At 53.3% G+C, this 115343-nt stretch carries 96 protein-coding genes (2 of these 96 cut by a window edge); 62 read left to right on the top strand and 34 right to left on the bottom strand.

Annotated elements, in window-relative coordinates; all coding sequences use genetic code 11:
• From QNN86_RS12180 to fucO, 6 genes are all read left to right on the top strand, one after another.
• Positions 1–968, top strand: the 3' portion of a protein-coding gene (locus tag QNN86_RS12180; protein WP_096755882.1) for an ABC transporter permease. It extends 16 nt beyond the left edge of the window; only the last 968 of its 984 coding nucleotides appear in the window; its start codon lies off the left edge, out of view; its stop codon occupies positions 966–968.
• Positions 969–1041: 73 nt separating this feature from the next.
• Positions 1042–1992, top strand: coding sequence for an ABC transporter substrate-binding protein (locus tag QNN86_RS12175; protein ID WP_182269242.1), 951 nt, complete (start codon positions 1042–1044; stop codon positions 1990–1992).
• 54 nt (positions 1993–2046) lie between these two features.
• On the top strand, positions 2047–3627 hold the full coding sequence (locus tag QNN86_RS12170) for an FGGY-family carbohydrate kinase (protein WP_414211168.1): 1581 nt from the start codon (positions 2047–2049) through the stop codon (positions 3625–3627).
• Between the two features lie 64 nt (positions 3628–3691).
• Positions 3692–4690, top strand: a complete 999-nt coding sequence (locus tag QNN86_RS12165; protein WP_414211167.1) for a LacI family DNA-binding transcriptional regulator — start codon at positions 3692–3694, stop codon at positions 4688–4690.
• Positions 4691–4829: 139 nt separating this feature from the next.
• Positions 4830–5477, top strand: coding sequence for an L-fuculose-phosphate aldolase (gene fucA / locus QNN86_RS12160; protein WP_096755886.1), 648 nt, complete (start codon positions 4830–4832; stop codon positions 5475–5477).
• 27 nt (positions 5478–5504) lie between these two features.
• Positions 5505–6653, top strand: coding sequence for a lactaldehyde reductase (gene fucO / locus QNN86_RS12155; protein ID WP_182269245.1), 1149 nt, complete (start codon positions 5505–5507; stop codon positions 6651–6653).
• An 84-nt stretch (positions 6654–6737) separates the two neighbouring features.
• On the opposite strand, the gene xni is transcribed toward fucO, so the two are convergent.
• The 5 genes from xni to queF form a co-directional block, all read right to left on the bottom strand.
• Positions 6738–7493, bottom strand: a complete 756-nt coding sequence (gene xni, locus QNN86_RS12150) for a flap endonuclease Xni (RefSeq protein WP_182269246.1) — start codon at positions 7491–7493, stop codon at positions 6738–6740.
• 166 nt (positions 7494–7659) lie between these two features.
• On the bottom strand, positions 7660–9027 hold the full coding sequence (locus QNN86_RS12145) for an L-serine ammonia-lyase (protein WP_181617735.1): 1368 nt from the start codon (positions 9025–9027) through the stop codon (positions 7660–7662).
• A gap of 50 nt (positions 9028–9077) precedes the next feature.
• A complete protein-coding gene (locus QNN86_RS12140; protein WP_096755890.1) occupies positions 9078–10367 on the bottom strand; it encodes an HAAAP family serine/threonine permease in 1290 nt (429 codons plus the stop codon).
• A gap of 561 nt (positions 10368–10928) precedes the next feature.
• Entirely contained in the window at positions 10929–12293 is a 1365-nt protein-coding gene (ppnN, locus tag QNN86_RS12135; RefSeq protein ID WP_181617734.1) for a nucleotide 5'-monophosphate nucleosidase PpnN, read from the bottom strand.
• Between the two features lie 113 nt (positions 12294–12406).
• Entirely contained in the window at positions 12407–13255 is an 849-nt protein-coding gene (gene queF / locus QNN86_RS12130) for an NADPH-dependent 7-cyano-7-deazaguanine reductase QueF (RefSeq protein WP_181617733.1), read from the bottom strand.
• A gap of 68 nt (positions 13256–13323) precedes the next feature.
• On the opposite strand from queF, the gene syd reads away from it, so the two are divergent.
• From syd to QNN86_RS12090, 8 genes are all read left to right on the top strand, one after another.
• Positions 13324–13869: a SecY-interacting protein gene (gene syd, locus QNN86_RS12125; RefSeq protein ID WP_414211165.1), complete on the top strand. Its 546-nt coding sequence runs from the start codon at positions 13324–13326 to the stop codon at positions 13867–13869.
• 634 nt (positions 13870–14503) lie between these two features.
• A complete protein-coding gene (locus QNN86_RS12120) occupies positions 14504–14833 on the top strand; it encodes a YqcC family protein (RefSeq protein WP_279277750.1) in 330 nt (109 codons plus the stop codon).
• Entirely contained in the window at positions 14833–15615 is a 783-nt protein-coding gene (gene truC, locus QNN86_RS12115) for a tRNA pseudouridine(65) synthase TruC (protein WP_414211164.1), read from the top strand. Before QNN86_RS12120 ends, truC begins: the two co-directional genes overlap by 1 nt.
• A 19-nt stretch (positions 15616–15634) precedes the next feature.
• Positions 15635–16084 carry a flavodoxin gene (locus tag QNN86_RS12110; RefSeq protein WP_182269251.1) on the top strand — a complete coding sequence of 150 codons (450 nt, stop codon included), beginning with the start codon at positions 15635–15637 and terminating at the stop codon, positions 16082–16084.
• Positions 16085–16566: 482 nt separating this feature from the next.
• Complete coding sequence (gene gudP, locus QNN86_RS12105; RefSeq protein WP_182269252.1) at positions 16567–17925, top strand: galactarate/glucarate/glycerate transporter GudP; 1359 nt, start codon at positions 16567–16569, stop codon at positions 17923–17925.
• Positions 17922–19262, top strand: a complete 1341-nt coding sequence (locus QNN86_RS12100) for an enolase C-terminal domain-like protein (protein ID WP_279277754.1) — start codon at positions 17922–17924, stop codon at positions 19260–19262. The genes gudP and QNN86_RS12100 overlap by 4 nt, the downstream gene beginning before the upstream one ends.
• 21 nt (positions 19263–19283) lie before the next feature.
• On the top strand, positions 19284–20624 hold the full coding sequence (gudD, locus tag QNN86_RS12095) for a glucarate dehydratase (protein WP_135911480.1): 1341 nt from the start codon (positions 19284–19286) through the stop codon (positions 20622–20624).
• 78 nt (positions 20625–20702) lie between these two features.
• Complete coding sequence (locus QNN86_RS12090; protein WP_414211163.1) at positions 20703–21845, top strand: glycerate kinase; 1143 nt, start codon at positions 20703–20705, stop codon at positions 21843–21845.
• Between the two features lie 88 nt (positions 21846–21933).
• Here QNN86_RS12090 and barA read toward each other — a convergent pair whose 3' ends face one another.
• The gene (barA, locus tag QNN86_RS12085) at positions 21934–24690 is read right to left on the bottom strand and encodes a two-component sensor histidine kinase BarA (protein ID WP_414211162.1); all 2757 of its coding nucleotides are present in this window, start codon (positions 24688–24690) and stop codon (positions 21934–21936) included.
• Positions 24691–24747: 57 nt separating this feature from the next.
• On the opposite strand from barA, the gene rlmD reads away from it, so the two are divergent.
• From rlmD to eno, 5 genes are all read left to right on the top strand, one after another.
• A complete protein-coding gene (gene rlmD, locus QNN86_RS12080; protein ID WP_414211161.1) occupies positions 24748–26046 on the top strand; it encodes a 23S rRNA (uracil(1939)-C(5))-methyltransferase RlmD in 1299 nt (432 codons plus the stop codon).
• A 98-nt stretch (positions 26047–26144) separates the two neighbouring features.
• On the top strand, positions 26145–28379 hold the full coding sequence (relA, locus tag QNN86_RS12075) for a GTP diphosphokinase (protein WP_279277757.1): 2235 nt from the start codon (positions 26145–26147) through the stop codon (positions 28377–28379).
• Between the two features lie 95 nt (positions 28380–28474).
• On the top strand, positions 28475–29266 hold the full coding sequence (mazG, locus tag QNN86_RS12070; RefSeq protein WP_117343141.1) for a nucleoside triphosphate pyrophosphohydrolase: 792 nt from the start codon (positions 28475–28477) through the stop codon (positions 29264–29266).
• A gap of 224 nt (positions 29267–29490) precedes the next feature.
• On the top strand, positions 29491–31128 hold the full coding sequence (gene pyrG / locus QNN86_RS12065) for a glutamine hydrolyzing CTP synthase (protein WP_096755904.1): 1638 nt from the start codon (positions 29491–29493) through the stop codon (positions 31126–31128).
• 83 nt (positions 31129–31211) lie between these two features.
• Complete coding sequence (gene eno, locus QNN86_RS12060) at positions 31212–32510, top strand: phosphopyruvate hydratase (protein ID WP_096755905.1); 1299 nt, start codon at positions 31212–31214, stop codon at positions 32508–32510.
• A gap of 55 nt (positions 32511–32565) precedes the next feature.
• Here eno and QNN86_RS12055 read toward each other — a convergent pair whose 3' ends face one another.
• Positions 32566–33390: an SIS domain-containing protein gene (locus QNN86_RS12055; RefSeq protein ID WP_182269257.1), complete on the bottom strand. Its 825-nt coding sequence runs from the start codon at positions 33388–33390 to the stop codon at positions 32566–32568.
• Positions 33391–33555: 165 nt separating this feature from the next.
• Between QNN86_RS12055 and QNN86_RS12050 the strand changes: the two genes are divergently transcribed.
• From QNN86_RS12050 to queE, 3 genes are all read left to right on the top strand, one after another.
• Positions 33556–35112, top strand: coding sequence for a PTS transporter subunit EIIC (locus QNN86_RS12050; RefSeq protein ID WP_414211159.1), 1557 nt, complete (start codon positions 33556–33558; stop codon positions 35110–35112).
• A complete protein-coding gene (locus QNN86_RS12045; protein WP_182269259.1) occupies positions 35112–35801 on the top strand; it encodes a putative N-acetylmannosamine-6-phosphate 2-epimerase in 690 nt (229 codons plus the stop codon). The genes QNN86_RS12050 and QNN86_RS12045 overlap by 1 nt, the downstream gene beginning before the upstream one ends.
• A gap of 71 nt (positions 35802–35872) precedes the next feature.
• Positions 35873–36544: a 7-carboxy-7-deazaguanine synthase QueE gene (gene queE / locus QNN86_RS12040; RefSeq protein WP_414211158.1), complete on the top strand. Its 672-nt coding sequence runs from the start codon at positions 35873–35875 to the stop codon at positions 36542–36544.
• 92 nt (positions 36545–36636) lie between these two features.
• Here the strand turns inward: queE and queD are convergent, their stop codons facing one another.
• Positions 36637–36999 carry a 6-carboxytetrahydropterin synthase QueD gene (queD, locus tag QNN86_RS12035; protein WP_096755909.1) on the bottom strand — a complete coding sequence of 121 codons (363 nt, stop codon included), beginning with the start codon at positions 36997–36999 and terminating at the stop codon, positions 36637–36639.
• 305 nt (positions 37000–37304) lie between these two features.
• Between queD and cysJ the strand changes: the two genes are divergently transcribed.
• The 3 genes from cysJ to cysH all read left to right on the top strand — a co-directional run bounded on the left by cysJ (position 37305) and on the right by cysH (position 41627).
• Positions 37305–39104 (top strand): NADPH-dependent assimilatory sulfite reductase flavoprotein subunit, encoded by a 1800-nt coding sequence (gene cysJ / locus QNN86_RS12030; RefSeq protein WP_414211157.1) that lies wholly within the window; start codon positions 37305–37307, stop codon positions 39102–39104.
• On the top strand, positions 39104–40816 hold the full coding sequence (cysI, locus tag QNN86_RS12025; protein WP_414211156.1) for an assimilatory sulfite reductase (NADPH) hemoprotein subunit: 1713 nt from the start codon (positions 39104–39106) through the stop codon (positions 40814–40816). Before cysJ ends, cysI begins: the two co-directional genes overlap by 1 nt.
• A gap of 76 nt (positions 40817–40892) precedes the next feature.
• A complete protein-coding gene (gene cysH / locus QNN86_RS12020) occupies positions 40893–41627 on the top strand; it encodes a phosphoadenosine phosphosulfate reductase (RefSeq protein ID WP_414211155.1) in 735 nt (244 codons plus the stop codon).
• A gap of 53 nt (positions 41628–41680) precedes the next feature.
• On the opposite strand, the gene QNN86_RS12015 is transcribed toward cysH, so the two are convergent.
• On the bottom strand, positions 41681–42718 hold the full coding sequence (locus tag QNN86_RS12015) for an aminopeptidase (protein WP_414211154.1): 1038 nt from the start codon (positions 42716–42718) through the stop codon (positions 41681–41683).
• Positions 42719–42972: 254 nt separating this feature from the next.
• Between QNN86_RS12015 and cysD the strand changes: the two genes are divergently transcribed.
• The 12 genes from cysD to rpoS all read left to right on the top strand — a co-directional run bounded on the left by cysD (position 42973) and on the right by rpoS (position 52768).
• Positions 42973–43881 (top strand): sulfate adenylyltransferase subunit CysD, encoded by a 909-nt coding sequence (gene cysD, locus QNN86_RS12010; RefSeq protein WP_003034152.1) that lies wholly within the window; start codon positions 42973–42975, stop codon positions 43879–43881.
• A gap of 9 nt (positions 43882–43890) precedes the next feature.
• Entirely contained in the window at positions 43891–45318 is a 1428-nt protein-coding gene (cysN, locus tag QNN86_RS12005) for a sulfate adenylyltransferase subunit CysN (protein WP_414211153.1), read from the top strand.
• Positions 45318–45923: an adenylyl-sulfate kinase gene (gene cysC, locus QNN86_RS12000; protein WP_414211151.1), complete on the top strand. Its 606-nt coding sequence runs from the start codon at positions 45318–45320 to the stop codon at positions 45921–45923. The genes cysN and cysC overlap by 1 nt, the downstream gene beginning before the upstream one ends.
• Before the next feature lie 49 nt (positions 45924–45972).
• Positions 45973–46296, top strand: a complete 324-nt coding sequence (locus tag QNN86_RS11995; RefSeq protein WP_181617721.1) for a DUF3561 family protein — start codon at positions 45973–45975, stop codon at positions 46294–46296.
• Positions 46297–46515: 219 nt separating this feature from the next.
• The gene (ftsB, locus tag QNN86_RS11990; protein WP_003034163.1) at positions 46516–46827 is read left to right on the top strand and encodes a cell division protein FtsB; all 312 of its coding nucleotides are present in this window, start codon (positions 46516–46518) and stop codon (positions 46825–46827) included.
• Positions 46828–46845: 18 nt separating this feature from the next.
• Positions 46846–47556: a 2-C-methyl-D-erythritol 4-phosphate cytidylyltransferase gene (gene ispD / locus QNN86_RS11985; RefSeq protein WP_181617720.1), complete on the top strand. Its 711-nt coding sequence runs from the start codon at positions 46846–46848 to the stop codon at positions 47554–47556.
• Complete coding sequence (gene ispF, locus QNN86_RS11980) at positions 47556–48035, top strand: 2-C-methyl-D-erythritol 2,4-cyclodiphosphate synthase (protein WP_096755920.1); 480 nt, start codon at positions 47556–47558, stop codon at positions 48033–48035. Before ispD ends, ispF begins: the two co-directional genes overlap by 1 nt.
• Complete coding sequence (gene truD / locus QNN86_RS11975; protein ID WP_181617719.1) at positions 48032–49081, top strand: tRNA pseudouridine(13) synthase TruD; 1050 nt, start codon at positions 48032–48034, stop codon at positions 49079–49081. Before ispF ends, truD begins: the two co-directional genes overlap by 4 nt.
• Positions 49062–49823, top strand: a complete 762-nt coding sequence (surE, locus tag QNN86_RS11970) for a 5'/3'-nucleotidase SurE (protein WP_096755922.1) — start codon at positions 49062–49064, stop codon at positions 49821–49823. Before truD ends, surE begins: the two co-directional genes overlap by 20 nt.
• On the top strand, positions 49817–50443 hold the full coding sequence (gene pcm, locus QNN86_RS11965) for a protein-L-isoaspartate O-methyltransferase (protein ID WP_096755923.1): 627 nt from the start codon (positions 49817–49819) through the stop codon (positions 50441–50443). Before surE ends, pcm begins: the two co-directional genes overlap by 7 nt.
• A gap of 186 nt (positions 50444–50629) precedes the next feature.
• A complete protein-coding gene (gene nlpD, locus QNN86_RS11960; protein ID WP_346283980.1) occupies positions 50630–51712 on the top strand; it encodes a murein hydrolase activator NlpD in 1083 nt (360 codons plus the stop codon).
• 63 nt (positions 51713–51775) lie between these two features.
• Positions 51776–52768 (top strand): RNA polymerase sigma factor RpoS, encoded by a 993-nt coding sequence (gene rpoS / locus QNN86_RS11955; RefSeq protein WP_000081498.1) that lies wholly within the window; start codon positions 51776–51778, stop codon positions 52766–52768.
• Positions 52769–52955: 187 nt separating this feature from the next.
• On the opposite strand, the gene QNN86_RS11950 is transcribed toward rpoS, so the two are convergent.
• Positions 52956–53360, bottom strand: coding sequence for a MarR family winged helix-turn-helix transcriptional regulator (locus QNN86_RS11950; RefSeq protein ID WP_117343152.1), 405 nt, complete (start codon positions 53358–53360; stop codon positions 52956–52958).
• Positions 53361–53520: 160 nt separating this feature from the next.
• Here QNN86_RS11950 and QNN86_RS11945 point away from each other — a divergent pair, with 160 nt between their 5' ends.
• The 3 genes from QNN86_RS11945 to QNN86_RS11935 are packed head-to-tail and all read left to right on the top strand — an operon-like array spanning position 53521 to position 55788.
• On the top strand, positions 53521–54114 hold the full coding sequence (locus tag QNN86_RS11945; protein WP_414211150.1) for a non-oxidative hydroxyarylic acid decarboxylases subunit B: 594 nt from the start codon (positions 53521–53523) through the stop codon (positions 54112–54114).
• Positions 54114–55541 carry a non-oxidative hydroxyarylic acid decarboxylases subunit C gene (locus QNN86_RS11940; protein ID WP_117343154.1) on the top strand — a complete coding sequence of 476 codons (1428 nt, stop codon included), beginning with the start codon at positions 54114–54116 and terminating at the stop codon, positions 55539–55541. Before QNN86_RS11945 ends, QNN86_RS11940 begins: the two co-directional genes overlap by 1 nt.
• Before the next feature lie 10 nt (positions 55542–55551).
• Positions 55552–55788, top strand: a complete 237-nt coding sequence (locus tag QNN86_RS11935; RefSeq protein WP_096755928.1) for a non-oxidative hydroxyarylic acid decarboxylases subunit D — start codon at positions 55552–55554, stop codon at positions 55786–55788.
• Between the two features lie 93 nt (positions 55789–55881).
• On the opposite strand, the gene mutS is transcribed toward QNN86_RS11935, so the two are convergent.
• The 3 genes from mutS to QNN86_RS11920 all read right to left on the bottom strand — a co-directional run bounded on the left by mutS (position 55882) and on the right by QNN86_RS11920 (position 59962).
• Complete coding sequence (gene mutS, locus QNN86_RS11930) at positions 55882–58449, bottom strand: DNA mismatch repair protein MutS (RefSeq protein ID WP_135911498.1); 2568 nt, start codon at positions 58447–58449, stop codon at positions 55882–55884.
• A gap of 206 nt (positions 58450–58655) precedes the next feature.
• Entirely contained in the window at positions 58656–59174 is a 519-nt protein-coding gene (locus tag QNN86_RS11925; RefSeq protein WP_117343157.1) for a hypothetical protein, read from the bottom strand.
• Positions 59174–59962, bottom strand: coding sequence for a winged helix-turn-helix domain-containing protein (locus QNN86_RS11920; protein WP_181617715.1), 789 nt, complete (start codon positions 59960–59962; stop codon positions 59174–59176). Before QNN86_RS11920 ends, QNN86_RS11925 begins: the two co-directional genes overlap by 1 nt.
• Before the next feature lie 503 nt (positions 59963–60465).
• Here QNN86_RS11920 and QNN86_RS11915 point away from each other — a divergent pair.
• Positions 60466–61071 (top strand): helix-turn-helix domain-containing protein, encoded by a 606-nt coding sequence (locus tag QNN86_RS11915; RefSeq protein ID WP_096755932.1) that lies wholly within the window; start codon positions 60466–60468, stop codon positions 61069–61071.
• Between the two features lie 41 nt (positions 61072–61112).
• Here the strand turns inward: QNN86_RS11915 and QNN86_RS11910 are convergent, their stop codons facing one another.
• From QNN86_RS11910 to QNN86_RS11900, 3 genes are all read right to left on the bottom strand, one after another.
• Entirely contained in the window at positions 61113–62486 is a 1374-nt protein-coding gene (locus QNN86_RS11910; protein WP_117343159.1) for an HlyD family type I secretion periplasmic adaptor subunit, read from the bottom strand.
• Complete coding sequence (locus tag QNN86_RS11905) at positions 62473–64677, bottom strand: type I secretion system permease/ATPase (RefSeq protein WP_174361386.1); 2205 nt, start codon at positions 64675–64677, stop codon at positions 62473–62475. Before QNN86_RS11905 ends, QNN86_RS11910 begins: the two co-directional genes overlap by 14 nt.
• 75 nt (positions 64678–64752) lie before the next feature.
• Entirely contained in the window at positions 64753–66096 is a 1344-nt protein-coding gene (locus QNN86_RS11900; RefSeq protein ID WP_181617714.1) for a TolC family outer membrane protein, read from the bottom strand.
• A gap of 331 nt (positions 66097–66427) precedes the next feature.
• Here QNN86_RS11900 and QNN86_RS11895 point away from each other — a divergent pair, with 331 nt between their 5' ends.
• Positions 66428–74911, top strand: a complete 8484-nt coding sequence (locus QNN86_RS11895) for a retention module-containing protein (RefSeq protein WP_414211149.1) — start codon at positions 66428–66430, stop codon at positions 74909–74911.
• 65 nt (positions 74912–74976) lie between these two features.
• A complete protein-coding gene (locus QNN86_RS11890) occupies positions 74977–75228 on the top strand; it encodes a hypothetical protein (RefSeq protein ID WP_370316670.1) in 252 nt (83 codons plus the stop codon).
• A gap of 158 nt (positions 75229–75386) precedes the next feature.
• Here the strand turns inward: QNN86_RS11890 and lapD are convergent, their stop codons facing one another.
• Genes lapD through QNN86_RS11865 form a run of 5 tightly spaced genes read right to left on the bottom strand, consistent with a single transcriptional unit; the run spans position 75387 to position 82020 of the window.
• Positions 75387–77321, bottom strand: a complete 1935-nt coding sequence (lapD, locus tag QNN86_RS11885; RefSeq protein WP_137362598.1) for a cyclic di-GMP receptor LapD — start codon at positions 77319–77321, stop codon at positions 75387–75389.
• Between the two features lie 9 nt (positions 77322–77330).
• Positions 77331–78020, bottom strand: a complete 690-nt coding sequence (gene lapG, locus QNN86_RS11880) for a cysteine protease LapG (RefSeq protein ID WP_414211202.1) — start codon at positions 78018–78020, stop codon at positions 77331–77333.
• 5 nt (positions 78021–78025) lie between these two features.
• A complete protein-coding gene (locus tag QNN86_RS11875) occupies positions 78026–78919 on the bottom strand; it encodes a transporter substrate-binding domain-containing protein (protein ID WP_096755939.1) in 894 nt (297 codons plus the stop codon).
• Positions 78903–79835, bottom strand: a complete 933-nt coding sequence (locus tag QNN86_RS11870) for a transporter substrate-binding domain-containing protein (protein WP_135911506.1) — start codon at positions 79833–79835, stop codon at positions 78903–78905. The genes QNN86_RS11875 and QNN86_RS11870 overlap by 17 nt, the downstream gene beginning before the upstream one ends.
• Complete coding sequence (locus QNN86_RS11865) at positions 79828–82020, bottom strand: putative bifunctional diguanylate cyclase/phosphodiesterase (protein ID WP_137399659.1); 2193 nt, start codon at positions 82018–82020, stop codon at positions 79828–79830. Before QNN86_RS11865 ends, QNN86_RS11870 begins: the two co-directional genes overlap by 8 nt.
• A gap of 621 nt (positions 82021–82641) precedes the next feature.
• Between QNN86_RS11865 and QNN86_RS11860 the strand changes: the two genes are divergently transcribed.
• The 9 genes from QNN86_RS11860 to QNN86_RS11820 all read left to right on the top strand — a co-directional run bounded on the left by QNN86_RS11860 (position 82642) and on the right by QNN86_RS11820 (position 94545).
• Positions 82642–84834, top strand: coding sequence for an EAL domain-containing protein (locus QNN86_RS11860; protein ID WP_414211148.1), 2193 nt, complete (start codon positions 82642–82644; stop codon positions 84832–84834).
• Positions 84835–84899: 65 nt separating this feature from the next.
• Entirely contained in the window at positions 84900–86990 is a 2091-nt protein-coding gene (locus QNN86_RS11855; RefSeq protein ID WP_117343169.1) for a Cache 3/Cache 2 fusion domain-containing protein, read from the top strand.
• Positions 86987–88054: a chemotaxis protein CheB gene (locus tag QNN86_RS11850; RefSeq protein WP_135911510.1), complete on the top strand. Its 1068-nt coding sequence runs from the start codon at positions 86987–86989 to the stop codon at positions 88052–88054. The genes QNN86_RS11855 and QNN86_RS11850 overlap by 4 nt, the downstream gene beginning before the upstream one ends.
• Positions 88051–89463: a CheR family methyltransferase gene (locus QNN86_RS11845; RefSeq protein WP_181596321.1), complete on the top strand. Its 1413-nt coding sequence runs from the start codon at positions 88051–88053 to the stop codon at positions 89461–89463. The genes QNN86_RS11850 and QNN86_RS11845 overlap by 4 nt, the downstream gene beginning before the upstream one ends.
• Before the next feature lie 11 nt (positions 89464–89474).
• Positions 89475–91601, top strand: coding sequence for a response regulator (locus QNN86_RS11840; protein ID WP_414211147.1), 2127 nt, complete (start codon positions 89475–89477; stop codon positions 91599–91601).
• Positions 91602–91623: 22 nt separating this feature from the next.
• Positions 91624–91980 carry a response regulator gene (locus tag QNN86_RS11835; protein ID WP_135911512.1) on the top strand — a complete coding sequence of 119 codons (357 nt, stop codon included), beginning with the start codon at positions 91624–91626 and terminating at the stop codon, positions 91978–91980.
• Between the two features lie 15 nt (positions 91981–91995).
• Complete coding sequence (locus tag QNN86_RS11830) at positions 91996–93681, top strand: diguanylate cyclase (protein ID WP_414211146.1); 1686 nt, start codon at positions 91996–91998, stop codon at positions 93679–93681.
• The gene (locus tag QNN86_RS11825; RefSeq protein ID WP_182269272.1) at positions 93678–94202 is read left to right on the top strand and encodes a chemotaxis protein CheW; all 525 of its coding nucleotides are present in this window, start codon (positions 93678–93680) and stop codon (positions 94200–94202) included. The genes QNN86_RS11830 and QNN86_RS11825 overlap by 4 nt, the downstream gene beginning before the upstream one ends.
• Entirely contained in the window at positions 94186–94545 is a 360-nt protein-coding gene (locus tag QNN86_RS11820; protein ID WP_182270824.1) for a hypothetical protein, read from the top strand. Before QNN86_RS11825 ends, QNN86_RS11820 begins: the two co-directional genes overlap by 17 nt.
• Positions 94546–94620: 75 nt before the next feature.
• Here QNN86_RS11820 and QNN86_RS11815 read toward each other — a convergent pair whose 3' ends face one another.
• The 6 genes from QNN86_RS11815 to sitA form a co-directional block, all read right to left on the bottom strand.
• Entirely contained in the window at positions 94621–96243 is a 1623-nt protein-coding gene (locus QNN86_RS11815; protein WP_414211144.1) for a serine hydrolase, read from the bottom strand.
• A 90-nt stretch (positions 96244–96333) separates the two neighbouring features.
• Positions 96334–97056, bottom strand: coding sequence for a cysteine hydrolase (locus QNN86_RS11810; RefSeq protein WP_117343175.1), 723 nt, complete (start codon positions 97054–97056; stop codon positions 96334–96336).
• Positions 97057–97227: 171 nt separating this feature from the next.
• A complete protein-coding gene (gene sitD / locus QNN86_RS11805; RefSeq protein ID WP_414211143.1) occupies positions 97228–98079 on the bottom strand; it encodes an iron/manganese ABC transporter permease subunit SitD in 852 nt (283 codons plus the stop codon).
• A complete protein-coding gene (gene sitC / locus QNN86_RS11800) occupies positions 98070–98933 on the bottom strand; it encodes an iron/manganese ABC transporter permease subunit SitC (RefSeq protein ID WP_048213040.1) in 864 nt (287 codons plus the stop codon). The genes sitD and sitC overlap by 10 nt, the downstream gene beginning before the upstream one ends.
• Entirely contained in the window at positions 98930–99751 is an 822-nt protein-coding gene (sitB, locus tag QNN86_RS11795) for an iron/manganese ABC transporter ATP-binding protein SitB (protein WP_414211142.1), read from the bottom strand. The genes sitC and sitB overlap by 4 nt, the downstream gene beginning before the upstream one ends.
• Positions 99748–100665, bottom strand: a complete 918-nt coding sequence (gene sitA, locus QNN86_RS11790; RefSeq protein ID WP_115257618.1) for an iron/manganese ABC transporter substrate-binding protein SitA — start codon at positions 100663–100665, stop codon at positions 99748–99750. The genes sitB and sitA overlap by 4 nt, the downstream gene beginning before the upstream one ends.
• A gap of 186 nt (positions 100666–100851) precedes the next feature.
• Here sitA and QNN86_RS11785 point away from each other — a divergent pair, with 186 nt between their 5' ends.
• Complete coding sequence (locus QNN86_RS11785; RefSeq protein ID WP_414211201.1) at positions 100852–101196, top strand: nitrous oxide-stimulated promoter family protein; 345 nt, start codon at positions 100852–100854, stop codon at positions 101194–101196.
• 78 nt (positions 101197–101274) lie between these two features.
• On the opposite strand, the gene flhA is transcribed toward QNN86_RS11785, so the two are convergent.
• The 6 genes from flhA to hypA form a co-directional block, all read right to left on the bottom strand.
• Positions 101275–103353: a formate hydrogenlyase transcriptional activator FlhA gene (gene flhA / locus QNN86_RS11780; RefSeq protein WP_117343178.1), complete on the bottom strand. Its 2079-nt coding sequence runs from the start codon at positions 103351–103353 to the stop codon at positions 101275–101277.
• 131 nt (positions 103354–103484) lie between these two features.
• Entirely contained in the window at positions 103485–104495 is a 1011-nt protein-coding gene (hypE, locus tag QNN86_RS11775; RefSeq protein WP_096755956.1) for a hydrogenase expression/formation protein HypE, read from the bottom strand.
• Positions 104492–105613, bottom strand: a complete 1122-nt coding sequence (gene hypD / locus QNN86_RS11770; protein ID WP_096755957.1) for a hydrogenase formation protein HypD — start codon at positions 105611–105613, stop codon at positions 104492–104494. Before hypD ends, hypE begins: the two co-directional genes overlap by 4 nt.
• Positions 105614–105886 (bottom strand): hydrogenase 3 maturation protein HypC, encoded by a 273-nt coding sequence (gene hypC / locus QNN86_RS11765; protein WP_096755958.1) that lies wholly within the window; start codon positions 105884–105886, stop codon positions 105614–105616.
• Complete coding sequence (gene hypB, locus QNN86_RS11760) at positions 105877–106749, bottom strand: hydrogenase nickel incorporation protein HypB (RefSeq protein WP_096755959.1); 873 nt, start codon at positions 106747–106749, stop codon at positions 105877–105879. Before hypB ends, hypC begins: the two co-directional genes overlap by 10 nt.
• Before the next feature lie 85 nt (positions 106750–106834).
• Positions 106835–107191 carry a hydrogenase maturation nickel metallochaperone HypA gene (hypA, locus tag QNN86_RS11755; protein WP_096755960.1) on the bottom strand — a complete coding sequence of 119 codons (357 nt, stop codon included), beginning with the start codon at positions 107189–107191 and terminating at the stop codon, positions 106835–106837.
• Positions 107192–107389: 198 nt separating this feature from the next.
• On the opposite strand from hypA, the gene hycA reads away from it, so the two are divergent.
• From hycA to hycI, 9 genes are all read left to right on the top strand, one after another.
• Positions 107390–107848, top strand: coding sequence for a formate hydrogenlyase regulator HycA (gene hycA / locus QNN86_RS11750; protein ID WP_096755961.1), 459 nt, complete (start codon positions 107390–107392; stop codon positions 107846–107848).
• Between the two features lie 144 nt (positions 107849–107992).
• Positions 107993–108604, top strand: a complete 612-nt coding sequence (gene hycB / locus QNN86_RS11745; protein WP_096755962.1) for a formate hydrogenlyase subunit HycB — start codon at positions 107993–107995, stop codon at positions 108602–108604.
• On the top strand, positions 108601–110427 hold the full coding sequence (gene hycC, locus QNN86_RS11740) for a formate hydrogenlyase subunit 3 (protein ID WP_117343180.1): 1827 nt from the start codon (positions 108601–108603) through the stop codon (positions 110425–110427). Before hycB ends, hycC begins: the two co-directional genes overlap by 4 nt.
• Positions 110428–110429: 2 nt before the next feature.
• Positions 110430–111353: a respiratory chain complex I subunit 1 family protein gene (locus QNN86_RS11735; RefSeq protein ID WP_096755964.1), complete on the top strand. Its 924-nt coding sequence runs from the start codon at positions 110430–110432 to the stop codon at positions 111351–111353.
• 17 nt (positions 111354–111370) lie between these two features.
• Entirely contained in the window at positions 111371–113080 is a 1710-nt protein-coding gene (gene hycE / locus QNN86_RS11730) for a formate hydrogenlyase subunit HycE (RefSeq protein WP_096755965.1), read from the top strand.
• Positions 113081–113089: 9 nt separating this feature from the next.
• Positions 113090–113632, top strand: a complete 543-nt coding sequence (gene hycF / locus QNN86_RS11725) for a formate hydrogenlyase subunit HycF (protein WP_115257624.1) — start codon at positions 113090–113092, stop codon at positions 113630–113632.
• Positions 113632–114399 carry a formate hydrogenlyase subunit HycG gene (gene hycG, locus QNN86_RS11720; RefSeq protein WP_115257625.1) on the top strand — a complete coding sequence of 256 codons (768 nt, stop codon included), beginning with the start codon at positions 113632–113634 and terminating at the stop codon, positions 114397–114399. The genes hycF and hycG overlap by 1 nt, the downstream gene beginning before the upstream one ends.
• Entirely contained in the window at positions 114396–114806 is a 411-nt protein-coding gene (locus QNN86_RS11715) for a formate hydrogenlyase maturation HycH family protein (RefSeq protein WP_115257626.1), read from the top strand. Before hycG ends, QNN86_RS11715 begins: the two co-directional genes overlap by 4 nt.
• On the top strand, positions 114799–115269 hold the full coding sequence (gene hycI / locus QNN86_RS11710; RefSeq protein ID WP_117343181.1) for a hydrogenase maturation peptidase HycI: 471 nt from the start codon (positions 114799–114801) through the stop codon (positions 115267–115269). Before QNN86_RS11715 ends, hycI begins: the two co-directional genes overlap by 8 nt.
• 67 nt (positions 115270–115336) lie before the next feature.
• On the opposite strand, the gene QNN86_RS11705 is transcribed toward hycI, so the two are convergent.
• Positions 115337–115343, bottom strand: partial view of a SymE family type I addiction module toxin gene (locus tag QNN86_RS11705; RefSeq protein ID WP_115257628.1) — the final stretch only. 233 nt of this gene lie beyond the right edge of the window; the window shows 7 of its 240 coding nt (coding positions 234–240); the start codon falls outside the window, past its right edge — the gene reads right to left on this strand; it ends in the stop codon at positions 115337–115339.

Below are 115343 nucleotides of genomic sequence, written 5' to 3'. Positions count from 1 at the left end.
CCTCTTCAGACAGCAATAATAAGAAAATTAAAATTAACAAAGAACTTTTAATGCGCCTCGCGCCGCTTTTTAGTTTGATTATTCTGGTGATATTTTTCAGTTTTGGATCGCCATTTTTCTTTAATACTGAAAATATTATGACCATTGCCCTGCAAACCTCGGTCATTGGCATCATGGCGATTGGCGTTACCTTCGTCATTATCACCTCCGGGATCGACCTTTCTCTCGGTTCCGTGGTGGCCTTTTCAGGCGTAGCGGTCGGTATCTGCGCCACGCTGGGGTTGCCGCTGCCGATTTGCATCCTGGCTGGCGTGTTGGCCGGTGGGCTGTGCGGTTATATCAACGGGCTGTTGGTCACCAAAATGACCATCCCGCCCTTTATTGCCACGCTGGGCCTGATGATGTCCGTCAGAGGGATCAACATGGTGATGACCGACGGTCGCGCGATTTACTTTGCTGATTACCCTGGCTTCAAAATGTTGGCACAGGGCCGCCTGTTCGACGTGCTGCCTTATCCGGTCTTTTATCTGGTGGTGGTGGCGCTGATCGCTGCGTACATCCTGAAGAAAACGGTGATTGGTCGCTATGTTTATGCTGTGGGCAGCAATGAAGTTGCAGCACACCTGTCCGGAATTAAAGTCCAGCGCGTCAAAATCTTCGTCTACGCCTTCTGCGGTCTGCTAACCGGGATTGCCGGGGTCATTCTTGCTTCGCGTCTGAACTCCGGTCAGCCAACGGTTGGTGTGGGTTATGAGCTGGAAGCGATTGCCGCGGTGGTGATTGGTGGTACGAGCCTGATGGGCGGGATCGGCACCATCGGCGGCACCATTATCGGCGCATTCATTATGAGCGTGTTGAAAAATGGCCTCAACCTGATGGGCGTCTCCCAGTTCTGGCAAATGGTGGCAATGGGTGTGGTGGTTATCGCGGCGGTTTATCTCGACACATTACGCAAAAAAATTCGTTGATTTACGCTCCCGGAAGTTGCGGGGCATCATAACCCTGACGTTTAGGGTGACTCACTCAGAACGGAGTACAACAATGAAAACCAGGCATTTTGTCTATGCGTTATCCCTGCTGGCCTGCATGACTTCCAGCGCGTTGGCTAAAGATATGAACCTTCCTGTGGTCAGTAAAGGCTTTCAGCATGAATTCTGGCAAACCGTAAAAATGGGGACCGAAGCGGCAGCGAAAGAGTTGGGTGATAAAACCAGCTATGTAGGGCCGGCGGATGAAACGCAAATTGCTGAGCAGATTCAGTTGGTTGAAAACGCAATGGCGCAAAAACCTAACGGACTGCTGCTGGCGGCGTTAGATGCCAATGCCCTCGCACCGCTGGTGGAAACGGCCAATTCACGGGGTATTAAGGTTGTGACCTTTGACTCTGGCGTGAATTCCGACATTCCGGTCAGCTTTGTGGCTACCAATAACCGTAAAGCCGGCGCAGAAGCCGCCGATGCGCTCGCCGCTGAAGTGGGCAGCAAAGGGAAGGTCGGTATTATTGCGCACGTGGCCGGTACCTCTTCTGCAATCGAGCGTTCGGAAGGATTTATTGCCCGCATGAAGGAAAAATATCCGGATATCAAGGTACTGCCTGTTCAGTACAGCGACGGGGATCCGCAAAAAGCGATGGATAAAACCATCGATATGATTCAGGCCAACCCGGATATTGCCGGGATCTATGGCACTAACGAAGGTTCAACACTGGGTGTGGCGAACGCCATTGATAGTCAAAACCTGAAGGGCAAAGTGAAGGTGATTGGCTTTGACAGCACCGAAGCGATTATTGCCTTCCTGAAATCCGGCGTTATCCAGGGCTTTGTGGTGCAGGATGCTTACCAGATTGGCTATCAGGGGATCAAAACGCTGAATGCCGCCGTGTCGGGTCAGTCTGTGCCAAAAGAGATTGATATCCCGGTTAAATTCGTAAATGCGAAGAACATTGATACGCCGGAAATCGACAAATTATTACATCCATTCGGTAAAAAGTAGGACCGTTGGGGGCGACACGTTCGCCCCATTTTTAGCCAGTGTCAGGGAGTTACTATGAGCAGTGGATATTTCCTCGGTGTGGATGTCGGTTCCGCCAGCGTCAGGGCCGGTGTCTTTGATGCCAACGGTACGCGGCTGGCCTTTGCGACATTGCCTATCTCGCAGTTTCGACCCGGTCCGCAGCGGGTAGAACAATCATCCGCTGAAATCTGGCAGCAGGTGTGTCATGCGGTGAAAGATGCGGTGTCGTCAGCGGGGGTTCCCGTCGAGGAAATTCGTTCACTGGGATTCGATGCCACCTGCTCTCTGGTTGCTCTCGATGAACAAGGACAAGGGTTGGCGGTTTCACCCGGTGAATCGCCAGACCATAACATCATCATGTGGATGGATCATCGCGCGGCAGACGAGACCAAACGCATTAACGCCACGCAGGATCCCGCCCTGCGCTATGTTGGCGGCGAAGTCAGCGTCGAAATGGAATTGCCTAAAGTGCTGTGGCTGAAGAATCATTTTCCTGCGACGTGGGAGCGCGCGCATCGATTCTACGATCTGGCGGACTTCCTGGTCTGGAAAGCGACCGACAGCGATGTCGCGGGTCTGTGCACCCTGACCTGTAAATGGAACTATCTGGCGCACGAGCAACGTTTTAGTCATTCGTTGCTCGATGCCGTTGAATTAACAGATTTACTCAGCAAAATCCCGTCGCGTATTTTACCGCCGGGGGCCGCCGTTGGTACGCTCAGTCCTGAAGCGGCACAGGCGTTGGGACTGACCACGCGTGTTGTGGTTGCCAGCGGGATGATTGATGCGCACGCGGGCGGTGTGGCGCTGGCCGGTGCTCAGCCTGTGGGAACGCTGGCGTTGATCAGCGGCACGTCAAACTGCCATATGCTGTGCAGCGAAGAGGAAATTCATACACCGGGCGTATGGGGACCATACTGGTCCGCGATGCTGCCCGGCTACTGGCTGACCGAAGGCGGGCAAAGTGCCGCCGGGGCGTTAGTCGACTGGACGCTTCAGGAGTCAGGCGCCAGTGCTGACCTGTATCGCAAGGCCGAAGCGCGGGGTTGCCATCCGATAGTATTGGTCAATGAATGGGTGGCTGCACTGGAGGAAAATGAGGTGGAACCAGGGCGCAACCTGCATGTGTTGGCCGATCATCATGGCAACCGCTCACCGCGTGCGCAACCGGACGCTCGTGGCAGCGTATGTGGCTTGACCCTTGAACGTGGCGAGCGGCAGGTTGCTCGCTTGTATCTGGCAACATTACAAGCGATTGCCTGCGGTACGCGGCATATTATGGAAGTGATGCGTGAAAATGGACACACCATTTCTCGACTGACGCTGTGCGGGGGGGCAACGCACAATCCGCTGTGGCTACGCGAGTATGCGGATGCGACCGGATGCGATATCCATTTGATGCAGGAAGAAGATGCGGTGACGCTGGGTGCGGCGATTACCGGTGCGGTTGCCAGCGGGGCGTGGGCGAATTTTCCGGCGGCTTGTCAGGCGATGGTGACGCCCGGTGAGGTTATCAAGACAAACCCTAAGCGTCAGGACTTTTATGCCCGTAAATATCAGGTGCATCTGACTATGTGGGGTCAACAGCAGGTGCTTAACCAACTGATGCAGTAAGACAAATGTTTAAAATACTTTTATGATTGTGGATGGACGTTTTGGATGTGAACTGGGGCATATAATGGCTAAAACAGTAGAACAGATAGCCAGCGATCTGAATTTATCGGTAACAACCGTGCGACTGGTGCTGAATGGGAAAGCTGAGCAATATCGTATCAGCGTTAAAACTCAAACGCGCATTAATGAATATGTTGAGCGTTATGGTTATGTCATCAACCATTCAGCGCGCAGCCTTAAACTGAATAAAACGGATACGCTGGGGCTGATTGTGCCCAATATTTCCAACGTCTTTTTTGCTACGCTCGCTGAAAAGCTTGAGCAACGCTGTCGTCGTTCTGGATATCAGTTAACGATTAGCTGTACTTATGATGATGTTGATTACGAGAATAAATTAACCAAAGCGTTAATTGCACGTAATGTTGACGGACTTTTTATTGTCCCGTCAACGCTCGAAAACCAGCAGCATCATTTACGCCAGGTTAGAAAACCGATGGTGTTACTTGACCGTGATTTTAAGTACACCGATAACGCGCTGGTAGAAAGTCATAATAGTTTAGGTGGCGAAAAGCTCACGCAAAGTTTGTTTGATGCGGGAAGATCGCCAATCTGGTTTTTAGTTGGCGATACCGGACTGCCCAGTATTGGCGACCGTTTGCAGGGATATCTTAACGCATTGAGTAATAATGGTATTTCACATCATGATTGGGTGCGTGAAGGCCCTGACAACACGCCAGATGGTGGTTACCGGTTGATGGAAAAACTGATCGCCGAGCAGGGCTGTCCTCAGGCGTTTATTGCCTCGTCATTACCGGTGCTGGAAGGGGCCATCATCGCTATTCGCAATCGTTTTGGCGTTATTCCACCTGATATTAATATCGGCACATTCGATGAACATCCGATGCTGGGGTTCCTCGCCAATAATGTCTGGTCAATGCAACAGGATGAAAATGTGTGGGCGGAAAAAGCCTTCGACATGATGATGAGTGCTATTGAAGACCAACCGATAAATGAAACGGTAAAAGTTCCGATGAAGTTAATTAAGCGTGTAAGACACAAATAATACGACGCTAAAAATAAATCAGCCAGGTTAATCTGAATAACTATTCAGTGGCTGCACATATCTGAAACCTGACCCGTCTTACTCTGCGGCTGTATTTTTCGCAATCAAGACGAGGGGAAACTGTACCCGGAGAATTATGATGGAAAGAATGCGTTTGTCGCGAGAAATCATTGAAACCTGCCTTGAAATGACCAGCCTGGGGCTGAATCAGGGAACGGCGGGAAATGTGAGTGCACGTTATGAAAATGGAATGCTGATCACACCTAGCGGAATTCCTTACGAAAGACTTACTGAAAATATGATCGTGTATGTAGATAACGACGGTAATTATGATAAAGGACAATTACCGTCCAGTGAATGGCGTTTTCACCTCGCGGCCTATCAGACACGACCTGAGGCCAATGCGGTCGTCCATAATCATGCGATCCATTGCACCGCGGTATCGATTCTCAACCGTCCTATTCCGGCAATCCATTACATGATTGCCGCGGCCGGTGGAAATTCCATTCCGTGCGCGCCGTATGCGACGTTCGGTACGCGTGAATTGTCAGAGCACGTGATCGTGGCGCTGAAAGACCGCAAAGCAACACTGTTGCAGCATCACGGGCTGATTGCCTGCGAGGCGAACCTGGAAAAAGCACTGTGGCTGGCCCATGAAGTGGAAGTTCTGGCCCGCCTTTATCTGAGCACATTAGCGATCGTCGATCCCGTTCCGGTGCTGGATGATGAAGAGATTGCCATCGTGCTGGAGAAATTCAAATCCTACGGATTACGAATTGAAGAGTAATTTCGCAAAGCGAAAAGGAGAAATACGATGGCGAACAGAATGATTCTGAATGAAACGGCATGGTTTGGCCGGGGAGCTGTTGGGGCGTTAACCGATGAAGTTATTCGTCGGGGATATCGTAAGGCGCTGATTGTGACCGATGCCAACCTGGTACAGTGCGGTGTGGTCGAGAAGGTGACATCGCGGATGGATGCGGCGGGGCTGGCGTGGGAGATTTACTCCGGCGTTATCCCCAATCCCACCATTACGGTGGTACAGGAAGGGCTGAGTGTCTTTGAGCAAAGTGGCGCAGACTATCTGATTGCCATTGGCGGCGGCTCTCCGCAGGATACCTGTAAAGCGATTGGTATTATTCACAATAATCCTGAGTTTGCCGATGTGCGCAGCCTTGAAGGCTTATCGCCTACGCGCAGGCCAAGCGTGCCGGTGATGGCGATCCCAACAACGGCAGGTACGGCGGCGGAAGTGACCATTAACTACGTGATCACCGATGAGGAAAACCGGCGCAAGTTTGTCTGCGTCGATCCGCATGATATTCCGCAGGTGGCATTTATCGATGCCGATATGATGGACGGTATGCCCGCGGCGTTAAAGGCGGCGACCGGCGTTGATGCGCTGACCCACGCGATTGAAGGTTACATCACCCGTGCGGCTTGGGCTTTGACGGATGCGCTGCACATCAAAGCCATTGAGATCATTGCCGGGGCGCTGCGTGGCTCCGTTGCTGGTGACAGCAAGGCCGGTGAAGCCATGGCGCTGGGCCAGTATGTTGCCGGAATGGGCTTTTCCAACGTCGGCCTGGGGCTGGTTCATGGTATGGCACACCCGCTGGGGGCGTTTTATAACACGCCGCACGGCGTCGCCAACGCCATTCTGCTCCCGCATGTGATGCAGTACAACGCCGACTATAGCGGGGACAAATTCCGCGATATCGCCCGAGCAATGGGCGTGAAGGTGGAAGCACTGACGCTGGACGAGGCGCGTAAAGCCGCCGTGGATGCGGTGTTTGCGCTTAACCGTGATGTGGGTATTCCGCTGCACTTACGTGATGTTGGCGTGCGTAAAGAGGATATCCCGGCGCTGGCGCAGGCAGCATTCGATGACGTGTGCACCGGTGGTAACCCGCGTGAAGCGAGCATCGGCGATATCGTTGAGCTGTACCACACCGCCTGGTAATTGCTTTATCCGGTCTACAGGGTTGCACGAAATGTAGGCCGGATAAGCGCAGCGCCATCCGGCAACAGCGCTATCGCCAAAGAACTACCGAACCAGGCGGAGCTGCTGTAGATTCCCGTCGATATGTAAGTCTGTTTGCAGCCGTGCGATATCGCGGCACAGAAACGCCATCTCCCGATGTTCTTCGAGCTTCTTGCGCCACTTTTCCGGTACGTCATCCAGATGTTCATACAGCGCTTCCAGCGTTGGGAACTGCGTCAGCAATTGCGTCGCGCTTTTGGGGCCAATACCGGCAACCCCCGGTACTTTTGAACTGCTTATTCCCGCCAGTCCCCAGTAATCCGGCAGTTGCTGAGGCTGTACGCCAAACTCTTTTTCGATGAACGGCGCATCCAGCCAGCGCTTCTGGAAATAGTCGCGAATACGCAGGGTCGGTGAGAGCAGTTGGCAGTAACCTTTATCGGTTGAGACGATGGTGGCCTGATGTCCGGCCTGGGTGACTTTCACCGCCAGCGTGGCGGCTAAATCGTCAGCTTCATTACCGCTGGAAACCCAGCAGCAGACGCCGCGCTGTTCGAAGGCCGCGCGTAAGGTCGGCATTTCGTGATGCAATTCGTCGGGCATCGGTGGGCGACCAGCTTTATAGTCGGGCAGCCGTTGGTGACGCCAGCCGCTGTTACGCGCCTCGTCATCAAACACCGCCACGGCGTGCGTAGGCTGGCTGTGCACGAGCAATAAATCGAGCGCGTGCTGGCAGGTCTCCACGCAGGGCGATCCCTGAACAGCGTGAATACGGCGGATGAGGTTCAGTGCATCGACAATGAGCAGATGGACGGCCACGGTGTTCTCCCTTACGAATCAGCCTGTAGGGTAACATTCACGGCGAGTGGAGGCGAAGATCTGAAACAACATTTTGCCGGATGGCGGCTGACGCCTTATCCGGCCTACAAATGACTACGGCACTGTAGGCCGGATAAGCTTGCGCCATCCGGCAATGGGTTGGGACTTAATCGCAGGTGACAACTTTCATCGCCAGGCCACCACGAGAGGTTTCGCGGTACTTGGCATTCATGTCTTTACCGGTCTCGTACATGGTCTCGATCACTTTATCGAGGCACACGCGCGGCTCGCTGGTACGGCGCAGCGCCATACGTGCGGCGTTAACCGCTTTGACTGAGGCAATAGCGTTACGCTCGATACATGGGACCTGAACCTGGCCCGCAACCGGATCGCATGTCAGCCCCAGGTTGTGTTCCATACCGATTTCTGCCGCGATGCACACCTGCGTAGGGCTACCGCCCAGCAGTTCCGCCAGACCCGCTGCCGCCATTGAGCAGGCCACACCAACTTCACCCTGGCAACCCACTTCGGCACCCGAGATAGAGGCGTTCATCTTGTACAGGGAACCAATCGCACTCGCGACCAGCATGTAGCGTGCCAGCGAGTTAGCGTTCACTTCGCGGATAAACTTGTCGTAGTAAGCCAGTACCGCAGGAACGATCCCACACGCCCCGTTGGTCGGGGCGGTAACCACACGCCCACCGGCCGCATTCTCTTCGTTCACCGCCAGCGCGAACATGTTAATCCAGTCCACGACCGCCATTGGGTCGGTGGTGGTTTTGTCACTGCTGACCAGCATGCGACGCAGCGCTGCGGCACGACGTGGCACGCGCAGTTTACCCGGCAAGACGCCTTCGGTGGTGATACCGCGTTCAATCCCGCTACGCATCACTTCCCAGACGTTAGCAAAGTGCTGTTCCAGCTCTTCTTTGCTGTGCAGGGCCAGTTCGTTTTGCATCATCAGACCAGAAAGCGACAGGCCGGTTTCCTGGCAATGTCGTTGCAGATCGGCGGCGGATTTGTACGGATAGGGCACGTTTACCGGCGAGTTGTTCGGCAGGCCGAAATGTTCTTCATCAACGATGAAACCACCGCCAATGGAATAGTAAGTCTGGCTGTAGAGGACTTTTTCGCCGGCCAGGGCGGTAATGCGCATGCCGTTTTCGTGCAGGGACAGATTGTCCGCATGGAAATTCATGCACTTATCGACCGGGAACTCCACTTCATGCTGACCGTCTGCCAGCAGCAAACGTCCGTGAGTATTCACATCCTGGATAAAGGACGGGATGGCATCGATGTCTACGGTGTCAGGCAGATTACCCGCCAGGCCCATAATAATCGCGATGTCAGTGTGATGGCCTTTCCCCGTCAGAGACAGAGAGCCGTAAACATCAACCACGACGCGGGTTACGTCAGTGAGTATTCCGCGAGCAATCAGGTCATCCGTGAATTGTTTGCCTGCTTTCATTGGACCCACAGTGTGGGAACTGGAAGGGCCAATGCCGATTTTGAAGATATCGAATACGCTAATCATGAGGCGTCCATTGTATAACGAGATGCGCCGCCCGTAGGCGGCGCAGGGGATTAACTAAACAGCGAGTAGAAAATAGCGGAGATGGCAATCAGACCCATAATCACAACGAAGACGTTGCTGATATGGCCGCTGTACTTACGCATGGCCGGGACTTTCTGAATCGCATACATCGGCATCAGGAACAGAATCATCGCGATGATTGGGCCACCCAGGGTTTCAATCATACCGAGGATGCTCGGGTTCAGCGTTGCCACGATCCAGGTGGTAACCAGCATGAACAGTGCAGTGAGTTTGTTCAGCTTGTTGACTTCGATGGATTTGCCTTTACCACGCAGGTGCTTAATCACCATACCGTTGAAACCTTCACGTGCGCCCAGGTAGTGGCCGAGGAAGGATTTGGTGATAGCGATCATCGCGATAATCGGTGCCATCCAGGCAATAATCGGTGCGTTAAAGTGGTTCGCCAGGTAAGACAGGATGGAGATGTTCTGCTCTTTTGCCGCAGCCAGATCCGCCGGGGTCAGGCTAAACACGCAGCTGAAGACGAAGAACATAACGGTCAGCACCATCATGATGTGAGCGAATGCCAGAATCTTGGAGCATTTCTTCTCTGCTTCATCACCGTACTCTTCACGCTTCGCAACGGCGAAGGAGGAGATGATCGGTGAGTGGTTGAAGGAGAATACCATTACCGGGATTGCCAGCCACAGGGTCAACAACAGGCCATTGCCAGTGGTTGCTGCGGAGTCAAAGGACAGGGTTTCCAGAACCGCACCGCTCCACTGAGGGATCAGGTACAGCGCCAGCAGCATCAGCGCTGCAACGAACGGGAATACCAGGATGCTCATCGCCTTCACGATCATCTGCTCACCGAAGCGCACGATGGTCATCATACCGATAATCAGGATCAGCGACAGGATGGCACGTGGCGGAGGCGTAATTGCCAGCTGGTGGGTCAGGAAGCTCTCGACGGTATTGGTAATCGCTACGCTATAAACCAACAGAATTGGGTAGATAGCGAAGAAATAGAGCAGCGTAATCAGTTTACCTGCGCCAACACCAAAGTGTTCTTCTACCACTTCGGTGATGTCTTCACCCGGATTTTTACCGGATAACACGAAACGGGTCAGACCACGGTGTGCAAAGTAGGTCATTGGGAAGGCAAGAATAGCCATGATGATCAGCGGGATCAGGCCGCCAACACCGGCGTTAATTGGCAGGAACAAGACACCCGCGCCAATTGCCGTACCGTAAAGGCCCAGCATCCACATGGTGTCAGTCTTGCGCCATGCGCTGCGGGTCTGGCCCGTAACGATAGTGCTGGTTTGCGTGTTTTCCATCTATTTCTCCTGGAGGAAGCTTAAAAAGTCAGGTTTGGGTTCAATCCACTGAAAAAAGACCCGACTGTAAAACGAATTCCGATTAGCGATTTTTTATATAATTTTTCGCCGTAATAATTTTCGGGCGGAAAGATACATTTAAGTTATGAATGTATCAGTGATCGGGATCTCAAATGCAATAATCCACTTTTTATGTGGATAAATTTGGACCATTAATCTATTAAAAAATAACCAAAGCGGATTTACGGGCGCGAAGGCTAGCATTAACGACATATGACGTGAAAGAGAACGCGAGAAGATACGAGTGTTACGCTGTAAAAACTGTCATTTTCAGTGGATTCTGGCAACTAATGATAATTTATAGCGATAAGTCACGGTCGAATTTGAAAGGTAAACGTTTGCGTGTTGAGGTTTTTTTGACTAAACATTATTGATGTTTATGTTATGAAGCGAGCTATGTGACTGGTATCACTAAAAAAGCCGGCTGGCTATGAGGCCAAAACCGGCTTTGATATGGACAAATCTGTCACCGCAGTAGCCGCAGCTACCGGGCGTTAAACGTCAGGCGCAGATTTCGTAGCAAGGAATGTAGGCCGAACCCGGCAACTTCATGCGGTGCTGTGCAACAAAGCCCTGCAGCAGGTCGTCCATGCGGCGCATCATCTCGCGATCGCCGTGGATCTTGTAAGGCCCAAACTCTTCAATGGCGCGAATACCGACTTCCTTGACGTTACCCGCGACGATGCCGGAAAACGCACGACGCAGGTCTGCCGCCAGTACTTCAACCGGTTGATCGGGGTACAGCTTCAGGTTCGCCATGTTTTCATGAGACGGTTCAAACGGCATCTGCAAATCAGGTGCAATGCGAATCGACCAGTTAAAGCTGTAGGCATCACCGGTGTCGCGGCGATTCTCTTTCACCAGCGGCATCGCTTTTTTCATCAGGCGAGCCACTTCAGAAGCATCGTCAATGATAATGCGGTAGTGGCGGCGCGCGTCTTCACCCAGCGTGTGGACGATAAATTCATCCAGCACGCGGAAGTAGTCCGCACTCTCTTTTGGTCCCGTCAGGATCAGTGGCAGAACTTGATCTTTGTTCGCCGGGTTCATCAGGATCCCTAACAGGTACAGCAGCTCTTCCGCCGTTCCTACGCCGCCAGGGAAAATGATAATGCCGTGGGCAATACGCACAAACGCTTCCAGACGTTTTTCAATGTCCGGCATGATGATCAGTTCGTTGACCAGCGGGTTAGGCGGCTCGGCGGCAATGATTGACGGCTCCGTCATGCCGATAAAACGACTGTCGCGGTAACGCTGCTGGGCATGACCGACGGCTGCACCTTTCATCGGCGCTTCCATCGCCCCCGGACCGCAGCCGGTGCAGATGTTCAGTTCACGCAGGCCCAACTGGGTGCCGACGCGACGAGCGTACAGGTACTCATTTTCGTTAATGGAGTGACCGCCCCAGCAAACCACCATGTTCGGTGCTTCACCGACGTGCAGTGCCCGGGCGTTGCGCAGGATGGAGAAGACGAGGTTGGTAATATGAACCGAGCTTTCGAGATCCAGACGTTGAAAACGCCCGGCATTATGGATCTGACCGTTAACGAAAAGAATGTCGCGCAGGACGGCAAACAGGTTGGCCTGCAGCGCACGAATAATGCGTCCATCAACAAACGCGTCTTCAGGCGGGTTAATCAGTTCCAGCTTCACGCCACGCTCGCGGCGCAGTACGTTAATGTCGAAACTTTCAAAGCGAGACAGCAGCTCTTTGCTGTTGTCGGTCAAACTCCCGGAGTTCAGGACGGCAAGCGAACAGTTACGAAACAGTTGATACAGGTCGCTGCTGGCCGTGCGTTTAAGCATATCGACTTCCAGCTGCGACAACATGTCCATTGAGCCAAGCGGGCTAATATGTGTAATCAAGTAAACTCCTTATGGGACGCAACACGTCATTCCCTGTTGATTACAATAGCTCTGGCTTATGACCTTTCACAACCTTGCGCGCGGAATCCGGCACGCAAAATTGAGAAATAAAGTTACTGACGCACCAGTCTGCCGATGGCAGGGACAAAATCGGTGTTGGTTCGCCATGGATTAATGTCCAGACCGCCGCGTCGCGTGTAGCGGGCGTAGACGCTCAGCTTTTCCGGCTGACAGAAGCGTAGAATGTCATTGAAAATGCGCTCCACGCACTGCTCGTGAAACTCATTATGGTGGCGGAAGGAGACCAGATAACGCAGCAGCTTCTCCCTGTCGATTTTGCGTCCACGATACTGAATTTGTATGGAGCCCCAGTCGGGCTGGTGGGTGATCAAACAGTTGGATTTCAGCAGATGGCTGACTAGCGTTTCTTCCACTGCTTTCTCGCCGCTTGTGGCGTTCTCCAGATAATCTGTGGTGAACTGGTAGTTATCGATGACAATATCCTGGTCATCGATGCAGGTGCCATTGAAATGAGCAATCGGCTGCCCTTCCAGCTCGTCGATACGGTACAGCGCCACGTGAACATCGCCTTCGGCGCAGGCGCGCAAATCGTGTTCCAGCGTTTGGCGAACGGCATCCCATGAATCAAAGCGGGTCTGGTTAAAACTGTTCAGATACAGCTTAAAGCTTTTTGATTCAATCAGATTCACGCTGGTGTAGTCTAATTCGACATGCCCGACGGCAACCTGCGGTAAGCCATTGGCATTTAGCCATGACAGTTCATACAGCGTCCAGATATCGGCGCCATGAAAAGGAAGATTATCGGCCTTTAAATCCAGCGGGTCGCGGTTCAGGCTACGCGGAACGCCCTGCAACAAACTGGCATCGTAATTGTCCCGGTAATCTGTTGATTTACCGAGGGTCAGGCCGTCAAGCGCCTGATGGTTTTCATAAGAAGACATGTTTCACCGTCATAAACCAGATACACTATGCGTCAAGTGTATCCTGGCTTTTGTGAAGAGAGAAATCAGTGGACGAATTGACTGCGCAGGCGTTAACGGCCTTTACGACACGCTATTGCGATGCATGGCATGAGAAAAATAACAGCTGGCCTCTCAGCGAAGAATTATATGGCGTACCTTCCCCATGCATTATTTCCACGACCAGCGATGCCGTGTACTGGCAACCTCAGCCGTTTGTGGGCGAAACGAATGTAAACGCGGTTGAACGCGCCTTTGATATTGTGGTACAACCCGCCGTTCACGCTTTTTATACCACCCAATTTGCCGGGGACATGCGCGCGCAGTTTGCCGATGAAAAGCTCACGCTGCTGCAAACCTGGAGCGAAGATGACTTCAGGCGCGTTCAGGAAAACCTGATTGGCCATTTGGTCACGCAAAAGCGGCTCAAGCTCTCGCCGACGCTGTTTATTGCGACACAGGAAAATGAACTGGATGTCATTTCGGTGTGTAACCTGTCCGGGGAAGTGTGCAAAGAAACGCTGGGGACTCGTAAACGTACGGTGCTGGCGGCCTCTCTTGCGGATTTCCTGACTCAACTTAAGCCAGTTCTGTAATCCATTTTGCCCGCATACGTGTGAGAGATCTCTTACAAACCCTGTAGGAGATCGCCAGGTAATAAGTGAAAGCTTAATGCAGGGCCTTCATAGTAAATGTATGTAATTCAGTTAGTTGATGTTTTATTCTCTGCTTTCATATGAAAAAATCCTTAAAGGAATGTCTGTAAGTGTCTTGTAAGACAACGCGAAACAGGCGATTCTATCTCTGTCGACAAGGAGTCGCACAATGAAGTGAACATCAGGATGATGACACTTCAGCAGGACACACCAGGACGGTGTTGCAAGGACAGGCTTCAGGATGAAGCAAAGAGGAAAACGCCGGATGCGTTAAGGGACACCTCCAGGACGGAGAATGAGAGCCGGGCAGGATGGTCGGTGGGTCAGGATGGCCATGGACACTTCAGGATGAAGTTTTCACATCGGGGTGATGTGAGCAGGATGCAAACGTTCAGGATGAACAGGTCGCAAGACCACTGGAAAAGTTGTCATGGATGAGCAGGGAGCACTAAAAGTAGCTGGAATGCTGCGAAACGAACCGGGAGCACTGTTTTTTTACAGTGCTCCCTTTTTTTATTTCCTGCCCACAAATGCTATTCTTCGCGCCAGATTTTTCATCAATGAGGTTAATTTCATGACGACTCATGACCGTGTGCGCCAGCAACTCCACGCGCTTGAAGCGCTGTTGCGTGAGCATAATCACTGGCGAATGGATGAGCCTGAGGCGCATTTATTTACCAGCACGCAGCCTTTTTGTATGGATACCATGGAGCCGGTTGAATGGCTGCAATGGGTATTGATTCCCCGCATGCATGCCCTGCTGGATAACGCGCAGCCGCTTCCAGAGGCGTTTGCCATCGCACCGTATTACGAAATGGCGCTAACCGCCGACCATCCACAGCGTGAAGTGCTCCTCGCGTCATTACAGGAGCTGGATGCACTGTTTACCAGCGATAAATCCTGATGCTGGAGATCCTTTATCAGGACGAATGGCTGGTTGCCGTTAATAAACCCTCTGGCTGGCTGGTTCACCGCAGCTGGCTCGACCGCGATGAGAAAGTGGTAGTGATGCAAACGGTGCGTGACCAGATTGGTCAGCATGTTTTTACCGTGCATCGCCTCGACCGACCGACATCCGGCGTGCTGCTGATGGGGCTGTCCAGCGAAGCCGGGCGTCTGTTGTCACAGCAATTTGAACAGCATCAAATACAGAAGCGTTATCATGCGATTGTGCGTGGCTGGCTGATGGATGACGCGGTACTGGATTACCCGCTGGTGGAAGAGTTGGATAAAATTGCCGACAAATTTGCCCGTGAAGATAAAGATCCGCAACCTGCGGTCACCCATTATCGCGGACTGGCAACGGTAGAAATGCCGGTGGCTACCGGACGTTATCCAACGACTCGCTACGGACTGGTAGAGCTTGATCCTAAAACCGGTCGTAAACACCAGCTTCGGCGACATCTGTCCCATCTACGCCATCCGATTATTGGCGACAGTAAGCACGGCGATTTGCGGCAAAACCGCAGTGCGGCGGAGCATTTCGGCTGCCAGCGCTTAATGTTGCATGCCAGCCAGCTTACGCTTACCCATCCGTTCACTGGCGAGCCGTTGGTGATTCGCGCGGGTCTGGATGACGTCTGGATGCAGGCGCTATCGCAGTTTGGCTGGCGTGGACTTCTCCCTGAGAATGAAAGGGTTGAGTTCAGCGAGCGGTCAGGTCAGGATGAGCAAATAGATTCTTAAGTCCCTGGAGAAAAAGGTTATGGCGGAAATTGGTATTTTTGTCGGCACGATGTACGGAAACGCGCTGTTGGTAGCCGAAGAGGCTGAAGCTATCCTTACCGGACAGGGCCATAAGGCTACGGTGTTTGAGGATCCAGAGCTGGCGGACTGGCAGGCGTATCAAGACAAATTCGTCCTGGTGGTGACCTCAACGACCGGGCAGGGCGATCTTCCGGACAGCATTGTGCCACTGTTTCAGGGGATCAAAGATAATCTTGGTTTCCAGCCAAATCTGCATTATGGCGTGATCGCACTTGGCGACAGCAGCTACGTTAACTTCTGCAACGGCGGAAAACAGTTCGACGCGTTGTTGCAGGAACAAAGCGCGCAGCGCGTGGGTGAGATGTTGTTGATTGATGCCAGCGAGCACCCTGAGCCGGAAAGTGAATCCAATCCCTGGGTAGAACATTGGGGAACTCTCCTGTCTTGAGGCTTCCCCTCCCCCCTACCGGGAGGGTGTCCTGCTTGTGCCAGCAAGCAAAAAGAACGACCTGGCCATATCCTAATAAAACTGAATCGTGTTAGCTTCGGGCAAATGCCTGTAAAAACCTTCATTTGAAAGTGGTTTTACAGGCGTTTTCATAGGATCAAGCGACCCGTTTCACACTCCTTTCTTTTCCGTCCTGATATTTCCTTATTCAACCCTCTGGTTTTCATTTCCGTGAAGTCGCTTCCAGTCACCAGGGCTTTTGCCACAAACAGGCTTGGTGTGTGCACGAAATACTGTGTTGTTGCACGGTGAGTGTTTCCTGCCTGCTTTTTATACTCCTCATGCCAGTTATAAGAAAATGCAGCATGCAAGGCGAACAACCTCCAAAAAAGCTGCCTATACACCAAACGTTACCTCTGACCCCTACCGGTTTTGCAATTCAGAGTGAGCGAATAAAAACGCGAAAATTCAGGAGTGCAACAATGAGTTCATTAAGTCAGGCGGCGAGCGGCGCGGAAAAGCGCACTAATGCTCGCTACTGGATAGTGGTGATGCTGTTTATCGTCACATCCTTCAACTATGGCGACCGCGCCACCTTATCCATTGCCGGTTCGGAGATGGCCAAAGATATTGGCCTCGATGCTGTCGGTATGGGTTACGTTTTCTCTGCATTCTCATGGGCCTATGTTATCGGCCAGATCCCCGGCGGCTGGTTGCTCGACCGCTTTGGTTCTAAACGTGTCTACTTCTGGTCCATCTTTATTTGGTCCCTGTTTACCCTGCTGCAAGGCTTTGTCGATATCTTCAGCGGCTTTGGCATTATCATCGCGCTGTTTACGTTGCGATTCCTTGTCGGTTTAGCCGAAGCGCCTTCCTTCCCCGGCAATAGTCGCATTGTGGCGGCGTGGTTCCCGGCGCAGGAGAGGGGCACGGCGGTGTCGATTTTTAACTCCGCACAGTACTTTGCCACCGTTATCTTCGCGCCGATCATGGGTTGGCTGACTCACGAAGTGGGCTGGTCGCACGTGTTCTTCTTTATGGGCGGCCTCGGGATCGTTATCAGCTTCGTCTGGCTGAAAGTAATTCACGAACCTAACCAGCACCCGGGCGTGAACCAAAAAGAGCTGGATTACATCGCCGCTGGTGGCGCGCTGATCAACATGGATCAGGCGGCAGCGAAAACGAAAGTCCCGTTCAGCGTGAAGTGGGGACAAATTAAGCAGTTGATTGGTTCTCGCATGATGGTGGGGATCTACATCGGCCAGTATTGCATTAACGCGCTGACCTACTTCTTTATCACCTGGTTTCCAGTTTACCTGGTGCAGGCGCGCGGCATGTCGATTCTGAAGGCCGGTTTTGTGGCGTCGGTTCCGGCTATCTGCGGCTTTGTGGGCGGTGTGCTCGGCGGGATTATTTCCGACTGGCTGATGCGTCGTACCGGATCGCTGAATATCGCGCGTAAAACGCCAATCGTCATGGGGATGCTGTTGTCGATGGTGATGGTGTTCTGTAACTACGTCAACGTGGAGTGGATGATCATCGGTTTTATGGCGCTGGCCTTCTTTGGTAAAGGCATTGGTGCGCTGGGCTGGGCAGTCATGGCGGATACCGCGCCGAAAGAGATCAGCGGCCTGAGCGGCGGTCTGTTCAATATGTTCGGTAACATTTCCGGTATCGTCACGCCGATTGCCATCGGCTACATCGTTGGCACCACGGGGTCGTTCAACGGCGCGCTGATTTACGTCGGGGTGCATGCGTTGATCGCGGTGCTGAGCTATCTGGTGCTGGTGGGCGATATTAAACGTATCGAACTGAAACCTGTCGCAGGACAATCATCATGACAACACAATCGAGCCCCGTTATCTCCGACATGAAGGTTATTCCGGTGGCCGGGCATGACAGCATGTTGCTCAACATCGGCGGGGCGCATAACGCGTATTTTACCCGCAATATCGTGGTACTGACCGATAATGCCGGGAATACCGGCGTCGGTGAAGCGCCGGGCGGTGAAGTGATTTATCAGACGCTCCTTGACGCCATCCCGATGGTATTAGGCCAGGAAGTCGCCCGTCTGAACAAAGTGGTGCAGCAGGTGCATAAAGGCAACCAGGCCGCTGACTTTGACACCTTCGGTAAAGGCGCCTGGACCTTTGAGCTGCGGGTTAATGCGGTAGCTGCGCTGGAAGCAGCGCTGCTCGACCTGCTGGGCAAAGCGCTCAACGTGCCGGTCTGTGAACTGTTAGGGCCGGGCAAGCAGCGCGATGCGGTCACCGTGCTGGGCTATCTGTTCTACGTAGGCGATCGCACGAAGACAGATTTGCCGTATCTGGAGACGACGCCGGGCAACCATGACTGGTATCACCTGCGTCATCAGCACGCGATGAACAGCGAGGCGGTAGTGCGCCTGGCGGAGGCCTCGCAGGACCGCTACGGTTTTAAAGATTTCAAACTCAAGGGCGGCGTGCTGCCCGGTGAGCAGGAAATTGAGACCGCCCGTGCGCTGAAAAAACGTTTCCCGGATGCACGTATTACGGTCGACCCTAACGGCGCCTGGCTGCTGGATGAGGCTATCTCATTGTGCAAAGGGCTGAACGATGTGCTGACCTACGCTGAAGATCCGTGCGGTGCGGAACAAGGGTTCTCGGGTCGCGAAGTGATGGCAGAATTCCGCCGCGCGACTGGTCTACCTGTGGCGACCAACATGATCGCCACTAACTGGCGCGAAATGGGCCACGCGGTGATGCTGAACTCCGTCGATATTCCGCTGGCCGATCCGCACTTCTGGACGCTTTCTGGTGCGGTGCGCGTGGCACAGTTGTGCGACGACTGGGGGCTGACCTGGGGCTGTCACTCGAACAACCACTTCGATATTTCGCTGGCGATGTTTACCCATGTGGGCGCTGCTGCGCCCGGCAAGCCGACGGCGATTGATACCCACTGGATCTGGCAGGAGGGCGACTGCCGCCTGACCAAAAATCCGCTGGAGATTAAGCACGGAAAAATTGCGGTTCCGGACGCCCCTGGGCTGGGCGTGGAGCTGGACTGGGAACAGGTTAACAAGGCCCATGAAGCCTACAAGAGACTGCCCGGCGGCGCGCGTAATGATGCGGGTCCGATGCAGTACCTGATCCCTGGATGGACCTTCGACCGTAAACGCCCCGTTTTCGGCCGCCACTAGATTTTGAATAAGGACTTTATTATGAGCACACAATTTACGACCCCCGTTGTTACCGCCATGCAGGTGATCCCGGTTGCGGGCCACGACAGTATGCTGATGAACCTGAGCGGCGCACATGCCCCGTTCTTCACACGTAATATTGTGATTATCAAAGATAACTCTGGTCATACCGGTGTCGGCGAAATCCCTGGCGGCGAGAAAATCCGCCAGACACTGGAAGATGCGATTCCACTGGTAGTGGGTAAAACGCTCGGTGAATATAAAAACGTGCTGAACGCGGTACGTAACCAGTTTGCCGATCGCGATGCCGGCGGGCGCGGTTTGCAGACCTTCGATCTGCGTACCACTATTCATGTGGTTACCGGTATTGAAGCGGCAATGCTTGATCTGCTGGGCCAGCATCTGGGCGTCAACGTCGCGTCTCTGCTGGGTGATGGACAGCAACGTAGCGAAGTCGAAATGCTCGGCTATTTGTTCTTCGTCGGCAACCGTAAAGCGACGCCGCTGCCGTATCAGAGCCAGCCAGATGAAAAATGTGACTGGTATCGCCTGCGTCATGAAGAAGCAATGACCCCGGATGCGGTGGTGCGCCTGGCGGAAGCGGCGTATGAGAAATATGGTTTCAACGACTTTAAACTGAAAGGCGGTGTGCTGGCAGGGGAAGAAGAGGCGGAATCGATTGTGGCGCTGGCGAAACGCTTCCCACAGGCACGAGTGACGCTGGATCCTAACGGTGCGTGGTCGCTCAATGAAGCCATTAGCATCGGTAAATATCTGAAAGGCTCTCTGGCCTATGCAGAAGATCCGTGCGGTGCCGAACAGGGCTTCTCCGGGCGTGAAGTGATGGCGGAATTCCGTCGCGCGACCGGACTGCCGACGGCCACCAACATGATTGCTACTGACTGGCGTCAGATGGGACATACGCTGTCGCTGCAATCCGTTGATATCCCGCTGGCGGACCCGCATTTCTGGACCATGCAGGGTTCGGTGCGTGTGGCGCAGATGTGCCATGAGTTCGGTCTGACCTGGGGCTCACACTCCAACAACCACTTTGATATCTCGCTGGCAATGTTCACTCACGTGGCGGCAGCGGCACCGGGCAAGGTCACCGCCATCGATACCCACTGGATCTGGCAGGAAGGCAATCAGCGCCTGACCAAGGAGCCGTTTGAAATCAAAGGCGGCATGGTACAGGTTCCGGCAAAACCGGGTCTGGGCGTAGAGATCGATATGGATCAGGTAATGAAAGCCCACGAACTGTATCAGCAACACGGCTTGGGTGCGCGTGATGATGCCATGGGAATGCAATATCTGATCCCGAACTGGACGTTTGATAACAAGCGCCCGTGCATGGTTCGCTAAGCGTTATGCCGGTTCTGACAGGAACCGGCACTTCTTCAGGTGTATGATTAACAGAATCAACATGCATAAGGACGGCTTATGAAAATAGTCATTGCTCCGGACTCTTACAAAGAGAGTCTGAGTGCGCTTGAGGTAGCAACTGCGATTGAGCTGGGTTTTCGTGAGATCTGGCCTGAGGCGGATTACGTCAAGATCCCGGTTGCCGATGGCGGCGAGGGAACGGTTGAAGCGATGGTTGCCGCAACCGCAGGACGCCTTGTTCATGTTGATGTTACAGGCCCTCTGGGGAGCCGTGTTCAGGCATTTTATGGTTTATCGGGCGATAGGCGTTCGGCATTTATTGAGATGGCTGCAGCCAGCGGGCTGGCGCTGGTACCCGTGGGTTCACGTGACCCGCTAAAAACCACCTCCAGAGGAACCGGAGAGCTGATACGTCACGCGCTGGACGCGGGCGTGGAGCATATCGTCATTGGCATTGGCGGTAGCGCAACCAACGATGGCGGCGCGGGGATGGTGCAGGCGCTGGGTGCAAGATTACTGGATGCGCAGAATAACGATATTGTCCACGGTGGTGCGGGGCTGGAAGCGCTTGCCGGGATTGATATCTCGCAGTTAGATGCGCGCCTTGCCGCGTGTCGAATCGAAGTAGCCTGCGACGTGACGAACCGGCTTACCGGTAAAGAGGGCGCGTCGGCGGTATTCGGCCCGCAAAAAGGGGCCACGCCGGAAGTGGTTGCCCGTTTGGATCGAGCGTTAACTCACTATGCTCAGCTGATCTCACGCGACCTGGACGTTAACGTTCTGGAACTGGCTGGCGGCGGTGCCGCCGGGGGCATGGGCGCGGCGCTGTATGCATTTTGCGGCGCACAGTTGCGTAGCGGTATTGAGATCGTGACCGATGCGTTACATCTTGATGCCTGGGTTGCAGATGCCGATTTAGTGGTGACCGGTGAAGGGCGTATCGACAGCCAGACCATACATGGCAAAGTCCCCGTTGGTGTAGCGAACGTTGCGAAGCGTTATAACAAACCGGTTATCGGTATTGCCGGCAGCCTGACCCCGGATGTGGGCATTGTGCATGACCATGGTATTGATGCTGTTTTTAGCGTGATTTATACCATCTGTACGCTGGAAGATGCGCTGAAGAATGCGAAAGAAAATGTCCGCATGACGGCACGCAACGTGGCTGCAACCCTCAATGCAGGGCAGCAGTTACGTTGAATGCCTTTGGCATAACACGCTTTGGCAAATGCCCGATGGCGCTTCGCTTATCGGGCCTACGGCAAATATTGAAACCTGTACGCCGCCATCATCCTAAAATACGCTTCGCTTCGCGTGCCACGTTGTCCATCTCATCAAGCAGCTCTAAAAACTCAGGCTCTAGATCTTCTTCCTGGGTTCCACTGCGCAGTTGTTGTTCGATGAGCTGGCACAGGTTCTTCATGCGTGGAACGCCGCTGTAGCCGCAGCTGCCGTGCAGTTTGTGGATCAAATCAACCAGCCCTTCCGGGTTTTCACCGACCAGCTGTTCCTCGATTTTATTACGCACCTCCGGCAGAAAATCGATCAGCATTTGCAGCATATCGCGCGCCAGATTATTTTTTCCGGCGGCTTGCCGCAACGCCAGCTGCCAGTCGAGCGTCGTGTTCGGGTTGACCACCGGTTCAAGAGGCTCTGCGGCAATAGCCCGGATGGCTGTGCCAGTACCAGGTTTGTAGCGCAGCAGCAGATTGTGCAGCTTCTCTTCTTCAATCGGTTTTGCCAGATAGTCAGTCATCCCGGCGCTGAGGAGTTTCTCTTTTTGCCCGGCCATGGCGTGTGCGGTAACCGCAATCACCGGCGTCTGCTGTTGATGAGGGAGTTGATGGATCAGTTCACAGGCGCGAATACCGTCCATATCCGGCATCTGAATATCCATCAAAATCAGATCAAACTGCATCTGTTTGGCGCGATCCACCGCCTGATGCCCGCTGTCGCAAAGTTCGACGTGGCGTACCATATCTTCCAGTAATGCGCCGATCAGTTTGAGATTCGCCGGGTTGTCATCTACCGCCATGACGGTCATCGCAATTTTGCTCTCGTCGACCAGCAACGGCTCGGTGCTTTGGTTCAGATGACAATACTCCGTCAGGGCTGGTAGCAGGCGGGTTGACGTGAGCGGTTTTAACAGACACGCCGCAGCGCCGCCTTGTTTTAATTTCTCAGCGTTAATCTGCGCATGGCAAGGCAGCGCCAGTAACAGGAAGTCGGTCATTGCCCGGGCGCTTGCCAGCCGTTCATGCTGCATGGTGAGCGGCTCGCGCAGCGTCACCGGTACGCCAAGCAGCAGAATATCGTAGTGTTCCGCCGGCAACGCGGAGAATGACGGGCTATAAATTACCTCCAGCGGCGTTTCGCTCAGGATATCCAGCGTACATTGTGCCGCATTGGCGTTGGGTTCTACGTAGGCCAGTCGTTTGCCGGCCAGACAGCGGGTAGGGGAGCGTTCACTGAGTACGTTAGGATTGAGGTCAAGGCTGATGTGGAACCAGAAGGTTGATCCACGATTGGGCTGACTGTGGAAGGAGATATCCCCGCCCATTTCGTTGACCAGTTTTTGCGTAATCACCAGGCCCAGCCCGGTGCCGCCGTGGCGTCGCGAAATACTGGCATCCGCCTGGCGGAAGGCCTGGAACAGGCGCGACTGATCGCGTTCCGGAATGCCGATACCGGTATCGCGGATTTGCACTTCAATCTGCACTTTGGTGTTACTGAGGGCGCGTTTCTCCACCAGGATATCGATATTGCCGCTCTCGGTAAATTTGATGGCATTGCCGACCAGATTGGTGATGACCTGCTGCAAACGCAGTGGATCGCCAATCACATTGTCTGGCACGTCGTTCTTGATATTGAGCGTTAGCTCCAGCCCTTTATCATGGGAGGAGTGCGCCAGCAGCGTCACCACATCGTCCAGCGTGCTGCGTAGCGGGAACGGGATACTTTCCAGAATCAACTTGCCTGCTTCCAGTTTGGAGAAGTCGAGCACGTCGTTGATGATGGCCAGCAAATTGTTGGCGGAGCGTTCAATGGTATTCAGGTGATCGCGCTGGGTGGTGTTCAACTCGGTTTTCAGCGTCAGGCGGGTAAAGCCAATCACGCCATTGAGCGGCGTACGCAGCTCATGCGACATGTTTGCCAGAAACTCGGATTTGATACGCGCCGCTTCCTGGGCGCGTTTCTTCGCCAGATCCAGCTCAACGTTCTGGATCTCCATCTGCTCCAGCGTTTCGCGTAGGTCAGACGTGGCCTGATCGATATTGTGCTGCATCTCTTCATGGTAGGCCGCCAGCGACATCGCCATCGAGTTGATGCCGTTTTTCAGCATATCCAACTCGCCCAGCATGAAGCCTTCTACTCGACTGTCGAGCTGCCCTCGTCGTATTCGGTCAACGGTATTCACCATGTTGCGGATAGGGCCGGTCACGTCGCGCATCAGACGCCAGCCAAAAATTAACGCAATACCGATGCAAAACAGCATCATCACGGTTGAAATAAAGATTTCTTTGTACTGCTGTAGCCGCACCGATTTAAGATCTAACTCAAGCGCCACGTACCCCAGCATATTTTTTGTGTTTTTCGCGTCGCTGACCGCAGACTCATCCGGAGAATAACTTTCCGATATAATTGGGGTGCGCAGGATCATAATATCCCCCTGGCGGATGACGCTCAGTTTTCGGGGAAACGGCGCACCGGCAGGCAGCTGCATTTCTGATGGATCGAGATGGAAATTTGACGTGACGAACAGCCGATTATTTTCATCATAGACCGAAATCGCCCGCACAATTTCGGAATGGCGACGGTGCAGCACGCTGATAAGCTGGCCGATAGACTCCCGATTTTGTAGGTTCATGCCATATTCGCTGGAGACTGCGAGTGGCTCAATGATGCTGGCACCAGCATCTTCCAGTTGACGCTGCAAGTCGTTATAGCGATGCACAACAAAAAAGATACTGAGCAGCAAACCTATCAGGACGGTCGGTGCCAGGATCAGAATCATCATGCGAGCGCGCAGGCTGTAGTTGGTCATGGAGTTCCGTTATGGGACAATTAGGGTCACACTGTTAAATAGAGAAAACTCTCGTCGATGGCGCAATTCTACTCTGCAAAACGACGCGTGACGACGCGTCAGATCATAACCGTTACCGTCAATGACCTCGATCCTTTTGGTCAGGGCGTCGCTCGCCATAACGGGAAGACACTGTTTATACCGGAATTACTGCCCCAGGAAAGCGCTGAGGTGACAATCACCGAAGATAAAAAACAGTTTGCCCGCGCGCAAGTCAAACGTCGTTTAAACGACAGCCCAGACCGTGAAGTGCCACGTTGCCCACACTTTGGCGTATGTGGTGGCTGCCAGCAGCAGCATGCCAGCATTTCTTTACAGCAACGTAGCAAAAGCGCGGCGCTGTCACGCTTAATGAAATGTGAAGTGTCAGAGGTTATTGCCGACACGCCATGGGGCTATCGCCGTCGTGCGCGTTTAAGCCTGAACTATCGGGCGAAAGAAAAGCAGTTGCAGATGGGGTTTCGTAAATCTGGCTCCAGTGACATTATCGACGTGAAGCGGTGCCCCGTTTTGGTGCCCCAACTTGAGGCGCTGCTGCCTGAAATCAGGGCATGCCTGGAAAGTCTGCAAGGGTTACGCCATCTTGGTCATGTTGAATTAGTGCAGGCTGGCAACGGTACGGTGATGATATTGCGCCATACGTCGCCGCTAAATACTGCTGATAAAGAAAAACTGGAATGCTTTTCGCATTCTCAGGGACTGTCTTTGTTTCTGGCCCCGCAAAGCGAGATACTGGAACGCGTTTCAGGAGAATCACCCTGGTATGACTCAAATGGGCTACGTTTAACCTTCAGCCCGCGCGATTTTATCCAGGTGAATGCCGGGGTAAATCAACAGATGGTTGCCCGAGCGCTGGAATGGCTGGATGTTCAACCTGAAGATCGGGTGCTCGATCTGTTTTGCGGCATGGGGAATTTCACGCTACCGCTGGCAACCCGTGCGGCAAGCGTGGTGGGCGTTGAAGGCGTGCCTGCGCTGGTGGATAAAGGCCGCGAGAACGCCCTGAATAACGGATTACACAATGTGACATTCTTTCATGAGAATCTTGAGGAGGATGTCACCCGGCAGCCGTGGGCAAAGAACGGATTTGACAAAGTTTTACTCGATCCCGCGCGTGCAGGTGCTGCAGGCGTGATGCAACATATTATAAAATTAAAACCGGGTCGCGTTGTTTATGTATCCTGTAATCCTGCTACGCTGGCTCGTGACAGCGAAGCGTTACTCAACGCGGGATACACCCTTCAGCGACTGGCGATGCTCGATATGTTCCCGCACACCGGACACCTGGAGTCAATGGTCCTGTTTGAGCATAGGTAATGAATCTTATACCCACTGGATTTTGGCGCGCAGTAGCCTGAAACCCAATGGGTACGGCTTGTCGACTTCGACAGGCCAGGCCCCTAAAGGAGAGGACGATGGTTGCGGTAAGAAGTGCACATATTAATAAAGCTGGTGAGTTTGATCCCAAAAAATGGATCGCCAGTCTGGGGATCACCAGCCAGCAGTCGTGTGAACGCTTAGCCGAAACCTGGGCGTATTGCCTGCAGCAGACACAGGGGCATCCGGATGCGGAGTTGCTGTTGTGGCGCGGTGTGGAGATGGTAGAAATTCTCTCTATGCTGAGTATGGATATGGACACGCTGCGGGCCGCTATGCTTTTCCCTCTGGCGGATGCCAACGTGGTCAGCGAAGACATCCTGAGCGAGAACGCGGGGAAGTCCATCGTCAATCTTATCCATGGCGTGCGTGATATGGCGGCGATACGTCAGCTGAAAGCCACGCATACCGATTCGGTCTCTTCCGAACAGGTTGATAACGTCCGCCGCATGCTGCTGGCCATGGTCGACGACTTCCGCTGTGTGGTCATTAAATTAGCGGAGCGTATCGCGCACCTGCGCGAAGTCAAGGACGCACCAGAAGACGAACGTGTACTGGCGGCAAAAGAGTGCACTAATATTTATGCGCCGCTGGCCAATCGATTAGGTATCGGGCAGTTAAAATGGGAGCTGGAAGATTACTGCTTCCGCTACCTGCATCCGGAAGAATACAAGCGAATCGCCAAGCTGTTGCACGAACGCCGTATCGACAGAGAACACTACATTGATGAGTTCGTCGGTCACCTGCGTTCAGAGATGAAAATCGAAGGCGTGAAGGCCGAGGTGTACGGTCGTCCGAAACACATCTACAGCATCTGGCGCAAAATGCAGAAAAAGCAGCTGGCTTTTGATGAGCTGTTCGATGTGCGCGCCGTGCGCATTGTCGCCGAGCGGTTACAGGATTGCTATGCCGCACTGGGGATAGTACATACTCACTATCGGCATCTGCCGGACGAGTTCGATGATTACGTCGCGAATCCCAAACCCAACGGTTATCAATCAATCCATACGGTTGTGTTGGGGCCGGGTGGTAAAACCATCGAAATCCAGATCCGCACTAAACAGATGCACGAGGATGCCGAACTGGGCGTCGCGGCGCACTGGAAGTACAAAGAAGGTACCGCTTCAGGTGCAGCGCGTTCGGGTCATGAAGACCGAATTGCCTGGCTGCGTAAGCTGATCGCCTGGCAGGAAGAGATGGCAGACTCCGGTGAGATGCTCGATGAAGTGCGTAGCCAGGTCTTTGATGACAGAGTTTACGTCTTTACGCCAAAAGGCGATGTGGTGGACTTACCGGCGGGCTCGACGCCGCTTGATTTTGCTTACCATATCCATAGTGATGTCGGTCATCGCTGTATTGGTGCCAAAATTGGTGGGCGCATTGTGCCGTTTACCTACCAGTTGCAGATGGGCGATCAAATTGAAATCATCACCCAGAAGCAGCCAAACCCAAGTCGCGATTGGCTGAACCCTAACCTCGGGTACGTGACCACCAGCCGTGGGCGCTCCAAGATCCATGCCTGGTTCCGCAAGCAGGATCGCGACAAGAATATCCTCGCGGGCAGACAAATCCTTGATGATGAACTGGCGCACTTAGGCATTAGCCTGAAAGAAGCCGAAAAGCATCTGCTGCCCCGCTACAACTTCAATGAGCTGGAAGAGCTGCTGGCGGCGATTGGCGGTGGGGATATCCGTCTTAACCAGATGGTGAACTTCCTGCAATCGCAGTTTAACAAGCCGAGCGCCGCCGAGCAGGATGCCGCCGCGCTGAAGCAGTTGCAGCAGAAAACGCATGCGCCACAAAACCGCCGTAAAGATGATGGTCGCGTGGTGGTTGAAGGGGTAGGTAACCTGATGCACCACATCGCACGCTGCTGCCAGCCGATTCCTGGCGATGAGATTGTGGGGTTCATCACCCAGGGGCGCGGTATTTCCGTGCACCGGGCGGATTGCGAACAGCTGGTAGAACTGCGTTCTCATGCGCCGGAGCGTATCGTCGATGCGGTTTGGGGCGAAAGCTACTCGGCGGGGTATTCGCTGGTGGTCCGCGTCCAGGCCAACGATCGTAGCGGTTTATTGCGCGATATCACCACCATTCTCGCCAATGAGAAGGTGAACGTGCTGGGGGTTGCCAGTCGTAGCGATACCAAACAGCAGCTTGCCACCATCGATATGACCATCGAAATCTATAATCTGCAGGTGCTCGGGCGCGTACTTGGCAAGCTCAATCAGGTGCCGGATGTGATCGACGCGCGTCGTCTGCACGGTAATTAATCATTTGTAGGCCGGATAAGGCGTGCCGCCATCCGGCAATATCACCATGCCCGATGGCGCTTTGCTTATCGGGCCTACGTTTTCAGGATCTTGTAATGAATCAAATCGACCGACTGCTCGGTATTATGCAGCGCCTGCGCGACCCGGAAAACGGCTGTCCGTGGGATAAAGAGCAGACTTTCGCCACCATCGCCCCCTATACCCTCGAAGAAACCTATGAAGTGCTCGATGCCATTGCGCGTGAAGACTTCGACGATCTGCGCGGAGAGTTGGGGGATTTACTGTTCCAGGTGGTGTTTTACGCGCAGATGGCGCAGGAAGAAGGGCGCTTTAATTTTGATGATATTTGTGCGGCCATCAGCGATAAACTTGAACGCCGTCATCCGCATGTTTTTGCCGATGTTTCCGCCAGCAACAGCACTGAGGTGTTAACCCGTTGGGAGCAAATTAAAAGCGAAGAACGTGCGCAGAAAGCCCAACATTCCGCATTGGACGATATTCCCCGTAGTTTACCGGCGCTGATGCGCGCTCAAAAAATCCAGAAACGCTGCTCAAATGTTGGTTTTGACTGGAAGACGTTAGGACCAGTGGTCGACAAGGTTTATGAAGAGATCGACGAAGTGATGTTCGAAGCGAAGCAGGCCGTCGTCGACCAGGCTAAACTGGAGGAGGAAATGGGCGACCTGCTGTTTGCCACGGTCAATATGGCCCGCCATTTAGGCACAAAAGCCGAAACCGCATTACAGAAAGCGAACGAAAAATTTGAGCGACGTTTTCGTGAAGTTGAACGGATTGTTGCTGAACGCGGTCTGGAAATGACTGGTGTTGATCTGGAAACTATGGAAGAAGTCTGGCAACAGGTAAAACGCCAGGAAATTGATCTCTAAGGGGTTTCGTCGGTCAAGGGCGATTTGTGTGATTTTTTAAATAACAAGCGATTGATTTACGTCAAAAACATTTACCCCAAAGGGGCTATTTTCTCACTCCCGATGTTAATGTGAGCCTGGTGAAGAGGAGGAATAATGAAAGTTTGTGGCGCTCGCCATGTTCGGGTATACTACTTTCCCGTCTTGGTAATTCCATCGTTTCACCCTAACTTCTCAGGTCCAGCATGACAACGAACTATATTTTTGTGACCGGCGGGGTCGTATCCTCTCTGGGAAAAGGCATTGCCGCAGCCTCCCTGGCAGCCATTCTTGAAGCCCGTGGCCTCAATGTAACCATGATGAAACTGGATCCGTACATCAACGTCGATCCAGGTACTATGAGCCCAATCCAACACGGGGAAGTGTTCGTTACCGAAGACGGCGCTGAAACCGATCTGGACCTGGGTCACTACGAGCGTTTCATCCGTACCAAAATGAGCCGCCGCAACAACTTCACCACCGGTCGTATTTACTCTGACGTTCTGCGTAAAGAACGCCGTGGCGACTATCTGGGCGCAACCGTTCAGGTTATCCCGCACATCACGAATGCGATCAAAGAACGCGTTCTGGAAGGCGGTGAAGGTCATGATGTTGTTCTGGTCGAAATCGGTGGAACCGTTGGGGATATCGAATCTCTGCCGTTCCTTGAAGCGATTCGCCAGATGGCCGTAGAAATTGGCCGCGAACATACGCTGTTTATGCATCTGACGCTGGTTCCCTACATGGCAGCGGCAGGTGAAGTCAAAACGAAACCGACTCAGCACTCTGTAAAAGAGCTGCTTTCTATCGGTATCCAGCCAGATATTCTGATTTGCCGCTCCGATCGTGCTGTTCCGGCTAATGAACGTGCAAAAATTGCATTGTTCTGTAACGTCCCGGAAAAAGCGGTGATTTCTCTGAAAGATGTCGATTCTATCTATAAAATTCCAGGCCTGTTGAAATCTCAGGGGCTGGACGATTATATTTGTAAACGATTCAGCTTGAACTGTCCGGAAGCAAATCTGTCAGAATGGGAACAGGTTATCTACGAAGAAGCTAATCCGGCAGGCGAAGTGACTATCGGTATGGTCGGCAAGTACATTGAGCTGCCGGATGCCTATAAGTCAGTTATCGAAGCGCTGAAGCACGGTGGTCTGAAGAACCGTGTCACCGTCAACATCAAGCTGATCGATTCGCAGGATGTTGAAACGCGCGGTGTTGAGATCCTGAAAGGTCTCGACGCTATCCTGATCCCAGGCGGCTTCGGCTACCGTGGTGTTGAAGGTAAAATCGCGACGGCACGCTTTGCGCGTGAGAACAATATTCCTTATCTGGGCATTTGCCTGGGTATGCAGGTAGCGTTGATTGAGTTTGCTCGTAACGTCGTGGGTATGGACAACGCCAACTCCACGGAATTTGTGCCAGACTGTAAGTACCCGGTGGTGGCCCTGATTACCGAATGGCGTGATGAAGACGGCAACGTCGAAGTCCGTACCGAGAAGAGCGATCTGGGCGGCACGATGCGCCTTGGTGCGCAGCAGTGTCAGCTGGACGACGAGAGTCTGGTGCGTAAGCTGTACGGCACGCCGACAATTGTTGAACGCCATCGCCACCGCTACGAAGTCAACAATATGCTGTTGAAACAAATTGAAGCTGCGGGTCTGCGTGTTGCAGGCCGCTCCGGTGATGATCAGTTGGTCGAGATCATTGAGGTACCGAATCATCCGTGGTTCGTGGCCTGTCAGTTCCACCCGGAATTTACTTCCACGCCACGTGATGGGCACCCGCTGTTTGCCGGCTTTGTGAAAGCCGCCAGTGAACATCAGAAGCGTCAGGCGAAGTAAGTAAAAAGTTAGAACGGCAATGCACCCATCCGGGTGCATTGTTTGTCTGGAGTTTTAGTTTAACTTGTACTGAGGAAAACCTAATGTCCAAAATCGTTAAAATCATCGGTCGTGAAATCATCGACTCCCGTGGTAACCCGACTGTTGAAGCCGAAGTACACCTGGAAGGTGGTTTCGTTGGTATGGCAGCAGCTCCGTCAGGTGCTTCTACTGGTTCCCGCGAAGCACTGGAACTGCGCGATGGCGACAAATCCCGTTTCATGGGTAAAGGCGTACTGAAAGCGGTTGGCGCGGTAAACGGCCCAATTGCTCAGGCTCTGCTGGGTAAAGATGCTAAAGATCAGGCTGGCATCGACAAGGTAATGATCGATCTGGACGGTACTGAAAACAAATCCAACTTCGGTGCAAACGCCATTCTGGCTGTGTCCCTGGCGAACGCTAAAGCAGCAGCTGCTGCTAAAGGCCTGCCGCTGTATGCGCACATCGCTGAGCTGAACGGTACTCCGGGCAAATTCTCTATGCCGGTTCCGATGATGAACATCATCAACGGTGGTGAGCATGCTGACAACAACGTCGACATCCAGGAATTTATGATTCAGCCGGTTGGCGCTAAATCCCTGAAAGAAGCCGTACGTATGGGTTCTGAAGTGTTCCACAACCTGGCTAAAGTTCTGAAAGCCAAAGGCATGAACACTGCAGTTGGTGACGAAGGTGGCTACGCGCCGAACCTGGGTTCCAACGCAGAAGCTCTGGCTGTTATTGCTGAAGCGGTTAAAGCAGCAGGCTACGAGCTGGGCAAAGACATCACTCTGGCGATGGACTGTGCAGCATCTGAATTCTACAAAGACGGTAAATACGTTCTGGCTGGCGAAGGCAACAAAGCATTCACCTCCGAAGAATTCACTCACTTCCTGGAAGAACTGACCAAACAGTACCCGATCGTGTCCATCGAAGATGGTCTGGACGAGTCTGACTGGGATGGTTTCGCATACCAGACTAAAGTACTGGGCGACAAAATCCAGCTGGTTGGTGACGATCTGTTCGTAACCAACACCAAGATCCTGAAAGAAGGCATCGACAAAGGCATCGTTAACTCCATCCTGATCAAATTCAACCAGATCGGTTCTCTGACCGAAACTCTGGCTGCGATCAAAATGGCGAAAGACGCTGGCTACACGGCTGTCATCTCTCACCGTTCTGGCGAAACTGAAGACGCAACCATCGCTGACCTGGCTGTTGGTACCGCTGCAGGCCAGATCAAAACCGGTTCTATGAGCCGTTCTGACCGCGTTGCTAAGTACAACCAGCTGATTCGTATCGAAGAAGCGCTGGGTGAACAAGCACCGTACAACGGTCGTAAAGAGATCAAAGGTCAGGCGTAATCCTGTTCTTTAGCTCTTAACGTAAAAACCCGCTTCGGCGGGTTTTTTTATGGCTTTAAAGTAGCAGTGGCAGTGTCGCACTGGCGGTTTGCTGACTCACATCGCTGTACTTTTCATCCAGCGCGATAAGCGATGTGGTGAGCAATTCAACTAATAACATTACGCCCACTTTGGCATTGAGTGCCCCGGCGCTTAGCGGCCCTTCGGGTTTGGCTGCAACCAGCTGGATATCACTCAGTGAAGCCAACGGGCTGCGCGGCGTGTTGCTCAGCGCCAGGACGGGGACGCCATGCTTACGCGCCAGTTTAACGACATGAAGCAAATCGCGAGTGGAGCCTGAACTGGAAATTGCCACCACCAGCGAGTCTTTGGAAAGCGTAGTGGCATTCATGGCGGCGCGATGCATGTCGCTGAACAGCTGTGCGGGCTTGCCCAGACGCAACAGTTTGTAATGTAAATACTCTCCCAGAATGGCGCTGGCCGCTACGCCATAAATCTGTACCGACTGAGCCTGATGCAGCGCAAGAGCCGCAGCTTCCAGTAATCCCCTGTCGAGCAATTTTGCCGTGTCCTGCAGCGCTTGCACGGATTCATTGACCACATTGTCAATTTCATCGCCGCTGTGTTCGATCGGCTGTCCGTGCTGGAGATCAAGCGCCAGCGCCATCTTAAATTCGTTATAGCCCTTACATCCCAGCGCGCGGCACAGACGCGTGACGCTGGCCTCGCTGGTGTCGCTTTCACGTGCCAGTTCAGTAATCGTCAGATAGACAACTTTTGCCGGATCGCTCAGCACAAACTCACCCAGCTTCTGCTGTGTACGGCTGTATCCGTCTACGCCCTGGCGCAGTCTCAGCAGCAGGTTTTCATTTTCTGGCATGCAAAATCCTTAATACGTTTCTCTGACGATAGTGTGGCGGAAAGCGGGGGAGAGATGCCAGTCATTTCAAAAAAGTATGATCGACTTCCCGAGTTTTGATGATAATTTTCATTTTATAAATTATTTATGATAAAAATTTTCACCAATTGTCGGGGGAATGAAAAAATGATGAATATGTTTAGCGGCGCGTCGTCAGGGACGTGGTTTGAAAAGGCACAGCGGTTTGGTAAATCGTTCATGCTGCCAATTGCGATATTACCTGCTGCGGGGCTGTTACTGGGTATTGGTGGTGCATTATCAAACCCTAACACGTTGACGGCTTACCCGTTTTTAGATGTTGACGGGTTGCAGGCTATCTTCACTATCATGACCAGCGCGGGGTCCATTGTGTTTGCTAACCTGTCGGTGCTGTTTGCGGTTGGTGTAGCAGTGGGCCTGGCGAAGACGGATAAAGGCACTGCGGGGCTTGCCGCGCTGCTGGCGTTTTTGGTGATGAATGCCACTATCAACGCTTTGCTGATCCTGAATGGGACGCTGGCGCATGAGAACCCGGGGGCTGTTGGTCAGGGAATGACGCTGGGTATCCAGACGCTGGAAACGGGCGTGTTTGGTGGTGTAGTGATAGGTCTTGTCACCTGCGCACTGCACAATCGCTTTAATAAAGTCTCGCTACCGCAGTTTCTTGGTTTCTTTAGCGGCTCGCGCTTTGTCCCGATCATTAGCTCGCTTGCGGCGATTGCAGTGGGTGCGGCGATGACGGTGGTCTGGCCCCATTTCCAGAAACTCATATTTGGACTGGGTGGCCTTGTTGATGCAACGGGTTATCTGGGGACGCTGCTGTACGGTTTTATCCTGCGTATGCTCGGTCCACTGGGTCTGCACCATATCTTTTATCTGCCATTCTGGACGACCGCGCTCGGTGGCAGTGAAATTGTTAACGGCCAGTTGGTTGAAGGCACGCAGCGTATTTTCTTTGCCCAGCTTGCCGATCAGAACACTCAGCAGTTCTATGTGGGTACCTCGCGCTTTATGTCCGGGCGCTTCATTACCATGATGTTCGGTCTGCTTGGGGCATGTCTGGCGATGTACCACACCGCGAAGTCAGAGAACAAAAAAGTTGTCGCGGGTCTGCTACTGTCCGCTGCGCTGACTTCCTTCCTGACCGGCATCACTGAGCCGATTGAGTTCTCCTTCCTGTTCGTGGCACCTGTCTTATACGTCATTCACGCCTTCTTCGATGGCCTGGCATTTATGATTGCCCATATTTTACATATCACCATCGGGCAAACCTTCTCGGGCGGACTGATCGATTTCATCCTCTTTGGCGTATTGCAGGGCGAAGCGAAAACCAACTGGATGTACGTGCCGATGGTGGGCGTGCCGTGGTTCTTCCTGTACTACTTTACCTTCCGCTATTTGATCAACCGCTTTGGCTGGCTGACGCCGGGCCGTGAGAACGCAACGTTAGTCGAAAACGCGTTGCCTCAAAGCGAACGAGCCGCAGCTGTGGTTGCTGGACTGGGTGGCAAAGAGAATCTGGAAGAGGTGGATTGTTGCGCCACGCGATTACGCGTGACGGTGAAAGATGGTAGCAAGGTTGATGAAGCCGCACTGAAAGCAACCGGGGCGCGTGGCGTGATTATTCGTGGCAATGGTGTTCAGGTGATTTATGGCCCGCACGTCACCATTATCAAAAATGAAGTTGAAGAGATTTTATCGTAATGAAAACTGTACTGGATTCGCTGAAAGGTAAGTTAATTGTCTCCTGTCAGGCGCTGGAAAATGAGCCTCTGCACAGCCCGTTTATCATGTCACGGATGGCATTGGCGGCAGCACAGGGAGGGGCTGTCGGTATCCGTGCGAACAGCGTTGTGGACATTCGCGCCATTAAAGAAAGCGTCGCACTGCCGATCATTGGGATCATCAAACGTGATTATCCGGGTAGCGACGTGTTTATCACCGCCACTATGAAGGAAGTGGATGAGTTGATGACCGTTGAGCCGGAAATTATTGCCCTTGATGCGACTGCGCGCCCGCGTCCCGGTGGGCAAACGCTGGAAGAACTGGTCACGCAAATCCGCGCACGCTACCCATCTGTGCTGTTGATGGCGGACATCGCCAGTGTAGACGAAGCCGTTACCGCCGAACGACTGGGTTTTGACTGCGTGGGGACGACGCTTTATGGCTACACGGCAGAGACGCGTGGGCATGTGCTTGCGGATAACGACTGCGGTTTTTTACGCGAGGTATTGGCTGCAGTTAGCCTGCCGGTAGTGGCAGAGGGGAATGTCGACACCCCCGAGCGGGCTGCACACTGCCTGGCATTAGGCGCACACACCGTAGTGGTTGGGGGGGCGATCACCCGTCCGCAACAAATAACGGCACGCTTTGTCACGGCGATCGCCTCGTAAAGCAACGATCGGGCATGATACTTTGGCGGGGATCTGCGATAATTATCGTTTATCCCCACATTGAGAAGACTATGCAGTACCCGATTAATGAGATGTTCCAGACCCTGCAAGGTGAGGGTTATTTTACCGGCGTCCCCGCCATTTTTATTCGTTTACAGGGATGCCCGGTTGGCTGTGCCTGGTGCGATACCAAACACACCTGGGATAAGCTTGAGGATCGGGAAGTCTCGCTTTACAGCATCCTGGCCAAGACTAAAGAGAACGATAAATGGGGCGCGGCGAGCGGCGAAGATCTGCTGGCTGTGATTCAGCGTCAGGGCTATACCGCCCGTCATGTGGTGATCACCGGGGGTGAACCCTGCATTCACGACCTGATGCCGCTGACCGACTTGCTGGAAAAGAATGGCTTTAGCTGCCAGATTGAAACCAGCGGCACGCATGAAGTCCGCTGTACGCCGAACACCTGGGTGACTGTCTCTCCCAAGGTGAATATGCGCGGCGGCTATGACGTGTTATCTCAGGCGCTGGAACGCGCCAATGAAATCAAGCACCCGGTGGGGCGTGTTCGCGACATTGAAGCACTGGATGAACTGCTGGCGACGTTGACCGATGATAAGCCGCGCATCATTGCTTTACAGCCGATCAGTCAGAAGGATGATGCCACGCGCCTGTGTATTGATACCTGCATTGCGCGTAACTGGCGTCTGTCGATGCAAACGCATAAATATCTGAATATTGCCTGATAAATTTTGCCGGGTGCGCTTCGCTTGCCCGGCCTACGCTTGTAGATACGTGTAGGCCGTATAAGGCGCTCCGCCATCCGGCAATGACTGAATCATTCGCCGCGATAGACGCAGCCCGCCGTGCAGGTCTCTTTTACCATCACCGCGCTCAGCAGCGGAACCAGCGGTTTCATCTCATCCCAGATCCACTTCGCCAGTACTTCACTGGTCGGATTCTCAAGACCTGGAATATCATTCAGATAGTAGTGATCAAGGCGATTGTACGTCGGCTTAAATGCCGCTTTTAACTCGGAAAAGTCCATAATCCAACCGGTATGGGGATCGACTTCACCCGTAATTTCAAGACGCACCATAAATGAGTGACCATGCAGGCGGCCACATTTGTGCCCTTCTGGTACGTGCGGCAGGTGGTGAGCGGCTTCGAAGGTGAAATCTTTAAACAGGGTGGTGGACATTATCTACTCTCAAGAATGCAAAAAACCGCCGTAGGGTACCTTATAATACGAATTTTATCATTAGTTAAACGGGCGCTGAGTATCCTGACAGTGCATTCACGCAATCAATATCAAATAACTATTTATATATCATATGGTTATTAAATCTGTTTTGCCGTTAATAACTATAGCTAAAACAGGTTAGTCCATTTGGTTATTTGTTATTTCTATCCCTTCTTTAATTGTTACTATTCTCGCCGTTAACCTTATCTTCAGTTTGGGTTTTATTGCTTAAATCCGCTTTGCTTACTGGAACATGACAACGCATGACGACACAGGCCCCACTTTCCGCTTTGCTTCCGCTAAACCCGGAGCAGCTGGCACGCCTTCAGGCGGCCACCACCGATCTCTCACCCGCGCAGCTTGCGTGGGTTTCTGGCTATTTCTGGGGCGTGCTGAATCAGCAGCCGGGCGCTAATGCGGTTATTCCTGCACCTGCTGCCGAAATGCCGGGGATCACGCTCATCTCCGCCTCGCAGACCGGTAATGCGCGCCGTGTGGCGGAAGCCCTGCGTGACGATCTTATTGCCGCGAAGCTCAATGTCACCCTGATCAATGCCGGCGACTATAAATTTAAAAATATTGCCAACGAGAAATTGCTGGTCGTGGTGGCCTCGACGCAGGGAGAGGGTGAGCCGGCGGAAGAAGCGGTGGCGTTGCATAAATTCCTGTTCTCTAAAAAAGCGCCGAAACTTGAAAATACCGCCTTCGCCGTATTTGGCCTTGGCGATACCTCTTATGAGTTTTTCTGCCAGTCTGGCAAAAACTTCGACAGCAAACTGGCGGAGCTTGGCGGTGAACGCTTGTTGGATCGTGTAGATGCAGATGTTGAATATCAACCGGCAGCTGCGCAGTGGCGCGCCCGTCTGGTTGAGGTGTTGAAAGCTCGCGCCCCTGCCGCACCTTCTGTACAGGTCGCAGCGAGCGGTGCGGTAAACGACGTTCATACCAGTCCCTATACCAAAGAAGCGCCTCTGACGGCTTCGCTTTCTGTAAACCAGAAAATCACCGGTCGTGACTCCGAAAAAGACGTGCGCCATATCGAAATCGATCTGGGCGACTCCGGCCTGCGCTATCAGCCCGGCGACGCGCTTGGCGTGTGGTATCAAAACGATCCGGCGCTGGTCAAAGAGATTGTTGAACTGCTGTGGCTGAAAGGCGACGAGCCGGTCACGGTTGATGGCAAATTGCTACCGCTTACCGACGCGCTGCAGTGGCACTTCGAACTGACGGTTAACACAGCCAATATTGTAGAAAATTACGCCACCTTAACGCGCAGTGAAACGTTGCTGCCGCTGGTGGGCGATAAAGCGCAGTTGCAACACTATGCCGCCACCACGCCTATCGTCGATATGCTGCGCTTTTCTCCGGCGCAGCTGGACGCGGAAGCGTTAATCGCTCTGCTGCGTCCGTTGACCCCGCGCCTGTACTCAATAGCCTCCTCACAGGCGGAAGTCGAAAGCGAAGTACACGTGACCGTCGGTGCCGTGCGGTTTGACGTCGAAGGCCGTGCGCGTGCCGGCGGAGCCTCGAGCTTCCTCGCCGACCGCGTTGGCGAAGAAGGTGAAGTACGTGTGTTCATTGAACATAACGACAACTTCCGCCTGCCAGCCAATCCTGAAACACCGGTAATTATGATTGGGCCGGGGACGGGAATTGCACCGTTCCGCGCCTTTATGCAGCAGCGTGCTGCCGATGAAGCGACGGGTAAAAACTGGCTGTTCTTTGGCAATCCGCACTTTACCGAAGATTTTCTCTACCAGGTGGAGTGGCAGCGCTACGTCAAAGAGGGCGTACTTACCCGGATCGATCTCGCCTGGTCACGCGACCAAAAAGAAAAAGTCTACGTACAAGATAAACTGCGCCAACAAGGTGCGGAACTGTGGCGCTGGATTAATGACGGGGCGCACATTTATGTCTGCGGCGACGCCAATCGCATGGCGAAAGACGTTGAGCAGGCTTTGCTGGAAGTGATTGCCGAATTCGGTGCGATGGATACCGAAGCGGCGGATGAATTTTTAAGTGAGCTGCGCGTTGAGCGCCGTTATCAGCGAGATGTCTACTAATGAGTGAAAAACATCCAGGGCCACTGGTGGTCGAAGGTAAGCTGTCCGACGCTGAACGTATGAAGCTGGAAAGCAACTATCTGCGCGGCACCATTGCGGAAGATTTAAATGACGGCCTCACCGGCGGTTTTAAAGGTGATAACTTTCTGCTGATCCGTTTTCACGGTATGTACCAGCAGGATGACCGCGATATTCGCGCCGAGCGCGCCGAGCAGAAGCTGGAGCCACGTCATGCAATGCTGCTGCGCTGCCGTCTGCCGGGCGGGGTCATCACCACTAAACAATGGCAGGCGATCGATAAGTTTGCTCATGACAACACGATTTACGGCAGCATCCGTCTGACCAACCGTCAGACCTTTCAGTTTCACGGCATTCTGAAGAAGAACGTCAAGCCGGTGCATCAGATGCTCAACTCGGTCGGACTGGACGCGCTGGCGACCGCCAACGACATGAACCGTAACGTGTTGTGTACCTCCAACCCGTACGAGTCCGAGTTACACGCGGAAGCCTACGAGTGGGCGAAGAAAATCTCTGAACACCTGTTGCCGCGCACCCGGGCGTATGCAGAGATTTGGCTGGATCAGAAAAAAGTCGCCACCACCGATGAAGAGCCGATCCTCGGTCAAACTTATCTGCCGCGTAAGTTCAAAACGACGGTGGTTATTCCGCCGCAGAACGATATCGATCTGCATGCCAACGACATGAACTTCGTCGCGGTGGCAGAAAACGGCAAACTGGTGGGCTTTAACCTGCTGGTGGGCGGTGGGCTGTCTATTGAGCACGGTAACAAAAAAACCTACGCGCGTACCGCCAGTGAATTTGGCTATTTGCCGCTGGAGCACACGCTGGCCGTTGCGGAAGCGGTGGTGACCACCCAGCGCGACTGGGGTAACCGTACCGATCGTAAAAACGCCAAAACCAAATACACGCTGGAGCGCGTCGGCGTTGAGACCTTTAAGGCAGAAGTGGAACGCCGGGCGGGTATCAAATTTGAATCGATTCGCCCGTATGAGTTTACCGGTCGTGGCGACAGGATTGGTTGGGTGAAGGGCATCGACAATAACTGGCACCTGACGCTGTTTATTGAGAATGGCCGTATTCTGGATTATCCGGGACGTCCGCTGAAAACCGGGTTGCTGGAGATAGCAAAGATCCACAAAGGCGAGTTCCGTATTACCGCCAACCAGAACCTGATCATTGCCGGTGTGCCGGAAAGCGAGAAGGCGAAGATCGAGAAGATTGCGCAGCAGAGCGGCTTAATGAATGCCGTGACGCCGCAGCGTGAAAACTCGATGGCCTGCGTCTCGTTTCCGACCTGTCCGCTGGCGATGGCGGAAGCAGAGCGCTTCCTGCCAACGTTTATCGACAACATTGACGCGCTGATGGCGAAATACGCGTTGAGCGACGAGAACATTGTTCTGCGCGTGACGGGCTGCCCGAACGGCTGCGGCCGCGCCATGCTGGCGGAAGTCGGTCTGGTCGGGAAAGCGCCGGGACGTTACAACCTGCACCTGGGCGGTAACCGTATCGGGACGCGTATTCCACGGATGTTCAAAGAGAACATCACCGAGACAGAAATTCTGACCTTGCTGGATGAACTGATTGGGCGCTGGGCGAAAGAGCGTGAAGCGGGTGAAGGCTTCGGCGATTTTACGGTGCGTGCGGGCATTATTCGCCCGGTGCTCGATCCCGCCCGGGATTTCTGGGAATAATCTTCAGTTGCCCGGTGGCGCGACGGTTTTGTAGGCCTGATAAGCGCAGCGCCATCAGGCATAAGATGAGGTAATCATGTCTGTACTCGATCTACACGCGTTGAACGAGCTGCCGAAAGTTGAACGCGTTATGGCGTTGGCACAAACCAACAGCCAGCTGGAAAAACTGAGCGCACAGGATCGTGTGGCGTGGGCGCTGGAGAATCTGCCCGGCGACTACGTGCTCTCTTCGAGCTTTGGTATTCAGGCGGCGGTTAGCCTGCACCTGGTGAATCAGATTCGCCAGGATATCCCGGTGATCCTTACCGATACCGGCTATTTGTTCCCGGAAACCTACCAGTTTATTGACGAGTTAACGGACACGCTCAAACTCAATCTGCAGGTTTACCGGGCAAAAGAGAGTGCCGCCTGGCAGGAAGCGCGCTATGGCAAACTGTGGGAACAGGGCGTTGAAGGCATTGAGAAATACAATGAGATCAACAAAGTCGAGCCGATGAACCGGGCGCTGCAAGAACTCAATGCACAAACCTGGTTTGCCGGCCTGCGTCGTGAGCAATCCGGCAGTCGTGCCCATTTGCCGGTGCTGGCTATCCAGCGTGGCGTGTTCAAACTGCTGCCGATCATCGACTGGGACAACCGCACGGTATACCAGTACCTGCAACAACACGGGCTGAAGTACCATCCTCTCTGGGAGCAGGGCTATCTGTCGGTCGGTGACACTCACACCACCCGTAAATGGGAACCGGGGATGGCGGAAGAAGAGACGCGCTTCTTCGGGCTGAAGCGTGAGTGCGGATTGCACGAAGGGTAATCGGTAACAGGCCCGGTAAGCATCTGCATGCTACCGGGCAGGATACGGGTGAATTAGCCCGCCTTTGCCAGCTCTTTTACCAGCGGCAGCATAATGCGTACCACGTCGCGACTGCGGTGCTCAATACGGCCGGGTAACGCTTTATCAATATGCTGCTGGTTATCCAGTCGAACGTCGTGCCAGCTGTTGCCTGCAGGGAATGAGGCGGTTTTGGCTCGCTGCTGATAGCCGTCTTTGTTACCCAGATTCCAGTTGGTGGCTTCGACGGAGAGCACGGCAATGCCTGCTTTGTCGAACACCTCCGCATCGTTACAACATCCAGTGCCTTTCGGATAATCTTTATTCAGACCTGGATTAGTGCTGGCGGCGATACCGCGACTGCGTGCAATAGCCAGCGCCCGGTCGCGCGTGAGCTTGCGGACAGCTTCAGGTGTTTTTTGCCCGCTGTTGAAATAGAGCTTATCGCCGACGATCAGGTTGTCCAGATTAATCACCAGCAGCGTATTTTTCTTCTCGGCGGCGCTCATGCGTTTGAGTACGTTCTCTGCGCCGAGCTTGCCTTCTTCTTCTCCGCTGGTGGCGATAAAGCGGATGCCGTACTCGGTCGGGACATTCTTGAGTTTTTCTGCCAGTTCCAGCATCACGCCGAGACCCGCCGCGTTATCGTCAATCCCTTGCAGCGTTAATCCACCGAGATTGGCATCGGAGTCGGCATCGCTTTGCGGCGCGTAGGTATCAAGGTGCGCCATAATAATAATCTGCTGCGGTGCCTTACCTTCATGTGCTGCAATTACCGTGCTACCCGTTACGTTATGCCAGTTTTTATGGTTATTTTTGGCGGTATACACATAGCGGCTATTAAACGTCCGAATATCACTGCTGTATCCCATCTGCTGAAACTGCTGACGTAAATAATCGGCAGACAACATTTCTGCAGGCGAGCCCGTCACGCGGCCAGGAAAAAACGTTGCAATATGGCGGGCCTGGAAGTTGGCGATATCTCCGGGCTTCGAAGAGGTTGCCTGTGCGGGAAGGATAAAGCACACGCCGAGCGCCAGGGCAGCAGGAAAGTGGCGCAATGCGGAAAACATAGTGAGTCCTTAAATACCAAGCATAAATTTTTACCCGCTAGTATGAAACCGTGATCGGGGTAAAACAATTTCATTTGCTCCTAAATGCCCGAAATCCGGCGGCTTAAGCACTTTTTGATATTTGCTTTTCCAGATCGTTATTCCTTTGAGGAACTACTCATTCCAATTCGTAATTTCATTCGTTCTCTTGCCCTCCCTATAGTCGAGTTATCTGAGCATCGTTAGAACAATAACGGCATTACATAGGAACGGTTATGGATCAAAAACGACTTACCCACCTGCGGCAACTGGAAGCGGAAAGCATCCATATTATTCGTGAGGTGGCCGCCGAGTTTTCTAATCCGGTGATGATGTATTCCATCGGCAAAGACTCCAGCGTAATGCTGCATCTGGCGCGCAAAGCGTTTTATCCCGGCACGCTGCCGTTTCCGTTGCTACATGTGGACACCGGCTGGAAATTCAGCGAGATGTATGAATTCCGTGACCGTACAGCCAAGGCCTACGGCTGCGAGTTGTTGGTGCATAAAAACCCGGAAGGGGTGGCGATGGGGATTAACCCGTTTGTCCACGGCAGCGCCAAGCATACCGACATCATGAAAACCGAAGGGCTGAAGCAGGCGCTGAACAAATACGGCTTTGACGCCGCGTTCGGTGGTGCCCGCCGCGATGAAGAGAAATCGCGTGCCAAAGAGCGAATTTATTCCTTCCGCGATCGTTTTCATCGCTGGGACCCGAAAAACCAGCGTCCGGAACTGTGGCACAACTACAACGGGCAGATTAACAAAGGCGAAAGCATTCGCGTGTTCCCGCTTTCGAACTGGACCGAACAGGATATCTGGCAGTACATCTGGTTGGAAAATATCGACATTGTGCCGCTGTACCTGGCCGCGGAACGCCCGGTGCTGGAACGTGACGGTATGCTGATGATGATCGACGATGACAGGATCGATCTGCAGCCTGGTGAGGTTATCAAAAAACGCATGGTGCGTTTCCGCACGCTTGGCTGCTGGCCGCTTACCGGTGCCGTGGAGTCAAACGCGCAGACGCTGCCGGAAATTATCGAAGAAATGCTGGTCTCAACCACCAGTGAACGTCAGGGCCGCGTGATTGACCGCGACCAGGCGGGCTCCATGGAGCTGAAGAAACGTCAGGGGTATTTCTAAGGAGCCGCCATGAACACGACACTTGCACAACAAATTGCTAATGAAGGCGGCGTTGAAGCCTGGATGGTTGCCCAGCAACACAAAAGCCTGCTGCGCTTTTTAACCTGCGGCAGCGTGGATGACGGGAAAAGTACGCTGATTGGCCGCCTGCTGCACGACACGCGCCAGATTTACGAAGATCAGCTCTCAACGCTGCATAACGACAGCAAACGTCATGGTACCCAGGGTGAGAAACTGGATCTGGCGCTGCTGGTTGACGGGTTACAGGCCGAGCGTGAGCAGGGGATCACCATCGACGTGGCCTACCGCTATTTCTCCACTGAGAAGCGCAAATTTATTATTGCCGATACTCCCGGGCACGAGCAGTACACCCGCAACATGGCCACCGGAGCGTCGACCTGCGATCTGGCGATCCTGCTGATTGATGCACGTAAAGGTGTGCTCGACCAGACCCGTCGCCATAGTTTTATCTCCACGCTGCTGGGGATCAAACATCTGGTGGTGGCGATCAATAAAATGGATCTGGTGAGCTTCAGCGAAGAAACATTTACCCGCATTCGCGAAGATTATCTGACCTTTGCCGAACAGTTGCCGGGCAATCTGGATATTCGCTTTGTGCCACTTTCTGCGCTGGAAGGCGACAACGTGGCCTCCCAGAGTAAAAACATGCCATGGTATAGCGGCCCGACGCTGCTGGAGGTACTGGAAACGGTAGAGATCCTGCGGGCTGTTGAGACCCAACCGATGCGTTTCCCGGTGCAGTATGTGAATCGCCCGAACCTGGATTTTCGTGGTTATGCCGGAACTCTGGCCTCCGGTCGCGTAACGGTAGGCCAGCGAATCAAAGTGCTGCCGTCTGGCGTTGAATCAAGCGTCGCGCGGATCGTCACCTTTGACGGCGACCTCCAGGAAGCGCATGCGGGCGAAGCGATTACTCTGGTGCTGAAAGATGAAATCGACATCAGCCGTGGCGACCTGCTGCTGGATGCTCGCGAAGTCTTGCCTGCGGTACAACATGCCGCCGTTGACGTGGTATGGATGGCGGAACAACCGCTGTCGGAAGGCCAAAGCTATGACATCAAAGTGGCGGGCAAGAAGACGCGTGCCCGCGTAGATAGCGTGCAGTATCAGGTCGATATCAATAACCTGACTCAGCGTGACGTTGACGCGCTGCCGCTCAACGGTATTGGCCTGGTTAATTTGACGTTTGATGAACCGCTGGTGCTGGATACCTATCAGCATAACCCAGTGACGGGCGGCCTGATTATTATTGACCGCCTGACCAACGTCACTGTGGGGGCGGGACTTGTCCGTGAACCTATCGAGCAAGAACAGGCCACGACATCCCCGTTCAGCGCGTTTGAACTGGAACTCAATGCGCTGGTGCGTCGTCACTTTCCGCACTGGAACGCACGTGATTTGCTGGGAGGAAAGTAATGGCGCAGCATGACGAAAACGTCGTCTGGCATTCTCATCCCGTTACGCCTTTGCAGCGGGAACAGCGCCACGGGCATCGTGGTGTTGTGCTGTGGTTTACCGGGCTCTCCGGCTCGGGTAAATCAACGGTGGCGGGTGCGCTGGAAGAAGCACTGTACAATCTCGGCGTCAGTACTTATCTGCTGGATGGCGACAACGTGCGCCACGGCCTGTGCAGCGATCTGGGTTTTAGCGATGCCGATCGCAAAGAGAACATCCGGCGAGTGGGGGAAGTCGCTAGCCTGATGGTGGATGCCGGGCTGGTAGTGCTGACGGCATTTATCTCCCCGCATCGCGCGGAGCGGCAAATGGTCCGCGAGCGCGTCGGCGAGGGGCGTTTTATCGAGGTGTTTGTCGATACGCCGCTGGCAACGTGTGAAGCCCGCGATCCGAAAGGGCTGTATAAAAAAGCGCGAGCGGGTGAACTGCGCAATTTCACCGGAATTGACGCGGTGTACGAAGCGCCTGAATCGCCAGAGATTCACCTTGATGGTGAACAATTGGTAACAAATTTGGTTCCTCAATTATTAGACCTGCTGAGGCAGCAAGATATTATCAGATCCTGAGACATCCCCGAGCTTATCGGCTCGGTCAGTCAAGGTCACAGGATTAGCTATGCGTAACAGCCATAACATTACTATTGCAGAGTCAGACACCTTCAATGCCGACGACGAAACCATCTGGTCACTACCGGGGGCCGTGGTCGGTTTTGTGGCGTGGTTGCTGGCGCTGGGCATTCCATGTCTTATGTATGGCCCTAACACGCTGTTTTTCTTCCTCTATACCTGGCCGTTTTTCCTTGCATTGCTGCCTGTCGCGATTGTGGCGGGAATAGCCCTGCACTCGTTATTGAAGGGACGACTGTTCCTGAGCATAACGAGTACCCTGCTGACGGTGGGGCTGATGTTCGGGGCATTGTTTATGTGGCTGCTGGGCTAGGCTATCTCCCTTCTCTTTATATGGCTACTGAGGCTGAAACGCGGACTGGTCATAATTCAAACCGTAACCAACAATGAGATTATGTTCTCCTTACACGGGGTATACGTAACAACGAGCAAATGTGGTACATTTGCCCGCGTTGTCGCGGTATTCCCGCCTGTAGACGGAGAGTCGTCTGCGGATGTTTTGGGATGATGATGCCGTTTTTCAGGGGGCAGGATGGGTAAACTAACGCTGCTGTTGCTGGCTTTATTGGTCTGGCTTCAGTATTCGCTGTGGTTCGGTAAGAACGGCATACATGACTATAGCCGCGTCAACGATGATGTGGCTGCGCAGCAAGCGACAAATGCGAAACTTAAAGCGCGTAACGATCAGCTGTTTGCCGAAATTGACGATCTCAATGGCGGTCAGGAAGCGATTGAAGAGCGTGCGCGCAACGAACTCAGCATGACCAAGCCGGGCGAAACCTTTTATCGTCTGGTGCCTGACGCGTCTAAACGCGCTCAGACTGCAGGGCAAAACAATCGATAAACCAGCCAAGGATTTAACATGGCAGCCACTTTATTGGACGTTTGCGCCGTGGTACCGGCTGCCGGATTTGGCCGCCGAATGCAATCGGAGTGTCCTAAGCAGTACCTCTCCATCGGCAATAAAACCATTCTTGAACACTCGGTTGCTGCGCTACTGGCGCATCCCCGGGTGACACATGTCGTCATTGCTATCAGCCCTGGCGACAGCCGTTTTGCAGAACTTCCTCTGGCAGCGCACCCGCAAATCACCGTGGTGGATGGCGGTAATGAGCGCGCCGATTCAGTGCTGGCCGGTTTGCAGGCCGCCGGAAATGCCCGCTGGGTGCTGGTGCATGATGCTGCCAGGCCGTGCCTGCATCAGGACGATTTATCCCGTTTACTGGCGATAAGCGAAACCAGTCGTACTGGCGGGATCCTTGCCGCGCCGGTGCGCGATACCATGAAACGCGCGGAGCCGGGCAAAACAGACATTGCCCATACGGTTGATCGCACTGACTTATGGCACGCGTTGACGCCACAGTTTTTCCCTCGAGAGTTGTTACATGACTGCCTGAACCGGGCACTCAACGAAGGCGCGACCATTACCGATGAGGCCTCGGCGCTGGAATATTGCGGCTTTCATCCACAGCTTGTCGAAGGACGCGCTGATAATATTAAAGTTACCCGTCCGGAAGATCTGGCGCTGGCGGAATTTTATCTGACCCGAATAATCCATCCGGAGAAAATATAATGCGAATTGGACACGGTTTTGATGTACACGCCTTTGGTGGCGTAGGCCCAATTATCATTGGTGGCGTGCGTATCCCGTACGAAAAGGGGCTGCTGGCGCATTCTGATGGCGACGTCGCGTTGCATGCGCTGACTGATGCGCTGCTGGGCGCGGCAGCGCTGGGCGATATCGGTAAACTGTTCCCGGACACCGATCCGGCCTTTAAAGGGGCAGATAGCCGCGAATTATTGCGTGAAGCCTGGCGTCGTATTCAGGCCAAAGGCTACACGCTCGGCAATGTGGATGTGACCATTATTGCGCAGGCACCGAAAATGCTGCCGCACATTCCACAAATGCGCGTGTTTATTGCCGAAGATCTCGGCTGTCATATGGATGATGTTAACGTGAAAGCGACCACCACGGAGAAACTCGGTTTTACCGGGCGTGGGGAAGGGATTGCCTGTGAAGCGGTGGCGTTACTCATAAAGGCTGCAAAATGACAGAGTTTGAAAATCTGACGTATCTCCACGGTAAACCGCAGGGCCGTGGCGTATTGAAGGCGAATCCAGAAGACTTTGTGGTGGTCGAAGATTTAGGCTTTGAACCGGACGGAGAAGGCGAGCACGTTCTGGTACGCATCCTGAAGAACGGCTGTAACACTCGTTTTGTCGCCGATGCACTGGCAAAGTTTTTGAAAATTCATGCCCGTGAGGTCAGCTTCGCCGGGCAGAAAGATAAGCATGCGGTCACTGAACAGTGGCTGTGCGCGCGCGTGCCGGGCAATGTCATGCCTGATTTAAGCAAATTTGAGCTTGAAGGCTGTAAAGTGCTGGAGTACGCCCGTCACAAGCGTAAGCTGCGTTTAGGTGCCCTGAAAGGTAACGGCTTTACGCTGGTGCTGCGTGAAGTCAGCGATCGCGCCGACGTTGAAGCACGTTTGCAGGCTATTCTCGAGCGCGGCGTACCGAACTATTTTGGTGCCCAACGTTTTGGCATCGCCGGCAGTAACCTGCAAGGGGCGCTGCGCTGGGCGCAAAGCGATGCACCGGTGCGCGATCGCAATAAACGCAGTTTTTGGTTGTCGGCAGCCCGCAGCGCGTTGTTTAATCAGATAGTCAATGAACGCCTGAAAAAAACAGACTTTAATCAAGTTGTTGACGGCGATGCGCTACAATTGTCTGGACGCGGAAGTTGGTTTGTTGCCACCCCGGAAGAACAGGCTGAATTACAGCGTCGCGTTAATGAAAGAGAATTAATGATTACAGCGGCATTACCCGGCTGCGGCGAGTGGGGAACTCAGCGCGACGCGCTGGCGTTTGAACAGGCCGCTATTGCCGATGAAAGCGTGCTGCAGTCTTTATTATTGCGTGAGAAAGTCGACGCATCGCGTCGCGCTATGCTGCTGTACCCACAACAATTAAGCTGGAACTGGTGGGATGACGTAACCGTTGAGTTACGCTTCTGGCTACCGGCAGGTAGCTTTGCCACCAGTGTAGTAAGGGAACTTATTAACACAACGGGTGATTATGCGTATATTGCTGAGTAACGATGATGGGGTCCACGCGCCTGGTATACAAACGCTGGCGAAAGCGCTGCGTGAGTTTGCTGACGTACAGGTGGTTGCCCCGGATCGTAACCGCAGTGGCGCGTCTAACTCGCTGACGCTGGAATCTTCGCTTCGCACCTTCACCTTTGAAAACGGTGATATCGCCGTGCAAATGGGCACGCCTACCGACTGCGTCTATCTGGGCGTAAACGCATTAATGCGTCCGCGCCCGGACATCGTGGTTTCCGGGATTAACGCCGGTCCTAATCTGGGTGACGATGTTATCTATTCTGGAACCGTTGCGGCAGCGATGGAAGGCCGGCACCTGGGCTTTCCCGCGCTGGCGGTCTCACTGGATGGCCATAAACACTACGATACCGCAGCCGCGATTACCTGCCGCATTTTACGTGCGTTGAGCCGCGAACCGCTGCGTACCGGGCGTATTCTGAATATCAACGTCCCGGACTTGCCGCTGGATCAGATTAAAGGTATTCGCGTTACCCGCTGCGGCAGTCGCCATCCGGCGGATCAGGTTATTCCACAGCAGGACCCGCGCGGTAACACGTTGTACTGGATTGGGCCGCCGGGCGAAAAATGCGATGCCGGGCCGGATACGGACTTTGCTGCCGTCGATGAAGGCTATGTTTCTGTCACGCCGCTGCATGTTGATTTAACCGCATACGGCGCGCATCAGGTTGTTTCTGATTGGTTAGACAGCGTGGGAGTCGACACGCAATGGTAAGCAGACGCGTACACACTCTTCTTGAACAATTACGTGCGCAGGGCATCAGAGATGAGCTTGTCCTTGATGCGCTCGCCGCCGTGCCGCGTGAAAAATTCATTGATGAGGCGTTTGAACATAAGGCCTGGGAAAACATCGCCCTGCCCATTGGTCAGGGGCAGACGATTTCGCAGCCTTATATGGTCGCACGTATGACCGAGTTGCTTGAGCTGACGCCACAATCGCGGGTGCTGGAAATCGGCACCGGTTCCGGTTACCAGACAGCGATTCTGGCGCATCTGGTGCAGCATGTGTGTTCTGTCGAGCGCATTAAAGGCTTGCAGTGGCAGGCGCGTCGTCGCCTGAAGCAGCTTGATTTACATAATGTTTCGACCCGTCATGGTGATGGATGGCAAGGCTGGCAGGCACGAGCGCCGTTTGACGCCATCATTGTGACAGCTGCACCGCCGGAAATCCCAACCGCGTTAATGACGCAGTTGGATGAAGGCGGCATTCTCGTCTTACCCGTGGGCGACGAGCACCAGTATTTGAAACGGGTGCGTCGTCGGGGAGGCGAATTTATTATCGATACCGTGGAGGCTGTACGCTTCGTACCTTTAGTTAAAGGGGAGTTAGCGTAGATATAGGTTCTGAATACCTGGAGTTTTCCTGGATATTCTGGAATTAGTAAGCGTATCGTGGTCACGTTTTCCAGTGTCCAGCCCGATGCCTTGCACGGTGATTACGTCACTGGTTGTTAACCAAATTTTCCTGGGGGATAAATGAGCGCGGGAAGCCACAAATTTACCGTTCGCCGCATGGCGGCATTGTCACTGGTTTCGTTATGGCTGGCAGGCTGTTCTAACACCTCGAATCCGCCTGCGCCGGTCAACTCTGTTGATGGCGGTGCGCCAACGAACACCAATTCTGGCATGCTAATCACGCCTCCACCTAAAATGGGCACGACGGCGACCGCACAGCAAACGCCGCAGATCCAATCGGTGCAGACTCCGGTCGCGCAGCCAACGCAAGTTCAGCCCGTTGCGCAGCAGCCTGTACAGATGGAAAATGGCCGTATTGTGTACAACCGTAAGTATGGGAACATTCCGAAAGGCAGCTATACCGGCGGCAGCACCTATACAGTTAAGAAAGGCGATACGCTTTTCTATATTGCCTGGATAACCGGGAACGATTTCCGTGACCTCGCACAACGCAATAACGTTCCAGCCCCGTATGGCCTGAATGTGGGACAAACTCTGCAAGTGGGCAACGCATCGGGTGCGCCGATTACCGGCGGCAATGCCATCACCCAGGCGGATGCAGCACAGCAAGGAGTTGTGACCAACCCTGCACAAAATTCCACCGTCGCTGTTGCTTCGAAACCAACAATTACGTATTCTGAGGATTCAGGTGAACAAAGTGCTAACAAAATGTTGCCGAACAACCAGCCTGCTGGGACAGTTGTCACAGCGCCAGTAACGGCACCAGCAGTTAGCGCAACCGAATCGACTGCAAGCTCAACGTCTACCAGTGCGCCAATCTCCACATGGCGTTGGCCGACTGACGGTAAAGTGATTGAAAACTTTGCGGCTACCGAAGGTGGCAATAAAGGGATCGACATTGCAGGCAGTAAGGGACAGGCGATTGTCGCGACCGCAGATGGACGCGTCGTATATGCCGGTAACGCACTGCGCGGTTACGGTAATCTTATTATCATCAAACACAACGATGATTACCTGAGTGCCTACGCCCATAACGATACAATGCTGGTTCGGGAGCAACAAGAAATCAAGGCGGGGCAGAAAATAGCTACCATGGGTAGCACCGGAACCAGCTCTACACGCTTGCATTTTGAAATTCGTTACAAGGGGAAATCCGTAAACCCGCTGCGCTATTTACCGCAGCGATAATTCGGCGGAACCAGGCTTTCACTTGCTTGTTCCGTTTAGGGATCACGGGTAGGAGCCACCTTTATGAGTCAGAATACGCTGAAAGTTCATGATTTAAATGAAGACGCGGAATTTGATGAGAACGGAGTAGAGGCTTTTGATGAAAAAGCCTTGAGTGAAGAGGAACCCAGTGATAACGACCTGGCTGAAGAGGAGCTGTTATCGCAAGGGGCCACACAGCGTGTGTTGGACGCGACTCAGCTTTACCTTGGTGAGATTGGTTATTCGCCACTGTTAACAGCCGAAGAAGAAGTGTATTTCGCGCGTCGCGCATTGCGTGGAGATGTAGCCTCTCGCCGTCGCATGATTGAAAGTAACCTGCGTCTGGTGGTTAAAATTGCCCGTCGTTATGGCAATCGTGGTCTGGCATTGCTGGATCTGATTGAAGAGGGCAATCTGGGGCTTATCCGTGCCGTCGAGAAGTTTGACCCGGAGCGCGGGTTCCGCTTCTCAACATACGCAACCTGGTGGATCCGCCAGACGATCGAACGGGCGATTATGAACCAAACCCGTACGATCCGACTGCCGATCCATATAGTAAAAGAGCTGAACGTCTATCTGCGTACTGCGCGTGAGTTGTCGCATAAACTGGACCACGAACCGAGCGCAGAAGAGATTGCTGAACAACTGGATAAACCGGTTGATGACGTCAGCCGTATGCTCCGACTCAACGAGCGCATTACCTCGGTAGACACCCCGCTGGGTGGCGATTCCGAAAAAGCGTTGCTGGATATTCTGGCCGACGAAAAGGAAAACGGTCCGGAAGACACCACGCAAGACGATGATATGAAACAGAGTATCGTCAAATGGCTGTTCGAACTGAACGCCAAACAGCGTGAAGTGCTGGCACGTCGTTTCGGTCTGCTGGGGTATGAAGCTGCGACACTGGAAGATGTGGGCCGTGAAATTGGTCTCACTCGTGAACGTGTTCGTCAGATTCAGGTTGAAGGTCTGCGTCGTCTGCGTGAAATCCTGCAGACACAGGGACTGAATATCGAAGCGCTGTTCCGCGAGTAAGCACAGTTCTATCAAGAAAGGCCAGTCTCAGTGAGGCTGGCCTTTTTCTTGGATTACAACCTGGTAGCGCTACGCCTTATCTGTGTGTAGGCCGGATAAGGCGTAGCCGCCATCCGGCACTGATTGCCCGATGGCGCTTTGCTTATCGGGCCTACAAAGACATCACCTGTAGCGGCCATCCGGTAAATTACCCCATCATCTTGCGTACCAGTTGCGTGAACTGTTCACGCTCTTCCTCGCTCAACCTGCCCAGAAACTCATCATCAACGCTATCGCCCAGCGGCGCTGCGCTTGCCAGTAGTGCCTCACCTTGCTCAGTCAAATAGACAAACCGACGACGCTTATCCGCCGGGAAGTGTTCACGCCTGACCAGCTCACGCTTTTCCATACGGCTCAGCAGCTCGGCAAGCGTGGCTTTGGTGCAGACCGCGGCTTCGGTGAGAGCAACCTGTTCAATGCCGGGATGCTCGGCAATAGCGCGCATCACTGCGTACTGCGGCTTGGTGAGCTCCGGTAATTCGTGCTGCCAGCGTGACGTATGCTGCTGGAAAAGCTGACGTAACAGGTGAAAGGCTTTATTTCGTAACGGCATAGGGACTCCGGGATCGCGGTCGGCTTCTATCATAGCGGGTAATGCGCCATTTTTTAACGATCGTTTCTTTAGCTATCTGTGCGAGTCACCCTTGCCTGAAATGTATCGAGAGCGTATTTTAGCTAAAATGTTCGTACACGAACAAATATTGAGGGGCTGAATGAGACTGATCGTAGGGATGACCGGTGCAACGGGAGCACCGCTTGGTGTGTCGCTGCTACAGGCGTTGCGGGAAATGCCGGAGGTGGAAACACATCTGGTGCTGTCGAAGTGGGCGAAAACCACGATTGAACTGGAAACGCCTTATAGCGTCCGCGAGGTGTCTGCGCTGGCGGATTATTGCCACAACCCGGCGGACCAGGCGGCGACGATCTCTTCCGGCTCATTTCACACCAACGGCATGATTATTATCCCCTGCAGCATGAAAACGCTGGCCGGAATTCGCGCAGGCTATGCCGAAGGGCTGGTGGGCCGTGCTGCCGACGTGGTGCTGAAGGAAGGGCGCAGGCTGGTGCTGGTGCCGCGTGAAATGCCGCTTAGCACAATACATCTGGAAAATATGCTCGCACTTTCCCGCATGGGCGTCGCGATGGTGCCGCCGATGCCCGCGTTTTATAACCATCCCCAAACGATCGACGACATCACGCAGCACATTGTGGCGCGCGTCCTCGATCAGTTTGGTCTGGAACATCCGAACGCCCGTCGCTGGCAGGGTTTACGGCCGGCGCAGAATTTTTCACAGGAGAATGAATAATGGCATTTGATGATTTGCGCGGTTTCTTGCAGGCGCTGGACGACCAGGGGCAATTGCTGAAAATCAGCGAAGAGGTGAACGCTGAGCCGGATCTTGCCGCGGCCGCTAATGCGACCGGGCGTATCGGCGACGGCGCACCGGCATTGTGGTTTGACAATATTCGTGGCTTTACCGACGCCCGTGTGGCGATGAACACCATCGGCTCATGGCAAAACCATGCCATTTCGATGGGGCTGCCGATCAATACGCCGGTCAGAAAACAAATTGATGAGTTTATCCGACGCTGGGATAAATTTCCGATTGCCCCGGAGCGCCGTGCGAACCCGGCATGGGCTGAGAATACTGTCGACGGCGAAGACATTAATCTGTTCGACATTCTGCCGCTGTTTCGTTTGAACGACGGCGACGGCGGTTTCTATCTTGATAAAGCCTGCGTGGTGTCGCGCGATCCGCTGGATCCGGACAACTTCGGCAAGCAGAACGTCGGCATCTACCGTATGGAAGTGAAGGGCAAGCGTAAACTTGGCCTGCAACCGGTACCGATGCACGATATCGCGCTGCATCTGCATAAAGCGGAAGAGCGCGGTGAAGATCTGCCGATTGCCATCACCCTGGGTAACGATCCGATCATTACCCTGATGGGCGCTACGCCGCTGAAGTACGATCAGTCTGAATATGAGATGGCGGGTGCGCTGCGTGAAAGCCCATACCCGATCGCCACCGCGCCGCTCACCGGTTTTGACGTGCCGTGGGGTTCTGAGGTGATCCTCGAAGGTGTAATCGAAAGCCGCAAACGTGAAATCGAAGGCCCGTTTGGTGAGTTTACCGGTCACTATTCCGGGGGGCGCAATATGACGGTGGTGCGTATTGATAAAGTCTCTTATCGCACCAAACCGATTTTTGAATCGCTGTATTTGGGTATGCCGTGGACCGAAATCGACTACCTGATGGGGCCTGCGACCTGTGTGCCGTTGTATCAGCAACTGAAAGCGGAATTCCCGGAGGTACAGGCGGTGAATGCCATGTACACCCACGGTCTGCTGGCGATTATCTCGACTAAAAAACGCTATGGCGGCTTTGCCCGCGCGGTCGGCCTGCGGGCGATGACCACCCCGCACGGTCTGGGCTACGTGAAGATGGTGATTATGGTGGATGAGGACGTTGACCCGTTCAACCTGCCGCAGGTGATGTGGGCGCTGTCGTCGAAGGTCAACCCGGCAGGCGATCTGGTGCAGTTACCGAACATGTCGGTGCTGGAGCTGGATCCGGGTTCCAGTCCGGCAGGGATCACCGATAAGCTGATCATTGATGCCACCACTCCGGTTGCGCCGGATAACCGTGGTCATTACAGCCAGCCGGTATGTGATTTACCGGAAACCAAAGCCTGGGCTGAAAAGCTGACCGCCATGCTGGCCAACCGTAAATAAGGAGTAGCAGATGATTTGTCCACGTTGTGCTGATGAACATATTGAAGTGATGGCAACCTCGCCGGTGAAAGGCGTCTGGACGGTATACCAGTGCCAGCACTGCCTGTACACCTGGCGTGATACCGAGCCGCTACGCCGTACCAGTCGCGAACATTACCCGCAGGCGTTTCGTATGACGCAAAAAGATATCGATGATGCGCCAATGGTGCCGAGTATCCCGCCGCTGCTGGCGGAAGGTAAGCGCTAATCAAAATGCCGGGTGCGGCTTTGCCTTGCCCGGCTTGCATATAGCGGTATTTTGTAGGCCCGATGAGCGCAGCGACATCGGGCACAACGCGTGTTACACCAGGCTTTTCAACCGATAAATCCATTCCAGCGCCTGACGCGGCGTCAGGGAATCCGGGTCGAGATTTTCCAGCGCTTCTACAGCGGGAGACGTTTCTTCCGGTGCTGAAAGTAGCGACATTTGCGTCCCGTCTACCTGGGTTGCGGCGGCATTTGGCGTAATGCTTTCCAGTTCGCGCAGTTTTTGCCGCGCACGTTTGATGACGTCTTTCGGCACACCGGCCAGCGCAGCGACGGCAAGACCATAGCTTTTGCTTGCCGCACCATCCTGCACACTATGCATAAAGGCAATCGTATCGCCGTGCTCTAATGCGTCCAAATGCACATTGGCAACGCCTTCCATCTTCTCTGCTAACTGAGTCAGTTCAAAGTAGTGGGTTGCGAACAGCGTCAATGCCTTGATTTTATTGGCAAGATTTTCTGCGCACGCCCATGCCAGCGACAGACCGTCATAGGTGGAGGTGCCGCGCCCAATCTCATCCATCAACACCAGGCTGTTCTCGGTGGCGTTATGCAAAATATTGGCGGTTTCGGTCATCTCAACCATAAAGGTCGAACGACCGGACGCCAGGTCATCCGCTGCGCCCACGCGGGTAAAGATGCGATCGATCGGACCTATCTCAACCTTTTGTGCCGGAACATAGCTGCCGATGTAGGCCAGCAGGGCGATCAGTGCGGTCTGGCGCATATAGGTACTTTTACCGCCCATATTCGGCCCGGTGATGATCAACATCCGGCGCTGAGGTGAAAGATTCAGCGGGTTGGCAATAAACGGTTCGGTCAGCACCTGTTCAACCACCGGATGACGGCCTTCGGTAATACGAATGCCGGGTTTGTCGGTGAAGGTCGGGCAGGTGTAATTCAGGGTATAAGCCCGTTCTGCCAGATTGACCAGCACGTCGAGCTCGGCCAGCGCACTGGCGCTCTGTTGCAAATCCGCCAGGTGAGGTAACAGCATGTCGAACAATTCGTCGTACAGCTGTTTTTCCAGCGCCAACGCTTTACCCTTCGAGGTCAGGACTTTGTCTTCGTACTCTTTGAGTTCAGGAATGATGTAGCGTTCGGCATTTTTTAGCGTCTGGCGGCGCACGTAGTTAATGGGCGCCAGATGGCTTTGACCGCGGCTGATCTGAATGTAGTAACCGTGTACACCGTTAAATCCAACCTTAAGCGTGTCCAGCCCGGTGCGTTCACGCTCGCGGATCTCCAGTCGGTCAAGATAGTCGGTCGCGCCATCGGCCAGCGCCCGCCACTCGTCCAGTTCATCGTTATAGCCTGGCGCAATGACGCCACCGTCGCGTACCAGTACCGGCGGGGCTTCAACGACGGCGCGTTCCAGCAGTTCACGCAGTTCGCTGAACTCGCCCATTTTCTCGCGCAGCATCTGTACCGGCGCGCTGTCGACGCCTTCCAGCTGTGCACGCAGTTCAGGTAATTGCTGAAAGGCGTGGCGCATACGGGCCAGATCGCGTGGACGCGCGGTACGCAGTGCCAGGCGAGCCAGAATACGCTCCAGATCGCCGACCTGACGCAGAACCGGCTGTAATTCGCTGGTGACATCCTGCAGGGCGCCGATCGTCTGCTGACGTTCGGTGAGGATTTTGGTGTCGCGAACCGGCATATGCAGCCAGCGCTTAAGCATACGGCTGCCCATCGGGGTGACGGTGCAGTCGAGCACCGAGGCCAGCGTATTTTCGATACCGCCGGCCAGATTCTGGGTAATCTCCAGATTCCGGCGTGTGGCGGCATCCATAATGATGCTGTCCTGCTGGCGCTCCATGGTGATGGAACGAATATGCGGCAGCGAGGTGCGCTGGGTATCTTTCGCATATTGCAGCAGACAGCCTGCGGCACATAAGCCGCGCGGTGCGTTTTCGACACCAAAGCCAATCAGGTCCCGCGTGCCAAACTGTAAGTTAAGTTGCTGGCGGGCGGTATCAATTTCAAATTCCCACAGCGGACGGCGACGCAGTCCGCGACGGCCTTCGATCAGCGAGGTCTCGGCGAAATCTTCGGCATACAGCAGTTCTGCCGGGTTAGTGCGCTGTAATTCTGCCGCCATGGTCTCACGGTCGGCTGGTTCACTGACGCGAAAGCGCCCGGAGCTGATGTCTAGCGTGGCATAGCCGTAGCCTTTGCTGTCCTGCCAGATGGCGGCCAGCAGGTTGTCCTGACGCTCCTGCAACAACGCTTCATCGCTGATGGTACCGGGCGTGACGATGCGGACAACTTTGCGCTCAACCGGACCTTTGCTGGTGGCAGGGTCGCCAATTTGTTCGCAAATGGCAACCGACTCCCCCTGATTCACCAGTTTTGCGAGGTAGTTTTCTACCGCGTGGTGGGGAATGCCCGCCATCGGGATCGGTTCGCCCGCGGATGCGCCGCGCTTGGTCAGCGAGATATCCAACAGCTGCGACGCACGTTTGGCATCGTCATAAAACAGTTCGTAAAAGTCGCCCATGCGGTAAAACAGCAGGATCTCCGGGTGCTGAGCCTTCAGCTTAAGATACTGCTGCATCATGGGGGTGTGGTTGGTGAAGTCCGTATCAAGTGACTCTTTCATATTGATTATGCTCGTTTTTTAATATTTTTAGGTACTCGGGCAGTCTCATGTGAACCCCCTGTAGACTCACACAAACCCATAAATTTCACTATCGAAAGCAGCCTGAAGGGCTGCAACGGCAAGCCTCAGTTCAGCCACAATAGAGTATCTTATCACCGACTACCCCAGACATTCACCCGTCACTTTGGCGCAAAAATACGGTGTCACTATTCACTCTCGGGCAAGTCATAATTCTGGCAGTACAGGTAGGGGATGCCTTCTTTAGTGATCAGGTAGGTTTCTTTATTCAGAGAGAAAAGATCGACATTAGAGACGCTGGTATTGGTCAGGAAGAAATCGGGCAGGAGTTGCTGGATGATACTGACAGGGGCGGTTTCACGATTTGATATATGGATGTTCTGCGATACCCATACCGGGCTTGAGCCATAGCTGGAGTGGGTAAACAACACCATGCGTTGCACGGTTTGCTCGCTGTTGTTTGCATCTTTGATGATGCCATCAATATTCACAATACCTTTACTGTCCCCACTTTTGATATCGATGATCCCGCGAAACGAGGCCGTATCGCGTACGATCTCGATCGTAGCGCGACAGGCTAGATTATGTAGATGGCTATGATTTTTACCCTGCTGCCAAAAACTCACAATACTGATAACCACAAGACAAAGCAGCAGGATAATACCTGTTTGTGTTCTGATTTTGGGCGCGCGGGAAGGTAAGTTCATTAGCTATCGTACCGTGGGTAATAGACCGACTGACAGGTATTCTTCTTCTGCTCTCCGTTTATAGGGGAGCGACACTGGATCACTGACAGTTTTTTGGACTCAGGATACGTCGTTATATAGATAAATTTATTGTCCTGGCACAACCCTGGGTTCTTATCGATAAAAGCAGTGTGTCGGGAGAAATCGCTGGCATCGTTATTAAAATAATACTTACAGTTTGAGTGGGTATTTTGGGTGGCAATATAACCGGAAAAATAATTATCACGGGTGTTCCACGGATACAGTATCAGACCGCAGATGATAATAGTCAGTAAGACCAGTACAGATTCCATTCTGGTGATCGGTGTTTTATGTGCGGTATTATCTGAAAACTCAGTGAGGTCGGTATTGGGCGGCCAATCTTCTTCTATTGCCGCAGGGCAATTCTCCGGCGTGTCAATTTCCTCAATGCTAAATGTGTCCTGGATGATCAGCCCTTTACGGGTAATGGTTGTGATAAAGGATGCTTCCAGTTCTAACTGAAGTAAACTTTTACGCAGCGAGAGAATACTCTGATAAAAGGCATTGAAGCTTGCCTGACGATGGTTTTCACCCCAGCCAAATTCCAGTAGTTCGTTTTGCGAAACCACTTTTCCGTGATTTTGGATGAGTAATAAAAGACATAATGATGCTGAGTGCTTGAGCTTTATCTGTAGCTCGGGTTGATCCACTCTCGCCAGGCATTGAGTCGCTGGTGTAAAGATGATTTTTCTTTCAATCAGATAACTGATGTTACCAGTCTCAGACATGATGTCTCTACTCTTGATGATGCTTTCATTGGTGGGGCGGCATTAAAAACATCCCGGCCATCAGGACCACCAATGTCTGTCAGATTCTGCAGCCAGAACCGCGAAATGTTGCAATTTAGTATCATAGCACAACAACAGTAATGGTTTGTTAATGAAAATAAAACATATAGGAATCAAATAATTGTATCTTTCTGGCTATTGCGAAAAGAAGAGAAAGAAGAAATAATGATGACAAAGGCGATAAGCATTAATTCTCTTTGGACTGCGCAATATACTGTTCGGCATCACCACGCGAGAACACGGTTCACACCGAAAACGCGCCAAAGCACCTGGGAATGCGGGTGGTGAAACCATGATGGTTGCGATGTTTGTCGTACCTGTAGTGCGTAGCATCCGGATTAACATAAAAATATAAACGGAAATAAATGTCAGCACGTTATTAAGCTGGCATTTATTTTTGTTTCTGTTTTTTTGTCAGGCATAAATTTGTAGCAGAGATATCCATGTTCCAGAATGAAATAGAGAAGTCGGTAGTACTTATTGGTGATGAAATTAAGAAATCAGATAACGCCTGGCTCTCCTTACGGAAAAAACGCCAGCGTATTGACCTGAAGGTCGATGGACATATCTTATTTCTGGAGAAAGGGACGGTCTCTGTTTATCGTGTAGAAAATGACCTGGTCACGGTCAGTATTTCAGCACCCGCTATTCTCGGGCTACCGCAAATGCGCACCGAAGTGGCAGGACATTATTTACGCTGTGACACCGATTGTGAAATGTGGGCAATGAGCGTGCAGAATGCCGATCTCCTGTTCACCGCTAAAAATTTATGGAAGCAGGCGTTTGATATCTTAACGCACCATCTGCAACGCTATTTTCAGCGCGAGACCCTGCAATCGCACCGTACTATTCGCGAGCTGATTATTGAACATGTGAAGTATATTTGGGCGATGGCACCTGAGGTGCGCGAAAAAACGTCGGTGTATACCTTTATTCTGGCGCGTAACCATATCTCGCGCAGTGCCATCCACAAGGTATTACAGGAACTGGTTAGCGATGGAAAAATTAGCCTGAATCGCGGAAAGCTCACTTCTTATATCCCATCATAACCGCGTACGCCCCCAGGGTTATGACTGGGGGCGCAGAGCCATTAACGTTCTCTCAGTGCTTCCGCACGTGCGCGGATAATCGGTTTGAGTAGATAGCTAAGAATCGTCTTCTTACCGGTGAGAATATCGACGCTGGCCACCATACCGGGAATAATCAACATCGGGTGCTCTTTCGTCCCCAGATAGTTTTTATCCGTTTGCAAACGGACAATATAGAAACTCCGCCCCTGTTTATCCGTCACCGTATCCGGGCTTATCTGTACCACTTCACCTTGCAGGCCACCATAGATGGTGTAGTCGTAGGCGGTAAATTTCACCATCGCGTGCTGGCCCGGATGAAGGAAGGCAATATCGCGCGGTTGTATTTTGGCTTCAACCAACAGCTTGTCATCAAGTGGGACGATCTCCACCAGATCGCTACCGGGTTGAATCACCCCACCGATGGTATTCACCATGACCTGCTGGACGATACCGCGGACCGGCGAGGTGACCATAGTACGATTCACGCGGTCTTCCAGTGCTTTGACGCTGGCCTGCGCCTTACTCAGATTGGTACGGGCTTCGTTTAACTGGGCCAGCGCATCGCTTTGAAAGCGACCGTGACTTTCGCCAATTTTGTTCTCAATCTCTTTTATTTCTGAAGCGACTTTAGGCAACGTCAGGCTGATAGAATTTAACTGCCCGGCGGTTTCTACTTCAGTACGGCGCAGACGCAGCAGCTCGACTTTCGAGATCGCCCCGGAGGCAAGCAGCGGCTCGGACATTTTGATTTCCTGGCGAATTAACCCGAGGCTGCGCTTAAACTGATCTTCTTTTGATTCAACATCGCGCAGTTCCTGTTTCTTCTGTACCAACTGCTCTTCAAGTCCGGAGATTTCGTTGTGAAATTGCGCGCGACGGCTGTTGTACAGTTCGGTTTCTCCGCGGGCGACGTCCGGTGCTTTGCTGGCTATCTCTTCTGAGATAACAAAGTCCCGGTTTTCAACCTCTGCCGTCAGGCGTTCCACCTTCGCCCGCAGGCCGAGTTTATCGGCTTCTGTTTCACCGACGTTAGAGGCAAAACGGGTATCGTCGAGATGCAACAGTGGCGTACCGGCGTTAACGATTTGTCCTTCATGCACGTACAGCTCGGTAACAATCCCGCCTTCCAGGTTCTGTATCTTTTGCAGTTTTGACGAGGGGATCGCTTTACCTTCGCCGCGCGTCACTTCGTCAATGCTGGCAAAGCCCGCCCACACGAAGGCCAGCAGCACCAACGCCAGAATCACCCACAGCGTCAGGCGAATCACCCTCGGGGCGTCATCAATAATGGCGTGGCTGACGTCATTGATACTGTCAGTTTGATTTTCATCGCGGGCACGAAAGTAGGGCTGTACAGAGCGGCGGGCGCGAGCCAGGAAATCAGCGAGACGCATTTATCTGCCCCTTTTTTAACGCATCCATCACGACCGCTTTCGGGCCGTCGGCAATGATGCGTCCTTTATCAACAATAATCAGGCGGTCAACCAACGACAGCATTGAGGCGCGATGAGTAACCAGTAATAGCGTTTTACCTGCAATGCAGGGGGCCAGCGCGTGTTTAATCTGCTCTTCGCTGGTGTTGTCCATCGAACTGGTGGGTTCATCCAGCAGCAGCAAAGGGGGATCGAGTAATAACGCACGTGCGAGCGCGACGGCCTGGCGTTGCCCGCCAGAAAGCCGCGAGCCACGCTCGCCGACCTGCAGGTTATAGCCGTCAGGGTGCAGGCGGGCGAAGTCGTTCACTCCCGCCAGTTCTGCCGCGCGCAGCATAGTTTCGTCATCGACATAGCGCGCGCCGCAAAGCAAGTTGTCGCGTAGCGTTCCGCTAAATAACTGGATGTCCTGCGGGACGTAGCCGATGCTGTGGCGCAGATCGTTGACATCCAGCTGGCGCGCATCGACACCGTCGATCAGGATGTTACCGGCACTGGGCGGGTACAAATTAACGATCAATTTACTCAGTGAGCTTTTACCGGAGCCGCTACGACCGATAATGCCTACACGCTCACCGGGCGAAATGGTCAGGTTGATCTTGTTGAGCGACAGGCTTTTTTGTTCCGGGTAGCTGAAGTCCACATCGCGAAATTCTATGCTGCCCTGCAGTTGTTCACGTTTGAGCGGCGTTTCATCCGCCCGGCGTTCCTGCGCCAGCGACATCATTTTCTCGGTACTTTTGATGGTCAGCTTCGCCTGTTGATAGCGGGCAATCAGGCCGGTTAACTGGCCCAGCGGCATTAAGGCGCGACCGTTGAGCATGTAGCAGGCGATCAGGCCGCCCATACTCAGCTTGCCGCCGATTATCATGTATACGCCGACGATGATCATTACCACGCCAGAGATCTGCTGGAACCAGCCGGTCAGGTTGCTTGCCAGGCTGGACAAGGTTTTCACGCGCAGTTCCAGACGACTCAGGCTACCCAGCGTTTGCTCCCACAGATACTGGCGCTCGCTCTGGGCATTATTCACTTTGATGGCATCCAGGCTGCTTAATGTTTCAATCAGCAGCGCCTGGCGTTCGCTGGCTAGGCTCATGGTTTTTTCCACCGCGGCGTTAACCGGTTTTTGCAATGCCCAGCTGCACAGCAGCGCAACCGGCAGCGTGAGGACCGGGATCCACGCCAGCGCACCACCGATAATGCCGATGACAACCAGCAGCAGCAGGGTAAAGGGCAGGTCAATAATGGTGGTCAGGGTGAGCGAGGAGAGAAAATCGCGCAGCGACTGAAACTCGTGGATGTTTTGCGCGAAGCTGCCCACGCGCGCCGGGCGCTCCTTCATCTCCATACCGATAATGCGTTCAAACAGGGTCGAGGAGATAATGAGATCGCTTTTTTTGCCAGCAATATCCAGGCAGATGCTGCGCAGCATTTTTAAGATCAGATCAAAGACAAAAGCCAGGCAGATACCGACCGCCAGCACCCACAGGGTTACCGTCGCCTGATTCGGCACCACGCGGTCGTAGACGTTCATGGTAAACAGCGGCGTGCCGAGTGCAATCAGGTTGATCAGCAGACTGGCCAGCACGGCATCCATATACAGAAAGCGTGACAGCTTGAGCGTATCTTTAAACCAGGATTTAGTACGCGGTAAAAATGCTTCTGCCTGCAAATCGAATTCGTGACGCGGGTGAGCAAAAATTACCTTGCCGGCATAGTTCTGCGCAAGCGTGGTGGCATCGACGGTGATTTCGCCTCCTTCGCTTTCGCTGGGCATAAAGCGGGCGCTACCGTCATCATTCCAGCCCAGTAACACCCCGGTTCCCCCGGAGCGCAGTAACAGAACGGCGGGCAGGGACATGGCGGGGATTTTATCGAGCGCGCGCGTCACCACCCGGGCTTTTAAACCGGCGCGTGCAGCGGCACGGGGGAATATATTCAGTGTGAGCCGATCGTTTTCTAATGGCAGGCCGCTGCTTAATGTTGCTCGACTGGCGGGTTTACCGTGCAAAGAACACAGAATGAGTAAGCTATCTAATAAAGGGTCGTCATTATAGCTACGGGGATCATGATATTGAGAATTTGTGCTATCAGAATTCTCCGGGACTTCATTTAATAATTCAGCTTGTGCACTCATTTTAGCAACCATTTCTGACTGCACGACTTAAAAATAGCATGCTAATAATAAGTGTGCAGCTCAGATGTTTATTTGTATAAATAATGATTAATGAAGTTCCGGCAGGTTATTTCCTGCTGCGGTATCTACAGGTTGCCCCGATGGCGGCGGTGCGATTTTTAGAATACTCATTAATTCACCGGTGCGTTCGCTAATTCGATACCCGCTGGTCATGGCCAGGTAACGTAATTCAACCAGACGACGTTTAGAGGAGAACACTTCATTTTCACTGTCGAGTAAATCCAGCAGCGTACGTTCACCCAGACTAAATTGGTCCTGATAGGCGGTGCGAACTTTCACGCTTCGGTCGGCATATTCTTCCGCCGACGGCAGCTGGGCGCGCGCATTTTGTAATGCAGTCCACGCCAGGCGCAGCTCCTGATTCAACTGGCGCAGGGTGTTATTGCGCACATCCTGAGCCTGTTTATGCAGGTAGGCGCGAGATTCCATGTTGGCTTTGTCGCTGCCGCCCTGGTACAGGTTGTAATGCAGCTTTACCATCGCTTCCCACTCTTCAGTGTGCGCGCGGGTGGTATCGGTGTTATTGCTGATACCCCGAGACAGCTCAACGTCGACACGCGGGTAGAAGGTCGATTTTGACGCTTCATACTGCTGATGTGCGGCTTCGATGTCGGCGTTGGCAGACTTCAGTAACGGGTTGTTGTTTTCCATCCGGGTTTTGGCGTCGGCAAGTGAGGTCGGGAGCTGCGCGTCAATGCTTTCCGGCAGGCTTAACCCTTCAGGATCTTGACCGCTTACACTGACAAACGTGGTCTTCGCGTCTTCCAGGTTGGTTTGCTCGGTGAGCAAATTGTTCCGTGCCTGCGCCAGACGAGCTTCTGCTTGCATAAAGTCGCCGGAGCGGCCCACGCCCTGATCGGTACGCAGTTTTATCTGGTCGTAAATGCGCTCGTGGTTAGCGAGATCATCTTCTGCCAGGCGAACAAACTCCTCGCGCTGCAGCACATCAAAATAGGCCTGAATTACCGTGTAAGCGGTGCTTTCGCTGGTGTTCATCACGCCAAATGCCCGTGAGTCAACGGTTGCTTTTTGCCGTGCAACTTCACTATGGGTGGCAAAACCATTGAACACATTTTGCTCCAGGCTGAGCGTTGCCCCGTTGGGGGATTGGGTCAGACCGTTCGTGCTGCCTGCGGCACGAGTGGTCGCATCATCAATATTTTTTCGCCCAGCTTCGGCATTTAAATTCAATGCGGGTAAATATCCACCTTGTGCCGCACGGAGTTCTTTTTCTGCTGAATAGCGACTATTTATAGCCGCATTAACTTCAGGGTGATTGGCTAATGCGTCTTTAACGGTATTGTGTAAGTCTTCTGCATACACGGAATTTATTGAAAACCATGAAAGCAGGAAAACGAAAAACTTCTTCATGACAGGAATGCCTTATATCACACGGTTATGACATCCAGTTGTCGTCGCCATCATCCATTTTCACAAACACGTTATATTAATTAACAAATATGAATTATCTTAATTGACGCTTGCAATCAGCTATTCAGAGATATGTTTTGTCACATCGTGTTTTATTTTTGGTTATTTTTTATTATATTCATTTGCCAGTCAAGTCTCATGTATATGCATTCTAAAAAATGTGTTTTTTTCCACATTGAATATTAATGTTTACATTAAAAGAATGTGTTTTTTGTTCGTTAATATATTAACGAGTTTATAAAAATAATGATGGTATTTAAGTGAGGTTACGGTGAGCAAATTACTCGGTGTGATCAAAGCAATTATTGGACAGGTCTATGTTGTTGAAGCCAATGGCACACAACGACTTGTTCATGAAGGCGACAGGATCTCTCTCGGTGAAGAAATTGTGACCGGTGCCAGCGGCGCGGTCAGTATCTCTCTACCTAACGGGCAGACGGTAGATATTGGGCGTAATAGCCACTGGGGAGAGCACGGGATACAGGTAAGCCATAATCCGAATCATGATGCCCAGGATATTGCCGCCGTACAAAAAGCCATCGCCGATGGTGCGGATCCGACGCAGATACTTGACGCGACCGCAGCGGGCAACGACGAACCGGTGTCGATGGAAGGTGGCGGTGGCGGTCACACGCGGGTTCAGCTTGAACTGACCGGGCAGGTGGTTGATCCTACTGCGGGTTTTGACACCAAGGGACTGGGTAGCCCAAACGGCGATATCAACCTGCCGGTGGTGGGGATCCTGTCCGGGTCTGCCAGTCTTTTCCCACCAGAAGTGACTATTGCGGAGTTTGCAGGCAACGACGGCTACATTAACAAGAATGAATTCCACCGGACGCATTTAAGCGGCACCAGTAACCAGAACCACGTCACGCTGACCTTCACCGATAGCCAAAAAAACACATTCACCGTCGATGTCCCTGTGAGGAACGGTCACTGGTTTATCGATACCGATCTGGGTGGATTACAGCCAGGGAACGTCACCGTGGTGGCAACGGCCACCGATGTGTCGGGTCGAACGGCACAAACTTTTGACAATGCGCTGATTGATATCACCGGCCCGCGCATCGATATTACGGTAGATAACGTCACGCCAGACAACCTGATTAACTACGAAGAATCTCTCCATACGCAAACCATCATCCATGGGCATGTAGGCGGCGACGCCAAACCTGGCGATATCGTGACCTTACTGGTCGATGGCAAAGAATATACCGGCATTGTGACCGATCCTGGCAATGGCCCGCTGACGTATAACATCCCGGTATTAACTCACGGGTTGCTGAATGACCCAACTTTCCATGCCACGCTAACGTCAACCGATGATGCCGGGAATACCACGACTGTTTCTACGGAGCATCATGTCGAGAGCGATCTGCTGGCACAGAATGCTGTGACCATCGAAACAGTGGCGAATGATGATGTTGTTAACGCCAGTGAAAACCGCATGCCAACGCTGATTACCGGCGTCGCCAGTGGCGATGCCAAAGCGGGCGATCCGGTGACGTTGACTGTTCAGGGAAAAGAATTCCACGGCACGGTTTTCGACGATCATGGTCAACTCCGGTACGAAATTGAGGTGCCAAGAGGAACGCTTAAAGAAGGCGTCAATGATGTGCAGGTGAAGGTGGTTAGCCATGATGATGTGGGTAACGAAGCGACTGCCGTCACACACAAAAACGTGGTGCTGGACACCGTGGCGGCGAACGCCATCAGCATCGACGATGTGGACAGCGATAACACCCTGAATCGTGTCGAACTGTATACGCGTAATCAGGTCATTACCGGCACCGTCGGCGGCGAAGATGCCAAAGTGGGCGACCGGGTTGAGCTGGAGATTAACGGCCACCGCTACAGCGGTCAGGTTACTAATCTCGGTAACAATACGCTGGGTTACCGTATTGCGGTGGACACTGAGGCGTTTGCTGATAACAGCGGTAACGTACTGAAGGATGTCGACGTGAACGCCACGGTTACCTCCCTCGATGCGGTGGGTAATCTGGCAATAGTGACCGACTCCCACACCGTACATATCGACAACTACGCTGAAAACCAGATCAGCATTGATGATGTGACGATCGATAATACGCTGAGTTTTAATGAGCTATCGGCGAAAACGCGGACCATTACCGGTACCGTCAGCGGGGAAGATGCCCGGGCGGGCGACCGGGTGGATCTGGTTATCAACGGGCACGATTATCACGGGCGGGTGATCGACCTGGGCAACGGCAGCCTGGGCTACAGCATCGCGGTGGACTCCGCCGCCTTTGCGGACAACAGCGGCATGGTGCTGAAAGATGTTGATGTGCACGCCAGCGTAGTCTCACAGGATGCGGCGGGTAACGTGGCGGTGGCGGTCAGCACCCACACCGTACATCTCGACAACTACGCCGAAAACCAGGTGCATATTGATAAAGTGGCCGTCGATGACATTATCAATATTAAAGAGTTTTCAGAAAACGGCGGCGTTACGCATATCACCGGAACAGTGACCGGTATTGATGCGAAAGCAGGCGATGTGGTGACGCTGGGGCTGAAAGGCGGATATACCCTTACAACGACGGTGATTGCGCTGGCGGGAGGTGGGTTAGGTTATAGCTTCCCGGTGAACACCCATATGCTGATAACGCATCCGGAGATTAACGTTACTGTGACCTCAAGCGATGCGGCGGGTAACCACATCACCCATAACGAGTTAAAAACTATCGACTCGGATATGTACACGCAGTCATATATTACGATTGAGGCGGTGACTGACGACAACGTCATTAATATTAAAGAGTCCACGGAAAACAACGGTCAGACGAAGATCAGCGGCACGGTGAGCGGAGATGCAAAACTGCATGACACCGTTGAATTGATGATTGATGGTCATCGGTACTCTGGTTTTGTCGAAGCATTGCCTGGCGGGAATCTGGGGTATCACATCCTGGTGGATACCCAGTCGCTGGTTAACGATCCGGTGATTCAGGCCCGTATCAACACCACCGATAATCACGGTAACGAAAGCACCGCCACGACAGAACGTACCGTTGGGCTCGATCTCGATGCCAGCGCCAGTATCGGTGTTGATACCGTGGCAGGTGATGACATTATCAGTCATGCCGAATCTCTGCTGAACACGACGACAATAACAGGACCGGTCGGTGGTGATGCGAAACCAGGCGATGTTGTGACCTTAACGTTCAACAACCAGACCTGGCACGGTAACGTGGTGGTGCTGGCGGACGGCTCGTTAGGCTACAGCATTCCGGTGAGCACCAAAAACCTGCCTGATGGTGTCGATCAGAACGTGCATGTTTCAATCTCCACCGTCGATGAACACGGTAATCAGTTAACCGTGTCCCACGATCATACGGTGCATATCGACCTGCATGCGGATGCGAAAATCACCATCGATGAGGTGACCGACGATAATGTGCTGAACCACTTTGAACTGGATAAGCCTAAACAGTTGGTGAGCGGTACGGTGGGCGGCGATGCACAGGTCGGTGATGCGGTGAACATTGAGATTAATGGTTACACGTTTACCGGCAAGGTTATCGACCTGGGTGGGGGTAAGCTGGGTTATCAAATTCCAGTTGATTCGGCTGCATTCAGCAATAACCAAGGTAATCAGGATAAAAATGTCACCTTTACGGCAACGGTGACTTCCCACGATGCGGTGGGTAATGAAGTCACCATCGGCACTTCCCACACTGTTCATATCGACAACCATGCAAGGGCAGGGATCACTGTTGATACCGTAGCGGGTGACGATGTGCTCAATGGTGCAGAGGCTGCTCGACATACCACCGAGGTGATGGGTACCGTATCTGGCGATGTGAAATTCGGCGATAAGGTGCAGATCATCGTCAACGGGCATACCTACAATACAACCGTACAGCACTTACCTGAACATAATGGCGCACTGGGTTATAAACTGGATGTTCTGACCCGCGATCTGCTTAAAGACCCTCATATTATTGCCCAGGTCAATGGCGTGGATGCTCCACACAATATTCAGCATGTGCAGACGCCTCACGATCTGACGGTGGATCTGCACGCGAAAGCAATGCTGAGCATCGATCCCGTTACCGGCGATAACCGGGTGAACGGTGATGAATCTCACCAGCCGTTTACCTGGGTAACCGGAAAAGTCGCTGGTGATGTGCACGTCAATGATGTGGTGTATCTGACGGTGAAAGGCCACGTCCTGACAGGGAAAGTTGTCGATCTGGGCGGTGGAGTTCTTGGGTATAGCATCAAGGTCAGCACCGCTGATTTGCTGGCCGACCCGCACTTAACCGCCACCGTCAGCACCACCGATGCGGCGGGCAACGTGGCGAAAGCGGATGCCGAAACGACGGTGATTATTGATACGCGTGTCGATGCAGCAATCAAGATTGATACGGTAACGCCGGATAACACGCTTAACCGCGATGAGCAAATGCAGGGCCATACGCTGGTCAGCGGCACGGTTACCGGCGAAGTGCATCCGGGCGATCCGCTGGTGATGACAATCAACGGGCAGATTTATACCGGGGTGGTGGAAGACCTCGGCGGTAATAAAATGGGCTTCCATATTTCGGTGGCGACGTCCGATATTATCGCCAGCCCACATATCGATGTGTCGATGGATGTCACCGATGCGGCGCAAAACCATGCGCATATTACGGCACACCATAACGTGGGGCTGGATGATAAAGCCTACGCCGCAATCACTATCGATCCGGTCACCGGTGATAAGGTTCTGAACGGTGCTGAGTTGCAGAAAACAACCACCGTAGTGAGCGGGACGGTGGGCGGTGACGCGAAGGCGGGCGATATTGTTCATCTCAATATCGGCGGACATCTGGTGGACACTCAAGTGATTCCGCTGCCGAATTTGGGCGGAACATTAGGCTACAGCGTCGATGTAACTACCCAGTGGTTGCAGCACGATCCGCATATTACCGCCACCATTACCGCCACCGATCCGCATGGCAATAGCGCCACGGCGCAGGCGCAGGATGTCCTGACGATTGACGACCATGCTGTGGCTACGGTGCACATCAACCCTATCGTTACGGCGGATCACGATTCCGTCATCAACTATAACGAGGCGCATAACCCGCTGACAACCGTCACCGGGACGGTGGGCGGTGATGTGCTGGTGGGCGATTGGGTTGAGCTGACCGTCAACAATCAGGTCTATTACGCCCAGGTACAGGACAGTAACGGGCAGCATACCTTTAGCGCGGATGTCTCCACGCTGGACTTGCTGTTGGATCCGCACATCCATGCGGAAGTGTCGGCCACAGACGCGGCAGGTAACGTGGCATATGGGCATGATGACCGTCCGGTAGTGATTGATACCCATGCCGATGCCAGGATTACGATTGATTCAATGACCACCGGTTTATTGCCTAACATGACGACCCCGCAGGATCTTGCTCCGGGCAGAAAACCTGACTATGTGATTGTCACCGGACATGTTGACCCAGATGCTAAGTTGAATGATGAGGTGATTCTTATTGTTGGGAATGGGATCCGATATACAACCCATGTCATTGAATTACCAAATCACATTCTGGGTTTTCAGGCCTCAGTGAGCACGGGTGATCTCGGTGATAACGGTAATATCACCGTTTCGATTACCACGCATGATGATCATGGTAATACCGCGACGGCAACGGACCACAAACTGATTGATCTGCCATGGACTCACAATCAGGCTGTCAGTGGGAATACGCCGTATATCATGCATAACCCGCCAGCGATCACCACGCCGCCAACCGGTACCGGGACGACGGTCCCGCATCAGCCGCAGGTTCATCTGACTGTTGATAAGGTGACGGGTGATGATGTGCTGAACCACGATGAAGTAAATAACGCTACCACACCTGTGCGTGGCAGGGTGACGGGGGATGTGCATGCCAACGACGTTGTCACCGTCACGGTGAACGGCGTGGACTACCACGGCAAGGTATTTGCGATTCCGGGGCTGTCAGGCGAATTTGGCTACCAGGTTGATGTTCCCTCAAATGTGCTTCAGGCACACCCGATGTTTGATGTCTCTGTTACCGTGACCGAGGGCAATCTGACGGGATCGGATACGCAGCACAAGGTTATTAGCATCGACACCGATAACCCTATCACTATCAACATGAACCCTGTGGCCAGCGATGATGTCATCAATGGCAAAGAAGCGCTTACAGGCAAAACGATGATAACGGGTACGGTCAAAGGCGAAGGGTTACACGATGGCAGCGTGGTGTCCTTGCAGGTCAATGGCAATACCTTAACCACCGTGGTGCATAACAATAACGGCACGCTGGAGTGGTCAAAAGAGGTCAGCATTAATGACCTGCGCACCAACCCGACTATTGTTGCGACCGTAACCGGCACCGATGCGGCCGGGAACACGGTCACCGGGTCGACGGACCGACATCTCATCGTCGATCTGAACGCCGTTGCGGGAGTGACGATTGATAACATCACCGCTGATAACGTGCTCAACGCGCAGGAGTCTGACGTCACTGTGCATCCGATGACGACGGTGACGGGCTCCGTGACCGGCGATGTGAAGTCCGGCGATATCGTAACGCTGGAAGTGGACAATCATACCTACACCGCGACGGTTGATAACCAGTTGCATTATTCGGTGGATATCGACACCCAACACCTGAACGCCGACCACTCAATTGTGGCGAAAGTCACTGGTCATGACGTTCACGGTAACGATCAGGACGCCAGCTACACGAAGAACTTTACGCGTGATACCACGGCGGCAGCGACGGTGACCATTAACACCGTCGGCGGTGACGATGTCATTAATGCGGATGAAGTGAAGGCAGGCCAGATTGAAGTCAGCGGCACCGTGGGTGGCGATGTGCATAAAGGCGATAAAGTGCATATCACCGTCAATAACATCACGGTGGATGCCGATGTGGTCGAACTGCCGCATATGAACGGACAACTGGGCTACTCCGCGTTAGTGAGCACCGCTGGTCTGCAAACCGATCCCACTATTTACGTTAGCGTGACGGGTGAAGATGCGGCGAAAAATACCCAGACTGCGAACAGTCAGAAACCGGTGACCATTGACACCAATGTGGTGGCAGAAATTCATCTGGATAAGGTGTCGGATGATGATGTATTGAATAACGCGCAAACGAAACTTCAGCACACCAAAATCAGCGGCTATGTCACCGGTGATGTTGACGTTGGCGATCTGGTCACCATCAGGGTCGGCGGCAAAGACCTGGTGGCGAAAGTTACCAGCAGCGGCGGTAAAAAAGTGTTTAGCGTCGATGCCAGCACCGTGGATTTGGTCCATGACCAGAATATTACGGCACATGTGACCGCCCATGATGATGCGGGCAACCGTCAGGAAATCGATACTGCGAAAACCCTCACCATTGATCGGGAGGCGAAGGGGACGGTGGATATCGATAACGTCACTGCTGACAACGTCCTGAACCAGCAGGAGCTGCAGGCGCTGAAAACGATGATTACCGGTACTGTGGGAGGGGATGCGCAGAAAGGCGATCCGGTGGTTTTAACGATTGGTAACCGTACATTTAATGGTTCGGTGGACGTGCTGCCAAGCGGCAAGCTGGGCTATCAGATTGATGTGGATACCGATGTATTAAAAGCCAACACCAGTATTGATGCCAAAGTCACTGGTCATGATGCGCCCGGCAACCCGTACAGCATCCACATATCCCATTCTTACGTGGTTGATGATCATGCCGAAGGTACGATTGTCATCAACAACGGTATTGCGGGAGATAACGTAATAAATCAAACGGAATCTCAACACGACACGGTTATTTCAGGCGTCGTTACCGGTGATGCGCAAGTGGGGGATAGCGTCACCCTGACGGTGAACAGTTTCTCCACCACGGTGAAGGTGACACAGGATCCGCACAGCAATAAATTGGTTTATGCAGTTGCGGTACCGGCCAGCGCGCTGAATGAAGGCGATAACGACGTTCAGGTGAAAACCACGGTTAAGGATGCGGCAGGTAACACGCTGGATGTGACCAATCATAAAACCGTGGTGCTGGATACTCACGCTGATGCCACTATCGTGGTGGATAAAATCACCGGCGATAACCACATTTCGCAGGCAGAGTCGCAGAACGCGATCACCCACCTTACCGGCAGCGTAACCGGCGACGTGCATGATGGTGAACACATTACAGCGCGGGTCAATGGTCATCAGTACGATACGGTTATTCATCTGAATAATAACGAACTGCGTTATGACTTTGCGGTGGATACGTCGACCTTGCGTACCGGCCATAATCGCGTCAGCGTGATGGTTGAGGCGAACGATAACCACGGCAATACCACGACACATGCGCAAATGGCTGATGTCACCATGGAAGATCATGCGCCAGTGAAAGCGCATGCGGCAGACAAGGGACAGCACGCCGCAGCACAGCATGCGCTGCACAATCTGTTTGATGACAGCGCATTGTCTTTGTCATACGCGCCAGCGGCATCCGCGCACGGACAGGCGGCAGCCGTACTGGGTCCTGACGATAAAGCGAAGGCCGTGCTCGATAAAGTCGACCTGAGCGATTTGGCCCGTGAGCTGCATGAAGGCGTTGATATTGCGAAGTACATTCAAAGCGGCGGCGATCATCATCTGATTGCCAGCCCGGCGAAGGTTGCGCATGGCATTGACACGGCAGTCTCCACACCGTTGAGTAGCGATGTGCATGCGTCAACGTACTCGCTGGATCACCTGATCGCCAAACCGGAACAAAATCACTCTCACTAACGGAAGCTGACTGCCCTGTGTACACGGGGCAGTCGCGTCACGACATATTAATCTAAGGCAACAAGATGAATGCTGTTCCACCTGATGAACACGGCACTGAAATAGACAACCAACAGTTCCTGGCCATGCTGCAAAAGAGCGACCTGGAGATGGTGCGCGTACTGGATGACTTGATTTACCTGTTGATCCGTAAAGGCGTTATAGCGATTACCGATCTGCCGCCGATGGCGCAGGTTAAATTAATGAATCGCGCGAACGCGCGTCAGGAACTCGGCGGGTTAGAACAACTGCTCGGTAACGATGACCGAATTTTTTAACGGCAACAGACAGCCTGCAGACAACGTAGAAAATGCCCGGTGGCGCAGGCTTACCGGGCCTACAAAAAATCATAACCATTTGATTTTGTAGGCCGGATAAGCGAAGCGCCATCCGGCAAAAGCAAGCAAAACAACGGCGCCCAGACGGACTGTTTTCATCACAGCGGTGCAGGCTCGCCTAACAGCTGTCCCATTGCGCCATCCACGCCCAGTTCCTGCAACACCTTAAGCTCACCTGCGGTTTCAACGCGCTCGGCAATCAGCGGTAAATCAATACTGCGGGTGGCGTTACAGAGCACTTCAATAAACAAGCGCTTATCTTTTTCTTTGTCGATATGGCGGATATAGCTGCTGTCGATTTTCAGATACGCCAGGCCCCACTGTGACAGATGACCAATCATATCGAAGCGGCTGCCGAAGTGCTGCAGGCCCAGCGAGCAGCGATATTGACTTACGGCTTTAACAAACATCGCCATTTGGTTCGGCCCGGGTAGCTGGTTTTCATCCAGCTCGAGAATTAACCGACCGGCCAGCTTTGGTGCGTATTTCAGCGGATTTAACAGGTCGGAAATGGCGCGAGCACTGGTTACTGAACTGCCTGAAATACTCAGCGCTAACTTACCGGGGGCGATTTTCAGCTGATTTAAGGTTAGTTTTAACATGACCTTGTCCAGACGATGGCTCCAGCCAAAGCGGTGGATCCACGGCAGGAAACGACCGGCGTTAATGGTATTGCCCTGCTCATCAACAATGCGCGACAGCACTTTGTAATGCAGGATTTTATCCGGCTGATGGCAGTCGACCACGGGCTGATACACCAGCTGAAATTGCTGATTCTCCAGCGCGTGCTCCAGACGCACAAACCATAAATGCTGATCTTCGCTCGCTGTGGCGACCTCTGTCGTCGGCACGACCTGGTGGTCGGTATGCGTTTCCGCTTCGACCAGCAGACGATCGGCCTGAATCAACAACGACTGCGGACTGTCTCCGGCGCTGAAGGGCACCATGCTGCAGTAGGCGACCGGCTGTTGATCTGACATTCCGGTGGCATAAAATGCCGTCAGTTTTTGCGTCAGCGAAGTACGCAGTTCCAGCATCTCACCGTGCGTGACGCCGGGGCAGAGCAGGGCGAACTCGCCGCCCCGAATGCGGGCGAGCGTGCTGTCGAGCGGCGCGTATTTGGCTTTGTGTGCATTCAACAGGTTGGCGATATTCAGCAACAGCTTATCGGTATGCGGGCCGCCAAAACGCTGGTTCAGCCCCCCCAAATCCTGAACGCGAACCAACATCAAATAGCCCGGTGCGGTATCCGCATCGCTCAGTCGCGCCTGCAACTGCATATCAAATGCGCGGCGGTTGGCAATACCGGTCTGGCTGTCGAGATAGGCCTCATTGTGCAGGCGCTCGCTGTAGATAGCCTGCTCTTCAAAGAGTGATTTCAGCTTGGTCGCCATCAGGTTCATGGCTGCGACGACCCGGCGCAGTTCCGGCGTTTTTGGCAGTTCAGGCAGCGTCAGGAATTCGCGACGGGTAATCGCTTCTGATTGTTTCGCCAGATAGTTAAGCGGGCGCAGCAGTTTACGCAACAGCATAACTCCCGCCAGCAGGCAGGCCAGACTGCAGGACAGCATCCACACCAAATTGCCTACAGTGCTGCTCCACAAACGTTGCACCGCAAAGATGGGGTCACTGGTGACCTCCACGCGGGCGGCCTGTTGCCAACCGCGCATAATGGTGGCATTGCCCGTTTGCGGGACCACATCTACCAGATCCACAAACCAGCCGGGTACATCCGGGATCGACGCCGCCGCGTGACGTTCCAGCATCGTTGTACCGTTGGTCAGATCGACGATGCGGATTTTTTGATAGTAACCACTATCAAAAATAGAGCTCACCATCAGCTCGATCATCGCCGGATCGTTGACGTTCGGTGTGAGTGAAACCCCCAGAGCCGTTGCCGCATCCTGGGCATGCGCCAGCAGCTGGTTGTTGTATTGATGGCGGGAGCTTTCCAGCGTCACAATAAAACTGCCGCTGAAGACAATCATCATGAAAAGAGAAATAGAAAAAAGTAACTGTTTAAAAAGTGACACTGACGTTCCCTATTTATCTATCGGGAAGCCTTCTTCCCGCATTTTGGTGAATACTTGCTGCCAGCGAGAAAGTCTCTTGCTGTCCCCAATACGTTTTGTGTTCTGGTTGCCCGGCAGCCACAGGCCGCTATCGTTAAATGAGTACACCGGTAATAAATCCTGACGCTGGCTGGCCGGTGAAAGGGTGTTTGTCAGACTATCGAGAACCAGAGGGATGGCGTCAGGCGTGGCATACCAGGTCAGTACCATGTGCGCGCGGTTTAAACGTAGGGCTTTAACGTAAGTGATACGTAGCTTCTCTTCGGAAACACCCAACTGCCGCAGCGTGAAATATTTCGCGATGGCGAAGTCTTCGCAGTCCGCTTTACCCTGGCGCAGGGATTCCACCGGCGTCGCCCAGTAATCGACGTTGTGCCAGACGTCGCTATCCTCGGCGTAACGGAGCTGGGTATTAAAAAACAGATTTACCGCGCGCAGCTGTGTTTGCTCATCGGCATGGCGCAGTTGAATTAAGAGCTTTTGCCAGGCGTTGATGCGCTGTTGTGCCGCAGCGCTGGCGGGGCCATAGAGGACATCGGACTTCTGCATGATGGTGGCAAAATCCCACGCCGCGCGCAGTGAATTGACCATCAATAGCAACAACAGCGCCCCTGGGATCTGCCAGAGGCGAAGTAAGCGCGTGAGTGTACAGACGCTTATTTTTTTCAAGGGTGATGCTGACACGGTGTAGGAGGTTGATTTCCCGTATGTTTACAGGCATAAGGCGCCAGCCATTTTTTGCGCAGCTGTACATTAATAGGGGAAGCGAAAATGGTTTTCAGTGAACTGTCGATGAACGCCACAAACTGCGGATCGTTTTTGCGCATCATAATGGCATAGTGCATATCCGCGCCGATGGTTTCGGCTGACACGCTAAATGTGTCAGGCAGTTCACTCTGATTAATCAGCGGCCAGGCCAGGATATCATCGATAAACAGCGCTGCAGATTCATTCTGCGCCATTTTATTAAACGCCCCGTTTATCGTGGTAGTGGTTATTGTTGAAATATTAAGATGCTGTTCCCGGTTCGCCTTGTTGAATTCCAGCAAATCTTTTGAACTACCTGTCAGGCTAACCGTTCGTCCTTTTAAGTCAGCCAGGGAGTGGATATTGTTTTTACGTAAAGAGATGATGCGCATTTTCGCGATGTAGTAGTTAACGGAAAATGAAACGCTGGAGGTCCGCTCTGGCGCGTTAGTATTTACGCCACAGTCCATGTCTATTTTACGTGTTTTTAATGCAGAAAAGCGTTCCGCAAAATTCACCGGAATATAATGAATGGTTAAGTTATTGAGCTTGAGATACTGCCGCAGTTTGTCCGCAATCAGGTTACACACCGCAATGGTATACCCCGTTACCTTGCCGTTTTGGTCGGTAAAGGAAAACGGCGGCAGCTGGCGATAACCCACGTTCAGTACGCTGCTGATTTGTATGTGTTCCAGCGTGGCGGCATTCTGCTGCGCCATCAACACAGGGGACACGGTGAGGCCAGCCAGTAAAATCAGCCCCTGCGCCACACGTTTTATCCGGGCCATCTCATGCTTAATTATATTTTTCATAATCAAAACCGATCTTCTTTTTTGCTGACGTTAATGCTTTCAGATTATCTGACATGGGAATATTTAAATTGATGGCTTTCGGCGGTATTGGAGACTGAAACCATTTATTGTACAAGGTCGTAAACTCACCGCTGGTCATCAGAGAAGATAACGTGTCATCCACAAAAGCTTTAAATTCTTTATCGTGTAAAGGGAGCAGCAGTCCCGCCGGAAGTGGCGCACTGAGCGCAATACGGGATAGCATATATTCATCCGGGTTGGCGGCCTGCGCAATCATCCCTTTTAATAATACGGTGCTGGAAATCAGCGCCGGATAGGCGCCGCTCTGAACGCCATTGAAGGCGACGTTGTTGTTAGTATCCAGCTCAATATTAATGTTAAGCGCGTTGGCGGTATTAATTTTCTGTAGTTGCTCAACGTAAACTGTGCCGCTTTTTACCAGCACGCTGTGCCCGGAAAGTGCTTGTAGATTGCCATTGTAATCATTCCTACGCATCACATAGCGAGTGCTGGAAAAGTAAAATGGCAATGAGAATTCGCTAATGCTGTGGCGACCCTTCGAATAAAAAGCCGGAATGCACATGATATCAGCCATGTGTTTTTTAATGAGCACAAACTGAGATGCCGAGTTTGCGCGCACCCATTGCGTTTTCAATGTTTTAAGCTGCAGTTTGGTTTTCAGCGCAGCGACGATATTTTTACAGATATCAATGGAATAGCCAGCAGGTGACGTGCCTTCCTGGTACGAGAAAGGAAAGGCATCATCCTGGTAACCGAGGGTGATAGTTTTCATACTGGCAATCTTCTCCAGCGTGCGCTGCTCGGGCGAAACATCCGTCGCGCAGCGTGCAGAGAAGGGGATTAACAGCGCAGCGGCAAGCACAATACGCGTTGCCAAACGCAGGCGATTAGTCATGCATAACCTCTTCTGCAAGGGCTTCATCGGCAAAAGCAGACAACACGTCACGCTCGCGCAGCGGATAGCTGAAGAAATATCCCTGCACATGTTGGCACTTAATTTTGCGCAAAATGTTGCGCTGGAGCGGTGTTTCCACCCCTTCCGCGGTGACGGAGATATTGTACTTTTGCGCGAACTGGATAAGCATCACAATCAAGTACTGGCTGGCATTATCCTGCTCTAACTTATCGATAAGCGTGCGGGCAATCTTGATGCGCGTGAAGGGGTAGACCAGCAAATAGTCCAGCGCGGCGTAGCCTGTTCCCAGATCGTCCATTGCGATGTCGATCCCCATCGCGCGGATCTCTTTCAGTACCGGGAGGGCAATAGACTGATCTAGTTTCTCGGATTCGGTGATTTCAATTTCGAGTCGATTGGCTGACAGTTGGCTGGTGCGTAACGCTTCTTTGATGACGTCGACCAGCCCTGGGCTGTGTAGCTGGTTGGCTGACACATTGACGGCAATGCGGATGTGTTCCGGCCATTTTGCGGCGACGGCGCAAGACTGGCGAATTACCCATTCACCTAAACGCACAATCAGGCCCGAGCTTTCAGCAATATTGATAAAGTAATCCGGGTAAATCAGCCCTTTCGTCGGGTGATTCCAGCGGATCAGCGATTCGTAGCCGTGAACCGTTTCATCCTGCAGATTAACGATGGGCTGGTAGTAAAGTTCGAACTGCTCGTTATCAATACCATCAATAATTTCCTGATTAATGAACAGGCTGTGGCTCTGTTTCATCACCATGCCGTCTTCGAAGAAATGGAAGCAACCGCGGCCATGGTGCTTGGAGGCATACATGGCCAGATCGGCATTGATCATCAATGTTGAGGTATTATTGCCCTGATAAGGGGCGCTGGTAATGCCAATGCTGCAACTGATAGAGAACGTGTGGGTGCTCCAGCTAAACGGTGTGCTCAGCGCGCGCAGAATACGTTTCGCCAGCCGGTTCGCCTCTTTAACGGCGTTGTCGCTGACCTGTTGCAGAATCGCAAACTCATCCCCGCCCAGACGTGCCGCCATATCGTTTGGCCCCAGCAATAATTGCAGGCGCTGCGCCACGTTGATTAACACTTCATCGCCGGCTTTATGGCCGAAGGTGTCGTTTACCGGCTTGAAGTTGTCGAGGTCAATCAACAGCAGGTTGAACGGTTTCTCTGCCTGCTGGACTTCACTGACGCGTTTATCCAGCGCCAGTCCGAAAGAGACGCGATTGGGTAAGCCTGTCAGCGAATCATGATGGGCCATATGCTCCATCTTTTGCGACATTTCATGCATGCGCTGTAGATAGCCGCGTTCTTTCATCGCGACGCGCAATTTTTCAATGGCGCTGGCGAGATGTCCAATCTCATCATCCTGGTCAAGATAGGGGGTGACAGAGTCGGTTTCTTCGCGGGCAATGCGGGTAATGGAGTTAATCAGCAACGGAACCGGGCGGAACAGACGGCGCATGAACAGCGTCACCAGCGTCAGCGTTGCCAGTAAAATGAGGACGAAAATGATACTGCTTTTTTTCAACATCGCATCATAGGCAGCGTACAGATCACTCTTCTTACCAATGCTGCTTATCAGGCTGCCGAGGATTTCACCTGAGGGCGTCAGAACAGGGACGGCGCTGATGAAGCACGCTTCGCCGTTGATCTGGGCAAATCCGATATAGTCATTGACCAGCACATCACGTGGCAAACGCCCGGCGAAGGAGATTACCCCGTCGCCCTCTTCAGACTTATTGTTGATGCCCACGAAACCTTTATCGGGCGTATACAGGAACATCCAGGTGGGATTGTGCGTTTGCGCTGAGGCCAGTGCCAGAACGTCTACCGGGTTGTAGCCGGTCTGAATAATGGAGTCGGTATCGCCAAGCTGTCTGTCCGAGACAATACGGGATATTTGCCCCGTGTCGCGGGTTTCAACCGAAACGGTGGTATACACGCTGCGGATGATGTAGGTCATGATCTGGGCGTTGGCTTCTGCTCTCTGTACCCACTGCTGATAAGAAAAGTTGTCGATCAGGCTCCAACTGGTAAAGGCACCAGCACCAAACGCAATAATGATCCCCGCCAGCAAAAACTGTGTTATTTTGCCGGTGATCGAATGTTGCCATCCTTTTATTGCCTTTAGGGAAAACAGAGACGTGGCCACGGATTCTTTTTAATTCCTGAAAATACACATATATGCTGAATTAAATTTCTTTTATGACTTAATGAAATAACAGTATGGGTATTTTTGTTACAAGTAAGTAGATGAAAGGTGTGAAACTCTCAGGTACAACATTTAATTAACACTGGAGCTGAATAGCTAACGATAAAATAACGGTGTATAAATATAAGGATCGCTGTACATTTCGTCAACAGGTAAAAATGTACATTAAAACACAATTTCATTCAGTGGTGATGTGTCATGTTAATGTTGACATTAATGCCTGTAAGGAATGTTTTTTGTACACACGTTAAAGATGTGCGATGGATACGCTGGCGGCGCTGTATTTTTACACTATTAATCAATTGATTAGGTTGCTTATTAACTGGTGAGATAAAAATAAAAATATCATGATATGTCCATTTTTATCTATAAATGATGGTTTATTTTCTGATGCGATATGAATAAGATGCACGCTTCAATGTAGAACCTTTTTTATTTTCTCAGTGTGCGGTTAATGTCATCAATTTTACAATGGTTAATGACTGGCCCAAATGGATTTGTTTGCGACATTAGAATCTGGATTAAAGTCCTATTGGTATAGTGTATAGCGGATAAATTGATTTGGACGCAATAATAAATACAAACACTGCAAAAATCACTCGTGAATGGTGTCTGCCGCTTGCTATTCCTGGCCTTTTTTATCCACTGGCACACTATCTTAACGGTTACTGCATTCTTAATAATACTCTATTAACCGTTTACGATCTCAAATTAGCCGTATTTTCCGCCGCATTGGTTCTCTTTGGTTATCGGGTTCTGCCGGGGATAATGCTGTTTCTGGCGGTGATGTTTTGGGTTGGTCCTGCAGGCGAACACGTGGACGCGTTGTGCCTGACGGCGGCATCGACGCTGAGCTATGCCATTTATCGTAAAGTGACGGGCAGACGCAGTAGCGCCAGCTTTAGCCGGATCACCATCAGCCTGAATCGTATGATTTGGCTCTGCGGCTACAACATTTTGCTGTATCTGCTTTTCAGCAAAATGTTCGCCTTTGTGGTTCCCCACAGTCAGCGATCGGATGTGGCGAACCTGCATATTATGAGTCTGGAAATGCTGGTGCGTGTCCAGGGACTTGCTAACGGTTGCCTGACGGGGATCCCCTTTTTCTACAAAGCATTTCGCATCCTGCGCCGACCGTCCTGGTCGTTTACCTTTATTAAGTCGATCGGCGAACAATGCAAAGGCAATGTCACGGTATACGGCGTCATGGCGTGGTGCACCGTGCTTATTGGTCTGATGCTATGTTTAACGTCGCCCTATAACTCGAATATTTTCTTCTCATTCTACAGCCTGATCCTGCTTTTCCCGTTGATGCTGTGGGGAGCTATTAAGATTGGCCACTCATTTACGATGCTGGTGTGGACGGTGGTATTAATTATTCTGGGCAAGCATAACGATAATTATATCGCCAGCGATGAGAGTTTCATGCTGCACCAGGCTATGGTTTCAACGCTTATTTTTATCTTTTCACTCACCATTGTGATTATGGGCGCGCTGGCAAAATTTACCCGTCAACGATTTAGCCAGGCGCTGGTATTAGGTCTGACCGACCCGATGACGGGCATGGCAAACTTGCGTGCGCTGAAGACGGAGCTGTTTACGACCGAACATGCGACGGTGTGCCTGATTCAACTCCCCGAACTGGAGCTTTTTTCCCGCCGCTACGGTTTTCATTTTCGTACCCGTTATCAGAAAATTTTGGCTGAGCATTTGCAAAAGCACTTGGTCGAAAGTGAGAAGGTCTATTATCACGCCGGTTATGATCTGCTGATCAGGCTGGAAAATTGTACCTGGGAGCGGTTGTGTGATTTATACCAGGCTGCTAACGGTTTTCGCCTTTTTCATAATAATCAGCGGCTGGGGTTTCGCAGTGGTTTGGGCTATTGCCTGATTCACGATGTGAGCGATGACATCTATCAGTTGGTGGGGAAACTGGGCATGGTCGCGGGGTTGTCTCTGACCAACGGCAGACCCGAAAACCTGGAAACGCAACATAGCCGCATGCTCGGCAACCATATTGTGGATAAAACCGATATTCGCACAGCGTTGCAAAATGCGTTGGATAACAATGCGTTTGTGCTGATGGCCCAGCCTATTGTCAGCACCCAGGGCGAAGAACACTATCATGAAATATTGATCCGCATGTTAAACGATAAGGGTGAATTTATTTCGCCAAACAGTTTTCTGCCGGTAGCGCATGATGCGGGGCTGGCACCGGAAATCGATTTATGGGTCATCGAAAATACGCTCAAAGCCATGTGTCACCATCCACAGCGTTGCTTTTCTATTAACCTGGCACCGGTGACGGTGTGTCGTTCAAATATTGTCTCGAAGATCACCCAGCTCTTACAGGAATACGCCGTCGCGCCGCAGCGAATTATTTTTGAGATTACCGAAGCGGATACGCTGTCCGATAAACAACAAACCGTAGAAACGCTGCGTTTAATTCGCCAATTAGGCTGCCGGGTGGCGATTGATGATTTTGGTACCGGGTTCGCCAGCCATGCGCGTTTGATGAATATCGAGGCGGACATTTTGAAAATTGATGGCTCGTTTATTCGGCGGATCACGGAAAGTGAAATCAGCTACTACATCGTTGAATCATTCTGCCGCGTTGCCGAAATGAAAAACATGCAAGTCGTCGCCGAATTTGTGGAAAACGCCAGTATTCAGGCATGCCTGGAGCAAATGAACGTGGGGTGGTTGCAGGGATATCACATTGGTAAGCCGACACCGCTGCTCACGCTGAAATAGCGTGGCGCCAGCATAATTCTGACTCAAAAAAAGAACAGCGCCTTCTCAGACAGAGAATAAAAAATATGAGTGACATGATTAAAGTAAAAGAACGCCCGGCGGCCATATCTTCAGACGGACCCACTGCACGAGTGCTCGCCTGGCTGCACAGTATTCACCTGGGTGTCGCGATGAAACTCGGCATGATTCTGGTGGTGTGCATTGCCACGCTGCTGATTGGCGCCTCTTTTATGTTATCGAATTATCTGTCCAGCGAGCTGCAGGTTAATGCGCTGGAAATGATCAAAACCAACACCCGTATTTTCCACAACAATATCTCTAATGAGTTTCAACGGGTTACCCGGGATGCAGAACATTACAGCAATGTTTATATTAATAACTATCAGAATGTAGCCAATAAGCCACTGCGCTCTATGGACGCGTCTGAACTAAAAGCCGTTTTGAGTAACCCCAATACAAACGACCATTTCACCGAATTAACCAGCGTCTTTGCCAGTACCTTTATTCTGCAGGGCGAGCAGTTTGTTCGCGTCAGCAGCACGTTGCTGGCCAGTTCCGGTAACACGGCGACGGCAACGGTATTGGGGCGCGATAATCCGGCATTGCCATTACTACTGAAAAATAAACCGTTTTCAGGTGTGGTCACGCTGTTTGGTAAGCAGTTTATTAGCCACTATGAGCCGATTGCCGATAAATATGGTCAGGTGATTGGTGCCGTGGCGGTCGGGTTTGATGTCAAACAGACCCTGCAACCGATCATCAGGCAGTTATTGGATGTGCATATTGGTAAAAATGGCTACGCCTACGTGCTGGATGCCGGGTTCGACCCCGGGCGTATGTTGGCGCACCCTTCGCTGGCTAACCAGCAGGCGGTGAATATTACTGACGCCAACGGTTATAAGCTGTTTGCCGATATCCTCGAACATAAAAATGGCATCACCTACTACAACTGGGTGAGTGGCTATGGTGTCGCACCTAAGACCAAAGTTGCCGTCTATGAGTACATTGAAGGGATCAACTGGATCATCGCCACCACCAGCTATGTGGATGATGTCGCCAAGAGCAGCAATCTTGTGCGCAATGGCCTGTTGCTGTTCACCGCGTTGCTGTTGCCCATCATTTTATTGCTGATTGCGATTGCCAGCCGCTTCCTGATTTCACGCCGTCTAAACCGTGTGCTGAGAATTGCGCAGACCATCGCGGAAGGTGACTTAACGGTGGATGTGCAGGTCGATCATCCTGATGAAATTGGCGAACTGCTCGGCGCGGTAGAAATGATGCGCCAGCGCCTGCACTCGCTGGTGGGAGATATGGTGTCTCATGCGAACTCAGTGCACCAGGCATCATTGCACATCACCGAGGCGGTAGACGGCCAGGCCTCAACCAGCGTGGAAACCTCATCTTCAGTGGCTGAAATTACCTCCACCATGGAAGAGCTGTCGGCCTCTTCCACCCAGATAGCCGAGCATTCGCGGGCGGTGGTCGATATTGCCAACCAGACGCTTGAGGATTGCAATAAAGGCTCGGATTCGATGTCGCAGCTGCTGATGCGTATGACGGATATCGACAACGATAACCAACAAAACATGCGTGAAATCATGATGCTCGGCAACAAGTCGACGGAAATCAGCCGCGTGATGGTGATCATTAACAGTGTGGCGGATCAAACCAAACTGATCGCCTTTAACGCCGCGCTGGAAGCGGCCAGCGCCGGAGAAGCCGGGAAACGTTTCTCCGTGGTGGCGGCTGAAATCCGTCGTCTGGCGGATTCAGTCACCGAATCGACGGTTGAAATCGAGAATAAAATTAGTGAAATCCAGAACGCGATTAATCGCCTGGTGCTGAACGCGGAAAAAGGTGGCGAGAGCATAAAATCGGGGACGAGGGCGTGTCAGCTGAGCGCTGAGCACCTGAATGATATCGTCGTTACCGCAGAGCAAACCTCTACGGCGGCGCTGCAGATCTCGCTGTCTACCCAGCAGCAGAAAACCGCCAGCAATCAGGTGGTTATGGCGCTGCGTGAAATTGTTGTCGCCAGTAACTACACGTCGCAGTCGATCAAAGACATTCTGATTGTGAGTCAGGATATGACACAGCTGTCGAAGGCGCTGAAAGAGGCCTCTGCATCATTCACCCTGATGGATATGGATGCATGAGTAGCCGCGGTATTCGGGTACTGATCCTGGATTTGGGCAGCGTGTCGCGCAACCAACTGGTCAAGCAACTGGAAGATCATCCACATATTTCGGTGGTTGGGCAGGCGGCCCATCGCCGCCAGGCAATGCGGTTGTTGCAACAGTTAGGGCCTGATCTGCTGATCCTTACGCTGGAAACGTCGACCGCCGATAACGTCGAGATCGTCGAAACCATCATGGCGACCAGCGCAATCCCTATTCTGGTCATGCATTTTGGTGGTGAAAATGCAGGCGATGAGGATTACATCTCTCGCGGGGCGCTGGCGGTGTTGCACTATAACTACGACTCCCCACTCGCCACCCGGACGCTGCATCGACAGGTGGAACTGCTGGTGGGCGTAAAGGTCATCCGTCATATCAAGGGGTTACGCTACCCTGCAGAACCGAGTGTATCGGGCACGCGTTTGGCAATGGAAACGATTGAGACCACGGCCGACTGGCCCTATGTGCTGGCGATTGCCTGTTCGACCGGTGGGCCGCAGGCACTGAGCAAACTGTTGCAGGATTTACCCGGTACGTTCCCGTGTCCGGTACTGATTGCCCAGCACATTGCCGATGGTTTCGCCAAGAATATGGTGCACTGGCTGGACAGCGTAACCGACCTGAAGGTACGACTGGCGCAGGATAATGACCCGGTCGAAGCTGGAAATGTCTATATCCTGCCACCGGAACAGCATCTGATCGTCAAAAGTAACCAACGGCTGGCGACGGTTCCACGACAAGAAAGCGACGTGTATCACCCCAGCTGCAATCTGTTACTGGAGTCGGTCGCTGAGGTGTTCCGCGAAAAAGCGGTTGGGCTGATCATGACCGGAATGGGCAGCGATGGATGTCGCGGCATCGAGCTTATCGTCCAGCGAGGTGGACGAACGCTGGCGCAAGATGAAGAAAGTTCGGTGGTCTTTGGTATGAACAAGAACGCGATTGATAAGCAGCTCATACACCGCACGATCCCGCTGAATGGCCTCGCGAAGGTGCTGCTTTCGATGGCAGGTCACGGGCATTTCGAGAGTACATTGCCATGATACCCAACCTTCCAGAATATGCCCGCTTGATCAAAGAACGGGTGGGTTTGCACTTTGATAATGCGATGGAAGCGCTGCTGAAATCGGCGCTGAGTCAGCGCATGGCTGAGCGTAATATCACTGATTATTATGAATACTATGAAAAACTGCGGCTGTCGCAGGACGAGTTTGATCGCTTTATTACCCTGATTACGATTAACGAAACGTATTTTTTCCGTGAAAGCGACACGCTGGATTTAATCTGCGAAAAATGGGTGCCGCGCATCATGCAGCAGCGTAGCGGTCCGGTGCGTATTCTTAGCGCAGGGTGTTCATCAGGGGAAGAAGCCTACTCGCTGGCCATCAAACTGCATGAAAAGTACCAGGATGGGATGGCGGAACGGGTTGAACTCTACGGCTGTGATATTGACCCGGCAATTCTCGCGAAAGCCAGAAATGCCAGCTATTCCAGCTACTCGTTTCGTGGCGTCGATCCGTTAATTCAGCAGCGCTATTTTACCCGTACGGGAAACCAGTTTCGGCTGCATGACGCCATCCGTGAAAAAGTGTCATTCCACCGCACCAACATCATCAAAGAGCAACTGCTGCCGGAAGTGGACATTATTTTGCTGCGCAACGTGTCTATCTATTTCGACACGCCGACCCGCCGCGAGCTGCACGCAAATTTGCAAAAGATGCTGCAGCCGCACGGCGCTCTGTTCTTCGGCAACGCAGAAACGCTGGCGAACAATTTCGATATCCTGAAGCTTGAGCAGGAAGAGAGCATTTTCTATTTTTGCCACCACGCTGAATCTCCTCGGGTGGTGCCAACACCACGGGCTACGCCGCGCGCGACCGTCATCGCCCCCGTTGTTGCCGTCGAGCCTGCCGCACCCGCGACGCTTAAGTCTGACGACTGGCTGAAAAAGGCGCGTGCCTGCCTCGATGAAAAACGTTTTTCCGATGCTGAAAAGTGTATCGCCTGCGTATTACGCAGCGATCCTGGCCATCAGGATGCGCTGCTGATTCAGGGCGTGATTGCGCTTGAGCAGCGAGAGTTCTCGCAGACCACCGGCAATGCGCAAAAGATCCTCGCCCAGGATGAATGGTCGGCAGAGGCAAAAATGTTGCTCGGTCTGGCGATGATGTGGCAGCACCAGACGCAGCAGGCGATTGCCTGGTTCAAACAGGTGGTTTATCAGGAACCGGGTTACTGGCCCGCGCATTATTATCTGGCCGAAATGTATCGCCAAAGTGAACTTCACCAGCCCGCGCAGCGGACTTATCGCGTGGTGATGCAATTACTTAACGATGAAATCAACAATCCTTCAACGGTGTGTCGTCTACGTTTGCCGATGGTCTTTCCCGGCACGACGTTTCGCTTTCTGTGTGAACATCAACTGGCGCAATTCGCCCATCAAAGCGGGTAATAAGAACGATTATGGCTATCTGTCTAAAAAAATTCGTTCTGCGTTTTATTGATGAAGGGAGAGGTCATTTGCAGACGCTCAGCGAGGGGGCCTTTCTGCTCTCCGCTGGGGAACATACTGATGCCGGGATAGGTGAGATGTTTCGCGCCGCGCATACCCTGAAAGGGGGCGCACGGATGCTGAAACTGCAAAGTATCGCCGATGTCACGCATCACCTGGAGGACGTCCTGAGCGAACTGCGGGAAAAAAAACTGACGCCGGACCGGGCGCTGGGCAACCTGATTCATGAAGCGGTGGAGTATCTCTCAAACCAATTGACTCAGCTTTTTGTCAGCGCAGGGGATAACCAGCTGCCGCCTGCGGATGCGGGGCTGTGTGAACGTCTTGCCTGTGCGAGCCGTGGGGAAGCCGCTACGTTGGCGGTGGAGGCGGTTATTCACGCGGACAAACCCGCGCCGTCGGCGGCGTCGATTACCGTGGACGGTGGCATTAAGCAGGCTGACTTCGTGCGCGTCAAGCTCAACAAGCTGGATGATCTGATCGACATATTGGGAGAGGTGGTCGCCGGTCATGACCGCCTGGAACAGCAGATACAGAACCTGAGTCACATTGTGCCGCGGTTGTTAGGGCTAAGCGCAGAGCAACTTCGTCAGCAGATCCGCGATTTCAGCGCCCAGTTAAAAGAGAGCGTACAGGTTCAGCATTTGCAGATGTTTGAACTGTATGACGTGGCGGCGCGGATCCGCATGCTCCCGCTTTCCACGCTCTTTGAGCCGATTTCATTGCAGGTGAGCGAGTTGGCTTCCACGCTGAATAAGCAGGTGGTCTGCCGCTTTGTGGGGGGCGAAGTGGAGATCGACCGCCAGCTCATTGACCGGCTATCGGAGTCGCTGACGCATTTACTGCGTAACGCTGTCGATCACGGTATTGGTGACATCGATGAGCGGTTGGCGCTCGGTAAATCCACGCGCGGTACGATCACCATCACCACGCAGCAGGATGGCAGCGGAATATTACTGCGAGTAGAAGATGATGGCCGTGGGCTGAACTATCCGGCCATCAGCGCGAAGGCGGTCAGTAGAGGACTGGTTCCCGCGTCGATGGCCGGACAGCTCTCCGAGCAGGAGTGCAATGAGCTGATTTTTCACCCCGGTTTTTCGACCAGCAAAATCGTCTCTGAGCTTTCTGGACGCGGCGTCGGTCTTGATGTGGTGCGTAAAACGGTGGTCACCGATCTGCAGGGGGATTTGCAGGTGCACAGTCGCCAGGGCGTGGGGACAAGCTTCACGCTGCGCCTGCCGGTGTCACTGACAATGATGCGTATCCTGCAATTTGAAGAGCAGGGACATCTGTTTGGGTTGCCCGCGCAGTACGTGGTTGAGGTGGTGGAGTACACCCCGGAGGGGATCAGCGATATTGCCGGACGCCCGGCCATTATTTTGCATAACGAGTTTATTCCGGTGGTTTGTGCAGGCCTGCTACTGGGAATACACGCACGCCAGGGAAGCGCCTCTCCGGCGGGGCAGCGCTTAATCATTGTGCAGAATCAGTACAGCAAGATGGCGCTGCGGGTCGATAAGTTGCTCGATGAGCGCAAGATGATGATCAAACCGTTACCGAAGCATATGCAGCAGCAATCGCTGGTATCCGGAATGGTCCAGACGCCGGAGAACCAGCTGGTCAGTATTTTACAAGTTCCGGCGTTGATGGCGATGGCGCAGCAATCGCGACAAACCAGTACGCCCGTAAAACCGGTGAGTGTGGCGCAAAACGCCTGGCATGTTCTGGTGGTTGATGACTCGCTGAATACCCGCGAGATAGAAAAAAATGTACTGGAAGCGCACGGCTATCAGGTGACACTGGCGGAAGATGGGTTGTCAGGCTTGCAAAAAGCAAAACTGACCCAGTTTGATGCGGTCCTGACGGATGTCGAAATGCCGTTTATGGACGGTTTTACCTTCACCAAATCACTGCGTGGCGAGAAAAACTACCAGCACACGCCGATTATTATCGTGACCTCCCGCGCCAAGGAAGAAGACCGGCGGCGCGGTATTCAGGTAGGCGCGGATGCCTATATTGCCAAGGGCGATTTCGAGCAGGACAGCCTGATAAAAACCTTAAAAATGCTGTTGTGCTGAGGGCACAACACCGAGAGAGACGATGCGAATTTTATTAGTTGATGATGATCTTTTTGCCGCTGAACTGGCATCCGTCTTCCTGGAAATGGATGGCTACGAGGTGGTGATTGTGGAAAGCGCCATCTCTGCCTTAGCGTGCCTGGATTCGGATAAAACACTCGATCTGGTGATTAGCGACCTGCATATGCCAGAGATCAGCGGGCTGGATCTGCTGGCGCTGCTGCGTGCCCAGGGCTGGTCTAAACCGTTTATTTTGCTGAGCGCCAATGAAGTGACGGCCAGCGATGTGCCGTATGATCGCTGGGTGAAAAAAGATGAAAATCTGGCGGAAAACCTCGGCGCCGCGGTCAATGCGCTGCTGCAGCCTGCTACTGAATAAGTCAAAAACCTCACGATGAAACAAGAAAATAAGCACCTTGCTATGGCTGCCGCTCAGGAAAAAATCTCACGGCTGAGACAGGGGTTTTTACGCCGCATTCCCGATATGCTGGCACAAGCGGACAGGCTATTGGTGCAACTGGTCGCCGAACCCAGCGAGGTTTGTCGTAAACAGCTGCATATTTTGCTGCACAGTATTCACGGGTCTGCCGGGTCTTTTGGCTTTGCTCCGCTCGCTACTGCCTCCGCGGAAGGTGAGCGATTACTCACCGAGCCGGAGCAATGCACATTACATTGCGATGAGCTACGGAGGATCCTCCGTTGGCTGTATACCCTGACGCAAGAACAGCTCAGTCTTGAGCATCGTATCAGCGACACCGGCTTTAAATTACCGCACCCTGAGGAGCGTCCAGAGGAGGCGTTTGTCCGCCGTACCAGTAAACCGATCTACCTGTGCGATGATGACCTCGATCAGGTTGAACTGCTCGCCACCCAACTGCGCTGCTTTGGTTTTACCTGCCATGTCTTTGCGAATACCGAGGACTTTACCCAGGCCGTACTGGCACAACCGCCTTCCGTGGTGATCATGGATGTCAGCTTTCCGGACAACGCCTACGGCGGCCCGCTGACCATGTCGGATCTGAAAAAGAAAGTTGGCACCGCTTTCCCGGTGCTGTTTCTCTCCTGTCACAGCGACTTTACGGCGCGCATTAACGCCATAAAATCGGGCTGCGACGGCTACTTTGTTAAACCGGCGTCTATCACCGATTTAGTGCAGGAGCTTCACCGCTTAACCCAGCCGTCGCTAAAGAAACCCTATCAGATCCTGTTGATTGACGATGAGCCAGCGGTCGCGGAATACAACGCGGAAATGCTGCGGATGGCGGGAATGGATGTGCATGTGCTGGAGAAACCTCAGTATTTGCTGCATGTGCTGAACGCACAGCCGATTGATCTGGTACTGATGGACTACCACATGCCTGAGTTTAGCGGCGTGGATCTGACCAAACTGATCCGCCAGATCCCGCAGCACATTGGCCTGCCGATTGCCTATCTTTCCAGTGAAACTAATAAGACGGCGCAGTTTGGCGCCATGAGTATTGGTGCGGAGGACTTTATCCTCAAACAGGCCGATCCTCAGGGATTGATCCATGCCGTGTCGATCCGAGCGGAAAGAATGCGCACCCTGCGCGCCCGGATGTCGCAGGACAGTTTGAGTGGGTTATACAACCACTCGACGACCACCCACTTTCTTAAAAGCGCGATCGCCGAATCTAACTACAGCGGTAAACCGTTCTGCATGGTGATGGTGGACCTGGATCATTTTAAAAATATTAACGATACCTACGGCCACGTCGTCGGAGACCAGGTGATTGTCGGCATCTCGCAGCTGTTTTCCCATCGTTTACGCAGCACCGACATTGTGGGCCGCTACGGCGGGGAAGAATTCGCCATCATCATGCCGAATACCACCAGCGAAACGGCAGCCCTGGTAGTGGAACGTTTACGCAAGGATTACGAGCAGGTCGCGTTCTCCGTTAATGATACCTATTTTCACAGTACCTTCAGCGCTGGTATCGCGCAGTGGCAGTTTGGCGATCGTATTGAAACGCTGCGTGAGCGTTCCGATCAGGCGCTGTATGCCGCCAAGCAAAAAGGCCGCAACACCTTCTGTATCGCTGAAGAAAAGGAGAGGGCATGAGCCCACAACTGGAGCAGATCCTGGCGCTGAATCATGGTGAGAAACCCGAGTGTGAAAGCGTCGATGAGCCGCAGTGCACGCTGGTGTTATTTCAGCTGGCGGATAAAAACTTTGCTTTCTACGGCGCGCAGATAAGAGAGATCCTCGCGGAACGTCCTATCTCGTGGGTACCCTGTTGTCCGCCGATGCTTGAAGGCGTGATTAACTATCGCGGGCGCGTGGAGTCGGTCATGAGGCTGAATGACCTGATTGACAACCCCGTGGCTAACGCTTTGGGGAAACGCACTATCCTGATTGGCTGCGGTGAGAGGATGCAAAGCGGCATCCTGATTGACAGATTGGTTGATGTTCTTGAGGTGGTGGAAAGCCAGATTCATTTACCCGGTGATTCGCTGCCTCCGGCGCTACAGCCCATTGCGGTCGGGGTGGTAAAGGTGGGCGACACCTGGTTCACCCTGCTGGATCTGAATCTGGTATTTGACCGTTATCAGGAGACCTGTGGTGATGACGCAACCCGTTAACCTGGCAGCTGTGCGTATCCGCATGGGAACGCAGGCGTTTTATATTCCCGCAAGTCAGGTACGCAACTGCTCGCGGGTGACGCACGTTTCACCGACTATCCCGCGCTTTAGCCAGTGGCTGGGCATTGCCGATGAGCCGCATGAGGGTAGTCATTTGCATTTTTTTGTTCCGCCAAGCGGCGTCGATACCGGCTGGTACTTATGGGGGCAACTGGAGAATGTCATGCTCTCCAGCGACATCATTTTTGCGCTGCCTCCGCTACTGGCTCACAGCTGTCGCCTGCCCGCGTTGCGAGCGCTGGTGGGTCGCGAGGCATTCAGCCCGCTGTTGAGCTGGGGCTGAATAAATTAACGTTTTATGTGCTGCGGGGCAGGTACTGACCTCGCAGCATGAAAGCGTTGAGAATGCTATACCCTGTTACTGGATATAAGCATCTACAGACCGACTGACCAGTTTAGTCATGAAATTATCAATACTATCAATGGTCTTTTGGTCCTGGATGTCGTAAGTTTTTGCCACGTCATCAAGGTTTTCATAGCCGACCCAAACCCGACCAATCTTATCCTGCCAGACGGAAACACGTAACGGCAGATCAAGCGATATGCCCTGTTTATCCTGCATCAGTTTTGTGCCGACTTTAGGATTACCAAATACCAGGACTTTCGTTGGTCTGAGGTTCATGCCTACGCCCTCGGCATTTTTCTCATGATCAATCTCGGTGAATAACGGAACACCTTCACTATTCAGAACGGCCTTCAGTCGGGAAATAGTCTCATCGACAGAGTATTTACTCTCCTGATTTTTGATTTTCTCTGAATTTAAACCAGAATTCAGACCGGTTTTATAGGCTTCGGCAATATCACGTGCCACCTGGGTCATGTCGACACCTTCTTTGTTGGTCAGCATCGTCACACAAACCAGTTCGTCACCGGCAGTAAAGCGGCTCAGATAGGCGCTGAAACCAGCGGTCGTTCCTTTGATTTCAAGGAAACCAGGATGACGGGTAAATTCCCAGCCGGCCATAGCGGGCACGACTTTGCCGTTTTTCAGTTTTGCGGGGCTGTAGATAATATCGCGCAGCTGTTTATCTTTAACTAGCGTGCTGCCTGCAAGACCGATATCCCATTTGCTGATGTCTTCAGCTGACGACCACAAGCCGCCGTACGCGTACAGGTTATCGGTGGCGATAGCGCTGACTGGCTCCAGTTTTTCACCCGCAGCGACATAACCGGTCGCGGGTTCAACCGGGTTGATGTAGGCGATTTCTGCTTTAAATTTAGCGTGCTGGTTGTGTTGCTTGTCGGGTGTTGGGCGATCCAGATAGGCTTTCGTTGGCATATCCTTCGCGAACTGTGTGCTTTGCAGGCCTAATGGTTCAATTTGGTATTTGATAACGAAGTCTTCATAACGCATCCCGCTGACGTTTTCGATAGCCATCCCTAACAAAATAAAGTCGGTCGCACTGGCGTTGATATCAGTACCGTTTTTAAATTCGAGCGGTTTATTTTTGACAAGATCAACCAGCTGCGCAGGTGTATATTTCTGCGCTTGTTTATAGCCGAAGGATCTGAAGTCAGGGATCCCGGAAGAATGTTGCATTAATTCCAGAATCGTAATGTTATGCCAGCTTTCCGGTAAGCCGGGTACATACTTGCTTACTGGGTTATTAAGATTCAATTTGCCTTGCTCTACCAGCTGCATGACCGCTACGGCGGTAAAAGCCTGAGTGATTGGCCCGATACCCCACATAGTTTTGGTCGAAGCCAATTCATCATTGGTGAGTGTTGCCAGTCCATATCCAGCTGAGCGCGGAATATAAGGTGCCTGAACGATCGCCATGGATAAACCGGGCAGATTATTTTTCGCCATCACCTCGGCAATCATCTGATCGATATATTTACCGTTTACTTTTAACTGTGGGTTACCACGATTAACTAAGTAGGTTGTCTCGTTCGAATTAGGGGCGGCAATCGCCGTGGAGGTTGAAACGGACATGGAAAGTAAAATACATGCCGCAATCAACTTTAACTTAAGCTTCATGGAAGGGTTCCATTTTATTGATTTTTCTGTGCAGTTGTTGGCGATAACTGCACAGCAATTAGATAATGATATGAAAGGTGCCGGTAGTCGTTACTTAGCTGCGGCTTTTACTGTTTCAATCGTCTTTTCAGTGTCCCATAAATCATTAGCAATAATACGGTAGTTGGTGAGTGCGGCGAGATAACCGTCACCTTCCGGAATTCGTGGCCCTGCCGTGGCGTCTTTAACTACGACAACCTCAAAGCCTTGCTCAATCAATTCACGCAAATGGGATTCAATACACAGATTGGCGGCCATACCGGCCAGAATGACCTGGGAGATGCCACGTTTTCTGAGTTGCAGCACCAGATCGTTGGTTTCTGGTCCAAAAATTTTATGCGGTGATGTAATGACCGTTTCGCCGTCATAAATATAGGGTTTAAACTGCGGCATAAAGTCAGCACCTGAATTTTCGAAATTATCCACGTTCAGCGGTCCCTGACGATCAAACATTCCCGTGCTGTGCATAAATGTTTCGCCTGGTGCGGTCGATACCCATTTATGATCATGTGGGAAATAATAATGTGGAGAGACAAATACAGGAAGATGCTGTTCTTTTGCCAACTTAAACAGCGCTTCCAGGTTTTCTACGGTATTGTTTTCGGTGATGCTGTCTTTAAATACTTCCCAGCCAATTCCCTGCGGACTTAGAAAATCAACTTGTGGATCAACTACCACCAATGCAGCAGTCTTGCTATTAAGTGTAATACCTTTACGAGGTAATCCGTAGGCTTCTGGTTCAGAATAGATTTCGGACATGCTCATCTTGCTCATAAAAATTTACCTGTTTGTATTTATTTATATCTGATGTGATAGTTACTATCGTCGCGATAAATAACGTCGGTAAATATGGCATGGTTTCAGAGGGAGTGAGTTGCTCAATACGCTGATAAAATTGTCATTGCGTATTCTAATAACGAAAGTGGGCATCTGACTGCCCACACGTTAGAGGTCGTATTGCTGGCGTCGCCGTTCTAAACGACGATCGCGCAGGGAGGAGTAAATAAAGGCGGTAACAAACAGCAGGGAGAATAAGACGACGATGGTCGGGGCCGGTGCGCTGTCGATGAAAAATGACAGGTAGACGCCCATAAATGAGGTGATCATCGATATGACGACGGCCAGTAGCAGGGCGTGGGAAAACTGGCGCGTGAGTAAAATCGCAATCGCGCCCGGCGCAATTAACAGCGAGATTGACAGAATAATACCCACCGACTTTAGCGTGGCGACGATGGTGAGCGCGATCATACACAGCAGACCATAGTGCAGCAGGGTGGTGTTCAGCCCGCAGGCTTTTGCCTGGTGTGGGTCGAAGGCGTGCAGCAGCAGATCTTTCCACTTTAATCCGATGACAAGCGCAATCCCCAGCGCAATAACCGCCGTTTGCGCGATATCCCCCAGCGAAACGCCGAGCATATCGCCGAACAGAATATGGTCCAGATGAATCTCAGACTGGATTGAGACGTACAGCACCAGTCCCGCGCCGAACATGCCGGAGAAGACGATCCCCATCAGCGTGTCGCGTTTGATGCGGCTGTTATCATCGAGATAGCCGGTCGCCACCGCGCAGAACAGCCCGGCGATAAACGCGCCAATGGCCAGCGGAATGCCCGCGATATAAGCCAATACGATCCCCGGAAATACCGCATGGCTCATGGCATCGCCCATCAGCGCCCAGCCTTTGAGCACCAAAAACACCGACAACAGCGCGCAGGGTACGGCGACGATAACGGAGATGGTCAGTGCGTTTACCATAAAGCTGAACTGAAAGGGTTCCAGCAGGGCGGTTAAGAACATGAGGACTCCTTATTCACCTGGCGGGCGCGGCGACGGTTGGCTAACAGACCGTGTTTAGGGGCGAAGACGAACGCCAGCAGAAACAGCAGTGTTTGCAGAACAACAATAATTCCGCCGGTCGCGCCGTCCAGCCAGTAGCTCAGCCAGGCACCGAAAAAGCTGGTCAGGCTACCGATAGCGACGGCGATAGTGAGCAGCCGGGGAAAGCGATCGGTCAACAGCCAGGCCGTGGCACCGGGCGTCACTACCAGGCAAATCACCAGAAATGCGCCGACAGTTTGCAGCGCCGCAACGGTGGAAACTGAGAGCAGCGTAAAAAATAACAGCTTCAGGCGGCCCGGGTTCAGACCGATAGAACGCGCATGGTTTTCGTCGAAAAAAACCACCATCAAATCTTTCCACTTCAACAGCAGAATGGTCAGTGAAATGACGCCGATAATCGCCAGTTGCAGAATATCTTCCGGTGCAATCGCCAGCACGTTACCGAGAATAATGGTCTGAATGTTCACCGACATCGGATTGAGCGACACCATAAACAACCCGATGCCGAAGAACGAGGAAAAAATCAGCCCAATGATCGCATCTTCCTTCAGGCGCGAACGCTGGTTAAGAAACAGCATACTGCCCGCCGCCAGCCCGCCGGAAAGAAACGCGCCAAGCGCGAAGGGAAGTCCTAACATATAGGCCCCGGCAACGCCTGGCACAATCGAGTGCGACAGCGCATCGCCTATTAATGACCAGCCCTTGAGCATTAAATAACAGGAGAGAAACGCGCACAGGCCGCCGACCATCGCCGAGACCCACATGGCGTTGAGCATGTACTGGTAACCAAACGGTTCTGTCAGCCAGTTCATGGTGATTCCCCTTCGTTCTGGGCACGTCGAGAAATAAATGGCCGTTCATCATCGGTGATTACGTGCTGCTCACCGCCGCTCAGCTTCACATGGCGCAGGACGCCGCTGAACGCCAGCTCGAGATTTTCGGGGGTAAAGGTGGAGTCGGTCGGGCCGCTCGCCAGCACCGTCCCTTTGATCATGACTGTGTAATCACAAAACTCGGTCACCGAACCCAGATTGTGAGTAGAGACCAGCATCGTGCGCCCCTCATCGCGCAGTTCGCGCAGCAGGTCGATAATGCGGGCCTCGGTTTTCACGTCTACGCCGGTGAACGGTTCATCCAGCAAAATGACCTGTCCGTCCTGGGCGATGGCGCGCGCCAGAAAAACACGTTTTTTCTGCCCGCCGGAGAGTTCGCCGATCTGCCGATGGCGGTATTCCAGCATATCGACCCGCGCCAGCGCCGCATCCACGCATTGATGGTCGCGCGCGGTTGGCCGACGCAGCCAGCCCATATGACCGAAGCGGCCCATCATCACCACATCTTCCACCAGCACGGGAAACGACCAGTCCACCTCTTCCGACTGCGGAACGTAGGAAATCAGATTCTGTTTTAGCGCCTTGCTGACTGGCTGCTGCAAAATGGAAATTTCGCCCTGCGCCAGGCGGACAAAGCCCATCAGCGCTTTAAACAGCGTTGATTTCCCGGAGCCGTTGACCCCGACCAGCGCGGCAATCGAGCCGCCTGGTACCTGAAAGGTGGCAGCGCGCAGCGCGGTGTGACCGTTGCGATACGTCACCGTCACCTGATTGACGGAAATTGCAGATTGACTCATGGCTGGCTCCCTAGACCCGCGTTAATCCCGCTGACAATGGTTTCTGTCGTCACGCGCAGTAAATCCAGATAGGTCGGTACCGGGCCATCAGCAGCGCTCAGCGAATCGACATACAGCACGCCGCCGTAATGTGCGCCGGACTCACGCGCCACCTGACGGGCAGGCTTGTCGGACACCGTGCTTTCGCTAAATACCGTCGGGATCTGATGAGTTCTGATCGCATCGATCACTTTGCGCACCTGTTTGGGTGTGCCTTGCTGATCGGCGTTGATCGGCCACAAATACAGCTCTTTCAAATCGTTATCGCGCGCCAGATAGGAGAATGCGCCTTCACTGGTGACCAGCCAGCGTTTATCGGCCGGGATTTTTGCCAGCGCCGCATGCAGGGGATCGAGCGTCTGACGAATTTTTGTTTTATAGCGCTCTGCATTGTTCTGGTAGATGGTGGCATTGTCCGGATCGTACTTCATCAGCGCATCGCGGATGTTATCGACGTAAATCAGCGCGTTCTCAGCTGACATCCAGGCATGGGGATTCGGCTTGCCGTTATAGGGGCCTTCGCTGATGCCCATCGGCTTCACGCCGTCAGAGACCATCACCTCCGGCACGCCGGATAAATGCTGGTAGAAGCGGGCAAACCACAGTTCCAGATTGAGACCGTTGGAGAGGATCAGTTGTGCGCCCTGCGCGCGTTTAATGTCGCCCGGCGTGGGCTGATATTCGTGAATTTCAGCCCCCGGCTTGGTAATGGAGCTGACCTCGGCTGCGTCACCTGCCACGTTGCTCGCCATATCGGCAATCACCGTAAAGGTGGTGACCACCTTAAATTTTTCTTGCGCCGATGCAGGCGACAGCGTCAGCGCCGTCAGGACGCAGGCAAGGAGAAACGATTTCAGATGGGGCAGGCGCGGCATAGTATCCCTCACAAGAAAGTGGTTAATTTATCATCGAATATAGCCTTTGCTATGTTATATAGCACAAGGCATGATAAATGAAAATAATTCTTATTTGCGTAGGGTGCTAAGGATGTATCACCTTCTGGTAATAGTCCCGCGGATCACTAAGGTGTATTATGCATGCAACTTAAATGTGGAGGCATCATGTCCGGCAAACGTATTGCTCGCGAAAAAATGACGATCCAGAAAATGATCTCGCTGTATCAGAGCCAGTGTCCGCAGGCTTCAGACGATCCGGGGCATTACGATGCGCTGTTTACCTATGCGCAAAAGCGGCTGGATAAGTGTGTTTTTGGTGAGGAAAAACCGGCCTGCAAACAGTGTCCGGTGCACTGCTACCAACCAGCCAAACGCGAAGAGATGAAGCAGATTATGCGCTGGGCTGGGCCGAGAATGCTCTGGCGTCATCCGATCCTGACCGTGCGTCATTTGATTGATGACAAACGTCCGGTGCCGGAATTGCCAGAGAAATTTAAGCCTAAGAAGTAATGTTGCTGTGTGCCGGATGGCGGCTGCGCCTTATCCGGCCTACAAAGGCACACGCATTTGCGCCATCAGCCACAAACGTTAAACCAGCGCATCCTTATCAATACCCAGTCGCTTCATGCGCGAGAGTAGCGTTGTGCGCTTGAGTCCCAGCCGCTGTGCTGCGCCTTTTGGACCGGCGACCACGCCGTTGGTCTCTTTCAGCACGCGCATAATCAACTGGAATTCATCTTCGCCTTCCTGCGCAACTTCGGTCGCCACCGGCGGTGTGCACGGCGCCGGCGTGATGATATCCGGCAGGGACAGCTGCAGTACGTTACCTCGAGTGAGCAGCACCGCGCGTTCCACCACGTTTTCCAGTTCACGCACGTTTCCCGGCCACTCCATGCCGCTTAGCGTGCGCAGCGCTTCAGCCGGAATGCTGTCGATATTGCGCCCCATCCGGCGAGCAATTTTAAAGGTGAAGGCCTTCACCAGCAGCGGGATATCTTCCGGGCGCTCGCGCAGCGGTGGCAGGTGGATCGGGAAGACGTTCAGGCGATAGTACAGATCGTTGCGGAACTCGCGATCGGCCACCATTTTTTTCAGATCGCGGTTGGTGGCGGCGATCAACCGCACGTCGGTCTGGATCAGCTTGTTGCTGCCCAGACGTTCAAATTCCTGCTCCTGCAGAACGCGCAGCAGCTTAGGCTGTAGCTCCAGCGGCATGTCGCCAACTTCGTCGAGAAACAGCGAGCTTTTATCGGCCAGTTCGAAACGCCCGATGCGCTGCGTACTGGCACCGGTAAACGCGCCACGCTCATGACCAAACAGGTCGCTTTCCAGCAGTCCGGCAGGCATCGCCGCACAGTTCATCTTCACCATCCGACGGGCATTACGTCCGCTCAGATTGTGAATAGCCCTGGCAATCAGCTCTTTACCCGTTCCTGTCTCGCCCAGAATCAGCACGGTGCTGTCGCTTTGCGCCACCATCTCGACCTGTTTGAGCACGCTGTACATGGCTTCGCTGCGGCCAATGATTTCACCAAACTCACTGTCCACGTTATTGAGCTGCTCGGTCAATGCCAGGTTCTCATCGACCAGCCGTTCTTTCAGGCGGTGGATCTCCTGGTAGGCGAGGGCGTTATCGACAGCAATGGCCACGCGCTCGGCAATCTGGCGCAGCAGCTTGAGATTGGCGGTAGTGAAGACTTTTTCTTCGCACTGGGCCAGCTTGAGGACGCCAAGCATCGTGTTGCCGGACATCAGCGGCAGCAGACACAGGGTTTGTAACTGGTTGCCCCAGGTGTCAAACAGCATGCGTTCGTAAGGCGCCAGCGCATCACGTTCGCTCAGGTTAATCAGCAGCATCTCTTTGCTTTTGAATACCCGCTCAGAGAGCGTGCCCGCTTCGTCAACTTCGCTCTGCTCGTGCGCCGGATGATGCTCATCCAGATAGTGGGTGGAATAGATGCTCAGCTTATTTTTGCGATCGCTGCGCAGCACGATGCTGATGGCGTCGATATCGAAGTAGTGGTGGATCTCTTTGGCGACTTCGCTGACCAGCTCATCAATGTCCAGGCGGGAGAGCACCGCATTGGTGATGGCGACCAGGATACGAAAGTTGTCACGCTCACGACATAGCAGATCGTAGTCGACGTTGTTGCTGACCCGGTTCTGGATCTGTTCGGCCACGACGCCGACGATCTGGGTAAAGGTTTGCAGGCGGTTGTACTCTTTTTCACTCCACGGGCTGTCTTCGTGGCGGATAAATTCACAGCCGCCGAAGATGCGCCCATCGGCCGCCAGCGGCAGCAGACAGTAGTGACCAAATTGGGAGTACAACCCGCCGGATGCCAGCTGCGGCCAGGTTTCACTAAACTCATGGTAGCTGCAGTGCAGGGCATCGGGACGAGACAGAATGCGGCGCACCGGACCGTGTGCCAGCACCGTTTCGTCTTCATAATCGATGGGTTTACCATTTTCACGCGTCGCGAAGTAACGCGCACGCTGCGTCTGCGCCTGCCATAACACAATAGCCGCACTGTCGGCCAGCGCCGAACGCTTGACCAACTGTGAAAGCGCCTCACTGAGAGACTGAAGATCGGGCTGCTGTAATAATGTACGAGTGATATCGAACAAGCCTTGCTGTCCGAGGTCGCTCATCGGTGTATACGACATATTGCTTTTCCAGGAAGCACCAACGGTGCAAAAACGGTAAATGAATTATAGGTATAAGTTGAAAATTATTGTCGGATGGCCAGGGTACGCCATCCGTAGGCCCGGTAAGCGAAGCGCCACCGGGCAATATATCAGCATATGCGTGGGAGTGGTTCGGCGTGTGGTAAATCAAGAGTTCGCTTCACGCCATACAGTCCGGCCAGACGAACGCCTTTACGTTCCACCACTTCACCAATCAGCGCCGCATCGCGGCCCAACGGATGCGCGCGTAGCGCGGCAAGCACGCTTTCTGCGGCCTGGCGTTCCACGGCGATAACCAGTTTGCCTTCGTTGGCAAAGTTGAGCGCATCCAGACCGAGCAGTTCGCAGACGCCACGTACCGCTGGCTTCACCGGCAGGGATGATTCGGACAATTCAATGCCGAAGCCGCAGGCCGCCGCAAACTCGTGGGTGACTGCATTCACGCCGCCGCGAGTGGCGTCGCGCAGCGCTTTCACGCCGGGGATGTCACGCAGCGTCTGAATCAGCGGCGTTAACACCGCGCAGTCGCTGACCAGTTCACCGTCCAGCCCCAACTGCTCGCGCAGGTTAAGGATGGTTGCGCCGTGGTCGCCGAGCGTTCCGCTGACCAGCAGCACATCGCCTGGGCTCAGGGTTTGTGCACCCCAGTGGATATTAGCGGGGATCGCACCCATTCCGGCGGTGTTGATAAACAGTTTGTCCGCCGCGCCGCGCTGCACCACCTTGGTGTCGCCGGTGACGATGGCAATGCCCGCTTCGCGCGCGGTGGCCGCCATGCTGTTGACCACTGTTTTCAGCGTGTCCATCGGCAGGCCTTCTTCGAGGATAAACCCGCAGGAGAGGTAGCGAGGGATCGCACCACTGACGGCGACGTCGTTAGCCGTACCGCAGACAGCCAGCTTGCCGATATTGCCGCCAGGGAAGAACAGCGGATCAATCACGTAGCTGTCGGTCGAAAATGCCAGACGGTCGCCTTCAGCCATCAGTTGCGCCAGATCCAGACGCGCCTGATCTTCTTGTTCCGCCAGCCACGGATTCGCAAATGCTTCCATAAACAGGCTATTGATCAATTGTTGCATAGCCTGACCGCCGCTACCGTGGGCGAGTTGTACGCTGTTCATGCTTCACACTCCTGCTGACGATACTGATACCAGGCGGCACACGCGCCTTCGGAGGAGACCATCAGGGCGCCAAATGCGGTCTCCGGATTACAGGTTTTACCAAATAACGGGCACTGATGCGGTTTACATCTGCCGGTCAGCACCTCGCCGCAGCGCGCGCGCGGGTCGTCATACACCTGCTGCGGCGCCGGTTTGAAATGTGCTTCGGCATCAAAACGTTGGTAGTCAGGCGTCAGATGAACGCCGGAAGATTCGATAACGCCCAGACCGCGCCATTCGCTGTCGCCATCGACGCAGAACACCTCGGCGATAGCCTGCTGCGCCAGGGCGTTACCGGCATCCGGCACCACACGACGGTACTGGTTCTCAACCTGGCTGTGGTCGGCAATTTTCTGCTCAATCAGCATCACCACGCCCTGCAGCAGATCCAGCGGTTCGAAACCGGCGACCACCAGCGGGCGATGGAAATCGGAGGCGATGAAATTATAGGCATCGGTGCCAATGACCATGCTGACGTGACCCGGTGCTAAAAAGGCGTCAATACCGTTATCTGGCTGTTCCAGCAGGCTACGCAGTGTTGGGATCAGCGTAATGTGCTGACAGAAAAAGTAGAAGTTTTGCACGTCACGCTGTCTTGCCTGCTGGAGCGTGATGGCGGTCGTCGGCATGGTGGTTTCAAAACCCAGACCAAAGAACACGACTTTGCGGGTCGGGTTTTCCTGCGCCATCTTCAGGGCATCCATCGGCGAATAGACGATACGGATATCTGCGCCACGCGCTTTGGCCTGCAGCAGCGACCCCTGTTTTCCCGGGACGCGCATCGCGTCGCCAAAGGTGCAGAAAATCACTTCCGGGTGGCTGGCAATTTCTACGCAGCTGTCAATTCTGCCCATCGGCAGCACGCAAACCGGGCAGCCGGGGCCGTGAATAAACTCCACGTTTTCAGGTAGCAGTTGGTCAAGACCGAATTTGAAAATAGCGTGGGTATGGCCACCGCACACTTCCATAATGCGCAGCGGACGTTCAGCGGTGTAGGGGAGGTGAGCGGCACGTTCACACAGGTGGTCAATCAACTGCATCACCTGTTCTGGTGCGCGATATTCGTCAACGAAACGCATTTATTTTTCCTCGCCGTACAGCAACGCGCCGACATCCGGCTCAACGTCAAACATGTTTTGCAGCGCCTCGAGCGTGTCGCGCGCTTCAGCCTCATTAATGATGCTCATGGCAAAACCAACGTGCACCAGGACCCATTGCCCCAGACGTGGTTGACCGTGCTCATCACAACTACCGACCAGCGTCAGGTCGACGTCGCGCTGAATACCGCAAACATCGACCTTGGCCTGGTTTCCCTCAATGGTGCGGATTTGACCCGGAACACCTATGCACATCGCTGCGTCTCCAGCCAGGAGAGCCATTGATCCATGCCTTCACCGCTGGTGGCGGAAATCAGGATGATCTCAATTTCCGGGTTCACTTCCCGGGCGCTGGCGATGCATTGTTCAACATCAAAATTGAGGTACGGCAGCAGGTCGACTTTGTTGAGTAGCATCAGCGAGGCGGCGGCAAACATATGCGGGTATTTCAGCGGTTTGTCTTCGCCTTCGGTAACGGAAAGCACCGCCACTTTATGACGTTCGCCGAGGTCGAAGCTCGCCGGGCATACCAGGTTACCGACGTTTTCAATGAACAGAATACCGTTGTCTGCCAGCGGCAGTCGTGGCGCGGCATCGGCAATCATTTGTGCATCAAGATGGCAGCCTTTACCGGTGTTCACCTGGATGGCGGGTGTACCGGTGGCGCGAATACGCGCGGCATCGTTAACCGTCTGCTGGTCGCCTTCGATCACCGCACACGGCACGCTGTCTTTCAGCTTCATCAATGTTTCGGTTAACAGTGTTGTTTTACCGGATCCGGGGCTGGAGACCAGATTCAGCACCAGATGCTGACGGGCGGCGAAGCGGGCGCGGTTACGCTCGGCCAGACGGTTGTTCTTGTCCAGCACGTCAATTTCCACTTCCAGCATACGGCGCTGGCTCATGCCTGGCGCGTGGGTGCCGGCTTCACCATGACCGTAGTGTAAATCGCCTTCTTCAGTTTGGCTCGGGGTGAAACTGGCGGTCTTCACACCGGTAATATTCAGCGCCGGACGAGCGGCCGGGGCAAATGGCGCGCTGCGAAACGCCGAGTGGGGGTTATGTTCATCACCCTCTATATAAAGGTTGCCTTCAGCGCAACCACATGTCGTACACATCGCTCACTCCTGATCTATTGCTTGTTACTCGCTTTTTGCCGGATGGCGACGCTAACGTCTTATCCGGCCTACTTTGTCACCAGCTTTAATCTTCAGCATCGCCTATTTCAATTCGTCGAATCTGCAGGCCGTCATCGGCCACGATTCTTAGCATGTCGCTGTGACATTGCGGACAACGGCGCACGCGCTGGGTCAGTAAGGTGACGTACTGCTGGCATGTTTCACACCAACATTCGGCTTCTTGTTCTTCGAGGTGGAGTTTACAACCTTCTGCAAGGGTGCCACGGCATACCAGATCAAAACAAAAGGCGAGAGCGCTGGTTTCTACGCAAGAAAATGCGCCAATTTTGAGCCAGACCGCAGTAACCCGTTTTGCACCGTGTTGCGTAGCCTGTTGTTCAATCAATTCCAGTGCCCGTTGGCAGAGGGTTATTTCGTGCATATCGCCTCCCTTGTTGTTATCGGGATAAAAGCAAAAAACATGCCAAACTGAATTTTTTCACCCGTGACAATGACGACGATGACGAAATGACATGTCGTCACGACTAGTAAATTCTCTATCTATATGAAATATAAACAATTAAATATTGGCATGAAACGTGCTTAACGCTGAATGTCTCTGCTAAACGGGTAACCTGACATGACTATTTGGGAAATAAGCGAAAAAGCCGATTACATCGCTGAACGGCATCGTCGCCTACAGGACCAGTGGCGTATTTATTGCAACTCGCTGGTACAGGGGATCACCCTGTCGAAAGCGCGTTTACATCATGCGATGAGCTGCGCGCCGGACAAGGACCTGTGCTTTGTCTTGTTTGAGCACTTCGTTATCTACGTCACGCTGGCGGACGGCTTTAACAGCCATACCATCGAGTACTACGTTGAAACGAAAGATGGCGAAGATAAGCAGTTGATTGCACAGGCACAACTGTCTCTCGACGGCAAGGTCGATGACCGTATCAGCAACCGCGATCGGGAACAGGTGCTGGAGCACTATCTCGAAAAAATCGCCAGCGTCTACGACAGCCTGTACACCGCGGTTGAAAACAATATGCCAGTGAATTTAAGCCAACTGGTAGAGGGTCATAGCCCGGTTTAAGCCTCGGGTGTGTCCACGTAAGTCATGATGCGGTGCGTATGCTGCGTCACGACAGTTTAGGGAATGGGCATGTCGATAAGTGTCGAAAATGACATTTGATAGGCATGTTTTCGTCAAAAATGACTATCACCTGAGGAATGCCTGGTGAATCGTTTTGTAATTGCTGACTCCACTCTTTGTATCGGCTGCCACACCTGTGAAGCCGCCTGCTCAGAGACACATCGCCAGCATGGCCTGCAGTCAATGCCGCGCCTGAAAGTGATGCTAAATGAAAAAGAATCTGCGCCGCAGCTTTGCCACCAGTGTGAAGATGCGCCTTGTGCCACCGTTTGTCCGGTCAATGCGATTAACCGTGTCGACGGCGCCGTACAGCTGAATGAAAGCCTGTGCGTGAGCTGCAAACTGTGCGGGATCGCCTGTCCGTTTGGGGCCATTGAGTTTTCAGGCAGCCGTCCGCTGCATATCCCGGCGAACGCCAATACGTCAAAAGCGCCTCCTGCTCCGCCAGCGCCAGCTCGCGTCAGCACGCTGCTGGACTGGGTGCCGGGTATTCGCGCCATTGCGGTGAAATGCGACTTGTGTAGCTTTGATGAACAAGGTCCGGCCTGCGTGCGTATGTGCCCAACGCAAGCCCTGCATCTGGTGAGCAATATGGACATCGCCCGCGCCAGCAAACGTAAGCGTGAGCTGACGTTCAATACCGACTTCGGCGATCTCACCTTGTTTCAGCAGGCTCAGAGTGGGGATGCAAAATGAGCGCAATTTCACTGATTAACAGCGGCGTGGCCTGGTTTACGGCGGCGGCGGTTCTGGCGTTTCTGTTTTCGTTTCATAAGCCGTTAAGCGGCTGGATCGCCGGTGTCGGCGGTGCGGTGGGTAGCCTCTGTACGGCGGCTGCGGGGTTCCTCGTACTGACCCGCGCCGTTGCGGTTAGCGGCGTGATGCCGTTTATCGGTCATAGCCTGCAAATGTCGCCGCTGAACGCTATCTGGCTGATTACGCTGGGTCTGTGCGGCCTGTTCGTCAGCCTGTACAACATCGACTGGCACCGTCACCCGCAGGTAAAAGCCAACGGACTGCTGGTTAATCTGCTGATGGCGGCGGCGGTGTGCGCCGTGGTTGCCAGCAACCTCGGCACGCTGGTGGTGATGGCGGAAATCATGGCGCTGTGTGCGGTGTTCCTGACCGGGTGCAGCAAAGAAGGCAAGCTGTGGTTTGCGCTGGGTCGTGTCGGTACGCTGCTGTTGGCGATCGCTTGCTATCTGGTGTGGCAGCGCTACGGTACGCTGGAACTGCGCTTGCTCGACCTGCGCACTCAGCAACTGCCGCTCGGTGCTGACATCTGGCTGTTGGGTGTGGCGGGCTTTGGTCTGCTGGCCGGGATTATCCCACTGCACGGTTGGGTGCCACAGGCACACGCCAACGCCAGTGCACCGGCGGCGGCGCTGTTCTCTACCGTGGTAATGAAGGTGGGGCTGCTGGGTATTCTGTCCCTGTCGCTGCTGGGCGGTAATGCACCGCTGTGGTGGGGCGTTACGCTACTGGTGCTGGGGATGATCACCGCGTTTATCGGCGGCCTGTATGCTCTGATGGAGCACAACATCCAGCGTCTGCTGGCGTACCACACGCTGGAAAACATCGGCATTATTCTGCTGGGTCTGGGTGCTGGCGTGACCGGTATTTCCCTTAACCAACCGGCACTGATCGCACTTGGCCTGACCGGCGGTTTGTATCACCTGGTCAACCATAGCCTGTTCAAAAGCGTCCTGTTTTTGGGCGCAGGCAGCATCTGGTTCCGCACCGGTCACCGTGATATCGAGAAACTGGGCGGTATCGGTAAACGTATGCCGGTGATTTCTCTGGCGATGCTGGTTGGCCTGATGGCGATGGCCGCGCTGCCGCCGCTGAACGGCTTTGCCGGTGAGTGGGTTATCTATCAATCCTTCTTCAAGCTGGGTAACAGCGGCGCGTTCATCGGTCGCCTGTTAGGACCGTTGCTGGCTGTCGGTTTGGCAATTACCGGTGCGCTGGCGGTGATGTGTATGGCGAAAGTCTACGGTGTGACGTTCCTAGGCGCACCGCGCACGAAGGAAGCGGAAAACGCCTGCTGCGCGCCAATCCTGATGAGCGTGAGCGTGGTTGCGTTGGCTATCTGCTGCGTGATTGGCGGCGTTGCTGCCCCGTGGTTGCTGCCGCTGATTTCTGCCGCTGTTCCGCTACCGCTGGAAACGGCGAATACTACCGTATCTCAGCCGATGATCACGCTGCTGCTGATCGCGTGTCCGCTGCTGCCGTTCATCATCATGGCTATTTTCAAAGGCAACCGCCTGCCGTCACGTTCACGCGGTTCCGCGTGGGTGTGTGGTTACGATCACGAGCAGTCAATGGTGATCACTGCGCACGGCTTTGCCATGCCGGTTAAAGAAGCCTTTGCTCCGGTACTCAAACTGCGTAAATGGCTGAACCCGGTATCCTGGGTTCCGGGCTGGCAGAACGCGGCGGCACCGGTGTTGTTCCGTCGCCTGGCGCTGATTGAGCTGGCGGTGCTGGTGGTGATTGTGGTTTCACGAGGAGCCTGAGAATGAGTGTTTTATATCCGTTAATTCAGGCGCTGGTGCTGTTTGCCGCGGCGCCGCTGTTGTCCGGTATTACCCGCGTGGCGCGTGCGCGTTTGCATAACCGCCGCGGTCCGGGCGTGTTGCAGGAATATCGCGACATTATCAAACTGCTGGGCCGTCAGAGCATTGCGCCAGCGGATTCCAGCTGGGTCTTCCGCCTGACGCCGTTTGTGATGGTGGGCGTTATGCTGACTATCGCTACCGCACTGCCGGTGGTGACCGTGGGCTCGCCGCTACCGCAACTGGGTGATTTGATCACGCTGATTTACCTGTTTGCCATTGCCCGCTTCTTCTTTTCTATCGCCGGTCTGGATACCGGTAGCCCGTTCACCGCTATCGGCGCCAGCCGTGAAGCGATGCTCGGCGTACTGGTGGAGCCGATTCTGCTGCTGGGCTTGTGGGTGGCGGCGCAGGTTGCTGGTTCGACCCACATCAGCAACATTGCCGATACCATTTATCACTGGCCTGCCGCGCGTAGCATCCCGTTGATTCTGGCGCTGTGTGCCTGTGCCTTCGCCACCTTTATCGAAATGGGCAAGCTGCCGTTCGACCTCGCGGAAGCCGAGCAGGAGCTGCAGGAAGGTCCGCTGACCGAATACAGCGGCAGCGGTTTTGCGGTGCTCAAGTGGGGTATCAGCCTCAAGCAACTGGTCGTTTTGCAAATGTTTGTCGGCGTGTTCCTGCCGTGGGGGCAGATGGAAACCTTCACTGCGGGCGGGCTGCTGCTGGCGCTGGTGATTGCTGTCGTTAAGCTGGTCCTCGGCGTGCTGGTCATTGCCCTGTTTGAAAACAGCATGGCGCGTCTGCGTTTTTGCGCCACTTCACGCGTGACCTGGGCCGGTTTTGGGTTTGCGTTTTTAGCCTTCGTCTCCTTGCTGGTGGCGTGATTTAAGAGAGTTTGAACATGTCTGAAGAAAAAGTAGGTCAACACTATCTCGCCGCTCTGCACCAGGCCTTCCCGGGCGTGGTGCTGGATGAAGGCTGGCAGACCAAAGATCAGTTGACTATCACCGTGAAGGTCAACTATCTGCCTGAAGTAGTTGAATTTCTCTACTACAAACAGGGCGGCTGGTTGTCGGTGCTGTTTGGTAACGACGAACGTCAGCTGTGCGGCCATTACGCCGTCTACTATGTCATGTCGATGGAACAGGGCACCAAGTGCTGGATAACCGTTCGCGTAGAAGTCGACGCCAATAAACTGGAGTTCCCGTCCGTGACGCCGCGCGTACCGGCCGCTGTTTGGGGCGAGCGTGAAGTACGCGACATGTACGGCTTGATCCCGGTAGGGTTACCGGACGAACGCCGTCTGGTACTGCCGGATGACTGGCCGGACGAACTCTATCCGCTGCGTAAAGACAGCATGGATTACCGTCAGCGCCCGGCGCCGACTACCGATGCCGAAACCTACGAGTTCATCAACGAACTGGGTGACAAGAAAAATAACGTGGTGCCGATTGGCCCACTGCACGTCACCTCCGATGAACCGGGTCACTTCCGCCTGTTTGTTGATGGCGAAAACATCATCGACGCCGACTACCGTCTGTTCTATGTCCACCGCGGCATGGAGAAACTGGCGGAAACCCGTATGGGTTATAACGAAGTGACGTTCCTGTCGGATCGCGTATGCGGTATTTGTGGTTTTGCCCACAGCACGGCGTACACCACCTCCGTGGAAAATGCGATGGGGATTGTGGTGCCGGAACGTGCGCAGATGATCCGCGCCATTCTGCTGGAAGTGGAACGTCTGCACTCGCACCTGCTGAACCTTGGCCTGGCGTGCCACTTCACCGGCTTTGACTCCGGCTTTATGCAGTTCTTCCGCGTGCGTGAAACGTCGATGAAAATGGCGGAGATCCTCACCGGGGCGCGTAAAACCTACGGCATGAACCTGATCGGCGGCATCCGTCGTGACCTGCTGAAAGAGGACATGATCCAGACCCGTCAGCTGGCGCAGCAGATGCGTCGTGATGTACAGGATCTGGTCGACATGCTGCTCAGTACGCCGAACATGGAACAGCGCACCGTCGGCATTGGCCGTCTGGACCCGGAAATTGCTCGTGACTTCAGTAACGTCGGCCCAATGGTGCGTGCCAGCGGCCACGCGCGTGATACCCGCGCGGACCACCCGTTCGTCGGTTACGGTTTACTGCCGATGGAAGTGCACAGCGAGCAGGGCTGCGACGTTATTTCCCGTCTGAAAGTGCGTATCAACGAAGTCTATACCGCGCTGAACATGATCGACTTTGGCCTCGATAACCTGCCGGGCGGCCCGCTGGCGGTGGAAGGCTTTACCTATATTCCGCACCGCTTCGCGCTGGGCTTTGCCGAAGCACCGCGTGGCGATGACATCCACTGGAGCATGACCGGCGACAACCAGAAGCTGTATCGCTGGCGCTGCCGTGCGGCCACCTACGCCAACTGGCCGACGCTGCGTTACATGCTGCGCGGTAACACCGTCTCCGATGCCCCGCTGATTATCGGTAGCCTCGATCCTTGCTACTCCTGTACTGACCGTATGACCGTGGTCGATGTACGTAAAAAGAAAAGCAAAGTCGTGCCGTACAAAGAACTTGAGCGCTACAGCATCGAGCGTAAAAACTCGCCGCTGAAATAAGGAATCGCCATGTTTACTTTTATCAAAAAAGTCATCAAAACCGGGGCACCAACGTCGTCCTATCCGCTGGAGCCGATTGCGGTTGATAAAAACTTCCGCGGTAAGCCGGAACATAATCCGCAGCAGTGTATTGGCTGTGCGGCCTGTATCAATGCGTGCCCATCTAACGCGCTGACAGTAGAAACAGATCTGGTCACCAATGAGTTGGCGTGGCAGTTCAACCTCGGTCGCTGCATTTTCTGTGGCCGCTGTGAAGAAGTCTGCCCGACGGCGGCGATCAAGCTGTCGCAGGAGTATGAACTGGCGGTATGGAAGAAAGAAGATTTCCTGCAGCAGTCTCGTTTTGCTCTGTGTAATTGCCGCGTCTGTAACCGTCCTTTTGCGGTGCAAAAAGAGATTGATTACGCCATTGCGTTACTGAAGCACAACGGTGATTCCCGTGCGGAAAATCACCGTGAAGGCTTTGAGACCTGCCCGGATTGTAAGCGCCAGAAATGCCTGGTGCCGTCTGACCGTATAGAACTGACTCGCCATATGAAAGAGGCCAGCTGATGAGCAATTTATTAGGCCCACGTGATGCCAACGGAATTCCGGTCCCGATGACCGTGGATGAATCCATTGCCAGCATGAAAGCGTCATTGCTGAAAAGCATCAAGCGTTCAGCGTACGTTTACCGCGTCGACTGCGGTGGCTGCAACGGTTGCGAAATCGAAATCTTCGCCACCTTGTCCCCGCTGTTTGACGCCGAACGTTTTGGCATCAAAGTGGTTCCGTCGCCGCGCCATGCGGATATTCTGCTGTTCACCGGTGCGGTAACCCGCGCGATGCGTTCTCCGGCACTGCGCGCCTGGCAGTCTGCCCCGGACCCGAAAATTTGTATCTCCTATGGGGCCTGCGGCAACAGCGGCGGTATCTTCCACGACTTATACTGCGTATGGGGCGGCACCGACAAAATTGTTCCCGTGGATGTGTATATTCCTGGTTGCCCACCGACGCCTGCCGCCACGCTGTACGGCTTTGCGATGGCGCTTGGCCTGCTGGAGCAGAAAATTCACGCACGTGCACCAGGCGAACTGGACGCACAGCCTGCGGAAATTTTGCACCCGGATATGGTTCAGCCGCTGCGTGTGAAGGTCGATCGCGAAGCACGTCGTCTGGCGGGTTATCGCTATGGTCGTCAGATTGCCGATGACTATATGAATCAGTTGGGGCAGGGTGAGCAACAGGTGGCGCGCTGGCTGGAAGCGGAAAACGATCCGCGTCTGACCGAGATCGTCACGCATCTTAATCATGTTGTAGAAGAGGCGCGTATCCGATGAGTGAAACGGTGGTGTTCAGTCAACTGAGCCGTAAGTTTATTGATGAGAACGATGCAACGCCCGCCGAGGCGCAGCAGGTTGTCTATTACAGCCTGGCGATTGGTCACCACTTAGGCATAATCGACTGCCTGGAAGCGGCGTTAACCTGCCCGTGGGATGACTATCTGGCGTGGATTGCCACGCTTGCCGAAGGAAGCGAAGCTCGCCGTAAGATGGAAGGCGTACCGAAGTACGGTGAAATCGTCATCGATTTTAACCATGTGCAGATGCTGGCGCGCGCGTTTGATGACGCGCTCGCCGCGCAAACGCCGCAGCAGCAGGAATGGAGCAAGCTGGTGCTCAGCATGCTGCATGACATTCACCAGGAAAGCGCCATCTATCTGATGGTGAGGAGACACCGTGACTGACGTTTTATTGTGTGTCGGCAACAGCATGATGGGTGACGACGGTGCGGGTCCGCTGCTGGCAGAAATGTGCGCGGCTGAGCCTAAAGGCAACTGGGTGGTCATCGACGGCGGAAGTGCGCCAGAAAATGACATCGTCGCGATCCGCGAACTGCGCCCGGAACGTCTGCTGATTGTTGATGCCACTGACATGGGACTCAATCCCGGCGAGATCCGCATTATCGATCCCGATGATATTGCCGAGATGTTCATGATGACCACCCATAATATGCCGTTGAACTATTTGGTTGATCAGCTCAAAGAGGATGTTGGCGAGGTGATTTTCCTCGGCATTCAACCGGATATTGTCGGCTTTTATTACCCGATGACACAGCCAATCAAAGAGGCGGTCGAGACCGTGTATCAGCGATTAGCCGGTTGGGAAGGCCATGGCGGATTTGCTGAGTTAGAAGCGCCAGAAGAGTAAGCATTCCCAGCGCCGGATGTCAGCCACGCGCGGCATCCGGCCTGTTCCGCCTTTACATATCCAGCCGTTATTCA

The sequence above is a fragment of the Citrobacter sp. C348 genome, from assembly GCF_047467975.1.
Lineage (GTDB): Bacteria > Pseudomonadota > Gammaproteobacteria > Enterobacterales > Enterobacteriaceae > Citrobacter > Citrobacter gillenii.
This window is presented reverse-complemented; position numbering and strand designations above follow the sequence as displayed.

Coding starts and splice junctions, on each gene's coding strand:
- QNN86_RS11870 (WP_135911506.1), bottom strand. CDS start 79,835: ATGACTAATCGCCTGCGTTTGGCAACGCGTATTGTGCTTGCCGCTGCG.
- rlmD (WP_414211161.1), top strand. CDS start 24,748: ATGGCGCAATTCTACTCTGCAAAACGACGCGTGACGACGCGTCAGATC.
- QNN86_RS11905 (WP_174361386.1), bottom strand. CDS start 64,677: ATGGTTGCTAAAATGAGTGCACAAGCTGAATTATTAAATGAAGTCCCG.
- QNN86_RS11810 (WP_117343175.1), bottom strand. CDS start 97,056: ATGAGCAAGATGAGCATGTCCGAAATCTATTCTGAACCAGAAGCCTAC.
- QNN86_RS12045 (WP_182269259.1), top strand. CDS start 35,112: ATGAAAACTGTACTGGATTCGCTGAAAGGTAAGTTAATTGTCTCCTGT.
- cysI (WP_414211156.1), top strand. CDS start 39,104: ATGAGTGAAAAACATCCAGGGCCACTGGTGGTCGAAGGTAAGCTGTCC.
- QNN86_RS11915 (WP_096755932.1), top strand. CDS start 60,466: ATGTTCCAGAATGAAATAGAGAAGTCGGTAGTACTTATTGGTGATGAA.
- hycF (WP_115257624.1), top strand. CDS start 113,090: ATGTTTACTTTTATCAAAAAAGTCATCAAAACCGGGGCACCAACGTCG.
- QNN86_RS12110 (WP_182269251.1), top strand. CDS start 15,635: ATGGCGGAAATTGGTATTTTTGTCGGCACGATGTACGGAAACGCGCTG.
- fucA (WP_096755886.1), top strand. CDS start 4,830: ATGGAAAGAATGCGTTTGTCGCGAGAAATCATTGAAACCTGCCTTGAA.
- QNN86_RS11825 (WP_182269272.1), top strand. CDS start 93,678: ATGAGCCCACAACTGGAGCAGATCCTGGCGCTGAATCATGGTGAGAAA.
- QNN86_RS11900 (WP_181617714.1), bottom strand. CDS start 66,096: ATGAAGAAGTTTTTCGTTTTCCTGCTTTCATGGTTTTCAATAAATTCC.
- QNN86_RS11890 (WP_370316670.1), top strand. CDS start 74,977: ATGAATGCTGTTCCACCTGATGAACACGGCACTGAAATAGACAACCAA.
- QNN86_RS12015 (WP_414211154.1), bottom strand. CDS start 42,718: ATGTTTTCCGCATTGCGCCACTTTCCTGCTGCCCTGGCGCTCGGCGTG.
- QNN86_RS11920 (WP_181617715.1), bottom strand. CDS start 59,962: ATGTCTGAGACTGGTAACATCAGTTATCTGATTGAAAGAAAAATCATC.
- QNN86_RS11995 (WP_181617721.1), top strand. CDS start 45,973: ATGCGTAACAGCCATAACATTACTATTGCAGAGTCAGACACCTTCAAT.
- hypA (WP_096755960.1), bottom strand. CDS start 107,191: ATGCACGAAATAACCCTCTGCCAACGGGCACTGGAATTGATTGAACAA.
- queF (WP_181617733.1), bottom strand. CDS start 13,255: ATGTCTTCTTATGAAAACCATCAGGCGCTTGACGGCCTGACCCTCGGT.
- hycG (WP_115257625.1), top strand. CDS start 113,632: ATGAGCAATTTATTAGGCCCACGTGATGCCAACGGAATTCCGGTCCCG.
- hypE (WP_096755956.1), bottom strand. CDS start 104,495: ATGAACAGCGTACAACTCGCCCACGGTAGCGGCGGTCAGGCTATGCAA.
- QNN86_RS12090 (WP_414211163.1), top strand. CDS start 20,703: ATGAAAATAGTCATTGCTCCGGACTCTTACAAAGAGAGTCTGAGTGCG.
- hypB (WP_096755959.1), bottom strand. CDS start 106,749: ATGTGTACGACATGTGGTTGCGCTGAAGGCAACCTTTATATAGAGGGT.
- cysN (WP_414211153.1), top strand. CDS start 43,891: ATGAACACGACACTTGCACAACAAATTGCTAATGAAGGCGGCGTTGAA.
- QNN86_RS11950 (WP_117343152.1), bottom strand. CDS start 53,360: ATGCCGTTACGAAATAAAGCCTTTCACCTGTTACGTCAGCTTTTCCAG.
- queE (WP_414211158.1), top strand. CDS start 35,873: ATGCAGTACCCGATTAATGAGATGTTCCAGACCCTGCAAGGTGAGGGT.
- QNN86_RS12120 (WP_279277750.1), top strand. CDS start 14,504: ATGACGACTCATGACCGTGTGCGCCAGCAACTCCACGCGCTTGAAGCG.
- QNN86_RS11820 (WP_182270824.1), top strand. CDS start 94,186: ATGACGCAACCCGTTAACCTGGCAGCTGTGCGTATCCGCATGGGAACG.
- QNN86_RS11855 (WP_117343169.1), top strand. CDS start 84,900: ATGAGTGACATGATTAAAGTAAAAGAACGCCCGGCGGCCATATCTTCA.
- cysC (WP_414211151.1), top strand. CDS start 45,318: ATGGCGCAGCATGACGAAAACGTCGTCTGGCATTCTCATCCCGTTACG.
- hypD (WP_096755957.1), bottom strand. CDS start 105,613: ATGCGTTTCGTTGACGAATATCGCGCACCAGAACAGGTGATGCAGTTG.
- QNN86_RS11830 (WP_414211146.1), top strand. CDS start 91,996: ATGAAACAAGAAAATAAGCACCTTGCTATGGCTGCCGCTCAGGAAAAA.
- ispF (WP_096755920.1), top strand. CDS start 47,556: ATGCGAATTGGACACGGTTTTGATGTACACGCCTTTGGTGGCGTAGGC.
- QNN86_RS12145 (WP_181617735.1), bottom strand. CDS start 9,027: ATGATTAGCGTATTCGATATCTTCAAAATCGGCATTGGCCCTTCCAGT.
- QNN86_RS12050 (WP_414211159.1), top strand. CDS start 33,556: ATGATGAATATGTTTAGCGGCGCGTCGTCAGGGACGTGGTTTGAAAAG.
- surE (WP_096755922.1), top strand. CDS start 49,062: ATGCGTATATTGCTGAGTAACGATGATGGGGTCCACGCGCCTGGTATA.
- QNN86_RS11850 (WP_135911510.1), top strand. CDS start 86,987: ATGAGTAGCCGCGGTATTCGGGTACTGATCCTGGATTTGGGCAGCGTG.
- cysJ (WP_414211157.1), top strand. CDS start 37,305: ATGACGACACAGGCCCCACTTTCCGCTTTGCTTCCGCTAAACCCGGAG.
- ftsB (WP_003034163.1), top strand. CDS start 46,516: ATGGGTAAACTAACGCTGCTGTTGCTGGCTTTATTGGTCTGGCTTCAG.
- barA (WP_414211162.1), bottom strand. CDS start 24,690: ATGACCAACTACAGCCTGCGCGCTCGCATGATGATTCTGATCCTGGCA.
- fucO (WP_182269245.1), top strand. CDS start 5,505: ATGGCGAACAGAATGATTCTGAATGAAACGGCATGGTTTGGCCGGGGA.
- QNN86_RS11845 (WP_181596321.1), top strand. CDS start 88,051: ATGATACCCAACCTTCCAGAATATGCCCGCTTGATCAAAGAACGGGTG.
- QNN86_RS12175 (WP_182269242.1), top strand. CDS start 1,042: ATGAAAACCAGGCATTTTGTCTATGCGTTATCCCTGCTGGCCTGCATG.
- cysD (WP_003034152.1), top strand. CDS start 42,973: ATGGATCAAAAACGACTTACCCACCTGCGGCAACTGGAAGCGGAAAGC.
- QNN86_RS11910 (WP_117343159.1), bottom strand. CDS start 62,486: ATGCGTCTCGCTGATTTCCTGGCTCGCGCCCGCCGCTCTGTACAGCCC.
- hycE (WP_096755965.1), top strand. CDS start 111,371: ATGTCTGAAGAAAAAGTAGGTCAACACTATCTCGCCGCTCTGCACCAG.
- truC (WP_414211164.1), top strand. CDS start 14,833: ATGCTGGAGATCCTTTATCAGGACGAATGGCTGGTTGCCGTTAATAAA.
- hypC (WP_096755958.1), bottom strand. CDS start 105,886: ATGTGCATAGGTGTTCCGGGTCAAATCCGCACCATTGAGGGAAACCAG.
- relA (WP_279277757.1), top strand. CDS start 26,145: ATGGTTGCGGTAAGAAGTGCACATATTAATAAAGCTGGTGAGTTTGAT.
- QNN86_RS11715 (WP_115257626.1), top strand. CDS start 114,396: ATGAGTGAAACGGTGGTGTTCAGTCAACTGAGCCGTAAGTTTATTGAT.
- QNN86_RS11940 (WP_117343154.1), top strand. CDS start 54,114: ATGGCATTTGATGATTTGCGCGGTTTCTTGCAGGCGCTGGACGACCAG.
- QNN86_RS12170 (WP_414211168.1), top strand. CDS start 2,047: ATGAGCAGTGGATATTTCCTCGGTGTGGATGTCGGTTCCGCCAGCGTC.
- hycC (WP_117343180.1), top strand. CDS start 108,601: ATGAGCGCAATTTCACTGATTAACAGCGGCGTGGCCTGGTTTACGGCG.
- QNN86_RS11935 (WP_096755928.1), top strand. CDS start 55,552: ATGATTTGTCCACGTTGTGCTGATGAACATATTGAAGTGATGGCAACC.
- sitA (WP_115257618.1), bottom strand. CDS start 100,665: ATGCCGCGCCTGCCCCATCTGAAATCGTTTCTCCTTGCCTGCGTCCTG.
- pcm (WP_096755923.1), top strand. CDS start 49,817: ATGGTAAGCAGACGCGTACACACTCTTCTTGAACAATTACGTGCGCAG.
- QNN86_RS11835 (WP_135911512.1), top strand. CDS start 91,624: ATGCGAATTTTATTAGTTGATGATGATCTTTTTGCCGCTGAACTGGCA.
- QNN86_RS11925 (WP_117343157.1), bottom strand. CDS start 59,174: ATGAACTTACCTTCCCGCGCGCCCAAAATCAGAACACAAACAGGTATT.
- QNN86_RS12055 (WP_182269257.1), bottom strand. CDS start 33,390: ATGCCAGAAAATGAAAACCTGCTGCTGAGACTGCGCCAGGGCGTAGAC.
- sitB (WP_414211142.1), bottom strand. CDS start 99,751: ATGAGTCAATCTGCAATTTCCGTCAATCAGGTGACGGTGACGTATCGC.
- mazG (WP_117343141.1), top strand. CDS start 28,475: ATGAATCAAATCGACCGACTGCTCGGTATTATGCAGCGCCTGCGCGAC.
- pyrG (WP_096755904.1), top strand. CDS start 29,491: ATGACAACGAACTATATTTTTGTGACCGGCGGGGTCGTATCCTCTCTG.
- eno (WP_096755905.1), top strand. CDS start 31,212: ATGTCCAAAATCGTTAAAATCATCGGTCGTGAAATCATCGACTCCCGT.
- gudD (WP_135911480.1), top strand. CDS start 19,284: ATGAGCACACAATTTACGACCCCCGTTGTTACCGCCATGCAGGTGATC.
- QNN86_RS11815 (WP_414211144.1), bottom strand. CDS start 96,243: ATGAAGCTTAAGTTAAAGTTGATTGCGGCATGTATTTTACTTTCCATG.
- truD (WP_181617719.1), top strand. CDS start 48,032: ATGACAGAGTTTGAAAATCTGACGTATCTCCACGGTAAACCGCAGGGC.
- QNN86_RS11840 (WP_414211147.1), top strand. CDS start 89,475: ATGGCTATCTGTCTAAAAAAATTCGTTCTGCGTTTTATTGATGAAGGG.
- sitD (WP_414211143.1), bottom strand. CDS start 98,079: ATGTTCTTAACCGCCCTGCTGGAACCCTTTCAGTTCAGCTTTATGGTA.
- ispD (WP_181617720.1), top strand. CDS start 46,846: ATGGCAGCCACTTTATTGGACGTTTGCGCCGTGGTACCGGCTGCCGGA.
- flhA (WP_117343178.1), bottom strand. CDS start 103,353: ATGTCGTATACACCGATGAGCGACCTCGGACAGCAAGGCTTGTTCGAT.
- QNN86_RS12100 (WP_279277754.1), top strand. CDS start 17,922: ATGACAACACAATCGAGCCCCGTTATCTCCGACATGAAGGTTATTCCG.
- QNN86_RS12140 (WP_096755890.1), bottom strand. CDS start 10,367: ATGGAAAACACGCAAACCAGCACTATCGTTACGGGCCAGACCCGCAGC.
- mutS (WP_135911498.1), bottom strand. CDS start 58,449: ATGAAAGAGTCACTTGATACGGACTTCACCAACCACACCCCCATGATG.
- QNN86_RS12165 (WP_414211167.1), top strand. CDS start 3,692: ATGGCTAAAACAGTAGAACAGATAGCCAGCGATCTGAATTTATCGGTA.
- QNN86_RS11945 (WP_414211150.1), top strand. CDS start 53,521: ATGAGACTGATCGTAGGGATGACCGGTGCAACGGGAGCACCGCTTGGT.
- cysH (WP_414211155.1), top strand. CDS start 40,893: ATGTCTGTACTCGATCTACACGCGTTGAACGAGCTGCCGAAAGTTGAA.
- QNN86_RS11875 (WP_096755939.1), bottom strand. CDS start 78,919: ATGAAAAATATAATTAAGCATGAGATGGCCCGGATAAAACGTGTGGCG.
- hycA (WP_096755961.1), top strand. CDS start 107,390: ATGACTATTTGGGAAATAAGCGAAAAAGCCGATTACATCGCTGAACGG.
- gudP (WP_182269252.1), top strand. CDS start 16,567: ATGAGTTCATTAAGTCAGGCGGCGAGCGGCGCGGAAAAGCGCACTAAT.
- QNN86_RS11785 (WP_414211201.1), top strand. CDS start 100,852: ATGTCCGGCAAACGTATTGCTCGCGAAAAAATGACGATCCAGAAAATG.
- QNN86_RS11735 (WP_096755964.1), top strand. CDS start 110,430: ATGAGTGTTTTATATCCGTTAATTCAGGCGCTGGTGCTGTTTGCCGCG.
- sitC (WP_048213040.1), bottom strand. CDS start 98,933: ATGAACTGGCTGACAGAACCGTTTGGTTACCAGTACATGCTCAACGCC.
- queD (WP_096755909.1), bottom strand. CDS start 36,999: ATGTCCACCACCCTGTTTAAAGATTTCACCTTCGAAGCCGCTCACCAC.
- rpoS (WP_000081498.1), top strand. CDS start 51,776: ATGAGTCAGAATACGCTGAAAGTTCATGATTTAAATGAAGACGCGGAA.